The sequence below is a fragment of the Polaromonas sp. P4_F9 genome (assembly GCF_056401235.1).
This window is the reverse complement of the sequence record NZ_JBFUJT010000021.1, coordinates 1-95,049: the sequence shown is the minus strand read 5'-3', so window position 1 is coordinate 95,049 and position 95,049 is coordinate 1. Positions and strand designations below refer to the sequence as shown.

At 62.1% G+C, this 95,049-nt stretch carries 91 protein-coding genes, 2 pseudogenes and 2 riboswitches; of the genes and pseudogenes, 50 read left to right on the top strand and 43 right to left on the bottom strand.

From position 1 onward, the window contains the following. Positions 1–259, bottom strand: a 259-nt coding sequence (locus tag AC1DUB_RS18555) for a hypothetical protein (protein WP_477730762.1), incomplete at its 3' end; no start/stop codon positions are given. On the opposite strand from AC1DUB_RS18555, the gene AC1DUB_RS18550 reads away from it, so the two are divergent. Further along, positions 243–845: a DUF4337 domain-containing protein gene (locus AC1DUB_RS18550; RefSeq protein WP_477730761.1), complete on the top strand. Its 603-nt coding sequence runs from the start codon at positions 243–245 to the stop codon at positions 843–845. The genes AC1DUB_RS18555 and AC1DUB_RS18550 overlap by 17 nt on opposite strands. 55 nt (positions 846–900) lie before the next feature. Next, positions 901–1,620 carry a pseudouridine synthase gene (locus AC1DUB_RS18545; protein WP_477730765.1) on the top strand — a complete coding sequence of 240 codons (720 nt, stop codon included), beginning with the start codon at positions 901–903 and terminating at the stop codon, positions 1,618–1,620. Positions 1,621–1,648: 28 nt separating this feature from the next. Here the strand turns inward: AC1DUB_RS18545 and AC1DUB_RS18540 are convergent, their stop codons facing one another. Continuing rightward, complete coding sequence (locus AC1DUB_RS18540; RefSeq protein WP_477730760.1) at positions 1,649–2,365, bottom strand: DUF2726 domain-containing protein; 717 nt, start codon at positions 2,363–2,365, stop codon at positions 1,649–1,651. Between the two features lie 735 nt (positions 2,366–3,100). Here AC1DUB_RS18540 and AC1DUB_RS18535 point away from each other — a divergent pair. The 7 genes and pseudogenes from AC1DUB_RS18535 to ntrC form a co-directional block, all read left to right on the top strand. Beyond that, a pseudogene (locus AC1DUB_RS18535) lies at positions 3,101–3,202 on the top strand (sterol desaturase family protein); the annotation flags it as partial. A 122-nt stretch (positions 3,203–3,324) separates the two neighbouring features. Next, positions 3,325–4,251 carry an EI24 domain-containing protein gene (locus tag AC1DUB_RS18530; protein ID WP_477730759.1) on the top strand — a complete coding sequence of 309 codons (927 nt, stop codon included), beginning with the start codon at positions 3,325–3,327 and terminating at the stop codon, positions 4,249–4,251. 34 nt (positions 4,252–4,285) lie between these two features. Next, positions 4,286–5,110 (top strand): competence/damage-inducible protein A, encoded by an 825-nt coding sequence (locus AC1DUB_RS18525; RefSeq protein ID WP_477730758.1) that lies wholly within the window; start codon positions 4,286–4,288, stop codon positions 5,108–5,110. A 221-nt stretch (positions 5,111–5,331) separates the two neighbouring features. Then, positions 5,332–6,747, top strand: a complete 1,416-nt coding sequence (gene glnA, locus AC1DUB_RS18520) for a type I glutamate--ammonia ligase (protein ID WP_477730757.1) — start codon at positions 5,332–5,334, stop codon at positions 6,745–6,747. 191 nt (positions 6,748–6,938) lie between these two features. Beyond that, positions 6,939–7,451, top strand: coding sequence for a hypothetical protein (locus AC1DUB_RS18515; protein WP_477730756.1), 513 nt, complete (start codon positions 6,939–6,941; stop codon positions 7,449–7,451). A gap of 27 nt (positions 7,452–7,478) precedes the next feature. Continuing rightward, positions 7,479–8,579: a nitrogen regulation protein NR(II) gene (glnL, locus tag AC1DUB_RS18510; protein WP_477730755.1), complete on the top strand. Its 1,101-nt coding sequence runs from the start codon at positions 7,479–7,481 to the stop codon at positions 8,577–8,579. 69 nt (positions 8,580–8,648) lie between these two features. Then, positions 8,649–10,145 (top strand): nitrogen regulation protein NR(I), encoded by a 1,497-nt coding sequence (gene ntrC / locus AC1DUB_RS18505; protein WP_477730754.1) that lies wholly within the window; start codon positions 8,649–8,651, stop codon positions 10,143–10,145. Positions 10,146–10,332: 187 nt separating this feature from the next. Here the strand turns inward: ntrC and AC1DUB_RS18500 are convergent, their stop codons facing one another. Beyond that, entirely contained in the window at positions 10,333–13,308 is a 2,976-nt protein-coding gene (locus AC1DUB_RS18500; protein ID WP_477730753.1) for an ATP-binding protein, read from the bottom strand. 101 nt (positions 13,309–13,409) lie between these two features. Beyond that, positions 13,410–15,095 (bottom strand): response regulator, encoded by a 1,686-nt coding sequence (locus AC1DUB_RS18495; RefSeq protein ID WP_477730752.1) that lies wholly within the window; start codon positions 15,093–15,095, stop codon positions 13,410–13,412. A gap of 359 nt (positions 15,096–15,454) precedes the next feature. On the opposite strand from AC1DUB_RS18495, the gene AC1DUB_RS18490 reads away from it, so the two are divergent. From AC1DUB_RS18490 to AC1DUB_RS18475, 4 genes are all read left to right on the top strand, one after another. Next, on the top strand, positions 15,455–16,048 hold the full coding sequence (locus AC1DUB_RS18490) for a LexA family protein (RefSeq protein WP_477730751.1): 594 nt from the start codon (positions 15,455–15,457) through the stop codon (positions 16,046–16,048). A 317-nt stretch (positions 16,049–16,365) separates the two neighbouring features. Then, positions 16,366–17,298 carry a LysR family transcriptional regulator gene (locus AC1DUB_RS18485; RefSeq protein WP_477730750.1) on the top strand — a complete coding sequence of 311 codons (933 nt, stop codon included), beginning with the start codon at positions 16,366–16,368 and terminating at the stop codon, positions 17,296–17,298. 213 nt (positions 17,299–17,511) lie between these two features. Beyond that, positions 17,512–18,534, top strand: coding sequence for a Bug family tripartite tricarboxylate transporter substrate binding protein (locus tag AC1DUB_RS18480; protein WP_477730749.1), 1,023 nt, complete (start codon positions 17,512–17,514; stop codon positions 18,532–18,534). 11 nt (positions 18,535–18,545) lie between these two features. Further along, positions 18,546–20,150, top strand: a complete 1,605-nt coding sequence (locus AC1DUB_RS18475) for a gamma-glutamyltransferase family protein (protein ID WP_477730748.1) — start codon at positions 18,546–18,548, stop codon at positions 20,148–20,150. A 274-nt stretch (positions 20,151–20,424) separates the two neighbouring features. Here the strand turns inward: AC1DUB_RS18475 and xth are convergent, their stop codons facing one another. Genes xth through AC1DUB_RS18455 form a run of 4 tightly spaced genes read right to left on the bottom strand, consistent with a single transcriptional unit; the run spans position 20,425 to position 23,195 of the window. Next, positions 20,425–21,201 (bottom strand): exodeoxyribonuclease III, encoded by a 777-nt coding sequence (gene xth, locus AC1DUB_RS18470; RefSeq protein WP_477730747.1) that lies wholly within the window; start codon positions 21,199–21,201, stop codon positions 20,425–20,427. Between the two features lie 43 nt (positions 21,202–21,244). Next, a complete protein-coding gene (locus AC1DUB_RS18465; protein WP_477730746.1) occupies positions 21,245–21,841 on the bottom strand; it encodes a DUF4337 domain-containing protein in 597 nt (198 codons plus the stop codon). A 1-nt stretch (position 21,842) separates the two neighbouring features. Then, positions 21,843–22,337, bottom strand: a complete 495-nt coding sequence (locus AC1DUB_RS18460) for a dihydrofolate reductase (protein ID WP_477730745.1) — start codon at positions 22,335–22,337, stop codon at positions 21,843–21,845. Positions 22,338–22,340: 3 nt separating this feature from the next. After that, a complete protein-coding gene (locus AC1DUB_RS18455) occupies positions 22,341–23,195 on the bottom strand; it encodes a thymidylate synthase (RefSeq protein WP_477730744.1) in 855 nt (284 codons plus the stop codon). Here AC1DUB_RS18455 and AC1DUB_RS18450 point away from each other — a divergent pair. The 6 genes from AC1DUB_RS18450 to AC1DUB_RS18425 all read left to right on the top strand — a co-directional run bounded on the left by AC1DUB_RS18450 (position 23,194) and on the right by AC1DUB_RS18425 (position 27,365). Next, positions 23,194–23,337 carry a hypothetical protein gene (locus AC1DUB_RS18450; protein ID WP_477730743.1) on the top strand — a complete coding sequence of 48 codons (144 nt, stop codon included), beginning with the start codon at positions 23,194–23,196 and terminating at the stop codon, positions 23,335–23,337. The two genes, AC1DUB_RS18455 and AC1DUB_RS18450, sit on opposite strands and share 2 nt — an antisense overlap. A gap of 225 nt (positions 23,338–23,562) precedes the next feature. Next, positions 23,563–24,234 (top strand): dioxygenase family protein, encoded by a 672-nt coding sequence (locus tag AC1DUB_RS18445; protein ID WP_477730742.1) that lies wholly within the window; start codon positions 23,563–23,565, stop codon positions 24,232–24,234. Positions 24,235–24,368: 134 nt separating this feature from the next. Further along, positions 24,369–24,716 carry a hypothetical protein gene (locus AC1DUB_RS18440; protein WP_477730741.1) on the top strand — a complete coding sequence of 116 codons (348 nt, stop codon included), beginning with the start codon at positions 24,369–24,371 and terminating at the stop codon, positions 24,714–24,716. 109 nt (positions 24,717–24,825) lie between these two features. Beyond that, positions 24,826–25,674 carry an alpha/beta hydrolase gene (locus AC1DUB_RS18435; protein ID WP_477730740.1) on the top strand — a complete coding sequence of 283 codons (849 nt, stop codon included), beginning with the start codon at positions 24,826–24,828 and terminating at the stop codon, positions 25,672–25,674. 131 nt (positions 25,675–25,805) lie between these two features. Continuing rightward, a complete protein-coding gene (locus AC1DUB_RS18430) occupies positions 25,806–26,303 on the top strand; it encodes a GFA family protein (RefSeq protein ID WP_477730739.1) in 498 nt (165 codons plus the stop codon). Between the two features lie 54 nt (positions 26,304–26,357). After that, the gene (locus AC1DUB_RS18425; RefSeq protein WP_477730738.1) at positions 26,358–27,365 is read left to right on the top strand and encodes a CapA family protein; all 1,008 of its coding nucleotides are present in this window, start codon (positions 26,358–26,360) and stop codon (positions 27,363–27,365) included. A gap of 47 nt (positions 27,366–27,412) precedes the next feature. Here the strand turns inward: AC1DUB_RS18425 and AC1DUB_RS18420 are convergent, their stop codons facing one another. Further along, entirely contained in the window at positions 27,413–28,834 is a 1,422-nt protein-coding gene (locus tag AC1DUB_RS18420) for an FAD-binding oxidoreductase (RefSeq protein WP_477730737.1), read from the bottom strand. Further along, positions 28,831–29,220: a DUF2069 domain-containing protein gene (locus AC1DUB_RS18415; protein WP_477730736.1), complete on the bottom strand. Its 390-nt coding sequence runs from the start codon at positions 29,218–29,220 to the stop codon at positions 28,831–28,833. The genes AC1DUB_RS18420 and AC1DUB_RS18415 overlap by 4 nt, the downstream gene beginning before the upstream one ends. Positions 29,221–29,313: 93 nt before the next feature. Here AC1DUB_RS18415 and AC1DUB_RS18410 point away from each other — a divergent pair, with 93 nt between their 5' ends. From AC1DUB_RS18410 to AC1DUB_RS18395, 4 genes are all read left to right on the top strand, one after another. Further along, positions 29,314–30,528, top strand: coding sequence for a YihY family inner membrane protein (locus AC1DUB_RS18410; protein WP_477730735.1), 1,215 nt, complete (start codon positions 29,314–29,316; stop codon positions 30,526–30,528). A gap of 151 nt (positions 30,529–30,679) precedes the next feature. Next, positions 30,680–30,916 carry a hypothetical protein gene (locus AC1DUB_RS18405; protein ID WP_477730734.1) on the top strand — a complete coding sequence of 79 codons (237 nt, stop codon included), beginning with the start codon at positions 30,680–30,682 and terminating at the stop codon, positions 30,914–30,916. 581 nt (positions 30,917–31,497) lie between these two features. Next, complete coding sequence (locus tag AC1DUB_RS18400; protein ID WP_477730733.1) at positions 31,498–31,710, top strand: DUF3606 domain-containing protein; 213 nt, start codon at positions 31,498–31,500, stop codon at positions 31,708–31,710. A 356-nt stretch (positions 31,711–32,066) separates the two neighbouring features. Further along, positions 32,067–32,477 (top strand): thioredoxin family protein, encoded by a 411-nt coding sequence (locus tag AC1DUB_RS18395; protein ID WP_477730732.1) that lies wholly within the window; start codon positions 32,067–32,069, stop codon positions 32,475–32,477. Between the two features lie 55 nt (positions 32,478–32,532). On the opposite strand, the gene AC1DUB_RS18390 is transcribed toward AC1DUB_RS18395, so the two are convergent. Together AC1DUB_RS18390 and AC1DUB_RS18385 are read right to left on the bottom strand one after the other, a co-directional pair. Further along, positions 32,533–33,339, bottom strand: coding sequence for an alpha/beta fold hydrolase (locus AC1DUB_RS18390; RefSeq protein WP_477730731.1), 807 nt, complete (start codon positions 33,337–33,339; stop codon positions 32,533–32,535). A 98-nt stretch (positions 33,340–33,437) separates the two neighbouring features. Next, positions 33,438–34,739 (bottom strand): O-acetylhomoserine aminocarboxypropyltransferase, encoded by a 1,302-nt coding sequence (locus tag AC1DUB_RS18385; protein WP_477730730.1) that lies wholly within the window; start codon positions 34,737–34,739, stop codon positions 33,438–33,440. 176 nt (positions 34,740–34,915) lie between these two features. On the opposite strand from AC1DUB_RS18385, the gene AC1DUB_RS18380 reads away from it, so the two are divergent. Further along, the gene (locus AC1DUB_RS18380; protein WP_477718785.1) at positions 34,916–35,383 is read left to right on the top strand and encodes a CBS domain-containing protein; all 468 of its coding nucleotides are present in this window, start codon (positions 34,916–34,918) and stop codon (positions 35,381–35,383) included. A 39-nt stretch (positions 35,384–35,422) separates the two neighbouring features. Here the strand turns inward: AC1DUB_RS18380 and AC1DUB_RS18375 are convergent, their stop codons facing one another. Together AC1DUB_RS18375 and AC1DUB_RS18370 are read right to left on the bottom strand one after the other, a co-directional pair. Continuing rightward, the gene (locus AC1DUB_RS18375; protein WP_477730729.1) at positions 35,423–36,982 is read right to left on the bottom strand and encodes a S8 family peptidase; all 1,560 of its coding nucleotides are present in this window, start codon (positions 36,980–36,982) and stop codon (positions 35,423–35,425) included. Between the two features lie 176 nt (positions 36,983–37,158). Next, the gene (locus tag AC1DUB_RS18370; RefSeq protein WP_477730728.1) at positions 37,159–38,412 is read right to left on the bottom strand and encodes a polyhydroxyalkanoate depolymerase; all 1,254 of its coding nucleotides are present in this window, start codon (positions 38,410–38,412) and stop codon (positions 37,159–37,161) included. 220 nt (positions 38,413–38,632) lie between these two features. On the opposite strand from AC1DUB_RS18370, the gene AC1DUB_RS18365 reads away from it, so the two are divergent. Then, positions 38,633–39,289, top strand: coding sequence for a glutathione S-transferase family protein (locus tag AC1DUB_RS18365; protein ID WP_477730727.1), 657 nt, complete (start codon positions 38,633–38,635; stop codon positions 39,287–39,289). A gap of 135 nt (positions 39,290–39,424) precedes the next feature. Here AC1DUB_RS18365 and AC1DUB_RS18360 read toward each other — a convergent pair whose 3' ends face one another. Next, complete coding sequence (locus AC1DUB_RS18360; protein ID WP_477718788.1) at positions 39,425–39,850, bottom strand: cupin domain-containing protein; 426 nt, start codon at positions 39,848–39,850, stop codon at positions 39,425–39,427. Positions 39,851–39,950: 100 nt separating this feature from the next. Here AC1DUB_RS18360 and aroC point away from each other — a divergent pair, with 100 nt between their 5' ends. Continuing rightward, positions 39,951–41,048, top strand: coding sequence for a chorismate synthase (gene aroC / locus AC1DUB_RS18355; protein WP_477730726.1), 1,098 nt, complete (start codon positions 39,951–39,953; stop codon positions 41,046–41,048). 41 nt (positions 41,049–41,089) lie between these two features. Here the strand turns inward: aroC and AC1DUB_RS18350 are convergent, their stop codons facing one another. From AC1DUB_RS18350 to AC1DUB_RS18340, 3 genes are all read right to left on the bottom strand, one after another. After that, on the bottom strand, positions 41,090–41,974 hold the full coding sequence (locus tag AC1DUB_RS18350; RefSeq protein WP_477730725.1) for a DMT family transporter: 885 nt from the start codon (positions 41,972–41,974) through the stop codon (positions 41,090–41,092). Between the two features lie 192 nt (positions 41,975–42,166). Next, positions 42,167–43,039 carry a pirin family protein gene (locus tag AC1DUB_RS18345; protein ID WP_477730724.1) on the bottom strand — a complete coding sequence of 291 codons (873 nt, stop codon included), beginning with the start codon at positions 43,037–43,039 and terminating at the stop codon, positions 42,167–42,169. Next, entirely contained in the window at positions 43,036–43,422 is a 387-nt protein-coding gene (locus tag AC1DUB_RS18340) for a DoxX family protein (RefSeq protein WP_477730723.1), read from the bottom strand. Before AC1DUB_RS18340 ends, AC1DUB_RS18345 begins: the two co-directional genes overlap by 4 nt. A 147-nt stretch (positions 43,423–43,569) precedes the next feature. Here AC1DUB_RS18340 and AC1DUB_RS18335 point away from each other — a divergent pair, with 147 nt between their 5' ends. Next, positions 43,570–44,523, top strand: a complete 954-nt coding sequence (locus AC1DUB_RS18335) for a LysR family transcriptional regulator (RefSeq protein ID WP_477730722.1) — start codon at positions 43,570–43,572, stop codon at positions 44,521–44,523. 84 nt (positions 44,524–44,607) lie between these two features. Here AC1DUB_RS18335 and AC1DUB_RS18330 read toward each other — a convergent pair whose 3' ends face one another. Beyond that, positions 44,608–45,399, bottom strand: coding sequence for an IclR family transcriptional regulator domain-containing protein (locus AC1DUB_RS18330; protein ID WP_477730721.1), 792 nt, complete (start codon positions 45,397–45,399; stop codon positions 44,608–44,610). A 194-nt stretch (positions 45,400–45,593) separates the two neighbouring features. Between AC1DUB_RS18330 and AC1DUB_RS18325 the strand changes: the two genes are divergently transcribed. From AC1DUB_RS18325 to arfB, 12 genes are all read left to right on the top strand, one after another. Beyond that, positions 45,594–46,580, top strand: coding sequence for a shikimate dehydrogenase family protein (locus AC1DUB_RS18325; protein ID WP_477730720.1), 987 nt, complete (start codon positions 45,594–45,596; stop codon positions 46,578–46,580). Positions 46,581–46,672: 92 nt separating this feature from the next. After that, the gene (locus AC1DUB_RS18320; protein WP_477730719.1) at positions 46,673–47,842 is read left to right on the top strand and encodes an ABC transporter substrate-binding protein; all 1,170 of its coding nucleotides are present in this window, start codon (positions 46,673–46,675) and stop codon (positions 47,840–47,842) included. A 54-nt stretch (positions 47,843–47,896) separates the two neighbouring features. After that, positions 47,897–48,772 carry a branched-chain amino acid ABC transporter permease gene (locus AC1DUB_RS18315; RefSeq protein WP_011482781.1) on the top strand — a complete coding sequence of 292 codons (876 nt, stop codon included), beginning with the start codon at positions 47,897–47,899 and terminating at the stop codon, positions 48,770–48,772. Then, complete coding sequence (locus tag AC1DUB_RS18310; RefSeq protein ID WP_477730718.1) at positions 48,769–49,791, top strand: branched-chain amino acid ABC transporter permease; 1,023 nt, start codon at positions 48,769–48,771, stop codon at positions 49,789–49,791. The genes AC1DUB_RS18315 and AC1DUB_RS18310 overlap by 4 nt, the downstream gene beginning before the upstream one ends. Beyond that, entirely contained in the window at positions 49,788–50,546 is a 759-nt protein-coding gene (locus tag AC1DUB_RS18305; RefSeq protein WP_011482783.1) for an ABC transporter ATP-binding protein, read from the top strand. The genes AC1DUB_RS18310 and AC1DUB_RS18305 overlap by 4 nt, the downstream gene beginning before the upstream one ends. A gap of 204 nt (positions 50,547–50,750) precedes the next feature. Then, the gene (locus AC1DUB_RS18300) at positions 50,751–51,521 is read left to right on the top strand and encodes an ABC transporter ATP-binding protein (protein ID WP_477730717.1); all 771 of its coding nucleotides are present in this window, start codon (positions 50,751–50,753) and stop codon (positions 51,519–51,521) included. Between the two features lie 36 nt (positions 51,522–51,557). Beyond that, positions 51,558–52,463 carry a VOC family protein gene (locus AC1DUB_RS18295; protein ID WP_477718798.1) on the top strand — a complete coding sequence of 302 codons (906 nt, stop codon included), beginning with the start codon at positions 51,558–51,560 and terminating at the stop codon, positions 52,461–52,463. Between the two features lie 5 nt (positions 52,464–52,468). Next, complete coding sequence (locus AC1DUB_RS18290) at positions 52,469–53,362, top strand: sugar phosphate isomerase/epimerase family protein (protein ID WP_477730716.1); 894 nt, start codon at positions 52,469–52,471, stop codon at positions 53,360–53,362. 127 nt (positions 53,363–53,489) lie between these two features. After that, a complete protein-coding gene (gene pcaB, locus AC1DUB_RS18285; protein WP_477730715.1) occupies positions 53,490–54,749 on the top strand; it encodes a 3-carboxy-cis,cis-muconate cycloisomerase in 1,260 nt (419 codons plus the stop codon). Between the two features lie 4 nt (positions 54,750–54,753). Further along, positions 54,754–55,170, top strand: coding sequence for a carboxymuconolactone decarboxylase family protein (locus tag AC1DUB_RS18280; RefSeq protein WP_477730714.1), 417 nt, complete (start codon positions 54,754–54,756; stop codon positions 55,168–55,170). Between the two features lie 14 nt (positions 55,171–55,184). Continuing rightward, positions 55,185–55,967 (top strand): 3-oxoadipate enol-lactonase, encoded by a 783-nt coding sequence (gene pcaD / locus AC1DUB_RS18275; protein ID WP_477730713.1) that lies wholly within the window; start codon positions 55,185–55,187, stop codon positions 55,965–55,967. Between the two features lie 119 nt (positions 55,968–56,086). Then, complete coding sequence (gene arfB / locus AC1DUB_RS18270; RefSeq protein WP_477730712.1) at positions 56,087–56,494, top strand: alternative ribosome rescue aminoacyl-tRNA hydrolase ArfB; 408 nt, start codon at positions 56,087–56,089, stop codon at positions 56,492–56,494. 48 nt (positions 56,495–56,542) lie between these two features. Here arfB and AC1DUB_RS18265 read toward each other — a convergent pair whose 3' ends face one another. Then, positions 56,543–57,439, bottom strand: a complete 897-nt coding sequence (locus AC1DUB_RS18265; RefSeq protein WP_477730711.1) for a LysR family transcriptional regulator — start codon at positions 57,437–57,439, stop codon at positions 56,543–56,545. Positions 57,440–57,615: 176 nt separating this feature from the next. Here AC1DUB_RS18265 and AC1DUB_RS18260 point away from each other — a divergent pair, with 176 nt between their 5' ends. The 4 genes from AC1DUB_RS18260 (at position 57,616) to AC1DUB_RS18245 (ending at position 61,431) form a co-directional block, all read left to right on the top strand. Then, positions 57,616–58,437 (top strand): DODA-type extradiol aromatic ring-opening family dioxygenase, encoded by an 822-nt coding sequence (locus tag AC1DUB_RS18260; RefSeq protein ID WP_477730710.1) that lies wholly within the window; start codon positions 57,616–57,618, stop codon positions 58,435–58,437. A gap of 35 nt (positions 58,438–58,472) precedes the next feature. Continuing rightward, positions 58,473–59,159, top strand: coding sequence for an alpha/beta hydrolase (locus AC1DUB_RS18255; protein ID WP_477730709.1), 687 nt, complete (start codon positions 58,473–58,475; stop codon positions 59,157–59,159). Positions 59,160–59,384: 225 nt separating this feature from the next. Beyond that, the gene (locus tag AC1DUB_RS18250; RefSeq protein ID WP_477730708.1) at positions 59,385–60,497 is read left to right on the top strand and encodes a mandelate racemase/muconate lactonizing enzyme family protein; all 1,113 of its coding nucleotides are present in this window, start codon (positions 59,385–59,387) and stop codon (positions 60,495–60,497) included. Positions 60,498–60,549: 52 nt separating this feature from the next. Continuing rightward, entirely contained in the window at positions 60,550–61,431 is an 882-nt protein-coding gene (locus tag AC1DUB_RS18245; protein WP_477730707.1) for an alpha/beta fold hydrolase, read from the top strand. A gap of 35 nt (positions 61,432–61,466) precedes the next feature. On the opposite strand, the gene AC1DUB_RS18240 is transcribed toward AC1DUB_RS18245, so the two are convergent. The 10 genes and pseudogenes from AC1DUB_RS18240 to AC1DUB_RS18195 all read right to left on the bottom strand — a co-directional run bounded on the left by AC1DUB_RS18240 (position 61,467) and on the right by AC1DUB_RS18195 (position 73,065). Then, positions 61,467–61,868 (bottom strand): FKBP-type peptidyl-prolyl cis-trans isomerase, encoded by a 402-nt coding sequence (locus tag AC1DUB_RS18240; RefSeq protein WP_477730764.1) that lies wholly within the window; start codon positions 61,866–61,868, stop codon positions 61,467–61,469. A 159-nt stretch (positions 61,869–62,027) separates the two neighbouring features. Beyond that, positions 62,028–62,782, bottom strand: a pseudogene (locus AC1DUB_RS18235) (sulfite exporter TauE/SafE family protein). 65 nt (positions 62,783–62,847) lie between these two features. Beyond that, positions 62,848–65,835 (bottom strand): aminomethyl-transferring glycine dehydrogenase, encoded by a 2,988-nt coding sequence (gene gcvP / locus AC1DUB_RS18230; RefSeq protein ID WP_477730706.1) that lies wholly within the window; start codon positions 65,833–65,835, stop codon positions 62,848–62,850. A gap of 32 nt (positions 65,836–65,867) precedes the next feature. After that, on the bottom strand, positions 65,868–66,236 hold the full coding sequence (gene gcvH / locus AC1DUB_RS18225) for a glycine cleavage system protein GcvH (RefSeq protein WP_477718810.1): 369 nt from the start codon (positions 66,234–66,236) through the stop codon (positions 65,868–65,870). Between the two features lie 132 nt (positions 66,237–66,368). Beyond that, the gene (gene gcvT / locus AC1DUB_RS18220; protein ID WP_477730705.1) at positions 66,369–67,547 is read right to left on the bottom strand and encodes a glycine cleavage system aminomethyltransferase GcvT; all 1,179 of its coding nucleotides are present in this window, start codon (positions 67,545–67,547) and stop codon (positions 66,369–66,371) included. 44 nt (positions 67,548–67,591) lie between these two features. Beyond that, positions 67,592–67,693, bottom strand: a riboswitch (glycine riboswitch). A gap of 21 nt (positions 67,694–67,714) precedes the next feature. Next, positions 67,715–67,828: riboswitch (glycine riboswitch) on the bottom strand. 52 nt (positions 67,829–67,880) lie between these two features. Continuing rightward, positions 67,881–69,173 (bottom strand): TRAP transporter large permease, encoded by a 1,293-nt coding sequence (locus AC1DUB_RS18215; RefSeq protein ID WP_477730704.1) that lies wholly within the window; start codon positions 69,171–69,173, stop codon positions 67,881–67,883. Continuing rightward, the gene (locus tag AC1DUB_RS18210) at positions 69,170–69,682 is read right to left on the bottom strand and encodes a TRAP transporter small permease (protein ID WP_477730703.1); all 513 of its coding nucleotides are present in this window, start codon (positions 69,680–69,682) and stop codon (positions 69,170–69,172) included. Before AC1DUB_RS18210 ends, AC1DUB_RS18215 begins: the two co-directional genes overlap by 4 nt. A gap of 117 nt (positions 69,683–69,799) precedes the next feature. Then, positions 69,800–70,768 carry a TRAP transporter substrate-binding protein gene (locus AC1DUB_RS18205; RefSeq protein ID WP_477730702.1) on the bottom strand — a complete coding sequence of 323 codons (969 nt, stop codon included), beginning with the start codon at positions 70,766–70,768 and terminating at the stop codon, positions 69,800–69,802. A 72-nt stretch (positions 70,769–70,840) separates the two neighbouring features. Next, entirely contained in the window at positions 70,841–71,866 is a 1,026-nt protein-coding gene (denD, locus tag AC1DUB_RS18200; protein ID WP_477730701.1) for a D-erythronate dehydrogenase, read from the bottom strand. 197 nt (positions 71,867–72,063) lie between these two features. Continuing rightward, the gene (locus tag AC1DUB_RS18195; RefSeq protein ID WP_477730700.1) at positions 72,064–73,065 is read right to left on the bottom strand and encodes an acyltransferase family protein; all 1,002 of its coding nucleotides are present in this window, start codon (positions 73,063–73,065) and stop codon (positions 72,064–72,066) included. A gap of 424 nt (positions 73,066–73,489) precedes the next feature. Here AC1DUB_RS18195 and epsA point away from each other — a divergent pair, with 424 nt between their 5' ends. The 6 genes from epsA to epsG all read left to right on the top strand — a co-directional run bounded on the left by epsA (position 73,490) and on the right by epsG (position 80,355). Beyond that, positions 73,490–74,245 carry an XrtB/PEP-CTERM-associated transcriptional regulator EpsA gene (gene epsA / locus AC1DUB_RS18190; RefSeq protein WP_477730699.1) on the top strand — a complete coding sequence of 252 codons (756 nt, stop codon included), beginning with the start codon at positions 73,490–73,492 and terminating at the stop codon, positions 74,243–74,245. Further along, a complete protein-coding gene (locus AC1DUB_RS18185; RefSeq protein WP_477730698.1) occupies positions 74,238–75,671 on the top strand; it encodes an undecaprenyl-phosphate glucose phosphotransferase in 1,434 nt (477 codons plus the stop codon). Before epsA ends, AC1DUB_RS18185 begins: the two co-directional genes overlap by 8 nt. Positions 75,672–75,713: 42 nt before the next feature. After that, positions 75,714–77,072, top strand: coding sequence for an XrtB/PEP-CTERM-associated polysaccharide biosynthesis outer membrane protein EpsL (gene epsL / locus AC1DUB_RS18180; protein ID WP_477730697.1), 1,359 nt, complete (start codon positions 75,714–75,716; stop codon positions 77,070–77,072). A 143-nt stretch (positions 77,073–77,215) separates the two neighbouring features. Beyond that, entirely contained in the window at positions 77,216–78,061 is an 846-nt protein-coding gene (epsE, locus tag AC1DUB_RS18175) for a polysaccharide export protein EpsE (protein ID WP_477730763.1), read from the top strand. A 6-nt stretch (positions 78,062–78,067) separates the two neighbouring features. Continuing rightward, the gene (gene epsF / locus AC1DUB_RS18170; RefSeq protein WP_477730696.1) at positions 78,068–79,459 is read left to right on the top strand and encodes a chain length determinant protein EpsF; all 1,392 of its coding nucleotides are present in this window, start codon (positions 78,068–78,070) and stop codon (positions 79,457–79,459) included. Then, on the top strand, positions 79,456–80,355 hold the full coding sequence (gene epsG / locus AC1DUB_RS18165; RefSeq protein WP_477730695.1) for a chain length determinant protein tyrosine kinase EpsG: 900 nt from the start codon (positions 79,456–79,458) through the stop codon (positions 80,353–80,355). The genes epsF and epsG overlap by 4 nt, the downstream gene beginning before the upstream one ends. Positions 80,356–80,362: 7 nt before the next feature. Here the strand turns inward: epsG and AC1DUB_RS18160 are convergent, their stop codons facing one another. Then, positions 80,363–80,773 carry a VanZ family protein gene (locus AC1DUB_RS18160; RefSeq protein ID WP_477730694.1) on the bottom strand — a complete coding sequence of 137 codons (411 nt, stop codon included), beginning with the start codon at positions 80,771–80,773 and terminating at the stop codon, positions 80,363–80,365. Between the two features lie 62 nt (positions 80,774–80,835). Here AC1DUB_RS18160 and AC1DUB_RS18155 point away from each other — a divergent pair, with 62 nt between their 5' ends. After that, complete coding sequence (locus AC1DUB_RS18155; protein WP_477730693.1) at positions 80,836–81,603, top strand: WecB/TagA/CpsF family glycosyltransferase; 768 nt, start codon at positions 80,836–80,838, stop codon at positions 81,601–81,603. 40 nt (positions 81,604–81,643) lie between these two features. On the opposite strand, the gene AC1DUB_RS18150 is transcribed toward AC1DUB_RS18155, so the two are convergent. From AC1DUB_RS18150 to AC1DUB_RS18095, 12 genes are all read right to left on the bottom strand, one after another. Beyond that, a complete protein-coding gene (locus AC1DUB_RS18150; RefSeq protein ID WP_477718825.1) occupies positions 81,644–82,219 on the bottom strand; it encodes a serine O-acetyltransferase in 576 nt (191 codons plus the stop codon). Next, positions 82,207–83,235 (bottom strand): NAD-dependent epimerase/dehydratase family protein, encoded by a 1,029-nt coding sequence (locus AC1DUB_RS18145; protein WP_477730692.1) that lies wholly within the window; start codon positions 83,233–83,235, stop codon positions 82,207–82,209. The genes AC1DUB_RS18150 and AC1DUB_RS18145 overlap by 13 nt, the downstream gene beginning before the upstream one ends. Beyond that, positions 83,232–84,920, bottom strand: a complete 1,689-nt coding sequence (locus tag AC1DUB_RS18140; protein WP_477730691.1) for an FAD-dependent oxidoreductase — start codon at positions 84,918–84,920, stop codon at positions 83,232–83,234. The genes AC1DUB_RS18145 and AC1DUB_RS18140 overlap by 4 nt, the downstream gene beginning before the upstream one ends. Further along, positions 84,917–86,095 carry a glycosyltransferase family 4 protein gene (locus AC1DUB_RS18135; RefSeq protein WP_477730690.1) on the bottom strand — a complete coding sequence of 393 codons (1,179 nt, stop codon included), beginning with the start codon at positions 86,093–86,095 and terminating at the stop codon, positions 84,917–84,919. Before AC1DUB_RS18135 ends, AC1DUB_RS18140 begins: the two co-directional genes overlap by 4 nt. A 2-nt stretch (positions 86,096–86,097) precedes the next feature. Further along, entirely contained in the window at positions 86,098–87,165 is a 1,068-nt protein-coding gene (locus AC1DUB_RS18130; protein WP_477730689.1) for an acyltransferase family protein, read from the bottom strand. Between the two features lie 46 nt (positions 87,166–87,211). Next, complete coding sequence (locus AC1DUB_RS18125) at positions 87,212–88,294, bottom strand: glycosyltransferase family 2 protein (protein WP_477730688.1); 1,083 nt, start codon at positions 88,292–88,294, stop codon at positions 87,212–87,214. A gap of 6 nt (positions 88,295–88,300) precedes the next feature. Next, positions 88,301–89,278: a glycosyltransferase family 2 protein gene (locus AC1DUB_RS18120; RefSeq protein WP_477730687.1), complete on the bottom strand. Its 978-nt coding sequence runs from the start codon at positions 89,276–89,278 to the stop codon at positions 88,301–88,303. Beyond that, entirely contained in the window at positions 89,275–90,759 is a 1,485-nt protein-coding gene (locus AC1DUB_RS18115) for an O-antigen ligase family protein (protein ID WP_477730686.1), read from the bottom strand. Before AC1DUB_RS18115 ends, AC1DUB_RS18120 begins: the two co-directional genes overlap by 4 nt. Before the next feature lie 12 nt (positions 90,760–90,771). Beyond that, a complete protein-coding gene (locus AC1DUB_RS18110; protein ID WP_477730685.1) occupies positions 90,772–92,295 on the bottom strand; it encodes a lipopolysaccharide biosynthesis protein in 1,524 nt (507 codons plus the stop codon). After that, positions 92,295–92,621: a hypothetical protein gene (locus AC1DUB_RS18105; RefSeq protein ID WP_477730684.1), complete on the bottom strand. Its 327-nt coding sequence runs from the start codon at positions 92,619–92,621 to the stop codon at positions 92,295–92,297. The genes AC1DUB_RS18110 and AC1DUB_RS18105 overlap by 1 nt, the downstream gene beginning before the upstream one ends. A gap of 158 nt (positions 92,622–92,779) precedes the next feature. Then, complete coding sequence (gene galE / locus AC1DUB_RS18100; RefSeq protein ID WP_477730683.1) at positions 92,780–93,928, bottom strand: UDP-glucose 4-epimerase GalE; 1,149 nt, start codon at positions 93,926–93,928, stop codon at positions 92,780–92,782. 674 nt (positions 93,929–94,602) lie between these two features. Then, the coding region (locus tag AC1DUB_RS18095) for a 4Fe-4S dicluster domain-containing protein (protein WP_477730682.1) at positions 94,603–95,049 on the bottom strand (447 nt) is incomplete at its 5' end.

The following is a 95,049-nucleotide window of genomic DNA, read 5'->3' as shown; positions in this document are numbered from 1 at the left end:
CCACTGGCGGGGGTTTATTCAAACCATCTTCTTCGGCCGTTAATTGACGTTGAATTCGCGCGTCATTCGTACGTAGGCTGGGGCGCTTGCTGTGACTTGGGCAGACATAAAAATAAGCGGAAAATTCTGGGCTTACCGACTCAGCGCCTATCTGCTGCTGAACTTCGTTGACGACCCGGCATGGCTGGCGCTGATGTTTTGCTAGGTGTCGCCTTTTCTCATCAATCCCGGTATCAAATCGTATGGAAATAGATCCCAAGGACATCGTCACAGCGGCTGCTGAGACCACAACGGGCGCGAAGTCGTCACGCCTGAACCCGGCCGTGGCGATCGCCGTCGCCCTGCTGGCCACCTTCATGGGCATCTGCAAGGTCAAGGATGACAATATCGTGCAGGCCATGCAGCAGGCGCAGGCCGACAAGATCGATCATTGGGCCTTTTACCAGGCGAGAAACCTGCGCGAGGAGGTAGCCAAGGCGACGCTGATGCAGTTGCGTCTGCAGGCAGCCGATAAACCCGTGGAAAGACAAGCGGCCTATCAGGAAACCATCGCCCAGTACGAGAAACTGGCGAAGGAGCAGGCGACAAAGAAAGAGGAACTCAGGCTGCAGGCCTTGGCGGACCAGGCCAATTACGATGCATTGAATTTTCACGACGACCAGTTTGATCTGTCTGATGCGTTGATCGCGATTGCGATCTCCCTGCTGGCCATCACTTCACTCACGCAGCTGTGGTGGCTTTACGGCTTGAGCCTGGTACCGGCGGGCTTTGGCGTTTTGATGGGCCTTGCCGGGCTGACCGGCTGGACACTTCATCCGACCCTGCTGATCAAGCTGTTAAGTTAGTGCCGTGTTCGCTGGCTCGGGGTTTTCGCCCGGCGACAATAGCATCATGGCGACCATGCAATTACAGGACATTCTTTTCTCCCAGGGCTTTGGCACGCGGCGCGTTTGTGCGGGTCTGATTCAACAGGGTTTTGTGGCCGTAGCCGGTATCCCCTGTACGGAACCGGCCATGGAGTTTGTTGCGGAAAACCTTCGCTTCACGGTGCAGGGGGTGGCGTGGGAGTACCACGAAAAAGCCTACCTGATGCTGCACAAACCGGCCGGTTATGAGTGTTCCCAGAAGCCCAGTACTTACCCCAGTATTTACACCTTGCTGCCGTCACCGATTCGCCTGCGTGGCGGTGGCGCTGCGGCGGGTGTGCAGGCGGTGGGAAGGCTGGACCAGGACACGACTGGCTTGCTGCTGTTGTCGGACGATGGCAAGTTCATTCACCGCATGAGCTCCCCCAGACACCATGTACCCAAGGTCTATGAAGTGACGGCGAAGCATGCGGTGGACGACAAACAGGTTCAGAAACTGCTGGCAGGCGTGGTGCTTGATGACGACCCCAAGCCGGTCCGGRCCGCTGCCTGCGAAAAAACCGGCGAACTGCAGTTAAGCCTGACGCTGACCGAGGGCAAATACCACCAGGTCAAACGCATGATTGCGGCCGTGGGCAACCGGGTGGAAGGCCTGCACCGCTCGCAACTCGGGGGGCTGATGCTGCCTGAAGATCTCAAGCCCGGGCAGTGGCGCTGGCTCACCGTGCAGGATCTGGCCAGCATTTCGGCCTGACGCCTGCTTGCGCGGTTGCCCTTCAGCTTCAGGCTACCTGGCGCCCGTCAGTGTGCCTTAACTCACTCGGCATACTGTTGGACTGGATGAGAAATGAATCGTGCCAGTCTGTGGGCATGCTGCTGCTGGTGCTGTCCCGATAGTCATGGGGAGCGTGGCGCTGGCGCATATCGCGTTGCTGAACCAGCGTCTTTTGCAGGTTGGCGCGGGCGGCCGCCACCGCGGCTTGCTCGCGCTTCAGATCCCGGCTCTTCGCGGCCGCTTCCCCGAGGAAGTCATTGCGGAGATCATCCGGGTTTGGCAGCTTTGATGCGTTGATCACGACATAGGCAATACCGCATTGCGCCAGTAAATTGTGCTTCACATTTTTCGCCTTCTGGGACAGTCCGGAAGACTTGGGCACATCGACACACCCAACAATCTGGCCATCCAGGGAACACACGGAAAATGTACAGCTGGTGTTTTTGAGCAGGCTGTACCAGTACAGCCCATTTTCACTGGCGTTAGGCCGGACGAAGCGGGTGACCGGCACCTTGATCATGATGTGATGGTCATCAAAAGTCTCGGCCAGCCAGCGCCAGAGTTGCAATTCCTCGCTGTTCACCAACGGCCGCGCATGCAAGGGCCAATGCCTGGGGATGCGACGTTTTTCCTTCGCAATCCAGCGCAATCGCAGCCAGTACCAAAGGGTGAGCACGCCCATCAAGGGCAGCCCCGCCATCAGTAGTTCTGGATTTTTTGTCATTTACGGCTCCCGGTTTGTCACCAATGCTTACAAGTTACGCTCAACAGGAGTAATTGGGTAGGAAAATAATCACACAATTTTAAAAATGTTACTAAAGTTGTCCGATTCTGTGAATTTCGTGATTTAGGTAACGAAAAACGAGTACTTCCCGTCACATCTAGCAAAATAGCCGGCCGCTAACCTTGCCAAAGGTGTCTCTTTGGGGTAGCCCAAGCCTGCGGGTGTGGCTAAGATTGACTACCAGGCAACGGCGTTCCTGCGCACTTTTAGGGCTTGTGCCACACACATTTGTTGTGTGGCAGCCATTAAATGCCGTTTCATTCGTTTCATTGTGTATGTTAGCCGGACGCTCGATAACGTGCCAGACCATCTGGAACGTCTGGGCCTCCTCTGGTCGGCTCTGGTCGGTCTGCGGGCGTAGCAGGGACTGATCTCCGCTATTGCACTATTTTGCGCTATTGGTTTTGCGGTCAGGCCTTCCGCCAAAAGAACGCAATGACCCGCAGTGATCCCATGGCCATGGGCAGGGCGCTGGCTTTACAGGCAGTGCCCCCTGGGCTTTATCGGGAGGCATTGCTGGGCACCGGAAAACCGGTGATCGCTTCAATGGTTTTTTCGGCCTGGACAAGAACACGACGGGAACCAGGTGCGGAGAGCCGACCATAGGGTGCATTGCCAGCCGGTTGCCTTGATATCCGGCGAATTCATTGCCGCAGCCTGAGGGCTTCAAGGATCCCTACGGGCGTGCGTGACCAGGTCGAAAATAACCGTGACTATGGGCGCGGCTTCTGGTCGCAGCAGTGGATGGGCTTGAAGCGGCTGGCCGGCCGCGCATGAGATGTCCCTGCGCTTTTCACATCGTGTGATGCGCCGATCCACGAGGTGGCCGTTTCGCAGTGGGTGGCCCGGCGGAACATTCCTTCCAGAAGGCTGCCATGCATTGGCGTTATCCTAGCTCCATGAGCAAGCTTTTAGACTCCTTCTGGCGGGCCGCCATGTACTGCCTGCATCCCCGGGTCATCGCCCTGTCGGTCCTTCCCCTGGTGATCATGGCCGCCATCTCACTCGGCCTGGGCTACTTTTTCTGGGAAGGTGCGCTGGCCGCGGTGCGCAGCAACCTTGAAAGCTATGAGCTGGTGGACATGATGGTCCGCTGGCTGGAAGGGCTGGGGCTGAGCGACCTTCGTGTGGTGCTGGCGCCGGTACTGCTGCTGTTCCTGGCCATTCCCGTCATTGTGATTGCCTCGCTGCTGTTTGTGGCGATGTTCATGACGCCCGCCATGGTGGCCCTGGTGGCCGAACGACGGTTTCCGCAACTGGAGCGCAAGCGGGGCGGCTCCCTGCTGGCCAGCCTGTTCTGGTCGCTGGGCTCCACCCTGCTCGCTGTGATTGCACTGGTATTGTCGATTCCCTTGTGGCTGATTCCCCCGCTGATCCTGATCCTGCCGCCGCTGATCTGGGGCTGGCTCACCTACCGCGTCATGTCGTATGACGCGCTGGTGGACCACGCGAGCAGTGAGGAGCGGCGCCAGATTTTCCGGGAAAACCGTGCCGTACTGCTGGGCATCGGCGTGCTCAGCGGCTACCTCGGTGCCGCGCCCAGCCTGATCTGGGCCTCGGGCGCCATGTTCGTGGCGATGGCGCCTATCCTCGTGCCGGTGGCCATCTGGCTATACACCCTGGTTTTTGCTTTTTCGTCGCTTTGGTTTGCCCACTACACGCTCGCCGCCCTGGAGCAACTGCGCAAGAAAAACAACGCGCTGGCACCCGATCCGCTTGCGCAGGAGGCTATTAAATCTATCGCGAACGAATTGGCGCCGACTGCTTCCGAGGGGCCGGCGCCCAGCTTCGGCTCGCTGGGCGGCAATCCCCCTGTCCGGCCTTGATGGCTGTCCTGCCGCAACCTCACGACTGCCCTGTATGACTACAAATTTTGGACTCGTCATCGTTGGCGATGAAATTCTCTCGGGCAAGCGCGCCGACAAGCACCTGCCCAAAACCATCGAGCTGCTGGGTGCCCGCGGCATGCAACTTGGCTACGCCGACTACGTGGGCGACGACCCGGTCCGCATCACCGCCACCCTGGCGCGCGCCTTTGCGGCGGCGCGTACGTCTGGCGATGTGGTGTTTTCCTGCGGCGGCATCGGTGCCACACCGGACGACCACACCCGGCAATGTGCGGCCAAGGCCCTGGGTGTGGAACTGGCCCTCCACCCCGAAGCCAAAAGACTGATCATGGAGCGTATGCAGGACGTGGCGAAAGAGCAGGGGCTGCCCTATGAGCCCGACCGTGAGGACAACATCCACCGCCTGAATATGGGCGTGTTCCCGGTGGGCGCCCAGATCATTCCCAATCCCTACAACAAGATCCCCGGTTTTAGCTGCCAGGCCGGTGAGGGCGCGGTGCACTTTGTTCCGGGCTTCCCGGTCATGGCCTGGCCCATGATGGAGTGGGTGCTCGATCAGCGCTATCCCCATCTGCATCAGAAATCCGCCTACATCGAAAAGTCGGTGATTGTGTTTGGTTCCATGGAAGCCACGCTGACCCCCCTGATGCTCGCTATTGAGGCAGCGCACGTGGGGGTGAAAGTGTTCAGCCTGCCCAGCGTGGATCACCCCGATTACGGCCGCCACATCGAACTGGGCGTCAAGGGCGCGCCGCAGGCGGTGAGCCTGGCTTATCCCGCCTTGCTGGCGGGCTTGCAGAAATTCCAGGTCAAATTAGGCCCTGAGTTGGTGCGTTGAGGGTTTGCACCGATATAGTGCGCTGATGTGATGAACCATCTTGGTGCGGAGGCGGCATGCCTCTTTTTGAGATTCTGACTTCGCAACGACAGAATCCGCGCCAGATAACGGCACAATCAGGGGTTTGGCGAAAACCGATCAGCCATCCGCTGTGGCACAAAAAGTGCATTCACCATCCGAAGACAATTTTTTAACAACCATCCAAGCAACAGGAGATTTTGATGGCAAAGACCGTCGCAGACGTCATGAAAATGGTCAAGGAAAACGAAGTCAAGTTTGTTGACTTCCGTTTTACCGACACTCGGGGCAAAGAGCAGCACGTGACGGTGCCTGTCTCCCACTTTGACGAAGACAAGTTCACCTCGGGCCACGCGTTTGACGGTTCATCGATTGCCGGCTGGAAGGGCATTGAAGCCTCCGACATGCAGTTGATGCCTGATCCCAACACCGCGAACATTGACCCGTTCTTCGAAGAAACGACGCTGTTCATGAGCTGCGACGTGCTGGAGCCCAGCGACGGCAAGTCGTATGACCGCGACCCGCGCTCCATCGCCAAGCGCGCCGAAGCCTACCTCAAGGCTTCCGGCCTGGGCGACACGGCCTACTTCGGACCCGAGCCAGAGTTCTTCATCTTTGACGACGTGCGCTGGAACACCGACATGTCGGGTACCTTCTTCAAAATCGAAGAGTACGAAGCCCCCTGGAACTCTGGCGCCAAGCTCGAAGGCGGCAACCGTGGCCACCGTCCCACCGTCAAGGGCGGCTACTTTCCCGTGCCACCGGTCGACAGCACGCAGGACATGCGCGCCGAGATGTCCCTGATCCTCGAATCGCTGGGCATTCCGGTCGAAGTGTTCCACCACGAAGTGGCTGGCGCCGGCCAGAACGAGATCGGCACCCGTTTCAGCACGCTGGTGCAGCGCGCCGACTGGACCCAGATTCTGAAATACGTGGTGCAGAACGTGGCCAATGCCTACGGCAAAACCGCGACCTTCATGCCCAAGCCCATCGTGGGCGACAACGGCTCCGGCATGCACGTTCACCAGTCCATCTGGAAAGACGGCAAAAACCTGTTTGCCGGCGACGGCTATGCGGGCCTGTCCGATTTCGCCCTGTACTACATCGGCGGCATCATCAAGCACGCCCGTGCCCTGAATGCGATCACCAACCCCGGCACCAACAGCTACAAGCGCCTGGTTCCCGGCTACGAAGCACCGGTCAAGCTGGCCTATTCGGCCAAAAACCGCTCGGCTTCGATCCGCATTCCGTATGTGGCGAACCCCAAGGGCCGTCGCATTGAAGCGCGCTTTCCCGATCCGCTGGCCAACCCTTACCTTTGCTTCTCCGCACTGATGATGGCCGGCCTCGACGGCGTCGAGAACAAGATCCATCCGGGCGAAGCCGCTACCAAGGACCTCTACCATCTGCCGCCCGAGGAAGATGCAAAAGTGCCAACCGTCTGCCACAGCCTGGACCAGGCGCTGGACTGCCTCAACGCGGATCGCGGCTTCCTGACCAAAGGCGGCGTGTTCACCGACAGCATGCTGGACGCCTACATTGAGTTGAAGATGGGTGAAGTGACGCGTCTGCGCATGGCCACGCACCCCATCGAGTTCGAGATGTATTACTCCCTGTAATCAACTCCCTGCAATCAGGGCTGCAGGCTCCCGGCCACTTACTGTTGCTTACGGTTTGTGGCCAAAAAAGGACGGCAAATGCCGTCTTTTTTTATGGCTGGTGGGTAATGGGGGCGCTGACTTTGTGTTTTTACCGCTTTGCAGCATACTGATAGACCGTCCTTTGCCTCCGCGGGCATCTGGAGTTCCGAATGAAAACCACTTTATCGCTGTCCCTCTTGTCCATGCTGCTGGCCGGTGCGGGAAGTACCGCATGGGCCCAGCAGGTTTACCGTTGTGTTGCCGCCAATGGTGGCGTGCCCGAGTACATCAACAACACCAAGGATGCCCAGAACCGGAATTGCAAGCTGCTGTCGGGGGGCAATGTCACCGTGGTGCAGGGCAACCCGGTGCCCAGGGCGCCTGTGCGCGTCGCTGCGGCGGCAACTTCAGGCGGTCCGCGAACCGATGGCAGCCCGGAGCAGCGTGCGCGCGACAGTGACTCGCGCGCCATTCTGGAGTCCGAGCTGAAAAAGGCTGAGGCCCGATTGGCCGAGCAGCAAAAAGAGTACAACAACGGCGAGCCGGAAAAGCAGGGCATCGAAGGACGCAACTACCAGCGCTACCTGGACCGCGTGGCTGAACTCAAGGAAAGCATCGCCCGCAACCAGAGCGATATTGCCGGCATCAAGCGCGAGATTTCGCGTCTCCCGGCCGCAAATTAAGCGTTCACCCGCCACTTATGGGCCAAAATGGACGGCTTGAACAAGCCACATTTATCCCCTATTTCACTCCCCATCCCAGCGTCCCCGCGCTTTCAATCGTTTGATCTGCTGGCCACGCTCGTGGCCGTGGTGCGTACCAATGGTGTGGTGGTGTTCGCCAACGCAGCGCTCGAAGACGCGCTGGGCACCTCACGCCGCACCATTGAAGGCTCGCAGCTTCCCGACTGTTTTACCGAACCGCTGATTCTGCAAAATGCGCTGGAGGGGGCCGGCAGCAATGAGTTTGCAGCCCTGCGGTATGACGCATGGCTGAGGCGGCTGAACCACGAGCCGATGCCGGTCCATGTGGTGGTGGCGCAAACCGATACGCCGGGCGAAGCGATTGTGGAGTTGCTGCCGCTGGAGCAGCAGGCCAAGCAGGACCGCGAGGAACGCCTGATTGACCAGGCGCAGGCCAACAAGGAACTGATCCGCAACCTGGCCCATGAAATCAAGAATCCGCTCGGCGGCATTCGCGGCGCGGCGCAATTGCTGCAGATGGAAATCGACAAGGAGCTGACCGAGTACACACAGGTCATCATCCATGAGGCGGATCGCCTGCAAACATTGGTCGATCGCCTGCTTGCGCCGCATCGGCGACCGCATCTGGTGGGCGATGTGAATATTCACGAAGTGTGTGAACGTGTGCGCTCGCTGATCCTTGCCGAGTTTCCCAAGGGGCTGCGCGTGACGCGGGACTATGACATTTCGATCCCCGGCTTCCGCGGCGACCGCGAGCAGCTGATCCAGGCGGTACTCAATATCGCCCACAACGCGGCTCAGGCGCTCGCCGAGCGCATGGTGGCAGGCGATGCGCAGATCACTTTCAGGACCCGAATCGCCCGGCAGGTAACTTTCGGCAAGCAGCGCTATCGCTTGGCACTGGAATTGCATGTCATTGACAATGGACCGGGCGTGCCGGACTCCATCAAAGACCGTATCTTCTATCCGCTGGTATCAGGGCGCGAGGGCGGTTCGGGGCTGGGGCTGACATTGGCGCAAACCTTTGTTCAGCAACACCACGGTTTGATTGAGTGCGACAGTGTGCCGGGCCGGACAGATTTCAAGCTGCTGATACCGTTGCCTTGAGGTGTGTCTTCCTCCATGGTTTGATAAATAAACGCGATAACGCGAATGGCACGAAAGGGACTGCACAACATGAAACCGATTTGGATCGTTGATGATGACCAGTCCATCCGGTTTGTTCTGGAGAAGGCCCTGCTTCGTGAGGACCTTCCTACACGCAGTTTCACCAACCCCCGTGAAGTTCTCCTGGCGCTGGAAAACGCGACAGAGGAAGAGGGCCCGCAAGTCCTGGTGAGCGACATTCGCATGCCTGGCGGGTCGGGGCTGGATCTGCTGGAGAAGGTCAAGCAAAAATTGCCTGGCCTGCCCGTCATCATCATGACGGCGTTCTCCGATCTCGACAGCGCTGTTTCCGCCTTTCAGGGCGGCGCGTTCGAATACCTGCCCAAACCCTTTGACCTTCCAAAGGCGGTGGAACTCATACGCCGTGCTGTGGAAGAAAGCCAGCGCGAGGAGGTGGCCGAAGAGCGCATGGCGGCCGCGCCGGAAATGCTCGGCCAGGCGCCAGCGATGCAGGATGTGTTCCGTGCCATTGGCCGCTTGAGCCAGAGCATGGTGACGGTGATGATTACCGGTGAATCAGGGTCGGGCAAGGAATTGGTGGCGCGCGCGCTGCACAAGCACTCACCGCGCGCCAACGGCCCCTTTGTGGCCATCAACACGGCTGCCATTCCCAAAGACCTGCTCGAGAGCGAACTCTTCGGTCATGAGCGCGGCGCCTTCACCGGCGCGCAGACCATGCGGCGCGGCCGCTTTGAGCAGGCCGAGGGCGGTACGCTGTTCCTCGATGAAATCGGCGACATGCCTTTTGACTTGCAGACCCGCCTGCTCAGGGTGCTGAGCGACGGTCACTTTTACCGCGTTGGCGGACACAACGCCGTCAAGGCCAATGTGCGCGTGATTGCCGCCACGCATCAGGACCTGGAACAGCGCGTCAAGGAGGGGGGGTTTCGCGAAGATCTCTTCCACCGCCTGAACGTGATTCGGCTGCGTCTGCCCGCGCTGCGCGAACGGCGCGAAGATGTGTTCATGCTGACCCGCCATTTTCTGCAGCAAAGCGCCAAGCAGCTGGGTGTGGAACCCAAGCGTATCTCCGATGCGGCGCTGCAGCAGCTGAGCAACTTCGGTTTTCCCGGCAATGTGCGCCAGCTGGAAAACATCTGCCACTGGCTCACCGTGATGGCGCCTGCTCAGGTCATTGAAGCCAAGGACCTGCCACCTGAAGTGCTGGGCGTGCCGCACGAACCAGCGCCGGGGGCGGGCGATAAGGCGCCTCTGGCGTCCGTCCCTCCCACCGCGCATGGTTCCGAGCCTGCTGTTCCGGCGGCGCAGTTTTCCACGGTGCCTGCTGGCGAGCAGAATTGGGAAAGCGGGCTTGAAGCAGAAGCCCTGGCGCTGCTGGCGGCGGGTCGTAGCGATGTGTGGGATGTGCTGACACGCCGTTTTGAGTCCAGGCTGATCCAGACGGCCCTGCTCAATACGCGCGGGCGCCGGATTGAAGCCGCCCAGAAGCTGGGTATTGGCCGCAATACCATCACACGCAAAATCCAGGAGCTGCACCTGGAGTAAGAACGGCTGCACTCCATGAGTTTCCATGGGGTGCGGTCCCAGGTTCCAGTGCGTTCCAGTTTCTGGTTTCCGTCGTCAGTTTCCATCGCAATCGGGTTGGCTGGGCTGCTTGGTCGATGGCTGCGGGAACGGCACGTCCGATGAGGGCCGCCGTGCTGCACGGACCAACCGGTACGCTGGCCGGCACTCAAGAGGTGGCTGGTCCCTGAACCTCGGCCAGGTAGCGGTTTAGCTCCGTCAATTCCTGCTCGAATTCGATCATGCTGACCACGATGGTCTTCCAGTCGCCGTCGCGGCTGGCCCGCTCGATACGTTCACAGACGTTGGCCAGCGCGAGGGCGCCGACCATGGCGCAACCGCCTTTGATGAGATGGGCCAGCCGTTTGACCTGGGCGGAGTCGCCGTCGTCCACTGCCTGTCTCAAGAGCGCGGCGTCTCCCTCATTGGCCCGTTGAAACTCGATGAAAATGTCGCGCTCGACGGCCGCATCGCCCGCAGACACTCTGGCCAGCGCCACATGGTCAATGGGCGTCCTCGCCCGCCGTGCTGCAGGAAAATAGACGGGCGGTGTGACGGGGGCCGCGGGAATGGGCAGCCAGCGCTCCAGTTTGGCCAGCAGTTTTTTTAGCTCCACCGGCTTGGCAAGGTAGTCGTCCATACCCGCGGCGAGGCAAATTTCCGCCTCGCCGCCCATCGCGTTGGCTGTGCAGGCAATGAGGGGGTAGTGGCGGGAGTCTGTGGCTGCTTCGCGCTCGCGTATGGCCTTGACCAGTTCGTAGCCGTCCATTTCGGGCATGTTGCAGTCTGTCAGGAGCAGCGAAAATCGGCCCGACTTCCACAGGCTCAGGGCTTCGACACCGTCTCTGGCGCTCTCCGCTGCATAGCCGAGCAGGTTCACCTGGCGCATCAACAGCGAGCGGTTGGTGGGATGGTCATCGGCCAGCAGAATGAGTGTGCCCTCTGCCTCGGCCTGTGCCACGTCAGGCGCCGTCCTGCGCGTCTCCAGACTTGCGGAAAACGAGTCCGGGACATCCGGGTTGTCTTTCGGAAGCAACGCGGGGTCCGCGATGGGCAGCGACAGGTCAAGGGTCATGGTGGTCCCTGCGCCCGGCGCGCTCACCATGGTGATGGAGCCGCCCATCAGGGCTGCCAGTCGCCGGCAAATAACGAGGCCGAGGCCGGTGCCCCCAAAACGGTGAGTTGTGCTCGATTCGGCTTGGGCGAAGGGCTGAAACAGCAGCCGTTGATGCTCTTCGGAAATGCCGATCCCGGTGTCTTTCACGCTGAACCTCACCCGGTCTTCACCGTCTTTACGCTCAATCAGGTCCGCCGTGATCTCGACCCGGCCATGAGATGTGAATTTGATCGCGTTGCTGACAAAGTTGCCGAGTATCTGCCGCAGCCGTAGCGGGTCCACCGTCAGGGCAGGGCTGAGCGCCGTATCGACGCGATGGGTGATCAGCAAGCGTTTGCTGCTGGCATTGCCAGAGTAAACGTGGTGGACATCTTCGACCAGGTCCTTCAGGGATACGATTTCGGGATGAATGTCCAGCTTTTGCGCTTCGATTTTCGAGAAATCCAGGATGTCGTCGATGATCCGCATCAATGACCGGCCGGATTCCCGTATGGCCTTGAGGGTGGTGTATTGGGTTCCGTTGAGCGGGGTGAGGCTGAGCAGCTCCACCATGCCCAGCACACCGTTCATCGGTGTCCTGATTTCATGGCTCATGGTGGCCAGGAAGGCGCTCTTGGCGCGGTTGGCTGCGTCGGCCTCCTGGTGGGCAAGTTCTGCCGCATTCTTGGCGCTGACGATTGCCCGGTCGGCCAGTTGCCGCGCCAGGTTTTCGCGACGAATTTCGCGGTACAAGGCAATAAAAATACAGGCCGCGACCACCATGGTCAAGCACATGGAGGCCAGCATATAGCGCTGAAAGCGTGTCGAAGCCGCTTCGCGTTTGACCAGCAAAGCCTCTTCCTCGGCATCCATGTTCTGGATCACCGAGAGAATGGATCGCATCGCGTTCAGGCTCCGCCCCGAGTCAATCAGGGTTTTGGCTGCACCAAACCCCTGGGTCTGGTACAGCTCGATCCCCTGGTCCAGCAAGTCGTGTATGTGGTCGATCAGCGGCTGAAGGGGCGCCAGATTTTCTACCTGGCGGGCGTTGTCACTGATGAGCAAACCGATTGATCCGGTTTGGGCGGCTATGTTTGAGAGCAGATGCCGGTATTCATCGAGTTGCTCGGTCTGGCCGGTAATCAGGTAGTTGCGCTGTGCGAAGCCCGCTTCAGAGATATCACCGTAAAGACGGCCCAGGGCGGCGCGCACCTGCTGCGTGTGGGCTACCTGCTGTGCCGAGCTTGCAAAAACCGTGGTGGCCTTGTAGGTAAGCCCTCCCCCGATCGCCAGCAACAAAAATGCGCCAGCAAAGCCGGTGAGGATTTTCCCCTCCATCGATGTGATCGTGAAGGAAGAAGCCGTTTGTTGCGCCATGCGCTTGCGGATTGCCAGCAGCGTGCCGGCACTGAGAAAAATGAGGGCCACCGCCGTATTCACCGCTACCGGCGGCAGCACAACATCCGTTGTGAGTTCGCTGGCGTTCCAGGCGTAGCCGATCGCGGAAAGCGTGCCAATGATCAACGTTACCGCCGTTGCCAAAAATGCCGGCATGTGCAGGCCGGATCGCGGCAGGATCAGCAAGGCCAATCCGATGCAGGCGAAAGCCGCGGCGCTGTAAGGCGACATGCGGCCGCGAATCGCGTTGTACGCGCCTTGGCGGTCGAGGAACAGCAACTCGTCAATGCCCAGGCGCCAGCCGAACAGATACTGCCCCAAGGTGGCCAGGCCCAACATGCCGACAAGAAGCGCCAGTGCCTGCGCCCCCTGCTGAAAAAATGCCGCTCGCTGGAGGTCCAGCAACCACAGGGCCGCGCCCGCCGCGATCAGGCCCAGCGCCGTATTGGCTTTCATGTCCACCGCACCCGGCAGCACGCTCTTGAGGAGGGACACTTCCCATACCCAACCCGCCAGAACCGACAGGCCGGTGAGGAGGGTTGCGCTGGCGGCCAGCCTGATGATCAGCGTGCTCAGCTGTACGGCAGCACCCGGTCTGCCGGTGTCATCCCCGTGGCCACCCTGGCTGGGTTCATGCAAGGTGCTGGACATGGACTGAGCTTTGACGTGATTCGGGCAGTGAAAAATCCTTCCGTGACCGATGAGCCGCAAGACCGCTCAGGCCGTGAGGGCGGAGGTGAGGGCGAATGACGTTAAACAGGCAGCGCAAAATGAAACACCGCGCCCTGACCTACCTTGCCCTCGGCCCACACGCGACCGCCATGTCGGGTCACCACGCGGTGGACGATGGGCAAGCCCACCCCGGTCCCTTCAAACTCGTCATCACTGTGCAGCCGCTGAAAAATCTCGAACAGCTTGTCATACTGGTCCATGCTGAAGCCAGCGCCGTTGTCGCGCACCGAATACACCGCTTCTGCACCGTCAAGGCGGCCACTGACTTCAATCAGGGGGCTGGGGACACGGCTGCTGTATTTCACGGCATTGGACAGCAGATTCACCCAGACCTGGCGCAGCAGCGCAGCGTCTGCCGGAGCCGGCGGCAGCGAATCCAGCACGATGCGTGGCTTATTGCCTTCCGGATGGCGTTGCAGGATCTCGTCGATGACCTGTTGGGCCAGTCCCTGCATGTTCACGCTGGCTTTGGTGATCTCGCTCCGGCCCAGCTTGGAAAAAGCCAGAAGGTCGTCGATCAGTTTGGCCATGCTTTTGATGTTGTCCCGGATGACCGACACATAGCGCCGACCCTTTTCGTCCAGTCGACTGGCGTAATTCTTTTCCAGCAGGCCGGCATAGCCGCCAATGACACTCAGCGGTGAGCGAAGGTCATGGGTCGCCGCGGACGTGAAGCTTTCCAGGCTTTTGTGGCTGGCTTCCAGTTCTTCAGCCCGTGCCTTCAGAGCCGCATTGAGGTCGAGGATCTCCGTTTCCATTTCTTTTTGCTGGGTGACATCCTCGGAAATTCCCAGAAGGTGAGTCGCCACGCCGTGCTCGTCCAGCACCGCCACCTTCTTGGTGCGAAGCAGGCGGACTCCCTGGTTGGCCGTCTGCAGGGGCTCTTCAGCGACTTCCATGATTCCGCCGCTGGTCAGGACTTCGCGGTCCTTGGCCACAAAATGATCGCTTTCGTCCTGGGGGAAGAAGTCATGGTCACTTTTTCCGAGCAACTGGTCGCGCGAATAACCGAGCAAGTCCTCGCCTGCCCGATTGAGCCTTACAAACTTCAATTCGGCCGCATCCTTGATAAAGATCATGTTCGGAATGTTCTCGATGATCGAGTCAAGAAAACGGTTCGCCGCCAGCAGCTCAGCAGTGCGTTCGGCCAGCTGTTCACGGCTTTCGTGAAGTTCCCTGTTGCGCTGTGCGGTGGCGTCGTAAGTCGACATCAGCAGATTGAGGATTTGCGCACGGCTGGCCGTAATCTGGTGCGTCTGGCCATGGAAGAAGATGTCCACCCCCGGGCCCTTTTCTGCCTCGGTGCGAAGGCGCTGGTTGCTGAGCGCATGCTGTACGCGTGCCAGCATATGGGTTTTGTCGTAGGGTTTGATGACAAAGCTGTCGGCGCCACTTTTGAGTCCGAGCAACACGTCATCGGGGTCCGACAGGTTGGTCACCAGTATCACCGGAATATGACAAAGGTCGGGGTTGGCCTTGATCTGCCGGCACAGCTCATAGCCGCTCATCTCGGGCATGTTGACGTCGCTGACAACCAGTGCGGGTCGTATCTGGGTCGCCAATTCCAGTGCGAGCCGGCCGTTGTTCGCGACGCTGGTCTTGTGCCCCTCTTGTTCGAGGATGCGGCGCAACATGTAGGCCTGCACGCCGCTGTCTTCTGCGATCAGGATATGCGCGGGTGAAGTGGCAGGTTCAGCAGAGTTCATGGTGCCACTTTCTGGGTTACTGGTAACCCGTGTATGCGAGTGGCAATTCGCCCTGAATGATGCTTGCTGTCGTGCTGTGGAAGGCGGGCGCGGCCGTGGTACTGACGTGCCGGCAGTTTTGCGAATGAGGCTGGAGGTGTCGCGTCTGGTTAATTGTTTCCATCAATTAAGCCTGCTTCCCTTGGCACAGCTCCAAAGACCATGGGGTCATCGATGGGGCTTGTGCGTGTCAGTTATTTTTGGGCTAGTTTAACTAGCATTCTTTTATCGTACAAGCAAACAGGGGCACTGCATTTCGGGGAAAGTTTAACTATCCATGAATATTTTTCTATCTTGTCGTGGGAATACCCTCATATTCCATGAGCATCCACACATTAATCCGCGAAAAACGCCGGCTGTTAGGGCTGAGCGAGCAACAATTCGCTGATGCGGTGGGCGTCAGCCGCGGTGCCGTACAACAATGGGAAAAACCAGACGGGACAGCGCCCAAGCGCGCCAATCAGCCGAGAGTAGCCGAACTCGTGTCAGGCGACTCCCGCATGAGCCTGGGCCTCGATGTGCGGGCTGAAATACCTCTGATCTCCGAAGTGGAGGCTGGCAACTACACGGTCATCGACAATTTCAAGCCCAGGGGCGGCTTTGAGCTGGTACCTGTCACCGTGCCGGTCAAACGCCACACTTTTGCCCTGCGTGTGCATGGTGACAGCATGGTAGGCAGCACCAGCGACTCTTTTCCCGAAGGTTCCATCCTGGTGGTGGAGCCCGAATTGACGGCCGAGCCCGGCGACTACGTGATAGTGCTGAACAGCAAAAACCAGACCACGTTCAAGCAACTGGTCAAGGACGGCGCTGATTATTACCTCAAGCCCCTGAATACCCGTTACCCCGTCAAACCTCTGGGTAGCGCCGAAATCATCGGCGTGGTGCGCGAGTTCACCAAACGTTTTCGTTAGAGCGCCAGTAGTCAGCGGTTAGTGCTTAGTGAGGCGGTGGGCCTGAAGCCTTTGGATGGCCTGTATGACGGCGCATTGGTTCAGGACAGTTCAAGCTCGGCCAGCACCGGCGCGTGGTCGCCAGGGCGCTCGGTTTTACGCGGCTGCTCAAATAGGCGCAAAGGCATCCGGCAGCCCCAAGTCGAGCGGCGCAGTGAACGTGCTGGCGTTCTTCCAGGGTGCGGTGGTGATTCCTCGTCCTTGCGTTTTCGCAAAAATTACAGCGCTCGCATTCGCGTCATATAGTTGCCGAATCAAAAAACCATCAAAGGACCATCATGAGTCTTTCCGCGGCCGACATGCGGGCGCGCTGCCTGCAGGAAACGGCGCTGCGTTATTTCTTCGAAGTGGCGCGCTGCGGCTCACTGACTGAGGCCTCGGAACGGCTTCACGTGGCGACTTCGGCGATCAGCCGCCAGATTGCCGGGCTGGAACAGGCGCTGGGTACGGCGCTCTTTGAGCGGCATCCGCGTGGCATGGTGCTGAACGCGGCCGGCGAGATACTGGCAACGCACGCGCGCCGGGCGAGCCTGGATGCGGAAAGAGCGATCCATGAGATCCTTGCCTTGCAAGGCCTGCGCTCGGGCAAGGTGCGAATCGCCGCATCAGAGGCTTTCGCCAACGAATTCCTGCCGCCGCTGATCATCGCATTCAGAGCCGGGAACGAGGGCATCGTTTTCGAGTTGAATGTCGAGCCACCGGTCCAGGTTTCGGTGCGCGTTCGCGACGGCGATGCAGACATCGGATTGAGATTCAGCCGTGCCCCGGACAAGGAGATCAAGGTCGAGTACCGCCAGCCGGCGCCCGTTCTGGCGCTGATGCGCCACGATCATCCCCTGGCCCAGTCCCGGTCGGTCACGCTGGCGCAGATGTGCGCCTATCCGATGGTGCTGCCTGCGCCGGACACGACGGTGCGCCAGATGATCGATATGGAGTGCAGCCGCCAGCAATTGCTGATGGAGTCCGTGCTGACCAGCAACAGCATGACGACGCAGCACAACTTTGTCGTGCATGGCGGCGGCATCACCGTCTGCGGGGAGGTGTCGGTGCGGCACCTGGTTGCTGCCGGCACACTGGTGGTGATTCCGATCCGCGATCACGGCATGGGTTTGCGCTATATCGAGGTGCAAACGCTGGCCGGCCGCAGCTTGCCGCAAGCGGTGCAGTCCTTTCTCGACTATCTCAAGCAACGCCTGTCCGACCAGCCATAGACGGGTTGCGGTTTCGGGCTTTGATGCCACGCCGCTAGCCGTTTGATTTCGTCCGATGAGCGATAAGTCCTCGCAGTTTGCGTGCCTGGGTTTGCCGTTTCGGCAATCAAACATTGCAAATTCTCTTATTGTGGTAATGCTGAAGTCTTCCTAAGATGCCGTCGGAGCTGACTTTCCTGGCATCGCTCGCCCACAACTCAAGGAAAATTTCACATGCGTTATCTGTCTAGCTGCCTCCGCATGCTCGGAGTCGCCTCGCTCATTGCCGCAGCCGCCCAAGCCCAAGCCCAAGCCCAAGCCCAAGCCCAAGCCCAAGCCCAAGCCCAAGCCCAAGCCTGGCCCGAGCGGCCGGTGCGACTGGTGGTGCCGTTTCCCGCCGGCGGCGCAACCGACCTGGTTGCCAGGGTTATTGCTCAGCGCGTGTCAAGAGACATCGGGCAGCAGGTCATCGTTGACAACAAGGCCGGTGCGGGCGGCACGATAGGCTCGGCCGAGGCCGCAAAGGCGACGGCCGATGCCTATACCCTGCTATTGACGACGAGCAGCACGCATGCCATCTCGCCGCACCTCATGCCCAGGCTGCCCTACGATCCCATCAAGGATTTCACGCCGATTGCGCACCTGGCCGACGCCGCTAGCGTGCTGCTGGTGACACTGTCGCTGCCTGTGAAAACGGTGCCCGAGTTGATCGCTTACGCCAAAAAGCATCCCGGCCAACTCAATTACGCCAGCAGCGGTAATGGCACCATCGTGCATTTGACGACCGAAGCCTTCAAGGCCCAGGCTGGCATTTTTATCACCCACGTGCCTTACAAGGGCACGGCATTGGCCATTCCTGATGTCATTGCCGGCTCGGTGCCGGTGCTGATCGACTCCATCCCGTCTGGCATGCCGCATGTCAAGAGTGGTCGCCTGCGTGCTTTGGCCGTTACCGGAGACAAGCGCTCCGCACTGGCGCCCGAGCTGCCGACCGTGGCCGAGGCGGGTCTTCCTGGTTTTTCATCCGTGACCTGGTTTGGGTTGTATGCACCACGCGGCATGAAAGCTGATCTGGTGGGGCGTGTGCATGAGGCCTTCGCGAAAGCGGCCCACGCGCCCGAGGTGGTGGAAAGCCTGGCCAAACTCGGCGTTGAACCCGCCCCACTGGGCACGCCCGCACAGTTCGCCGAGATGGTGTCGGCCGACAGCCAGCGCTGGGCGCGCATCATTCGCGAACGCAAGATCACCCTCGAATGAAATACGCACCCATGCCCATTCCATCCGCCATGGACTTCGCGAATCCCTATGCCTCGGCCCGTTCTGCCGTGCTGGGGCGCAACGTTGTCAGTACCTCGCAGCCACTCGCTGCACAGGCTGGCCTGCGCATGCTTCTTGCCGGAGGCAATGCCGTTGACGCCGCCATCGCCACGGCGATGGCGTTGACGGTTGTCGAGCCGACCGGTTGCGGCCTCGGCAGCGATGGCTTCGCGATTGTCTGGGACGGCAAGGAGTTGCACGGCCTGAACGCCTCCGGCCGTTCGCCCGCGGCCTGGTCAGCCGACCGTTTCGCTGGCCACGGCGCAATGCCCGACAAAGGCTGGGAGGCCGTTACGGTGCCTGGTGCCGTTTCGGCCTGGAGCGCACTGTCGCGCCGTTTCGGTCGCCTGCCGTTCACCGACTTGGCCGCGCCTGCCATTGATTACGCACGCAACGGCTTTGCGGTATCGCCAGTCATCGCGCATTTATGGGCGCTGGGCGGTGTGCGGCTGGGCGAGCAGCCTGGCTTTGCCGAATGCTTTCTCCCCGATGGCCGCGCCCCGCGCGCGGGTGAATTGTTCCGCAGCGAGGCCCATGCGAGCACGCTGGAGGCTATTGCCGAAAGCCATGGCGAGGCGTTTTACCGCGGCGCGGTGGCCAAGCGCATCGCGGCCCATGCCAAGGCCCATGGCGCGGCGCTGACGGAGGATGATCTGGCCAACCACAGCGCCGACTGGTGCGGCACGCTGGCGCAGCCCTTCGCTGGTTCCATGGTGCACGAACTGCCGCCGAATGGGCAGGGCATTGCAGCCTTGATGGCGCTGGGCATGATGGAGGCATTGGGGATTGGCAACCAGCCGCCCGACCATGTTGATACGATGCACCTGTCGATTGAGGCAATGAAACTCGCGCTGGCAGACCTGCATCAATACAACGCCGACATTGACGCCATGCAGATCCCGCCCAGCGCGCTGCTGGCCCCAGCCTACCTGGCCGAGCGAGCCAGGCTGATTGACCGCCACCGGGCTGCCGACCCCGGCCATGGTGCGCCCAAGCCGGGCGGCACCGTCTACGTGGCAACGGCGGATGCCTCCGGCATGATGGTCTCCTTCATCCAGTCCAACTACATGGGATTTGGCTCGGGCGTTGTTGTGCCAGGCACCGGCGTCAGCCTGCAGAACCGGGGCCATGGCTTTTCCCTGCAGCAGGGACATGCCAATCAGGTAGGGCCTGCCAAGCGCCCTTCGCACACCATCATTCCGGCGTTCGCCATGCATGCCGATGGCACGCCGCAAATGGCCTTCGGTGTGATGGGGGGGCCGATGCAGTCACAAGGCCATGTGCAAATGGCCTTGCGCGTGCTCCACTACGGGCAGAATCCGCAAGCCGCGGCCGATGCGCCACGCTGGCGAGTGACGGGCGGACGCAAGGTGGCCGTTGAACCGAACTTTGACGCTGACGTGGTTCGCGAGCTTGCTGCGCGCGGGCATGAGGTCACTGTAGAGCGCGGTGATGGTGTTTTTGCCTTTGGCGGCGCGCAGCTGGTGTACAAGCGCGGCGACAGCTACGTCGCCGGCTCCGACCCGCGCAAGGACGGCCAGGCCGTGGCATTCTGATTTACCGGTTGCTCCCGCTGGGCTGCGTTGGCGACTGCCTGGCTGGCTGCCGGGCATAGGCGGCGGTATGTTGTTTGTGTTGGCGGCCTATATGGCGAGCAAGGGTTTTACGGCCTGCCTGCATTGGCGCGGCGTCATAAAAACGAGGCAGCCAGCGGGCCAACTGGCGGAGTCGGACGCGCGCCGACCCGGTGCGGGGGACAGGGCCTGGGTTTTAAATGAATAATGGCCATATCCATTGTGAGATGGCTCATTATTGATATTATTTTTATGGCTAATCGAGTTCCGCCACGACCGGCGCGTGGTCGCTCGGGCGCTCGTTTTTGCGTGGCAGCTTGTCGATCAAGCAGCTTTTTACGGCTAGCTTGAGTGCATCGCTCACCAGAATGTAATCAATGCGCAGGCCGCGATTCCTGCGAAACGCGAACTCCCGGTAGTCCCACCACGAGTAGGTTTTTTCCGGCTGTTCGAACAGGCGGAACGCATCGTGCAGGCCGAGCCCGAACAGTCCCTGCAGGTGTTGCCGTTCGTCGGTGGTGTGATGAATCGTTTCGTGCAGGCCTTGCGCGTCATACGTGTCGCGGTCGTCTGCGGTGATGTTGAAGTCACCCAACAGCACCAGCTTCGGGTGCAGGACGAGTTCTTCGCGCAGCCACGTGCGCAGGCCGTCCAGCCAGCGCATCTTGTATTCAAACTTCTCGGTGCCCGGTGCCTGGCCGTTGACAAAATAGCCGTTGACAACGCGCACCTCGCCGCTCGGTGTGTCCAGCGTCGCCGCGATCACGCGTGACTGCTCATCCGTGAAGCCGGCTATGTTCTTCACGATGTTATGTGCCGGCGTGCGACTCAAAATAGCCACGCCGTTGTAGGTCTTCTGGCCGAACACCGCACTCTGGTAGCCCACATCGGCCAGTGCCTGCAGCGGAAACTTGTCGTCGGAAAGTTTGAGTTCCTGCAGGCACAGCACATCCACCGGATTCGCCGCCAGCCAGTCAAGGACCTGCGGCAGCCGCACGGCCAGCGAGTTGACGTTCCAGGTGGCGATTTTCATGGTTTTGGTGCTCCGGGGCAAGCAAGATAAGGAGGGGGTGCTATTAAATATGCAGCAAGGCGAGCGCGCCGACCGCCATGCCCACGCCGGCCAGTGCGAACATGCCGTATTCCAGCCAACGCTTGCGTGTCAGCAGGGCAATGGCCGCCAGCGCGATGGAGACCTGCAGCACCGTGGTGGCCTGCGCCCAGCGGTGGTGCTGATGCATCTGGTCGTCCGACGACTTGTCCCAGGTGGCAGCTTCAGCCTCCAGTTTCTCGGCTGCTGTCTTGATTTCGTTCTTCTCTTTTTCGTAGCGCTCGATCTTGCTCTGGTAGGCGACCTTCCTGTCTTCAGGCGCCAGATCGCGGGCGAATTCGGCGAGTGACTGCTTGGTGCTCTTGGCCTGAAAGTAATTCCACTGGTTGGAGGCTTCGGTTTTTTTGATGGCGGCGTTATTTTTATACAGGCCTGCATTGGCCTGGGTCGCACCGCCCATGTAGGCAAAAATGGCCCCCACGGTCGCAATGATGGCCGTCACGACGGCGATCTGCGCGATCATGCCGCCGCCGCTGTCGTGTGCTGCGCCATGAGCGCCCTGGGCGGCATGCTCCAGCTCGTGGTCGTGCGGCCCGTGGACGTGAAATCCGGCTCCTGACATGTCAATTCCCCTTGTGTTTGTCGTAAGTGATAAAACTGAACTTCAGCCCATTGGAGGAGATGTGATCCTCACGCGCAGCTTCAATCCATTCGGAACCCAGCGGGGGCGCAAAGGCATCCCCTTCAAAGTCCTGGGCAATTTCGGTGACTTCGATGCGCTGCGCCAGGGGCTCGCCTTGCGCGTAAATTTGCGCGCCACCGATGACCCAGACTTCTTCAGACTGCCCGCAAAGGCTCAAAGCGTCGGCCAGGCTGGAAGCGGGCTCGGCGCCATCTTCTTTCCAACCCTGTTGCCGCGTGATGACCACGTTGCGGCGGCCGGGCAGGGGGCGGAATTTGGGCGGCAGTGAGTCCCAGGTCTTTCGCCCCATGATGACGGGCCAGCCTTGGGTCAGGCGCTTGAAATGGGCCATGTCTTCCGGCAGATGCCAGGGCATGCGATTGTTGTTGCCGATCACGCCGTTGGCGGCGCGGGCAAAAATCATGTTGATGCGCATGAACTACACCGCTACCGGCGCCTTGATGGCCGCATGGTGCTGGTAGTCCAGAAACTCGAAATCGTCGAACTGGTAGTTGAAGATCGACTCGGGCTTGCGCTTGATATTGAGTGTCGGATAAGGAAAGGGGGCGCGGCTCAGTTGCAGGGCCACCTGCTCGGCGTGGTTGCTGTAGATGTGGCAGTCGCCGCCTGTCCAGATGAAGTCGCCCACGTCCAGGTCGCATTGCTGCGCCACCATGTGCGTGAGCAGCGCGTAGCTGGCAATGTTGAAGGGCACGCCGAGGAAAATGTCGGCGCTGCGCTGGTAGAGCTGGCAGCTGAGCTTGCCTTTACCGCCAGCTTCCGTGGCAGGTGCGACGTAGAACTGAAAAAATGCGTGGCAAGGCATCAGCGCCATCTTGGAGAGGTCAGCCACGTTCCAGGCGCTCACGATGATGCGGCGCGAATCGGGGTTGGTTTTCAGCGTCTTGATGACTTCGCTGATCTGGTCAATATGCCCGCCGTCAGGTGTCGGCCAACTGCGCCATTGCACGCCATAGACCGGGCCCAAGTCACCGTCTTCGCGGGCCCACTCATCCCAAATCGTCACGCCGCGCTCTTTCAGCCAGTTGTTGTCGCTGCTCCCGGTCAGAAACCACAGCAGTTCCTGCACGATGGATTTGAGGTGAACCTTTTTGGTGGTCACCAGCGGAAAGCCTTCGTTCAAATCAAAGCGCATCTGGTAACCAAACACGCTCTTGGTACCGGTGCCGGTGCGGTCGGCCTTGAAGACGCCGTGCGTATCCACATGGCGCATGAAGTCTTCGTACTGGGAGCGGACGGGGCGGTCAGGGCGGGTTTCGGGAGGGGTGTTCATGGATAGCCAACAGCTTGATGATTTTGAGTGCCTTGCCCCGCTGCAGCAGCAACTTTTCCAGGCCGGGGATGGCAGATTTTATGCGGACTGGCGTTGGCCGCTGGTTTCCTGCGCTGGACGCTTTGTGGATTTGACGGGCTAATTGGAAGCTGACCCCAGTTACTCAGCGTTTTCGCAGCCATGGGGTCTCGCCTTCCCCTACCGCGCGTCCGCCGTTGCTTGCTTTCCGCCGACCGGCACGCTAGGCTAATCCTGCGCTCAACCTGGCCCGAGCAAGCGGCGCGTCGCACCGCCTACTCGGGCCGGTCAGCTACGTCAGGCGTGTCTTTATGTACAGCGGGTGTAAACATCCAGAAAGGCAGCAAACATGGACAAGCATCAATTCCCGAGGGCTGGCTTGGGCTTCTCACGACGAACCCTCTTACACAAGAGTGCCATGATACTTGGGGGCGGGCTTCTGGCCGGCCCCGCTTTTGCTGCCAGGCAAGGCTGTCGGCCCACCGAGTCCGAAGTCCTCGGTCCGTTCTATCGGTTCGGCGCGCCATCTCACTCCCGGCTGGCAGGCCCTGACGAGCCCGGTGACAGGCTTGTTCTGACCGGCACAGTGTTCAGTTCAGACTGCCGTACACCTCTGCCGGGGGCATTGATCGAGGTGTGGCAAGCGAATCACGCTGGCTTATACGACACCAACAAGCCAGGCAACTTCACCGAGGCCGGTACTTTCCACTTACGGGGGATGCTGTATACGAATGAAAAGGGGCAATACGAGATTGAGACGATTGTGCCGGGCCGATACCCGATTCCGCCAAATCTCCCGGGGCTCGAGAAATATGGGGGGCTGACGCGACCTGCGCATATTCACTTTCGGGTCATGGACTCGCTGCATGTTCCGGTGACGACGCAGCTCTATTTCAAGGGCGACCCCTTCATTGCCAAAGATCCGTGGGCCGGCCGCAAGCCATCGTTGGCCATTGATTTAAAGCAGGACGGCAAGCTACGCCGCAGTGTTTTTGACTTTGTACTCGCCAGGGGCTTGTAGAAAGCAAAGGCGCGCCTGACAGACGGCTGCACCTCAGCGTCAGGCCGATCGTCAGGCCGCTCAAGGAATGCGACCATCCATCGTGCCTGACCACTACCCTGCCGCGTCGCGCACATGTTGAGCTGGAGACCGCCATGCCGGAGCAACTCACCAAGCATCCCGAGGTGACCCTGCAGGTCCTGCGCAGCGCGGGCGCCAAGTGCGCTGAGGGCGCTCCCCAGGACATACTCACCAGCTGCCCCACCGAGCGTTTTTGCAAACTGCCGGGCGGTGAGATCTGCCTCTTCGGCTTGAACGATGCCTCGAAAATGACACAGATCACGTCGACCGAGTGGAGAGCTCTATTGCCGTCTGCCCTGCCCGAACCACCGACTACGTCTGGATTGTTCACGAGCGAAGCGCTGCTGAGCGGCGGTTTGGGCCTGCTGGCCGGCGTGGCCATAGGTCTGGCCGTCTCGCATTTGCGCCGCCGGCACTCCTGAGGCAACGAGCGGTACGGCCAAGCCTGCGAGACATCATGCCAACACAACAGACGCTCCCGTCCAAGCAGCGGCCTGACTACAAGGGCTTCCCCATCTTGCGGCGCGGGCGATGGATGTCTTGCTAAAAATGTTGACCGTGGGCGGTGCGGCGTATGCCTTGCTGTTGGCCATCGTGTTTGTGCTGCAGGGGCACCTCCTCTACTTCCCCGATGCGGGGCGGCAGATTCTGCAGACGCCCAAGGATGCCGGGCTGGACTATGAGGCGGTGTGGTTGACGACGGAAGACGGAGTCCGGATCGAGACCTGGTACGTCCCCGCGCCAGCGGCGCGCGGCGCGGTGCTGCTCGCCCATGGCAACGCCGGCAACATCTCGCATCGGCTGGACTACGCCCTCATGTTCCACCGCCTCGGCTACTCGTTGCTGCTGCTCGAATACCGGGGCTACGGCCGCAGCGAAGGCAAGCCGAGCGAGGAGGGCACCTACGCCGATGCCCGCGCTGCCTGGCGCCACCTCGTGGCGCAGCGGGGGTTCCCGCCCGAGCGCATCGTGCTGGTGGGCGAGTCCCTGGGCGGCGCTGTCGTCGCCCGGCTTGCCGCGGCCGAGCGCCCCGGGGCGCTGGTGCTCGCATCGAGTTTCGTCTCGGTGCCCGAGCTGGCGGCGGAGCTCTATCCCTGGCTGCCGGCGCGCTGGCTGGCGCGCTACCGCTATGACACGCTGGAGGCCCTCGGGCGCGTCTCGAGCCCGGTGCTCATCGCCCATAGCCGGCAGGATGACATCGTGCCGTTTCGCCACGGCGAGCGGCTGTTTGCCGCCGCCCGGGAGCCGAAAGCGTTTTTGGAGCTGGCCGGTGGCCATAACGACGGTTTTCTGTTCACGCGTGAGGCATGGCGTGAGGCGCTGGGGCGCTTCCTGGCGCAGCACCTCCCGGTGGACGCCATGGGGCCTGTTCCACGGTAAAAAGTTCGGGTACAGTATTTTTAATCGGGGCTGCTGCTACCCGGCTTGATGGCTGCATTGCGCATCATTTCCTTTCTTTCAGGGACACGCCCCGCCTGCGCTTTCCAATCCGACGCTGGTGAGAGATGCCYATGACCACTGACGAACCAGTTCTCTTTGAAGGGGGTTGTACCTGTCGCTCGGTGCGCTACCGCATGACGACGAAGCCAATGTTCGTTCACTGCTGTCATTGCCGTTGGTGTCAGCGTGAAACCGGAAGCTCTTTTGCGCTCAATGCACTGATCGAAGCCGATCACGTGGAGTTGTTGCAGGGCGAGGTCGAAGTGGTCGATACGCCGTCGAACAGCGGCAAGGGCCAGAAGATCGCACGCTGTCCCAGGTGCCATATCGCCGTCTGGAGCAACTACGCCGGCGCAGGCGACGCGGTGCACTTTGTCCGCGTCGGAACACTGGATGAGCCCGACCGCCTGCCGCCCGACATTCATATTTTCACTTCATCAAAGCAGCCCTGGGTGGTGCTGGCGCCAACGACCCCCGCCGTTGCCGAGTACTACAAGGCCAGGGACTATTGGCCCCCGGAGAGCCTAGCGCGGCGTGCTGCCTTGCTGGCCGCCAAACCCCGGCAGTAGTTTCACTGCACTCATCCATCGGAAGCAGGTGCCTGGATTCATGAGGAGGGGAACGTGACCACTTTGGCTTTGGCGGGCGACGTGATGCTCGGGCGGCTCGTCAACGACGTCGTGCGGCGAAAGCCGGCGGCAAAACCCTGGGGCGATGTGCTGCCCATCATGGCGGCGGCCGACGCCCGCATCATCAACCTCGAATGCGCCATCACGACCCACACCACACGGTGGACGCGCACGGAAAAAGTGTTCCATTTTCGCGCCGACCCGAGGGCCGTCAAGGTATTGCGTGCCGCGCAGATCGACGCGGTATCGCTTGCCAATAACCACGTGCTGGACTTTAACGAGGCGGGGCTGCTCGATACCCTGCATCACCTGGAGCACGCCGGTATTGCGCATGCCGGCGCGGGGCACGACCTGGACGAGGCCAGGCGCCCCGCCTTCGTTCACGCGGACGGAACCCGCATCGCGCTCATCGCGCTGACGGACAACGAAGCGGCGTTTGCGGCCACCGCCACGCATCCGGGCACCTACTATCTACCGGTTTTGACTGACGCCCACACCCTGAAGCAGATCGGCGCCGGCATTGAGGCGGCGCGCTCCGCTGGCGCCGACATCGTCGTGCTCTCGAACCATTGGGGGCCAAACATGACACTGTACCCACCGCGCCATTTCCGTGACTTTGCACACGCTGCGATCGAACTGGGGGCGGATGTGTACTTCGGGCATAGCGCCCACCTGTTTCACGGGGTCGAGATCTACAACGACAAGCCCATTCTCTACGACACGGGTGACTTCATCGATGACTATGCCGTCGACCCCTGGCTGCGCAATGACTGGTCCTTCCTGTTTCTTGTCACGCTCGAAGCAGGCAGGCTGGTTCGGCTCGAGCTCGTGCCCGTGGTATTGAGGCTTGCCGAAGTCCGCCTGGCCCAGGAGCCCTTGTGTGCCCAGCTGTGCCGCCGCATGCGGGCCCTGTCCGAAGAGTTCGGGACGCGCCTCAGGGAAAGCGGCGAGCGTCTGGTGTGGGAGCCAGGCCGGGACGGCGGTGGTGGTGCGAGCTGTTGATTGCCGGGCCAGTTTGACCCTTCGTGGCCTGCACCCGGACGGCAAATCTATATTCGCAGCACTCGCCCCGGATTCATCAGATTCTGCGGGTCCAGCGCCCGCTTGATGGCCCGCATCATGCTAAGGGCCACCGGGGATTTGTGCTGCTCCAGCTTGTCGAGTTTCAAGCTGCCGACACCGTGCTCGGCAGAAATCGAACCGCCGAATTTCGTCACCGAGTCGTAGACCAGGGCATTGACTTCTTCCTCGTGATCGCGCAAAAACGCTGCGGCATCGCCGCTGGCGGGCGCCTGCACGTTGTAGTGCAGGTTGCCGTCACCCAGATGGCCAAAATTCACCAGCCGCACGCCCGGGATGGCTTGCGTCAGCAGGGCATCGGTAACCTCCACAAACTCCGGAATGCGCGAAACGGCTACCGAGATGTCGTGCTTGATGTTCAGGCCTTCCTCGGCCTGGGCCAGCGGAATGCTTTCACGGATGTGCCAGAGCTGGTGGGCCTGGGCCAGATTTTCAGCGACCACCGCATCCGTCACGCAGCCCTGCTCCAGCGCGGTCTCCAGCAGCCGCTCGAACTGCGCGCGGGCATGGGTTTCCGATTCCTGATCGGAGTTTTCGAGCAGCACGCAGAACGCGGTTTCTTCATAAAGCGGTACCCGTAGCTGCTTGAAGTTTTTGGCGACCAGGCTCAGGGCAAACTGCCCCATGACCTCAAAGCCGGTCAAGCCGGCGCCCAGGTGCTGGTGGGCCAGCGCAAGAAGGCTCACGGCATCCTGCATCGAGGGCACGGCCGCCCATGCGGTCAGCTGCACGGCGGGCTGCGGATAGAGCTTGAGTGTGGCGGCGGTGATGATTCCGAGCGTGCCTTCGCTGCCGATGAACAGGTCTCGCAGGTCGTAGCCCGTGTTGTCCTTGCGCAGGCCGGAAAGGCCGTTCCAGATTTCACCCTGAGCTGTCACGACCTCCAGCCCCAGGCACAAATCTCGCGCATTGCCGTAGCGCACCACCTGCGTGCCGCCGGCATTCGTGGCCAGGTTGCCGCCAATGGTGCAGCTGCCCTCGGCGGCGAGGCTTAAGGGGAAAAGAAAACCGGCCTTGTCGGCAGCCTCCTGCAGCGTTTGCAAAATGCAGCCGGCTTCCACGGTGACGGTGAGATTTGCCGCATCGATCTGGCGCACGGCGTTCATGCGCTGCAGGCTCAGCACCACCTGCCGGCCTGACTCATCGGGGATGGAGCCGACCGTCAGCCCGGTGTTGCCGCCCTGCGTGACGATGCTCACGCCAGCCGCCGCGCAGGCCTTGACGATGGCGGCCACTTCCGCGGTGGTGGCGGGCCTGACCACGGCCAGGGCCTTGCCGCGCGAGCGCTTTCGCCAGTCGAGTTCCCAGGCCGTCAGGTCGCCGTCACTGAGGACTTGTCCGGGGCCGGCGATCTGCCTCAGGGTTTCCAGTAAATCAAGGTGAGTGCTCATGCTGTCTTTTCTCCGGTGGCGGCGGGTGGCACCGCATTTTTCAGCCGTACCCGTACATGCAGCGCACAGGCCGCAAAAAGCACCAGGCACAGCAGGACCTCGAGCATGGCCAGGTAGTTGCCCGGCGCGCGGTCGCTCCAGGCACGCACCGCGCCCTCGGTGAAGTAAATCCACACCAGCAGGCTGACCCAGCGGTAGGTGTACATGCGGTTTTTCAGGATGCCGGCCAGTGGAACGCACAGCGGCAGGACCTTGAGCGCGAGCAGGGAGCCGCCGGGCCTGATGGGCGCCAGCCAGAGTTCCCAGGCCAGGCCCAGCACAATCAGGCCGGCCACGCTGCCCACGGCCAGCCATCGCGTGATGTCAATTTGGGTTGCTTTATTCATGAAGTGGAGTGTCATCAATCGGGTGGGTCCGCGTCATCCGCTGAATCACCGATCGGTCGATTTTCTGATTTGCCGTCAGGCATGATACCGGGGATGAAATTCCAGCAATCCCTGCAGGCGTTGTTAAGCGACCTGTCCCATTTCCCGTGGCGCCATACCGCCCTCACGCTGCGTGACCGTTTCCGCGAAGACCACATGGGCCTGACGGCCAGCAGCCTGACCTTCACCACTTCGATTGCCCTGGTGCCTTTCTTCACCGTGGCGCTGGCCATTTTTACGGCATTCCCCATGTTTGCCAAACTGCAGGGCGCCTTGCAGGCCTGGCTGGTTCAAAGCCTGATTCCCGACAACATCGCCCGGCAGGTACTGGGTTACTTGACCCAGTTCAGCCGGCAGGCCAACAAGCTGGGTATCGCCGGACTGGTGCTGCTGCTGGTGACCGCAATTGCGCTGATTTTGACGATAGACCGCACCCTTAACGGGATCTGGCGTGTCAGAAAGGCCAGGCCGCTGGCGCAGCGCGTGCTGATTTACTGGGCTGCCATTACCCTGGGGCCGCTGTTGCTGGCGGCCAGCCTGGCGGTGACCTCCTATGTGCTGTCGGCCTCCCGGGGCCTGGTGGGCGTGATGCCCATCAGCCTGCGTTTCCTGCTGGACGTCATCCAGTTCTTCCTGATGGCTGGTGGCATGGCGGCGCTGTACCGTTACGTGCCCAATACCTACGTGAAATGGTCCCATGCCTGGATGGGGGGGCTGTTCGTGGCCGCGGGCCTGGAGTTGGGCAAGCGGGTCGTCAGCCTGTACCTCAGTTCGGTGCCGACCTACTCGCTGGTTTATGGTGCATTCGCCACCTTGCCAATCCTGCTGGTGTGGATTTACCTCTCCTGGGTCATCGTTCTGATGGGGGCGGTCATTGCCGCCTACCTGCCCAGCCTGCTGGCCGGCGTAGCGCGCCGGGGCAGCGCGCACGGCTGGTATTTTCAGCTGGCCATCGAGGTGCTGCAGCAATTGAACCTAGTGCGCATCACCGCGCGCAAGGGGGTGAGTGCCTCCCAGCTGGCCGAACAGCTGGAGGTCGACGTGCTGCAGCTCGAGCCTGTGCTGGAAACCCTGGTGGGGCTGGACTGGGTGGGGCAGCTCAACGAGGCGGAAGGTGCGGTGGAGTCCCGCTACCTGCTACTGGCCGACCCGGACACCACGCCGCTGGAGCCGCTGATGCAGTTGCTGCTGCTGGACAAGGCGGATTCGGTCAAAAAATTATGGGAAAAAGCCCGATGGCCGGCTATTAACCTGCGTGATGCGCTATAAAAAATATAGCGACAAGGCGGACCATGTCGGCTCCTTGGGGAGGTGGCTCTGGTTAACCGTCTCTGGAAACCCTGCGGGTGCGACGGTAAAACGCTTGCTTATTTTGAGGCATGTGTAACAAAATATCTTATTCAGTCTTCAAAGCGTACCGATGTCCGAAGAGAAAAACCCCAGGGAAAAGCTGCAGGAAGCCATCACTGACGAACGAGCAGCCTCGCTGGAGGCAGAGCGAATCTACGAGCAGCTCACCGCGAAAATGCAGGCTTACCAGATGGGCCGCGGACCAGCACCCACCAACGAGGACTTTTTGCAGTGGAGCCGGGCCGTTGAGCGACGCATCAAGATGAAGGAGATCGGCATTGAACCGGATGACGGGCAGCGCAGATAGCCTTCTACCCCCTACCAAAGCTTCCATCGCGTTTTCAGGCCTGAGCCACCTGTGTCGATGCCTCCTCCGGCTTTCAGTCAGACAGTTCGCACAGCCCGCGCAGACACAGGCCCATGCGCCGGGCCTTCGTACCATCTCCCGTGACTGGCGCCAGGGGTGCGCTGCGGTGTTTTGACTGCATACCTGCATACCCGACCTCCTGCACCGCCAATGTCACTGTCATTGACTCACGGGGGGTTCCATGCTCAAGAAATTGATTGCTTTCGCCATCACCTCCGGCCTTGCTACCAGGTTATACAAGACCTATGCCCATAAAAAGGAGGCCGGGGGTCCGACGGCCAGCAACAGCAAGCGCACGCCCGCACCCCGGCAGTCCTCGGGTCCGACTGCAGCCCGCGCGAATGAGTGAAGGCCGCGAATAGCGGCATGGTGGCGCAACTTTCGGGCAGTCTTGCTGCCCATTTGCCGTCCCTGTTCTTTCGCCCACGCCTTCAAGCGCACGGGTGAAATTCTTACAAGGCACGTCAAACCAGCACGGGAAGATTTCACCGAGTCGAACATTTCACTACCGGAGAAACAACGTGACTTTCCCTTTGCCTTTGAGAACACCTTTGAGTGAGCAACAACCCGATCTTCATGCGCTGAAAAACGAGCCGATCAACATCAACGAAGAAGCCTCGGTGAATTTCTGGGTGGCCGCGCTGGGATGTAGCGAGGCGGCATTGCGTCTGGCAGTCGCCGAGGTTGGCCCTGCGGCACAGGATGTGGGCAACGAACTCGGCGTAGCGGTATGAGCGTGCCGTCAACAAGCCTCCCGGGGCCGCTCTTCGTCAGGGTGAAGGAGCCGTCAGACGGCCTTTTTTACTGGGTGGTCACCCAGCTGTCGGCAGAAGAGCATACGGCAGACATTCCCATCGATACGTCAGACCATCCATATCCGACCCATGAAGCCGCCCTGAGTGCAGGTGTAGCCTGCCTCAAGGTGCTCAAGAGCGGGGTTTTCAAGGCGCTTCCCGGTCACGATTCCAGGTAGCGAATCCAGCCATTCGACCACTATCGAATAACCAATGGATCGACGTACCGGATCAACGCTCGAATCCGAAAATTACAGAGTGCCGCCCGGACTTCCATAAAACGGTAAAGTGGCTGCGTGAGCAACACTACATCCCTGCCGTCACACCCTCCGTCCGCGCCGGAGGTCCACTCACGGGTTCGCTGGGTCATCTGCCTGTGCGCCGACTGGTGCGGCCTGTGCCGCGATTACAGCGACGTGTTTGCACAGATGGCGGCGCGTTACCCCTCCAGCCGCTTCGTCTGGCTGGATATTGAAGACCAGGCCGATCTGGTTGGCGATATGGAGGTGGAGACCTTCCCGACGCTGCTGATCGCCGAGGCGGAGGGCATGCAGTTTATGGGCCCCTTGCTGCCGCATGCAGAAACGCTGTCGCGTCTGCTGGACTCACTGCAGGGCCCTGATGTGAAGCTCACGCCCCATTTGCCGGTCACACAACAGCTGCTGCAGGCTGTTCAGCGCACGCCCGAGCACTGGATTCACCCCTGATGAAGGGGGCAGGCCATCGAAGAGCGCCCGCAGGAAGCCCCTGAACCGTCAGGCGTCATGGCTGCAGAAAATCCCTCAGTGCGAACAGTACCGCGTCAGGCGCCTCGGTCATCAACTGGTGGCCCGCTTCCAGTGTCACTACCTTGCCTTTGGCGGCTTTGCCGATCAGGCCCCGGGCGGCTTTGGGCACCGTCATCTGGTCATTTCGGCCAAGGATGAAAAGCACTTCGCAGCGGGTGCGCTCCATGGCTGATTCACCTGTTGTGTAGTCATCACAAGCCTTGAAACCGGTGTGAAACAGGTTGACGGCCGGATTGCTGGACAACACCCGCCGCATCAGCGCCTTCGACCCGCCGTACAACCAGGTGCCGGGGCCCAGCGAAGAGGGCGGCGGGGCCAGCATGGAGTGCGAAAACATGTTGACCATGTCGATGGCCTTCATCGGCTGGTTCAGCGAGGTGTCGAGCAGGGCGGGCGAGACTTTCATCGGGAAGGCGGTGCCCACCATCACCAGCTGGCTGACCCGCTCGGGCGCGCCGCCTGCCACCTCCAGCGCGATCAGCGAACCAAGGCTGTGGCCGACCAGCGCAGCCTTGGAGACACCCGCCGCATCCAGCAGGGCCGTGATGAAGCGGGCGGCTTCTTCCACGGATTTTGGAGGAGCACCTTCGCTTTTGCAGTGGCCCGGCAGGTCGGGCGCCAGAACATTCCAGCCGTGGTGGGCGAAGTAGCGCGTCTGCAAAATCCACACGCTGTGGTCGTTGAGCACGCCGTGGATGAAGACGACGGTGGGCCTGGCCGCATCAAAGGGCTTGCCGCCGGTGTAGCAATAGGTCTTGTGGCCGTTGACGGTGAGGTACATGATCAAGACTCCCGACGGGCCGCCCCTAGGGAGGCGATGGCCCCCTCGGGGGGCAGCGAAAACACGAAGTGGTGAGTGTGGGGGTGGGGGTGCAACATTCAGGCCCCCGCTTTCTCGGCAGCCTTGAGGGCCCGCTTCAGGTCATCCATCAGGTCGTCCGGATCTTCCAGCCCGATCGACAGGCGGATCGTGCCCTGCGTGATGCCGGCGCCCAGCAAAGCTTCATCGCTCATGCGGAAGTGCGTGGTGCTGGCGGGGTGAATCACCAGGCTGCGGCAGTCGCCCACGTTGGCCAGGTGGCTGAACACCTTGAGTGCCTCAATGAAGGCCTTGCCCTGTGCGCGGTTGCCCTTGATATCGAAGCTGAACACCGAACTGGCGCCGCGCGGCAGCAGTTTTTTAGCCAGTGCGTGGCTGGGGTGGGATTCCAGCAGGGGATGGCCCACGCGCGACACCAGCGCATGGCTGGCGAGGAAGTCCACCACTTTTTCGGTGTTGCTCATGTGGCGCGCCATGCGCAGCGGCAGGGTTTCGATGCCCTGCAAAATCAGCCAGGCGGTGTGCGGGCTCATGCAGGCGCCGAAGTCGCGCAGGCCTTCGCGGCGCGCGCGCAGCAAGAAGGCGCCCACGGTGCTTTCCTCGCTGAACACCATGTTGTGAAAGCCCTCGTAGGCCTCGGTCAGTTCGGCAAACTTGCCCGACTTTTCCCAGTCAAACGAGCCGCCGTCGACGACAACGCCGCCGATGACCGTGCCATGGCCGCTCAAAAACTTGGTCGCGGAGTGGTACACCAAATCGGCGCCGTGGTCGAAAGGCTTGATCAGCCAGGGCGAGGTCAGGGTGGAATCGACCAGCAGCGGCACGCCGGTTTCATGGGCAATGGCGGCCACGGCGGAAATGTCCAGCACGTCCAGCCCCGGATTGCCCACGGTTTCACCAAAAAAGAGCTTGGTGTCGGGGCGCACGGCGGCGCGCCAGCCGTCCAGGTCGCCGGGTTTCACAAAGGTGGTTTCAATGCCGAAGCGGCGCAGCGTGTAATGCAGCAGGTTTTGCGAGCCGCCATAGAGGGCGGTGCTGGCCACAATGTGCGAGCCGGCGCCCATCAGTGTGGCAATCGACAGGTGCAGGGCAGCCTGCCCGCTGGCGGTGGCAATGGCGCCAATACCGCCTTCCAGCGCCGCTACGCGCTGCTCCAGCACCGCATTGGTGGGGTTGCTGATGCGCGAATACACATGGCCCGCGCGTTCCAGGTTAAAGAGGCTGGCGGCGTGGTCGCTCGACTCAAAGACAAAGGAAGTCGTGAGGTGAATCGGCACCGCGCGGGCGCCCGTGGCGGGGTCGGGTGCCGCACCCGCGTGCAGCGCCAGGGTGTCAAAACCGGGGTCGGAGTAGCCGGGCATGGGAAGTCTCCAATAGAAAAATGCGTAAGCTGCAGGCAGCATCTGGCTGGACGGTCAGCGAAATCGTTATAGCCCGCTGTTTGATTGTGGGCTATATTTAAACCGAATTCCCCGGCGTGGCCTGGCTGTAATGCCAGTTGCGGTGGGACAATGAAAGACCAACCGAGGAGAAAGCGATGAAGGTTCTTGACATCCTGCGCGTTAAAGGCAACACGCTTTACACCGTTCAGCCTGATGAGCCACTGGCCAAGGCGACCCAGATCATGGCAGACAAGGACATCGGATCGCTGGTCGTCATGGAGCACGGCGACCTGGTGGGCATGCTGACCTTTCGCGAAGTGATCGTCTGCATCGTCAAAAATGGCGGCGAGATCGGCAACACCCTGGTACGTACGGCCATGGACGACCATCCGTTAACCTGCACGTCAGAAACCGAACTCGACGAAGTTCGCCGCATGATGCTGGATCGCCATGCGCGCTACATGCCCGTGATGAACCAGAAAATGCTGATGGGTGTGATCAGCTTTTACGACGTCGCCAAGGCTGTGGTGGACAGCCAGAACTTCGAGAACAAGATGCTCAAGGCCTACATCCGCGATTGGCCGGCCGAACAGGAAGAAGAGGGCGAGTCCAAGCTGCCGTGAGGCGGGTTGGCCCGCTTTGCTTGTCGGACGTGAGCCTGTTCAGGGTTTGCTGATGACGGTCTGGGTAACTGTGTTCTGGCTTGCGTCGTAAATTATCAGTGGGCCCGAAACGCCGGTTACGCTCATGGTGGTCGAGGGCGTGTTTTTGTTGATTGTTGCGCTGGTCAGCTTGCAACTACTGGTCTGGTTCGTCACGCAGCTGGCTGTGCCGCCCGGCGAGAAACTCCCTGACACCGTGGCGTTTGCCACGACAGCGCCGCTGCTGTTGACGTCGCGAAGGGTCACCACAGCGGACGCGCGCCAGCCGTTTCTATAGCTGACCGCGCTGTTCGTCATGAACGAGACGGCAACAGTCTGCTTGACGGGCTCCTGCGGCGCGCCCGGCGCGAGCGAATAAACCAGCAGGTTGGGCGAGCCGGACCCGATGGCCGTGAGGCGGTTGGCCGAGGCGTTGGCGGTCAGGAAGGAAACCACTGCCCCAGGCGATGCCGCGGTATTGGCTGCCAGCGCCAGCGCGGCGACCCCGGTTACATGGGGTGAAGCCATGGACGTGCCGCTGATGGTGTTGGTCGCGCTGTCGCTGGTATTCCAGGCCGAAGTGATGCCGCTGCCTGGCGCGAAAATGTCCAGGCAGGTGCCGTAGTTCGAATACGAGGCGCGCGCGTCGCCGCTCGTGGTCGCGCCCACCGTGATGGCGCTCGGCGCCCGCGCCGGGGAGTCGCTGCAGGCGTCGGCATTGCTGTTGCCGGCTGCCACCACCATGGTCACGCCTTTATTGACCGCACCCGCCACGGCAGCGTCCACCGCGGAGGATGCGCTGCCACCCAGCGACATATTGGCCACGGCGGGCCGCAGCGGGCTGTTGGCTGCAAAGTCGATGCCGGCAATCACGCCGCTCCAGCTGCCGGAACCGCTGCAATTGAGCACGCGCACCGGAATCAGCGCGACCCCCTTGGCCACGCCCCAGGTGGCACCACCCACCGTGCCGGCGACATGCGTGCCGTGGCCGTTGCAGTCGTCGGTGCCATTGCCATCGGTTATCGCGGTGTAGCCGGCGCCGACATTCACACGGCCATTGAAGTCACTGTGCGTCGCGCGAATCCCGGTGTCGATGATGAAGGCGTGCACGCCCGCGCCGGTGTAGTTGTAGTTGTAAAGGGTGTACTGGGGGTTCAGGGCGCCAACCTGGTCGATCCGGTCCAACCCCCAGGTGGCATTGAACTGCGTTTGTGTTGCTGGTAATTGGGTTTCATTCAGCGAAACCGTCTGGTCCTGCTCGATATAGTCCACGTTCGGGTTGTTGCGGATGCCCTGCAGCGCCGCGTCCGGAAGGCTGACGGCGAAGCCCTTGATTGCGCGGGTGTAGGTGTGGTGCAGTTGCCCGCCCAGCCCGCGTGCCATATTGGCGGCTTCCGCGGCGGGATTGGCCACGCTGTCCTTGAACACTACGATGTAACGCCCGGGGATCGGTTGCGACTGCGCGTAGGGATGGGTGGCCGGGGGCTGGACCGCCTGGGCGAGGGCCGCTGGTGCGCCAGCGGCGAGCGCTGTTGCGTACACGCCGAGCGCCAGGAGGCGGGCGAGGAAAGTTTTTTTCATGATGACCCCGACTGGATGCTGGGAACAATGAACGAGCGCTCATCATTCTGTGCTTGCCATGCAGATGGGTCAAGCCGCTTTGTCAGGCCGCCCTCGTTGCAGAGCTTTGGAGTCCGACGAACGGCAACAGCCTGGGCGCCCTTGATCGCCGGACCGGCCGGCCTTGCAGAGCCGCTTCAGCCCGCGCCGTTGTCACTGTTGTAAATGACGTCCCGCACCCGCGGGTAGATTTGCTGGTTCCATTTCTTGCCGCTGAAGACACCGTAATGCCCCACGCCAGTTTGTACGTGGTGAGTCTTCATGTAAGGCCGGATGCTGCTGCACAAGTCTTGCGCAGCCACGGTCTGGCCGACAGCGCAAATGTCATCCCGCTCACCTTCTACTGTCAGCAAGGCAGTGCGCCGTATGGCCTTGAGGTTGACCTTTCTGCCATGCCAGGTGAGTTCGCCCCGCGGCAGGTCATAGGTCTGAAAGACCTTGGCGACCGTCTGGAGGTAAAAGTCGGCCGGCAGGTCATTGACGGCCAGGTATTCGTCATAAAACGCGCGGATGATCTGGGCCTTGTCAAATTCGCCTTCCCGGACATGCCGGTACAGGTCTTCAAAGGACTTTTTGTGCCGCTCCAGGTTCATGCATAAAAACGCCGTGAGCTGCAAAAAACCGGGGTAGACCTGCCGCATCATGCCCTTGTGAGGCCAGGGTACGGGGCTGATCAGGTTTTTCTCAAACCATTCGATCGGCTTGCTGTTGGCCAGTTCGTTGACGCCGGTCGGGTTGATCCGGCAATCCACCGGGCCGGCCATCAGGGTCAGGCTGCTCGGCTGAGCCGGGTTGTCGTCTTCGGCCATGAGTGCGGTGGCGGCAAGGGCTGCCACGCAGGGCTGGCAGACCGCGATCATGTGCGTGCCAGGGCCCAGCACTTCCATAAATTTGATCAGGTAGCTGGTGTAGTGGTCCAGCCCGAATTCACCCTGGGACAAAGGCACATCGCGGGCGTTATGCCAGTCGGTGATGTACACGTCATGGTCGGCCAGCAGCGTGCGTGCCGTCTCACGCAGCAGCGTGGCGAAGTGGCCGGACAAAGGCGCAACCAGCAGCACGCGCGGCATGGGGGTGGCCAGTGCTTTCCTGAAATGAAGCAGGGTGCCAAAAGGCAACTCGCAGACTTTGTGTTCCGTCACGGCAACCGGTTCGCCGGCGACCTGCACCACGTCCAGGTTGTAGGCTGGCCTGCTGTGCGTCAGGCGCAGGCGTGCGAGCACTTCGCAGGCTGCGGAGAGCTTGCTGGCCGACTGGCTGATCCATGGGAGCAGGGGGGCCGGGCTGGACAGGCCGGCCTTGACCGAGCCGACCACCACTCCGGCCTGTTCGGCGAACATCCGCAGGGGGGAGGTCAGGTCAGACTGCAACTGATAGGCGTAGTAAAGCATGCTTCTTTCTTGCTGCGTCAGCGAGCGGCGGCATGAACTCTGAGCAATTTACGGGCCACTGCTTGCAGGCCGCTCACGCCGGGCATGTAAAGATTCGCCATCGGAGCGGGAAACATTCAAGTTCTGGCACAGGGCTTGCTCAGTGATCTTGCGTCAAGGGTTGTTGGCGCGGGGATGGCGTAACAGCGCTGCTTTTACCTTTGTGAAAGACGTCGGCATCATGGCTCAGGCAGTCCTTACCATCAGCAGCAAGAACTACGGCGCCTGGTCGCTGCGTGGCTGGCTGCTTGCCAGGCTGGCCGGCCTGGAGTTCGCCGAGAAGGTGATTCCGCCCGACGATGCGGACATGCGCGCCGAAATCCTGCTGTTGTCTCCCTCCATATTGGTGCCCAGCCTGGAGCACAACGGCATCAAGGTGTGGGACACGCTGGCCATTGGCGAATACCTGCACGAAGTCAATCCCAAGGCAGGCCTGTTGCCCGGTGACATGGCCGTCCGGGCGCATTGCCGCGCCATCTGCGGCGAGATGCACTCTGGTTTCAGCGTCATGCGTTCGTCCATGCCCCTGAACATCAAGGCGTTTTTCCCGAAGTTCAGGACATGGTCGCGTGCTGACGCCGATATCCGGCGCATCGTGGACATATGGACCGACTGCCTCACACGCTATGGCGGGCCTTACCTGTTTGGCAAAAAGCCCTGCATGGCTGACGCCATGTACGCGCCGGTGGTCAGCCGTTTCAGGACGTATGACATCCCCCTGGATGCCTTGTGCGTGAGCTATTGCACCAGCATATGGACGCTGCCCGCCATGCAGGAGTGGATTGCCGCCGCGCAGGAAGAACCGGATGATTTTGACGAACTGGACGCGGAGTTCTGAACTGGCATCAACTCGCAAGTGGCAGAAGTGGCAGCTCTCCAGCCAGCAGGGGCCGCGGAACCGGCTTAGCCGGGCCGCAGGCGCAGCGGCCCCCTCGGGGGGCAGAGAGCTACACGCAGTGAGCGACCGTGGGGGCTATTTCCCCCAGGGCGTAGGCGCGGGGATCTCGCACACGGGCTCCACGTCAATGCTTTTGAAGTCCGCCGGCGAAACAATTTCCAGGTATTCCATGTCGGGCGAGTAGTCAAACAGGTAGTGGCGTATACCGGGGCGCTGGTGCACGCAATCTCCGGCGGAAACCAGCGTTTCCCGGTCTTCGTACATGAATCTGGCCCAGCCCTTGAGCATGATGACGATCTGGAAATCCGCCTCATGCCGGTGCCAGCCCGTGCCTTTTTCTGGTGCCATATTGGCCTTCACCAGGTGCGCGATGACCATGCCATGGGTCGCCTCGGCAATGCCCAGGTCGCGGTAGAGGAAGAAATCACGCAATCCGTCCGGTTTGAACGGCGTGTCGCCGGGTTTGACGTGTGAGAACAGGGTGTTGGTTCGCTCAAGCATGGTGCCCTCCGGTAGTGCGCAGCCATTTGCGCCCGTGCCTTCATGCATGAAGTGTTCCCGTCGTACTCCGGCGATGGCCGACGGTTAAAATCGTGTCACTATGTCTGGCAGTACCTTTGGCAACCTCTTCGCAGTCACCAATTTCGGTGAATCCCACGGCCCGGCCATTGGCTGCGTGATTGACGGCTGCCCGCCGGGATTGGCGCTGGCTGAAGCTGATATCCAGGCCGACCTGGACCGCCGCCGCCCGGGCACCAGCCGCCACGTGACGCAGCGCAACGAACCCGATGCGGTGGAAATCCTGTCGGGCGTGTACGAGGGCAAGACCACCGGCACACCGATCTGCCTGCTGATCAAAAACACCGACCAGCGCAGCAAGGACTACGGCAACATCCTGGAAACCTTCCGGCCCGGCCATGCCGACTACAGCTACCTGCACAAATACGGGCGGCGTGACCCCCGCGGCGGCGGCCGCGCCTCGGCCCGCCTGACGGCGCCCATGGTGGCAGCCGGTGCGGTGGCCAAAAAATGGCTGGCTGAAAAATATGGCACCAGCTTTCGTGGCTGCATGACGCAGATCGGCGACATCGCGATTCCCTTTGAGTCCTGGGAGCATGTGTCCCGCAATCCATTTTTTGCACCGGTGGCTGACGTTTCCCACCTTGAAGACTATATGGATGCATTGCGCAAGGCCGGCGACTCCTGCGGCGCGCGCATCCGGGTCACGGCTTCAGGCGTTCCGGTCGGGCTGGGCGAGCCGCTGTTTGACAAGCTCGATGCCGACATTGCGTTTGCGATGATGGGCATCAATGCCGTCAAAGGCGTCGAGATCGGCGCGGGCTTTGCCAGCGTGTCCCAGCGAGGAACAACCCATGGCGATTCGCTGTCATCCGAAGGTTTCCTTTCCAACAATGCCGGTGGTGTGCTCGGCGGCATCAGCACCGGGCAGGACCTGGAAGTGTCGATCGCCATCAAGCCCACGAGCTCCATCATCACGCCGCGCCAGTCGATTGACACAGCCGGCAAGCCAGCCGAGGTGGTGACCAAGGGCCGGCATGATCCCTGCGTGGGCATTCGCGCCACGCCGATTGCCGAGGCCATGCTGGCGCTCGTCGTCATGGAGCATGCGCTGCGCCAGCGTGCGCAAAATGCCGATGTGACGGTCAGCACGCCGGACATCATGCGCGCACGCGGCTGAGGCCGCGCACAACCCGGCGATTCTCCGGCGGTTCTGCCGGCTCAGGGTTCGGCCGATGAACTCCGGAAAGGATTGAAGCCGGTGATCAGCGCCGTTGCGGCCAGCACCAGCACGCAGCCGGGGAGCATGCTGGTCGTGACCTGCTCCCCCAGGAACAGCGCGCCCCAAGTGACCCCGAACAGCGGAATCATGAAAGCCGACGACGTGGCCGCGCTGGCCGCAATTTCGCGCATCAGCCGCATGCTGATCCAGTACATGAAGCCCGAGGTGACGATGCCCAGCATGGCCACGGCCAGCATGGCGCCGGCGGTGGGATGCGCTGAAGGCGCAGTCATGCCAGCCGGGATCAGCAAAATCACGGTGGCTGCGACAAACACGCTGGCGGATGCCGGCAGCGGTGCGTAGGCCAGCGTGGCGCGTTTCATCAGGATGGCGCCCACGCCATAGCTGGCCGCGGCCGCGGTGCACGCCAGCGCGGCCAGCACGACTTGCGGCGTGACGGCCACCGGTCCCAGCTGGACCAGCAGCGCCACGCCGACAAAGCCCACGGCACAGCCCAGCAGGCGCCGTGAGGTCAGCCTTTCTTCGCCGGCAATGGCGGCCCCCAGCACGCCGAACAGCGGGGCCGTGGCATTGAGCACCGCCGAGTAGCCCGCCGGAAGGACCAGGGCGGCCCAGTTGAAAAGCACAAAGGGAGTGACCACGGTGAGCAGGCTCAGCAGCGCCAGGCGCGGCCAGGCGGCGCGGGGAGGCCAGCGGGCATGCAGGGCGCGCATGAGGACGGTCAGCACCACGGCGGCCAGGGTGCAACGCAGGCTGGCGACGACCCAGGGACCCAGGGCCGGGCTGGCAATGCGAAGCAGGGGAAATGATGCGCCCCAGAGGGCGGACAGGGCGATGAGCTGGATGAAATGTCGGGTCTGCATTGGGGTGCCCAGATTGTGTGTGATCCGGGTGAATGCTGCCGGCGATGCCGCTCCATGCCGTCCCATGCCAGTCGAGGCCCTGGTAGCAGGCGCGGATTTTTCCTGCATGTCACCGCCGGACCAGGGTCTGGATTGAATTCGTGGCCCGTGGGCACGGTCACGCCAGGGCGCCCGCTACATTCCTGGCTGGGCTCAGCGCAAGCGGCCTTCGCTGCGCAGGCGCATGCCAATCTGCTGGATGCGCGCCTCGCCTTCGCGCAGCGCTGCGTTGCTGGTGTGCACCGAGTAGTTGCCCAGCACCAGATCGTGGGGATGCTTGACGGCGGAACCCAGCACGAATTCGGTGTCAACTTCGGCGTGGAAGTCGATCGCCTCCTCCGACTCCTCGAAGACTGCGAGTTCCCCAGAGCGCAACCTCTCCGGGGCAAGCAGGCCTCCAGCGCTGACGGCTGCCCAGCCGACGGTGTGTCCTGCGGGTGGCTGATAGCGCCAGCGTTCTCCGGCCTTCAGCTGCACCGAAAGGTAGTTCATGGGGGAAGGTGCCTGGATCTCGCTGGTGGCCGTGCCGTAGCGACCCAGAAGCACCCGGGCTGGACCTTCATGCCTGATGAGGTGAGGCGCCAGATAAATGCTTTCTGCCTGCCCCAGTTCAGTTGCGGGGGGCAATGCCACCCAAAGCTGAAAACCACGGATACGACCTGAATCGCCGAATTTGCCGCCGTGCCACGCGCCGCCCCCGGCCTGCATCCATTCCACGCCACCCTGCGCCAGCACGCCGGTTTTCCCGGACGTGTCTTCGTAGTTCACGCTGCCCAGCATGATCCAGGTGAGCGTTGCAATGCCCGAATGCGGGTGCAAGCCGAAGTTACTCGCAGATGCGCCGTTCGTGTCAAAGTGATCCAGAAAGACGAAGGGCTTGAGTAACTGGCCCAGGTCTGATGGGCTCATCAAGCGCGTGACCGGCCCGTGTGGACGGCCGTGCGTGCGGTGCACGATGCGGCGTGCCGATGCTGCGGCACTTGCGGCACTGCTGGCAGGGGAAAGGGTAGGGGTCAGCGCGCTCACCTCGTTGCTCCCTCGCGCATCGCCACCCCAACGGTCGGCCGCAGGCGATAGGCGACGAAGCCGGAGAGAAGAGCCAGGACGATGGCGGGCACCGCACTGCCACCAATCACCAGCAGATGCGTTGCGATGCCGAAGACCATGGTCACGGCAAGCAGCAGGCCGCCGAGGAAGCCCGTGGCCGGTACGAGCAAAAGTATCGCGCCCGTGACCTCAACCAAGCCCGTGGCGTAGCGAAACCATTGACCGATGCCAATGAGTTCGAAGATCTGGACCATTTGCGGAACGCCCGCGAGCTTGGCAGCCCCGGCGGCGCCGAAGGCCAAGGCCAAAAGCAGGCGCAGTGCCCAGAGGATGCGATGGTTTGCAGTTGTGGATAAAGCCATGAAGGGCTCCTTTGGCATAGTAAAAAAAGTGAATCGAAGTGAAATCGAGGTGGAGTCGAATCTCCATGCCGCAAGCTTAGGCAAGACCGGATAAAACTACTAGACGGCACAATCGGAATTCACTCATCCAAAAATGGAAGTAATCAAATGCTTGATTTGAATGACGTGGCGCTGTTCGTTCAGGTGGTCCGCGCAGGCAGCTTTGCCGAGGCGGCCCGGCGCCTGGGCATGCCGCCCAACACGGCAAGCCGGCGGGTTCAGGCGCTCGAACGGCACCTGGGCGTTCGCCTCATGCAGCGCTCGACGCGCAAGCTGACGCTCACCGATGCCGGGCGTACCTTCTACGGCGGATGCGCCGGGCAGGTGGAAGCGCTGGCCCAGTCGGCTCAGGAACTTGCAGAAGGCAGCCAGTTGCCCAAGGGCACTGTTCGGGTCGCCGCGCCAGCCGATTTCTTCAGTTTTTTCCTGATGGACTGGATCGCTGAATTCCTCGCGGCCCATTCGCTGATTCGCGTTGAATTCGTGTTGAGCGATGCCCGCGCGGACTTGATTGGCGAAGGCATCGACGTGGCGTTCCGGGCGGGCAAGATACTGGAACCGAATGTGGTGGCGCGACATATCGGGACAGGCCGCGCCACGTTGGTGGCGAGTTCCGCCTACCTGGTAGCGCATGGCACCCCCGACACGCTGGAGGCCTTGTCGGCGCATGAGTGCGTCACGCTGGTGCCGCCAACAGGTCCGATCGGCCCAATTGGCTCAACCGGCCGCATCTCATGGCGCCTTGATGGCCCGCACGGAGCCGAGGAAATCGCGGTTGGAGGGCGCTTCAGCGCCAATACCGTGCAGGCCCTGCTCAAGGCCGCGCTTGCCGGCCTGGGTATTGCCCTGCTGCCCGCGGTCATCACCGCGCCACATGTTCGCGCAGGGGATCTGCAAGAATTGCTTCCGGACTACGGAGTCAATGGCATTGGGGTGTACTTTGTGTTCCTTAGCAGCAGGCAGCTGCCACGGGCTGTGAGAGCATTCATCGATTTCATGATGGCAAAAATGCTGGACCAGGGTTTGATTCAGCCTTCGGCGGGCGCCGGTAATCCGGCCTGAACAGGTAGTCTCGGCCCGTCCTGTAGTTGGCCCGGGCATCGGCTTCAGGGCTATTGGCGCGGGCTATCGGCGCGCTGATGCCGATCAGATCAGGTTGCGCATGGCCTGGGCGGTTTCGCGCAGTACCGACAGCACCCGGGCGACGGCCTCTTCGCTCGATTCGTGTCCCATGGGCATGGTCACGCTCAGGGCGCCGGCCACATCACCATGCCGGTCGCGCAGCGGCACGGCAATGCCGCGGTAATTGAGCTCCAGCTGCTGCTCGGAAAGGGACCAGCCCTGGGCGCGCACACGTGCCAGCTCGATGCGCAGGCGCTCCTTGCTGGCAATGGTGTAGGACGTGTAGGCCTTCAGTTCATGGGTGGCGAACCAGTTTTCCAGCCAGCAGGGTTCGCGCAGGGACAGCATCAGCAGGCCAGCGGCCGTGACCTGGGCTTGCACGCGCGAGCCGAGTACGTAGCCGGTGTTCATCGCGCGGCTGGTGCCATTGCGGGCGATGTACACGACCTCGTCGCCGTCCATGACGCTCACATATGCGCTCTCCTGCGTACCTGCGGTCACGCGCTGCAGGAAGGGCTGCACGATGCGCGGCAAGCGGGCCGATTCCAGGTAAGACTGCCCAAGCCTCAACACGCGCGGGGTCAGCCAGAACAGCTTTCCGTCGCTCGCTACGTAACCCAGGTATTCCAGTGTCAGCAGGTAGCGGCGGGCGGCCGTGCGTGTCATGCCGCAGCGCGCGCCAGCCTGGCTGGCGGTCAGGCGAGGGTTGGCATCGTCAAAACATTCGATGATGGACAGGCCTTTTTCGAGGCCGGCAATCCAGTCACGTTTGTCGAGCGCGGGTGTGGACGGCGCTGAGGGGGCAGGCATTGTCATGGGGCCAAGTATTGTGGGAGTGCTCAATCCATCAATATGGGGTGAAACCCTTGATTTGATCGATGATCGCTCAAAACTGATCGTTAATCGCTCAAAAGCTGAATTTAAGCTTTTAATTAAGGCTTCAACCCACTAAAGTTCAGCCGAAATCTGCTTTTAAAACCGATTATCGAACAACCCGGCGCCAATTCGACATGCATTCCACCATTCAGGGCAGCACCGATGTTTATCTGATCTCCGGCGATCCCGTGGAGCAGGTGCGTGCGCCCGAGGTGTTTAACCTGATTTTCAGGACGCTGGGCATCAACGCCGTGCTGGTGCCTGTACATGTGGCCCTCCAGGACATCGAGGCTTTTGTGCGCAACGCTTTCCTGGCCAAAAACATCAAGGGCATGCTGCTGACCATTCCGCATAAATCGCGGGTGATGGGCTTGCTCTCGCACTGCAACAACGCTGGCCGTATGGCCGGCGCGGTGAATGGCATTCGCCGCAACGCGGCAGGCGAGCTGGAAGGCGCGCTGTTCGACGGCAAGGGTTTTGTGTTGTCGCTGGACTACTTCGGGGTGGCTTATGCCGGCAAGCGCGTGTTGATTCTGGGCGCCGGTGGTGCTGCGGCTGCCATTGCCGTCTCGTTGGCGCTGGCCGGTAACCAGGCACCCGCCGTGATTGCGCTCCATGATCCGGCACCCGGCAAGGCGCAGGCCCTGGCAAGCCAGCTTGCTGCAGCGGCGCATACGCATGTGCCCACAGCCAGCAGGGTCGTTGTCGCAGCCAGCGGCGACCCGTCGGCTTATGACCTAGTGGTGAACGCGTCACCGCTGGGGCTCAAGGCCGGTGATCCCCTGCCGTGCGATGTGTCGCGGCTGGCTCCGGATGCGGCCGTGGTGGATATTTTGATGAAGAACCAGCCGACACCGCTGGTCCAGGCTGCCCGGGAACGGCATCTGGTAGCACAGCCCGGCTTTGAAATGCTGATCCAGCAAGCGCCGGATTACCTGGCGTTTTTTGGCTACGCCGAGGCGGCGCAAACCGTTCGCAATGACGCCACCTTTATTCGCGAACTCCTGTATCCGGCCGCCATGCGCGGCGAGATCCGTCGCCCAGGCAAGCTCACCCCCGCCCTCCAGTCCACCAGCGTTCCTGTCCCGGGAGTCGGGGAATCACGACTCATACCTCATTGATTCGACAGTGATTTCACAATGATTCCGTATTGATTTCATCCTGATCCCGCATTGATTTTTGTACTGACTTTCAACCCTTAGAGGAGACAACCATGAAGAAACGATTTGCTCTTAAGCTGATAGCTGCTTGCGCAATAGCCATGGCGGCTACAGCCGGATTTGCGCAGGACGTCATCAAGATTGCCAACATTGTCGAGCTGTCCGGTGGCGGCGCCACGGCGGGCACCAACTTCAAAAATGGTGTCGAACTGGCCGTCAAGGAAATCAACGCCGCGGGCGGCATCCTGGGCAAAAAAATCCAGACCATCACCACCGACACCCAGAGCAACCCCGGCGTGGCCAAGGGCCTGACGCAAAAAGCCATCGATGACAACGTGTTCGCCATTTTTGGTCCGGTGTTTTCCGGCTCCATCATGGTCAGCATGGCCGAGTCGCGCCGTGCCGAGGTGCCCAATTTCACCGGTGGCGAGGCGGCCAGCATCACCGAGCAGGGCAACCCCTATGTGTTTCGCACCAGCTTCACCCAGGCCACGGCCATGCCCAAGGTCGCCCGCTACATCAGCGACCAGGCCAAGCTCAAAAGCATTGCGATCATTTATGTGAACAACGACTTCGGCAAGGGCGGCCTGGACTCCATCAAGAAGGCGCTGGCCAATTCGTCAACCAAGATCGCGGCCGAAATTTCCACCGAGCCCGGCCAGATCGACTTTTCGGCTGCCGTGCTGCGTGCCAAGCAGAGCAACGCGGAAGGCGTGTTTGCCTACTCCAATGAAGAAGAGTCGGCGCGGCTGCTGCGCGAGTTGCGCAAGCAGGGCTGGAACAAACCCATCATTGGCGAAACCACGCTCACCGGCCAGAAGGTCATCGAGCTGGCGGGCGAGGCTGCCAACGGCGCCGTGGCCCATGTGGGCCTGACGGTTGATGCGCCGCAGCCAGCCATTCGCGCCTTCCGTGCCAAGTTTGAGAAGGAATACAAGTATGTGTCCGACCACAACGGCATGAAAGGCTACTCCGGCATCTACGTGCTGAAGTCCGCGATCGAGAAGGTCGGCAAGCTCGACCGCAAGGCGGTGGCGGCTGCCCTGCATACCCTGAAGGTGAAAGCGGCGGATCAGCCCGGTGTGCTGATGGATGTCTCGTTTGACAGCAAGGGCGACCTGGACCGCGAGAGCTTCATGATTGAAGTGAAGAACGGCAAGCAGGAGGTGGTCGCCATCCTGCCGCCGCTGGGCGCCGCGCCTGCGGCCGCACCGAAGAAATAAGCCGCCAGCACCTCCTGAAACCTCCAGCAAGCACCTTCTTATGCAAGCACTGCCATGACAGACTTCCTCCAACTCTTTTTCTCGGGCCTGGCCACCGGCAGCATCTATGCGCTGGCGGCCCTGGGTTTTACCTTGTTGTGGCAGGCCTCCGGCACGATCAACTTCGCGCAGGGCGAGTTTGTCATGCTGCCGGCCTTCATGCTGCTGGGTTTCATCTCGCTGGGCGCGCCCATGCTGGTCAGCTTTGTGCTCACGGTGCTGCTGGCCGTGCTGCTGCTCGGCTGGGTCTTCAAGCGCGGCGTGGTCGATCCGTTGTTCAAGTACGGCATGATGCCCATCGTCGTGGCCACCATCGGCCTGTCGATCGCCATGCGCAACGGCGTGCGCGCCGGCTACAGCGCCGAAGCCCATCCCTTCCCCAGCCTGTTTGCCGACAAGCTGTACAACATTGCGGGCGTCACCATCACCCTGCAGGACGTTGGCACCTTTGCCCTGGCCATGATCATCGTGCTGGCGACCCAGGCCTTCCTGGCCAGGACGGTCACGGGCCGCGCCATGCAGGCCGTGGCGCAAAACACCGAGAGCGCCAGCGTGCTCGGCATCAACGTGCCGCGCATGATCTTCTACACCTTCGCCATCAACGCCGTGCTGGCCGTGGCGGCAGCGTTGCTGGTCACGCCGACTTACCTGGCCAAGTTCGACATGGGTGAGGGCCTCGGTACCAAAGCCTTCTTTGCCGCCATCATCGGCGGCTTCAACAATTCACGCGGCGCGCTGTTGGGTGGCCTGATTGTGGGCGTGTGCGAAAACCTCGCCTCCGCCTACATCTCGCCCGCCTACAAGGACGCCGTGGCGCTGGTGATTTTCATGATCGTGATCCTGTTCAAGCCGCAAGGCCTGCTGGGCAAGAAAGAGGAGCGCAAGGTATGAAGCTCTTGAACCACAAAATAGCGACCGCCTTCACGGTGCTGGGTGCCTTGCTGGTGCTGGTCGCGCCGCAGTACCTGAAGAACTACGGCATCTACCTGCTGACCTACTGGCTGATTTTCATCATTGCCACCATGGGCCTGAACCTGACCATTGGCTATGCGGGCCAGAAGTCCCTGGGCCATGCGGCATTCTTCGGCATCGGCGCCTACACCGTGGCCATCCTGATGAAGGCCGGCTTCAGCTTCTGGCTCGGCCTGCCGGCGGCGGCGCTGATCTGCTTTGCCGTCGGGCTGATCCTGGGTTTTCCGGCGCTGCGGGTGCAGACCATCTACCTGGCCTTTGCCACGCTGGGCTTCAACACCGCCATCTGGCTGGTCATGCGCAACGAAGAGTGGCTCACCGGCGGCACCTTCGGCATCAACAACATAGCGCGTCCCGCCATCCTCGGCTACTCGCTCGAAGCCAACCGGCCGTATTACTATTTTGTGCTGGTGGTGACGCTGATCCTGTCGGGCCTGCTGTGGGGCCTGCTGCGCTCACCCTGGGGCAAAGCCTTCAGGGCCCTGCGCGACAACCCGATACGGGCCGAAAGCCTGGGGGTCGACATTCGCAACTACACGCTGCTGAGTTTCGCCATCGGTGCGGTATACGCCGGTATTGCGGGCGCGCTGTTTGCCTCGCTGGTGCAGTTCATTGAGCCCGCACCGTTCGCGGTGGGTGCTTCCATCATGATGTACCTGATGGTCGTCGTCGGCGGTGCCGGTTATTTCCTCGGCCCCATCGTCGGTGCTGCCGTCGGTGTGGTGCTGCCGGAGTGGCTGCGCGACGTACCGGGCGTGGCCAACTGGTATTTGCCCATGTTTGGCGCCGCGGTGGTGGTGCTGATGGTCTGGCTGCCCGACGGTTTGCTCAGCATTCCGGACCGCATCCGGGACCGGCGCGCCGCGCGTGATGCCTCGGCAGCCCGCAAAATTGCAGCGGGCATGGCGGCCACCAAGCGGGTGGGAGCAGCATCATGATGAGCCCTCTGCTGAAAGTCACCGACCTCAGGAAATCCTACGGCGCCATCCAGGCGGTAGGCGGTGTGTCGTTTGAAGTCATGCCGGGCGAGATCTTTGGCGTGATCGGGCCCAACGGCTCGGGCAAGACCACCATGTTCAACAGCGTGCTGGGCCAGATCAGCCCGGACACCGGCGCCATCGAGCTCAACGGCAAAAACATCACGGGTTTGTCACCGCTGGAGTTGAGCCGGCGCGGCGTGGGCCGCACCTTCCAGACCCTGCAGGTGTTTGGCAAGATGACGGTGCGCGACAACCTGATCGTGGCCGCGCAGGAGCACAAAGGCAGCATGCTCAGCCGCATGTTTGCCCCCGGCGACTCGGGGCTGGGCGCGAAGGCCGACGCGCTGATCGACCAGTTCCGCATCCGCCATGTCGCCGACAAGCCGGCCGGCACGCTGAGCTACGGTCAGCAAAAGCTGGTGGACATTGCCATGGCCTTCATGGCCGAGCCCGACCTCGTGCTGCTCGACGAGCCCTGCGCCGGTGTCAACCCCAGCCTGGTGGGCGGCATCTCGACCCTGCTCAAGGAGTTGAACCAGAACCCGAAGTTCGGGCGCAAGGGATCGTTTGTGGTGATTGAGCACAACATGGATTTCGTGATGGATTTGTGCCACCGCATCATGGTGATGGTGGAGGGGCGAGTGCTGGCGATTGGCACACCGGCTGAAATTCGGGGCAACAAAGAGGTGCTTGATGCGTATTTGGGGAATTAGCCCCCTGTCTCGGCTCACTTCGTGTAGCCGGAATCCCCCTCGGGGGACAACCGCTGCGGCCCGATGTGTTTTTGTTCCCCCCTGTCTCGGCTCACTGCGTGTAGCCGGATCCCCCCTCGAGGGGGCAACCGCTGCGGCCCGGCTAAGCCGGTTCCGCGCCGTTGCTGATAAAGAGATTGGATTGCGATTTCACGGAGTGTAGAAATGACAAGCGACATTTGTATTGAATTCGACGACGTGGTGGCCGGTTACAAGGACTTCATGATCCTGAACAACCTGTCGTTCAAGGTCAGGCGCGGCTCCATCACCTTGCTGCTGGGCCCCAATGGCGCGGGCAAGTCCACCGTGCTGAAAACCCTGTTCGGTCTGCTCAAGCCGCGCCAGGGTCGCATCCTGCTCGATGGCGTGGACATCTCCGGGGCCAGCCAGAAAGAGCTGTTGGCCAAGGGCATTGCCTTTGTACCGCAGGGGCGCAACCTGTTTGGCCAGCTCACGGTCTGGCAGAACCTGGAGCTCGGCGGCATTACCCTGGGTACCAAGACCACGCATGAGCGGATTCCCGAGGTGCTGGAGTTCTTCCCGCGCGTGAAGGAGCGCCTGCACTCCCAGGCCTCGGCCCTGTCCGGCGGCGAGCAAAAGCAGCTGGAGGTGGGCCGTGCCCTGTTGCTGCGCCCCAAGGTGCTGCTGATTGACGAGCCTTCCATCGGCTTGTCGCCGATAGTGGTGCAGGATGTGTTCAAGCTGCTGCAAAAACTGGCCTCGCAGGGAACCACGGTGCTGATGGTGGAACAAAATGTCAAGAGCGCCCTCAAAATAGCGGATGACGCGATTGCGCTGGAGTCGGGCCAGCTGGTGCTGCACAAAAAAGCTTCCGAGTTGCTGGCCGATCCGAATATCGAGCGGCTCTTTCTGGGCGGCGGGCATGTGCCTGGTGTGACGGTCGAATCCGCTTTTCCGGCAAACCAGCCGCTTTGATGTCCTGATCATTCCTGAACTCAACCGGAGAACACCATGAGTACCCACCTCCAGGCGGCAAGCACTGACCGGGAATCCATTCTTGACGCCGTCAACCCGCTCGGACTGGACGGCATTGAATTCATCGAATACACCACCGCCAAGCCGCAGGCGCTGGGGCAGGTGCTGGAAATGATGGGCTTTCGCCCCATCGCACGCCACCGTTCACGCGAGGTGCTGCTGTACCGGCAGGGCGGTATCAATGTGATCGTCAATGCCCATATTCCGGCCATGCCTGACGGCGCGGCACCGACCGACAAGCCGGTGATTGCGGCCGTGGCCGTGCGCGTGCGCGACGCCGCAGAGGCTTATCGCCGGGCGCTGGAGCGCGGCGCCTGGGCCGTGCCCTCACGCGTGGAAGTCATGGAGCTGAACATTCCCGCCATCCACGGCGTGGGCAAGAGCCGCATCTATTTTGTGGACCGCTACGACAAGTTTTCCATCTATGACGTGGACTTCGTGCCGATTCCCACGGTGGACCCGCATCCACCTGCCGTGGCCGGTCTGCATTTTTTCGGCATCGTGCAGTACATCGGCAATGACCGCACCGAAGACTGGGCGGAGTTTTATCGCGAGCTGTTCGGCTTCACCGAGTTGCCCGCCGAGGAACGCTTCGGCATCCTGCCCAAGGGGCGGATCCTGCGCAGCCCATGCCCGCCGTCATCCCGCTTTTACCTTCAGTTGATCGAGCCCGAAGCCAGCGTGCTGGATGTGGAGGGCGACGAGGGACTGCAGCGCATCGGCCTGGGCACCGCCGACGTGTTGCAGGCGGTGGCCGAGCTAGGCAAACGCGGCGTGGAATTTGTCGAGTCGCGCGGCGTTCACACCGAGGACCGCGGCGCGCTGACCAAAACCTGGCTGGGCAGTGTGAGCTTTGAGCTGGTACACGACGAGCGCGGTTGAAGATCATGAGTCACTACAGCGGAAACATAGACGATTTCGGGATGGACACCATCTCGCTGGCCGGCCCGCTCGAGGCCAAGCTGAAGGCTGTCCGGGAAGCAGGGTTCACCCAGATCATGCTGGCCGCCAGGGACCTGGTGGGCCACCCCGACGGCCTTGACGCCGCGATTGCTGCGGTGCGTACCAGCGGCCTGCGCGTGACCGGCTTTCAGGTGCTGCGCGATTTTGAGGGCCTGTCGGGCCATCTGCACGATTACAAAGTCGACATTGCCAAATCGATGCTGGAGATGTGCCACGCATTGGACTGCCGGCTGTTGCTGATCTGTTCATCCACGTCCGTGCATGCCACGGACGACACCGCGGCACTGGTCAAGGACTTGCGCAAACTGGCCATGCTGGCGATTCCCATGAATATCCGCATAGCCTATGAAGCCTTGTCGTGGGGGCGCGTCGTCAATGAATTCCCGCAGGCCTGGGACATCATTTGCGAGGCTGACATGCCCAACCTCGGCCTGGGATTTGACTCCTTCCACATGTTTGCGACCAAGACCTCGCTGGACGAACTGGACATGCTGGATCCCGACAAGATATTCCTGGTGCAGCTGGCCGACTTCATGTGGACCGAGATCAAGTCGGTCGAGGAACGCATTGCCACGGCCCGGCATTTTCGCGTGTTTCCCGGGGAAGGCGTGCACAGCGAAGCACTCGCCACGCTGGTGACCAAACTCCACGGTCTGGGTTACCGCGGTGACTACAGTTTCGAGGTCTTCAATGACGACTACCAGCAAATGCCTTTGCCCACCGTGGCCCAACGCGCCTGGCGTTCGGCCTTGTGGCTGGGCGAGGACGTCTTGCGGCGCTCCGTGCCCTTGCCCAACCAGATCCGCCTGAAGCGATGATGCGCCCACGCTTGTCACTTCGAGCCTGCGGCGGGCTGCCCCTTTCCTTCCCTATGGGGGGTATTTTTCCTTGGGGCGGCCCAGCGGAAAAGCAACCGTCATCGCCTTTTGAAAAGAAACCCATCGCATGAGCAGCATTTTTGAAGGTTTTTTATCCACGTCCGAAATCCTGGAGGCGTTCAGTGAACGCAATTTTCTGGACGCCATGTTGCGCTTTGAGGGCTCGCTGGCGCGCGCGCAGGCCAGGGTCGGGCTGATTCCCGAGGCCGTGGCCCAGTCCATCAGCGGGACTTGCAAGGTCGAGTTGTTTGATGTGGCCAAGATCGTGCGCGAAAGCGGGCGCGCCGGTAGCATTGCGATTCCGCTGGTCAAGAGCCTGAAGGAAACGGTGGGCCTCTTCAACAAGGAGGCCGCCGGTTTTGTCCACTTTGGCTCTACCTCCCAGGACGTGATCGATACCGCGCTGGCACTGGTGACGCGCAATGCGCTGAACCTGATCGAAGCCGATGTCCACAAGGCGGTGGCGGCGTTGCTGGCCCTGGCCGGGCGCCATGCCGCCGATCCTGTGCTGGCGCGCACACTGATGCAGCCGGCGTCGGTCACCAGTTTTGGCCTGAAATGTGCCGGATGGGCTGCACCGCTGGTACGCAGCCTGCAGCGCCTGCAGGCGATAGCCGGCAATGCCCTGAGCGTGCAGCTGGGCGGCGCGGTGGGCACGCTCGCCCAGATGCAGAAAGCAGGAAAGAACCTGGGGCCGCAGGTCATTGCGCACATGGCGAGCGAGCTGAAACTGAGGGCGCCTTCCTGCGCATGGCACACGCAGCGCGACGAGTGGGTCGCGCTCGGTTGCGAGTTGGGGCTGCTGGTGGGCAGTCTCGGCAAGATAGCCAAAGACATTGCCCTGATGGGCCAGTATGAAGTGGGCGAGGTGGCCGAGCCGACCGAGCCGGGGCGCGGAGGTTCGTCGGCCATGCCGCACAAGCGCAATCCGGTTGCCTGCATGGTGGCGCTGGCTGCGGCGCAGCGGGCACCGCAACGGGTGGCCGCGTTGCTGGCCGCCATGCCGCAGGAGCACGAGCGTGCCCTTGGCAATTGGCAGGCCGAGCTGGCTGAATGGCCGGGCCTGCTGATGTCGGCGCACGGTTCTGCCCGCGCGATGGCCCAGGCGCTGCCGGGCCTGCAGGTGGATACGCAGCGCATGCGGGCCAACCTGGACGCCTTGCGGGCGGTGCTGCCCGCCGAGGCTGCAGACGAGTGGTTCAGTCCCGGCCTGGCCCAGCATGCGGCGGAGCTGACGCATGCCCAGGTCCTGGCCCATACCCAGGCGCTGGCCGCGCTGAACTCCTCGAAACCAGCAGATATCCAGATACCAACAGAACGAAAGTGATGCCATGAGCACGAGTGACTCCAAGAATGATTACGACAAGGGCATGGTCAATCGCCGCAGGGTGCTGGGCGATGCCTGGGTAGACAAATCCATTGCCAACAGCAACGCCTTCAACGGAGAATTCCAGGCCCTGATCACGCGTTATGCGTGGCACGAAATCTGGGGGCGCCCCGCATTTGGTGACAAGACGCGGCGCCTCATGGTGCTGTCCACCATGATTGCGCTGAAGGCCTTTGAGGAATTCGCCATGCACGTTCGCGCCGGCCTGGACGGCCCGCCGGACTCCCGGCTGACGCCCGAAGACATCAAGGAGGTTATCCTGCAGGCGGCGATTTACTGCGGTGTGCCTGCGGCCAACCATGCGTTCGCGGTCGCCGGCGATATCCTGCGCGAAAAAGGCCTGCTGGCCGCCACACCCTGAGGACACCCCAGACAATGAAAAAAACTGTTTTGCACTGGACGAAAGAGGGCCAGGGACCGGTGGTGGTGTTGAGCCATGCCCTCGGTTGCGACATTAGCATGTGGGATGGCGTGACCGCGCTGCTGAAAAACCGCTACACGGTGCTGCGCTATGACCACCGGGGGCACGGCCAGTCGCAAGCGCCTGCCGGGCCCTACAGCATGGACCTGCTGGCAGAAGACGCCGCCGGCCTGATCCGCGAACAGGCGGCAGGCCCGGTGCATTTTGTCGGCCTGAGCATGGGCGGCATGACGGCGCAGGCGCTCGCTGCCAGCCAGCCGCAGCTGCTCAAAAGCATTGTCATCGCCAACGCGGCCAGCTGGTACGACGATGCGGCCAAGGCCTTGTGGCAGGCACGGGTCCAGACTGTGTTCGCCCAGGGCGTCGCAGCCATCGCCGACGGTGCCATGCAGCGCTGGTTCACACCGGAATTCAGGGCGGACCTTGCCGGAGGCGGCGCGCAGCGCGTGGCGGACCTGCGCCACCAGCTGGAAAAGACCGACGCCGCCGCCTATGCCGCCAGTTGCGAGGCGGTGGCATCCATTGACTTTCGTGCCAGCAATCGCCGCATCGAATGCCCGGCGCTCGTGATCGCGGGCACACGTGACGAGGCCACGCCGGTGGCCATGTCGCAGGCCATTGCGGACAGCATCCCCGGCGCGCAATTGCGTACGCTGGAGGCTGCCCACCTCAGCGCCGTGGAGCAACCCGAAGCGTTTGCCCGTTTGCTGGAAAGTTTTTTTGACGGTGTGAAGTAGCCGTCTTGCGTGATGCAGGCGTGCTGCCAGTGTGATGCCAGCGAGGCAGGCCCGATAATCACCGGATGTGGGCCCATCCAATTGCCGTTTCCAGCTTGAACCTCGCTCAGCGTTGACTTATGCCGACCCCGAAATTTCTGGTTGATGAGCGCGAGGTGGACTTCAGCGCGATCCGCGCCCAGGGCGCGGGCGGGCAAAACGTCAACAAGGTGTCCAGCGCGGTGCATTTGCGCTTTGACATTGCAGCGTCTTCACTCCCCGGTGAGGTCAAGGGCCGCCTGCTGGCGCTGAGCGACAGCCGCATCACCCAGGAGGGCGTGTTTGTCCTGAAGGCGCAGCAGCACCGCACGCAGGAGATGAACCGGAGCGACGCCTTGATGCGCTTGCAGGAAGTGGTGGACAGCGTGTCATCGCCACCCAAACCCCGACGCGCTACCAAGCCGACCTACGGCTCGAAGCAGCGGCGTCTGGCCGGTAAAAGCCAACGCTCGGAGATCAAGAACCTGCGTGGCAAGGTCAATGAATGATTGAGCCGGGAGCCCTGGCCGGCACCTGGCGCCGCCAGGCTGCCGGGTTCATTCCCAATCAGGTTTTTTGAATGCGCCCGCCAGGTACTCCACCATGCGCCGCACCTTGACGGACAGGTGCTGCCGGCTCGGGTACACCGCATGGATGGCGAGGGTGGTTGCGCGGTAGTGCGGCAGCACTTCGACCAGCCGGCCCGCCTTGAGGTCGGGTCCGACGATGAAGGTGGGTTGCAGGATCAGGCCCTGGCCCGCCAGCGCCGCGGCCAGGCAGGTGTCGCCGGAGTTGCTGCGCAGGCGTGCCTGGGTGACCACCTCGACAGGGCCCTCCGGCCCCTCGAACGCCCAGCTGTCGCCGCCTGACCAATAGCTGTAGGCGATGACCGGATGCGCGGCAATGTCTTCAATGGTGCGCAGCCGGGCTTGCCGTTTCAGGTAGGCGGGCGAGGCGCACAGCACCAGCCGGGTGCTGGCGAGCTGGCGCGAGATGAGGCTGGAGTTGGCCAGGCGGGCGATACGGATGGCCAGGTCGTAGCCGTCCTCCACGAGATCGACCTGGCGGTCGGAGAGCGTGACGTCCAGCGTCACGTCGGGGTGTCGCTGCAGAAAACCGCCCCACAGCGGCGCCAGATGCAGGTTGCCAAAACTGACCGGCGCGTTGATGCGCAGCCGGCCCACCGGCCGGGCGGTACTGGCGCTGGCGGCCTGGTTGGCTTCGGCCAGGTCATCCAGGATTTTGCGGCAGCGCTCAAAATAATCGGCCCCCGATTCGGTCAGCGACTGTTTGCGTGTGGTGCGATTCAGGAGCCGCGTGTCTAGCCGGGCCTCGAGTTCCAGCACCAGGCGCGACACCGCAGCCTTGGAGTCGCCCAGCTTCTCGGCGGCTTTGACAAAGCTGCCGTTTTGCACCACGGCAACAAAGGTTTCAATCTGGCGGAGCTGGTCCATGGTGTGCGTTTTCGCTTTTCAACGGCGAGTGAGCCGAGTGGGGGTTCAAGTAAGGTCAGAGTGTTGTTCTGACCATTTATTGTCAATTATTCAGAGTCAATGAATCAAGATTTACGATATTTATCTTTCATTTATGGATAACTACAGTATCAGTAATCTTTGGAAAGGATTTCGTCATGCGGGCATCAACACTTCCAGCCCTGTTTCTATCCCACGGCGCACCGCTGTTCGCCATTGAAGCCGGCAGCACCGGCCCCGCGCTGACACGCTGGGGCGCAGCACTGGCGCAGGCGCCTGGCGATTTGCGCGGCATCGTCATCATGTCGCCGCATTGGATGGCGCGCACCCCGGCGGTCATGGCCAACCCGGCCCCTGCCACGTGGCATGACTTTGGCGGTTTTCCGCCTGCGCTGTACGAACTGCAATACCCCGCCCCGGGCAGCCCGGCATTGGCTGCCGAGGTCCTGGAACTGCTGCTGGGCGCCGGCATGGCCGCCGACAGTGATGCGGAGCGCCCGATGGACCATGGCGCCTGGGTGCCGCTGATGCATCTCTTCCCGAAGGCGAATGTACCGGTGGTGCAAGTGGCCTTGCCGCTGGGTTACGGCCCGGTCCAGGTGCTGGCCATGGGCCGTGCGCTGCGCAGTCTCCGGGCCAAAGGTGTGCTGGTCATTGGCTCGGGCAGCATGACGCACAACCTGCGCGAGTTTTTTGGGGGTGAGCGCGAGCCGTCGCCGTATGTGGTCGAGTTCAGCCGCTGGGTGGAGTCGGCCGTCGTGCGCGGAGACAAGGCCGCACTGCTCGACTACCGCCGCCAGGCTCCGCATGCGCAACGGGCGCACCCGAGTGAAGATCATTTTTTGCCGATATTTTTTGCGCTGGGGGCCGCTGGTTGGGGCGACGAGGAAGCGGTGCAGGCCGACTACCTGAGCCGCGAGGTGATGTACGGCATCCTCGCGATGGATTCGTTTGCGCTGGCATCAGCGCAGCCTGCCTGAAGACCCGAGCCATTGTCGAAAGGAAGAATTTTTATATGACGGAAAACAACGTGAAATCCAATGAATCTGGCAGTGTTCCGCTGTCTTTTTTGAAGCGTGATGCGGCGACCGGAACCGCCAGCCCGTGGCTGCTGGTGCTGCTGCACGGCGTGGGCAGCAATGAAGAAGACCTGTTCGGCCTGGCATCCCATGTCCCGGCCAACTTTCATGTGGTCAGCCTGCGCGCACCGAATGTGGTGGGGCACGGTTCGTATGCCTGGTTTCAGTTTGGCGTTTCACCGCAGGGCCAGCGTGTCATCCATCAGGCGCAGGAGGCCGCCAGTCGCCGGCTGGTGGCCGACACCCTTGCGGGTCTGTCGCGGCAATTGGGCGTGCCGCCCGAACGCGTGATTGTGGGTGGTTTCAGCCAGGGCGGCATCATGTCGCTCTCGCTGCTGCTGACCCAGCCTCAACTCGTGCACGGCGCCATGGTGCTGCACAGCCGCCTGCTGGATGAAGTACGGCCGTTCGTGGCACCTGAGGCGCTGCTGCAGGGCAAGCAGCTATGGGTCAGCGGTGGAACCCGGGACCAGGTGCTGCCCATCGCCCATGCCCAGGCGATTCGCCATCAGGTGCAAAAGCTGCCGCTCACACTGCGCTATACCGAGTTTCCCAACGCCCACGAGATCACGCAGGACGAATTGACGGGCGCCATGCAGTGGCTGCAGCAGCTGGCGGCGTAGCGACATAGAGGCGTAGAGGCGCCAGGCAAGGCGTGGCCCCGTGCGGAGTGATCGTCAAACAGTTCGCAAATCCAGCCAGGTTCAAGCCGGCCAAGCAGTTCGGCGAATGGATGTGACCGCCGGTTGGAGCTCTCAATGGCAGCAGGCCCAAACCCCAAAAAACGAGTTGCCAAATGGCCAAGGGCAGGTCACCATATCCGCCGACAGCATTGAGGAGTTGCGGCCATGAAGATCACTCGAATCGAGCTCCACCCCATCCGTGTGCCGTTCGACATGGGGGCGGCACCGACGGCGTTTGCCGGGATGAACTGGACTTCAGTGGACTCCCTGTTCGTGCGCGTTCGCACTGATGCGGGCGTCGATGGCTGGGGCGAGGGATGGGGGCACGTTGCCTGCCCGACCACCAGCGCGGCCTTGACGACGCTCGTTGGCCCTGCGTTCATCGGGCGCGATGTTTCCGACCGGTCGCGATTGATGACGGAGATGTTCCACCGTTTCCATATCCATGGTCGAACGGGTCCGGTGGTGTACGCGCTTTCGGCCATCGAGATTGCGCTATGGGACATCGCCGGCAAGCTTGCGTCGTTGCCGATCGCATCGCTGCTGGGAGGCGCGCCGCGTGAGTTGACTGCTTACGCGAGCCTGCTGCGCTATGCGGAACCTGAGTTGGTCGCATCGGCCGTTGATCGCGCCTTGGCGCAGGGGTTTCGCCACATCAAGCTGCACGAAGTCCGCCTGGACACGGTACGCGCGGCGCGCGCCGCTTGCGGTGAATCGGTATGGCTTGCGCTCGACACCAACTGTCCGTGGAGCGTGTCCCAGTCGATCGAGCGTGCCCGCGCGCTCGAGGCATCGCGTCTGGCCTGGCTGGAAGAACCCGTGTGGCCGCCGGAGGACTACGCCGGCCTGGCGCGTGTACGCGCCGCGACGACGATTCCGATCGCCGCGGGAGAGAACGTTGCCGGTGTACACGAATTGGCCGCGATGCTGCGGGCTGGGTCGGTCGACATCTGCCAGCCCAGCGTCATCAAGTTCGGCGGCATTGAGGCGGTGGCACAGGCTGCGATCCTGGCGCGCGCGCATGGCATCGATTACGTCCCGCACTGTTTCTACTTCGGCCCGGGCTTTCTGGCGTCGCTTCACCTCGCGGCGGCCTTCGCGCCGGAGCTTGCCTTCGAGCTCTTCTTCGGCGACCTGCAAGCCAGTCCGTATCACGACGCCGTGCGCGCTCGCCAGGGCCGACTGTCCGTGCCGCCTGGGCCGGGCCTGGGGCTCGACCCGGACATGGAGATTCTGAATCGCTACCGTCTCGGTCCCCCGGTCGTGATCGAAAGCTGAGGGGTCCTGTTTCACGTCGACATCGAGGAGCAGGGCAAGGTATAAACGCTGAATGACTCTTTCGATACAGGTTCAAGTCCAAGTTCCCTCCGAAGCACAAGCGCTTTTAAAAACAGCGGTCCGCAGGGAAACGCCCTGCGGGGTGGGCAGCATGGTCTGGCATGTCTGGGGCGAGGCGGGTGGCAACCGGGCCCTGGCGCCCGTGGTGCTTCTTCATGGCGGCAGCGGCAGCTGGACGCACTGGCTGCACAACATTCTTCCCCTGGTCGAGTCGGGGCGCCGGGTCTATGTGCCGGACCTGCCCGGCTTTGGCGATTCAGCCGCACCGGCACAGGGAACGGACGCCGATGCCGTGCCCGGGCCGGTTGAGCAGGGGCTGGGGTTGCTGCTCGGTGACGAGGCCTGTGACCTGGTGGGTTTTTCTTTTGGCGGCATGGTGGCTGGATTTCTGGCGGCGCAGTTTCCGGTGCGGGCCGACCGTGTGGTGCTGGTGGGCGCACCCGGTTTGGGCATCGCACCCGTGAAGCCGATCCAGCTCAACTCCTGGCGGCACCTGACCGACCCGGCCCAGCGCGATGCCATTCACCGCGGCAATCTGGCGGCGCTGATGCTGTACCACCCGGAGGCGATCACCGAGCTGGCGCTTCGCCTGCATGTGGCCAATGTGCTGCGCGACCGGATGAAAGGGCGCAGCCTGTCGCGTACCGGCGTGCTGGCGCGTTCACTGGAGCAGGTGCGCTGCCCGGTGCATGCCATTTACGGCAGTGAAGATGCCCTGTACCGGGGCAAGCTGGATGCGTTGGCGGCGGCCGTGCGGCAAGCCCGAGATTTCCGGACCCTGACGCTCATTGATGCCGCCGGCCACTGGGTTCAGTTTGAACGGGCAGATGCCTTTAACCAGGCGCTGCTGGCGGCGCTCGGCGAGGCGCCGTAAGCGGTGGCGTGCGGCCGCGCCCGTGCGGGCGCTGCTTAGTTCTCGATAGCCAGCAGTTCGACGTCGAATGTCAGCGTGGCATTGGGCGGCACCACACCGCCGGCGCCGCGCTCGCCATACGCCGTGGCGGGCGGGCAGGTCAGCGTGGCCTTGCCGCCGACCTTGATCTTCTGCAGGCCTTCCGTCCAGCACGGCACGACGCGGCTGAGGGGAAAGGTTGCGGGTTTTCCCCGCTTGTAGGAGCTGTCGAATTCCTTGCCGTCGGCGAGCGTTCCGCGGTAGTGCACCTTGACCGTGTCCGAGGCCTTGGGCTGCGCCCCGGTGCCGTCCACGCTGTGCACAACTTTCACGCCCGTGGGCAGCGTTTCGGCGGGTGCTGCGGCCAGCACGCTGGTGGCCAGAGCGCAGGAGGCTAGCAGGGCTGGAACGGATTTCATGATGTTCATGGGGGTGGTCATAAATGGTGGCGGACGGTGACGGATGGTGGCGGGGGTAAGGTTGAAACAGGCAAAACGGAGAACGCTTGCGGAAGCAGTCGGCCGCATTATCTCCGGGTCGGTGCAATACCCTGTAACGGCGAAGTTACAGCCGCCGCATCAGCTGGCACGGCCGAGCAGCTGTGGCAGCGAGGAGCCCAGCAGGGCTGCACCCGAGGCGGTCAGCAGGCTCAAGATGATCTTGCGGAATGTTACTTCGCTGATGCCAATGTAGACCCGGGCGCCGATGAGTGAAGGCAGCAGCATCGCCGGTGCCACGATGGCCAGCATGGGGACGGTTTCGCGGGTCACGATGCCGGTGGCGATGTAGGTGGCCATGGTGACCATCAGCACGGCCAGATTGAAGTTTTGAATGATGGCGCGCTGGGCGTGCTTGTCATAGCCGCGCAGTGTGCACCAGAGCGTGGGAATGACACCCGAAAAACCACCCATCGCACTCATCATGCCGCCTACACCGCCCGCCAGCCCGTCGCCGAGACGCCCGCCCGCGGTGATGCGGGGCAGTTGCCCTGCCATCAGCATGGCAGGGCACCAGAGCATGAGCAGCATGCCCAGAAAGGCCTTGAACATGTGCACGTCCATCAAGGGCAGCACCAGCAGTCCGGCGGGAATGCCGATCAGTCCGCCGGCCACAAAGGGGGCGAGCCGCCGCAGATCAAAACCACGGCGCACCGTGGCGGCGGCCACCAGCTGCCCAGTCAGGGCGCCAAAGACCGCATGGCGGCGGCAAGCCGCGGATCAATCGTCCAGGCCCAGACAGACATGGCGACCAGGCCAAAGCCGAAGCCTGAAAGGCCCTGCACAAAGCCGGCAAGTGCGGCACCCATCACGACCAGGAGTGTCTGCGAATCCATGCAGGGCGAAGCGGCAGTGAAAGGCAGTAAACGGCAGTAAACCTTGAAAAATTCCCTGGTTTGTTTCAGGCGTAGTCGCTCACGGGCACGCAACTGCAAAACAGGTTGCGGTCACCGTAGACGTTGTCGACGCGGCCCACCGGCGGCCAGTATTTGGCGTGCTGGGTCTTGCTGAGTATGGCGGCCCCCACATCGCGTGTGTAGGCATGATTCCATTCGCCCTTGAGCAGGCTTACCGCCGTATGCGGCGCGGCCTTCAGCGGGTTGTCGTCCTGCGGCCACTCGCCTTTTTCGATGCGGCGGATTTCCTGCCGAATGGCGATCATCGCGTCGATGAAGCGGTCCAGTTCGTCCAGCGTTTCGCTTTCGGTGGGCTCCACCATCAGCGTGCCGGCGACCGGAAAGCTCAGCGTTGGCGCGTGAAAGCCGTAGTCGATCAGCCGCTTGGCCACGTCTTCGGCGGTGACGCCGCTGCTGTCCTTAAGCGGGCGCAGGTCCAGGATGCACTCGTGCGCGACGTGGCCGTTCTCGCTGGAATACAGCGTCGGGTAGTGGTCTTTCAGGCGCGAACTGATGTAGTTGGCGCTCAGGATGGCGATTTCGGTGGCACGCGTCAGCCCCTCGGGGCCCATCATGCGGCAGTACATCCAGCTGATGGGCAGCACGGCCGCATTGCCCAGGGGGGCCGCGGAAATGGCCCCCACGCTTTTCACTCCGTGTAATACGCTGCCCCCCGAGGGGGCTTCTTTTCCTTGGGGCGGCCCGGCGGAAAAGCTGGCGCCCTCTCCGAAGGCTCGGCCGCCTCCTGCATATCCGGCTGTGGCATGGCCGGGCAGGTAAGGCACCAGGTCGGCCACCACGCACACCGGGCCCACGCCCGGCCCGCCGCCGCCGTGCGGAATGCAGAAAGTCTTGTGCAGGTTGAGGTGGCTCACGTCGCCGCCAAACTCGCCCGGGGCGGCTACGCCGACCAGCGCATTCATGTTGGCGCCGTCGACGTACACGCGCCCGCCGTGTGAATGCACCAGCTGGCAAAGTTCCTTGACATGGGTTTCAAACACGCCATGTGTGCTGGGGTAGGTGATCATCACGCAGGCCAGGTTGGCGCTGTGTTTTTCGCACTTGGCCTGGAGGTCGGCCATGTCCACATTGCCCTGCGCGTCACAGGCGGTGACGACGACGGTCATGCCCACCATCTGCGCGCTGGCCGGGTTGGTGCCATGGGCCGATGACGGAATCAGGCAGATGTTGCGGTGGCCCTGTCCCTGTGCTTCATGGTAGGCCTTGATCACCAGCAGGCCGGCGTATTCGCCCTGTGAACCCGCATTGGGCTGCAGGCTGATGCCCGCATAACCGGTGGCCTGGCAGAGCCAGTCGCGCAACTCCTGGTCGAGTTCGGCATAGCCCTGCAGTTGCTCCTGGGGGGCAAAAGGGTGGATGTTGGCGAACTCGGGCCAGGTGATGGGAATCATCTCGCTGGTGGCGTTGAGCTTCATGGTGCAGCTGCCCAGCGGGATCATGCTGCGGTCCAGCGCCAGGTCCTTGTCGCTGAGCATGCGGATGTAGCGCAGCATGCCGGTTTCGGAGTGGTGGGTGTTGAACACCGGGTGGGTCAGGAAGGCGCTGGTGCGGCGCAGGTCGGCCGGGATCAGGGACTCGATGCCTTTTTCAAAGGCGCTGACCACGGGCACCGTCTGCCCGGGCTGGGCAAAGAAGGACCAGAGCAGTTCGATGTCCGTGCGGCTGGTGGTTTCGTCCAGCGACACGCCCAGGTGATTGTTCAGGCGACACCGCAGGTTGGCCCCTGATTGACGGGCGCGCTCAGCTATCAAATTGGTAGCGTCGCCGGTCTTGACGGTGACGGAGTCAAAGGCGCCGCCGTTGGTGATTTCATAGCCGAGTTCCTGCAGGCCGCGCACAAAGATGGCGGTGTAGGCGGCCACGCGCTCCGCGATGCGCTTGAGGCCCTGGGGGCCGTGGTAGACCGCATACATGCTGGCAACCACGGCAGGCAGCACCTGGGCGGTGCAGATGTTGGAGGTGGCTTTTTCGCGGCGGATGTGCTGCTCGCGCGTCTGCAGCGCCAGTCGGTAGGTGGGGTTGCCATGGACGTCGACACTCACGCCTACCAGGCGGCCGGGCAGCGAACGCTTGAACTCTTCGCGACAGGCGAGGTAGGCGGCGTGCGGCCCGCCATTGCCCATGGGCATACCGAAGCGCTGGGTGTTGCCCAGCACAATGTCGGCGTCCCATTCGCCGGGCGGCGCGAGCAGGGTCAGTGCGAGCAGGTCGGCGGCCACGCACAGTGCGGCGCCATCCACATGTGCCTGGCCGGCCAGCGGGCGCAGGTCGTGGATGCTGCCGGTGGTAGCCGGGTACTGGACCAGCACGCCGAAGTAATTGCCTTCGGCCATGAGTTGCGGCACGGTAGCCACTGCGGTGCTGACCTTGATTTCAATGCCCAGCGGTTTCGCGCGGGTCTGGATGACTTCAATCGTTTGCGGATGGCAGTCGCCCGCAACAATGAAGACATTGCTCTTGCTTTTCACACTGCGCCTGGCCAGCGTCATGGCCTCGGCGGCAGCTGTCGCTTCGTCAAGCATGGAGGCATTGGCAATGGGCATGCCCGTCAGGTCGCACACCATGGTCTGGAAGTTGATCAGCGCCTCCATGCGGCCTTGCGAAATCTCGGCCTGGTAGGGCGTGTAGGCCGTGTACCAGGCGGGGTTTTCCAGGATGTTGCGCAGGATCACGCCCGGTGTGTACGTGCCGTAGTAGCCCTGGCCGATGAAGTTTTTGAACACCTGGTTTTTCGCGGCAATCGCCTTGAGCTGCTTGAGGGCTGCCGCCTCACTCACCGGCGGTGGAATGGCCATCGCGCTGCGGCGTGCGATCGAGCGCGGAACAATCCCGTCTATCAGGTCGCGGCGCGAAGCTGAGCCCACCACACTGAGCATGTGCACTTCGTCGGCCTCATCAATGCCGATGTGGCGTGCGATGAATTCAGAGGGGTTTTCAAGCTCGCCCAGCGGCTTGGCGGATTGCATCAACATATCGGGAGTTCCGTGTCAGGCGGTTTCAAAAATCAGGCTGCGGAAAACTGGGTGTAGCTGGTTTCGTCCATCAGGGCGTCCAGCTGCGAGGCGTCGGACAGTTTGATTTTGAAGAACCAGCCGGCGCCCAGCGGGTCGCTGTTGGCCAGCGACGGATCGTTGCGCAGGGCTTCATTGACTTCAACGACCTCGCCGCTCACGGGCATGTAGACGTCCGCGGCGGCCTTGACCGATTCGACTACGCCGGCAGTTTCTTTCTGCGCCAGGGTGGCGCCGACGGCAGGCAGGTCGACAAACACCACATCGCCCAGCGCGTCCTGCGCATGAACCGTGATGCCCACGGTGGCGGTGTCGCCGTCAATCTTGAGCCATTCGTGGTCTTCGGTGTATTTGACAGTCATGAGGTTCTCCAGAAGTTCAAAAGTTCAGTGAAAAGGATTCAACAAAAAGATTCAGCAAAAAAGATTCAGCAAGTTGACGTGAAAATAGAACAAGAGGTGGCGGCGAAGGGCGACGGTCAAAGGCTTGGACATTCAGCCGCGGTAGTAGTGGTTGGGCACAAACGGCATGGCCGACACTTCCATCGGAACGGCCTTGCCGCGCACCAGGGCATTCACCCGCGTGCCGATGGCGGAAAACTCGGGGCTCACGTAACCCATGGCCACCGGCTGGTTGATGGTGGGGCCGAGCAGGCCGCTGGTCACGGTGCCAATGGTCGCACCTGCGGTGCTTTGCAGTTCGGTGTGGTCGCGCACAGGCACGCGTTCCAGCGCCACCAGGCCCACGCGCTTGCGGGCAAGCGTCGCCGGGTCGGCCAGCTGCGCCAGAATTTTTTCCGCACCGGGAAATCCTCCGGCGCGCGCGCCGCCGGTGCGCCGGACCTTCTGGATGGCCCAGTTGAGTGCCGCTTCCACCGGCGTGGTGCCGGTGTCAATGTCATTGCCGTAAAGGCACAGCCCCGCCTCCAGCCGCAGCGAGTTTCGCGCGCCCAGCCCAACAGGCTTGACTTCGGGCTGGGCCAGTAGTGCCCTGGTCAGCGTCTCCGCCTGCGATTCGTGCACCGAGATTTCGAAACCGTCTTCGCCGGTGTAGCCGCTGCGCGTGAGGAAGCAGTCGCAGCCCGCCACCGTGAAGCGGCCGCCGGTCATGAACACCAGTTTTTCAACGCCCGGCGCCAGGCGCTGCAAGGCGGTTACCGCCTGCGGCCCCTGCAGGGCCATCAGCGCCATCTCCGGCATGGGGATGACTTGGCACCGGCTGCCGATCTTTTGCTGGATGTGCGCGATATCACCGACCTTGCAGGCCCCGTTCACAATGAGGAACAGGTCGCCGCCTCCGGCGCTGTCGTGCATGTTGCGGTTGAAAAACATCAGGTCATCGATGATGCCGCCGTCGTCATTGAGCAGCAGGCCATAGCGCTGCTTGCCGGCGGGCAGGTCGACCACATCGACGGGCAGCAGGGTTTCCAGCGCAGCCGCCGAATCGGGGCCCACCAGGCGCAACTGGCCCATGTGGGACACATCAAAAAGGCCTGCCGCCTGGCGTGTGTGGTGGTGCTCGACCATCAGGCCCGCAGGGTACTGCACCGGCATGGAATAGCCCGCGAATGGCACCATGCGCGCGCCCAACTCTGCGTGCAAGGCATGCAGCGGTGTTTTGAGAAGATCCTCAGGGGTGGCAGAAGAAGAGGGGGCAGAAGAGGCGTTAGACAAGGCATTCTCCGGGGCAAACATGAATCCATGACCCATGGTCATGCGCTGCCCCTGCTGTCCACTTTACCTGAGAGATTCACCTGGCGATGCAGGCTTGCTCCTTCGGTGGGCCGCCTCAAAAGCGGCCTCTCTCCAGTAGGGAACGTTTTCCGGCGCCAGACGCCGGAAAACGGTTGCCAGTCCTTTTGCCTGAGCGTTCAGTGCACCATGGGAGTTAACTTCATGGTGTTCGTGCGCCTTCGGCGGTTTTCGCGGTGAAAACTCTCTCCTGACCTCTCAAGTGTAACGGATGCCGGATTCAGCGATTTGCACCCGACGGGGCGTTATCAGGTGCTATTTGAAGCCCAGCACATGGGGCAGCCAGGTGCTAAGCGCAGGCAGGAAAGTCAGCAGCACCAGCACCGCACCGTGCGCCCAAAGGAAGGGCATCAATTCCCGCACCAGCGGGCCCATGGGTACACGCGATACGTTTGATGTGACAAATAACAGGCCTCCCACCGGCGGCGTAATCATGCCCAGCGTGAGGTTGTAGATGACGATCATCGCAAAATGGATGGGATCTATGCCAAGCTTGACTGCAACGGGCGCAAGAATCGGCGCCAACACCATCACACCGGGCAGCGGCTCAATAAAAATGCCAAACAGCAGCAAAAAGATGTTCACGATGATCAGGAACATCCAGGGAGACAGATTCATCCCGATGATCCAGTCCGCCATCAGTTGCGGCAGGCCCTCGATGGTGAGAATCCATGCGAAAGAGGCGGACAGGCCAATGATGATCAGCACCGAAGCCGTGAGCAGGGCAGAGCGCGCCAGGATGTCGGGCAGGGCTTTCCATTCGAGTGTCCGGTAAACGAATTTGCCGCAGACCAGCGCGTAAAAAACAGCCACCACGGAGGCTTCGGTGGGGGTGAACCAGCCGGCCCGCATCCCGCCCAGAATCAGCACTGGCAGCAGCAGCGCAGGAATTGCCTTCCAGGTGGTGCGCCAGACCTCCGGCCACGGCGGCATGCCGCCGTCACCTTTGTAATTGCGTTTTTTGGAAACATGGAAATTGACAACGCACATCGCCACCGCAATCAGGATGCCGGGTAACAAACCTGCGACGAAGAGTGCGCCGACAGACACGTTATCGTCCTGCAGGGCATAGATGATCATGATGATCGACGGCGGAATGATGGGCCCGACAATGGCTGTCGCGGCTGTCAGGGCGGCAGCATAGGAGCGGTCATAGCCAGCCTTGTCCATCATGCGGATCAGCATGGAGCCTGGCCCCGCGGCATCGGCCAGGGCGGAGCCGGAAATGCCGGAGAAAAAGGTCAGCGACACCACGTTGGTGTAACCCAGGCCGCCTCGCTTGTGGCCGACAAATTGCCCGGCAAAGCGCAGCAGTACCTCTGTGAGCGAACCACCGCTCATCAACTCGGCGGCCAGAATAAAAAACGGCACAGCCATCAGGGGGAAGCTGTCTACGCCGGTAAAGGTTTCCTTGAGCAGTACAAACAGCGGGTAGTTCTCCGCGAGAATCAGCGTGGCTGCGGTGGCCAGGCCCAGTGCAAAGGCAACTGGTACGCCAATGGCGAGAAAAAAGCAGGCTGAAATGATCAGCAGCAGGCTGGCGTTCATAGGGATGCACTCGCAGTCGCATCAAAATGCGCGTCTACGGCAAACAGCCGGTCCTGCACATAAACCCGCACGATCAGCAACCAGTGCACGACCAGCAGCACGCCGCCAACCGGCATGGCCGCGTAAATATAGGCAAACGGAATCTGCGTGGCCGCCGTCAGCTGAAACATGGTGCGGCCCATGTACAGCCAGCCGTACCAGATCATGAAACCGAAGAAGGCGAACAGCAGCGCAGCCACGACAGCCCGCGTGATGATGGCCAATGGCCGGGGCAGCGCATCCTGGAGATTTTCTACAGCGATGTGGCCGCCGTACCGAAGTACCGGTCCGGCACCGAGAAACGTCAGCCAGATCATCATGTGCCGGGAGACTTCTTCGGCCCATTCAATCGACTGGTTGGTCAGGTAGCGCAATGCCACGTTGACAAAAATGATGACGGCCATGGCCGCCAGCAGCAAAATCAGCGCCCAGCGGTTGGCGCTGAGGAAATAGCGTTCGAAGGTCTTCACTGTTGTTCTCGATTGTTCAGCCTGATTCTGCTGGCGGTGATCGCCAGGTGCGACGGGCTGGAGCCTTCCAAAAAAATGCCGCCCGGATAAAGCCGGGCGGCGCCAGGGTTTCGACGCTTAGCGTACGTCCTGGATCTTTTTGATATTGTCGGCGCCAAACTCCTTGGCATAGCTCGCGTAGGCCGGCTTCAGTGCTTCCCGGAAGGCGTTGCCGTCGACTGTCTTGGTGACTTTCATGCCTTCTTTTTCAAGCTGGGCAATACCGTTGTTCTCGTCGTCATTGACCTTTTTGCGCTGGGCGGCACCCGCCTTTTTAGCTGCTTCGACAAATACCTTCTTGTCTGCGTCGGACAGCTTGTTCCAGGTTTTTGGGGACAGCAACAGCAAGGCCGGGGAATACACATGACCGGTCAGCGACAGGTGTTTTTGCACCTGCGAAAACTTGGAAGACAGGATCACGGGGRTGGGATTCTCCTGGCCGTCCACGGTACCTTGCTGCAGCGCGCCGAACAGCTCAGGGAAGGCCATGGGCGTGGGCAAAATGCCGAAAGTCCGGTAGCCATCCATATGCACCTTGTTCTCCATGGTGCGCATCTTCAGGCCGGCGGCATCGGCGGGTTTGACAATGTCGCGTTTGCTGTTGGTCATGTGGCGAAAACCGTTTTCCGTCCAGCCCAGCGCAATGATGCCCTTGCTCGGGAACTTGCTCAGGATGTCCTGGCCGATGGGGCCATCCATGACCTTGCGTGCATGGTCGTAATCGCGAAACAGGAAGGGAATGTCAACAATCTTGACTTCGGGCACAAAGTTGCCCACAGGGCCGGTAGAGGTGTTCACAAGATCCTGCGTGCCAAGTTGCACCGCTTCGATTTGCTCGCGCTCTCCGCCCAGTGCAGAACTGGGGAACTGCTGGCATTTGTAGCGACCCTGTGTGTTCTTTTCGACTTCATCGCAGAACGTGGTGGAACCCACTCCGTAATGGGATTCCTTGGTGGTCGCGTAGCCGATTTTCAGGATGGTCTGTGCCTGCGCGGCAATACACCCCGTGGCCAGGGTGATACCGATAAGCAGTTTTGAAAGTTTCATGTCGTCTCCGAGGGGGTGGGGGTGTCGTTCTGACGGGCCTCCGGCCGGTCAAAAGTTATCATACAACTTGAATTATGGCCGCTCAGCCAGAGCCACCCCATTGGGGTTTTCGAGTACATAGTCACGAATGATGGTTTCAAAGTCGGGGTCAGGCAGCAAGCCGAGTCCGCGGGCGCGCACGGCATCGATGTGGGCGGGCCAGCTGGTGACGATTTTTGCAACCGCAGGGTCCGGCGTCCAGTCGATCAGTGCCGCAACCTGCTTGCCTGCCACGCGTTCCAGCGCCGCGGCCATCTCGCCGGCCGTTGTCTTGAGCGCCGGCAGGTTGATGGCGGTGCGGGCGCCCCATTCGGCATCGCTGGCTTGCGCGGCCCGTATCAGCCCGTCAATCGTGCGGCCTGGCGAAGACAGGGCCACGGCTGTTTCCGGCGGCACCGGGCAGGCTGCCCGTACGCCTGCCAAGGGTTCGCGGATCATGCCGCTCAGAAAGCTGGATGCTGCGCCATTGGGCCTGCCGGGCCGTACGCTGACGGTCATCAGGCGCACATTGCGGCCCCGGATGAAGCCTTTGCGGGCGTAGTCGGCCACCAGCTGCTCGCCGATGAATTTCTGGATGCCATAGCTGTTTTGCGGTGTGGGCAGCGTCCTGTCGTCAATCACCGCGGGCAAGGGTTGTTCCGGCGAATTGCCAAAGACGGCGAGTGAGCTGGCAAATACAAAGGTGGGAGAGGTTTTCAGCGCGCGGCAGGTTTGGAGCAACGCCCGCGTAGCGTCCAGGTTGCTGCGCATGCCGAGGTCGAAATCAGCCTCGCATTCGCCACTGACGGCTGCGGCGAGATGAAAAATGATGGCGTCTTCCGGCCGTACGACGGGAGCTGTGGCCGGGTTTTCTTCCAGGAGCTGGTTCAGGTCGCCCACCACTGCACGAATTCGCCGGTCTGCCGCCAAATCGGCGGGCGGCGCCGCGCGGTCCACCAGTGTGATGGTCTGAATGGTTTGCGGTGCGGCGCCGGCCAGCGCAAGCTGGCCACGCTTGAGAAGCTCGCGGGCGAGTCGGGCGCCCAGAAATCCGGCGCCGCCTGTGATGACGATGTTCATGGAGGTTGTCTCTGTTGATGTCTGCGATGTATCTGTGGTGTGCCAGTGCCCGCCAGCCGGATGCACGAAGCCTGCCCTGCGAAGCACCACATGGTGACCACATGGTGCATTGCAGTTTAGCGTGCGGGGGTGTGCAACAACCGGCTGGTGCGTGGCGGGCGGCGCGGCGGCAGTTCAGTGCGCCGCGGCGGCAGGTGTCAGGTGGCTGTCGCTTTTATTTTTGCATTGCTTCCCAGCAACCACAGGTTGAGGCCCTGGTACCGGCCGATGACCAGCGCGGAGACGATGGGACCGCCGACACCGAAGGCCGCGCCCAGCATCAATAGCACGTAGGTGTCCGTGATCCCGAGCTTGTGAAAGAAGATACGGCTTGCGGCGGTAAAAAAAACATGCAGAAGATAAATTGCAAATGAGAAGGAGCCGATATAGGCAAGATTCTGTGAACGCCAGCCACTCCTCAGCAGCAGGAAGACGCCGGAAATGCCGAGCGCGAGGGCGGGCAGGGAGCCTCCCTGTTCGGAAATCTGGGGAAATGACATGGCAACCACTGCGGCGCCGATGAAGACCACGGCTGCTAGAAGGCGTGCGGTGGATGTCCCGATCTCAAATCTTTTGCAGGCCAGCCCACCCAGGAAAAATGGCAAGAGGTAGACCGCGCCGCGAGCCGCAAAGTAGTTGGGCGGATGAAAGTAGATAAACATCATCGCGCTAACGATCCAGACTGCTGCGAAGCCGGCCCCGGTAGCAAGGGCGCCCAGGTGCTCCAGCAAAAGAACAATCAAAAAGACAATGAAAAGCGCTTCCAGGAACCAGAAATGCCCAACGGGTTCGATATGCAGCAGCCACCAGTGGTCAACAGACGCATTGGCACCTGGCGTGATGGCCTGGACAACCGCAAAAAGGGTTCCTACGGTGACCAGGGGCAGCAGAAGCCGCCGAACTTTTCCTTTGATAAAACCCAGCGGATTGCCCTGGTAGGGACGAAAGCCGTAGACGTAGCCCGAGATGAAGGAAAAGAGCGGCATCCGGACATAGGCCAGCGTTTCATTGACCACTTGCAGCCAATGTCCCTCCGGAATTCTCAGCCCGACCGATGGTGTGTCGCCCACGACATGAAAAAGCACGAGCAGCACGCATGCGATGCCTCGCAAGGTATCCACCTCAATGCTGCGTTTCATTTTTTTGCTGCTGTTGCTCATTGGCCCTTGCACCCCGCTGAAAAATCAAAGGGCCTAGCGTAATCCGAAGAGGCATCGATAAGGCCTGATATTTGCAAAATGCTACAGACAAACTGTTGCAAGTCGTAGGAAGACCACCCTTGCCGGCAGGTGAGTCGGTGAGGTCAAGCGCATGACCGGCCGCGCTCGGGGAAATAGTGAAGACGCTGCAGGGCATTATCCGACGTGACCCGCGGTAATGGCCTACAGGCCACCGTTTTTCTCTCCTACATGGACTGTCTGCCATCCTTCTATTGTTCAGGCAGGAGCATCCCCCATCATGAGTTCAGTTTTTATTGCGGCCACTTCAATGTTGGTCAACGAACGAAAAAAATGAACCGGGAAGTGGTGAAAAATGAAGTTTCCTATATCGCCCACAGGCGAAAATTCTGCGGCCGAGGGATATTTGAAGTTGATCAGTCAGGCCGTAGCGACCGGATGGCGGCATATTGACTTGTTGAACTGGTTGCAGGGCGACGTCCAGCGTTACCTGCCTCATGACATCCTGCTCGCCGGATGGGGGGATTTTCGGGAGGGTTCGATACACCACGATGTCCTGTCCAGCCGGCCTGGCGTGCGCTCTTATGCGGCGGGCACGGAGGTGCTTCCGTTCCTGTTGGGGAAGTTCCACGACAGTTGGGTCGCGGCGCAGAGAAAACCCTGTCGTCTGGATTTCGGTGAATTTTCGTACCTGCTGGGCAATGCCAGCCTGCCTGGTTCCTTTTCCAGCGTGCTCCGCACGATGCGCGCTGTGTTGATACATGGGATCTGCGATGAAAGAGGCCGCCAAGAGTGCCTCTATGTGCTGTTAAGGGCAGGCGAAATTCCCGCCGAGCCCGCCACGACGGCCATGGGCGTGCTGATGCCCCATATCGACACCGCATTGCGGCAGGTCACGCACTTGCCGCAACAGCACCAACAGCTTCGTCAGGCATCGCCGCCTGCGCGGAGTGCCCCGGAGGACTCCTGTGGCTTGAGTGAACGTGAAACCCAGATCATGGCCTGGGTGGCCATGGGCAAGACCAATTCGGAGATCGGAACCATTCTGAATATCAGTGGATTCACAGTCAAAAACCACATGCAGCGCATTTTTCAAAAACTGAATGTATTCAATCGCACACAGGCAGTTTCCAAGGTAACGAGGGTGGCACTCGATGGCTGAATTCAACCCGGTCGATTCGGCATCGACTTCAGCCTGGCTGGGCCGTCGTGAGCCCCGATCCATGGGGTTGGGCAGAAGCTATATTTTTATCGCCATCGAAGCCGCGCTGGAGCCTCTGGTCCTGGTATTTTCGCTGTGGGCGTTGGCGTTTTACCTTGAAGACCAGGTAAGTCCGGCCTACCTGATCCTGTCGGTCATCGTGTTCTCTCTGTCTTTTCCGGGCACTTCCCAGCTTCGCCTGCCGGCGGGCAAAGCCGTGCTCAATATCGCCACTCACTGGCTCTGGATCGCCGGGCTGTTGTTGCTGGCAGGTGTTGCCACGGAATACCTTTACAGCTTGTCCCTGCCCGTGGTGGGCAACTGGTTATGGATTGCGCCGGTGGCCCAGATCGCTGCACACCTCGGGCTTAGAGCTGTCGCTCCCCAACTGCTGAAGTTGCAGGGCCCGCCCCGAAGCGCGGTCATTGTGGGTATGAACGAGCAGGGCGTGTCCCTTGCCCGGCATATCGCCGGGTCGGCCTACTCGGGTATCGAGCTGCTGGGGTTTTTTGATGACCGCAGCGAAGAGCGCAGGGTCGCACAGGACGAGCAGGGGCTGATCGGCAAAATCGATGACTTGCCGGCGTATGTCAAACAGCACCGGGTCCAGTTTATTTACCTGTCATTGCCGATGGCTTCGCGGCCGCGCATTTTGCATGTCCTTGACGGCTTGAAGGACACCACCGCCTCCATCTATTTTGTGCCCGACATGTTTGTGACGGACCTGATTCAGGGCCGAAGCGATTCGGTATGCGGTGTCACGGTGATATCCGTTTGCGACACGCCGTTTCGTGGTGTCAATGGCGCATTGAAGCGAGCCAGCGACATTGTGTTGTCATTGCTCATACTGCTCCTGGTGTCTCCCCTCATGCTGGTGATTGCACTGGCGGTGAAACTGGACTCACCGGGGCCGGTGATCTTCAAGCAACGGCGCTACGGACTGGATGGCGAGCAGATCCTGGTCTATAAATTCCGATCCATGGCCGTGACCGAAGACGGCAACACGATTCAGCAAGCGCAAAAAAATGACATGCGGGTCACCCGGCTGGGCGCCTTCCTGCGCAGAACCTCGCTCGATGAGCTGCCGCAATTCATCAACGTCCTGCAGGGGCGCATGAGTATTGTCGGGCCCCGTCCCCATGCGGTTGCGCACAACGAAATGTACCGGACCCAGATCAAGGGCTACATGGTTCGCCACAAGGTCCGGCCCGGAATTACCGGTTGGGCCCAGGTCAATGGGCAGCGCGGCGAAACGGACACCCTGGACAAGATGGAGGCCCGCATTGACTGCGATCTTGATTATTTGAGAAATTGGTCGTTGCAGCTCGACCTGTTCATTATCTTGAAGACTGTGCGGCTTGTTTTCAAAGACAGTTCCGCATACTGAAACGGATGGGGATGCAATGCGTCAAAGCGTCAAAGCGTCAATGTGCCCAGTAGTGCAAAAGAGCTATTTCACAACCTACACATTCCTATGAAACTAATATCCTTACTCCTCAATCAACGCGTTGCAATTCAACCCCGGAGGGGCACCCTGACTGATTCGTTTCCTCAAATCCGGCGCAGCCTTGGCCGCCCGTCTTCCTCACGAGACTTCGCACTGATCCCGCTGGGCTCGCTTGCCTTGATGGGTCTGCTTCCGCTGGGGGCGTACGCGGACGAGCTGGACACCCTGCAGTTCCAGGCCGGGCAAAGTGTCCAGCACGACAGCAACGTGTTTCGCTTGTCCGACTCGGCGGACACCCAGGCGCTGCTGGGCACGTCAGGTCGTTCAGACACCATCGCCGTGACAACGGTGGGTTTCAAGGTGAACAAGCCCTACGGCTTGCAGCGTTTTGAGCTGGAGGCCAATGCCGAGAAGCATAACTACAGGAATTTCTCGAATCTGGATTTCACCGCGTTTAACTATGGTGCGGCATGGCGCTGGAGCTTCACCCCGGCCCTTCATGGCAATCTGACGACGGACCGGCGGGAGTATGTCGATAACACCGCGGACGTGCAAACCACAGGTCAACTCAATCGCCGGACGAACCGATCGACAGTATTCGATGCGGAATACGAACTCGACGGTGCCTGGCGTGTTCTCGGGGGCGTTTTTGAACGCACCAGTACCAGCAGCCAGCCTTTTACTTTTGAAGCCGACTACAAGATACGCGGTGCGGAGGCCGGTGTGCGGCATGTCTGGCCGTCGGGTACGTCGCTGGCCTATCGTTTCAAAAATGGCGAAGGCGAATATCCAGGCCGCACATTGTCGGCGGTGTCTGCCAGCGACTTTACCGATCGCGAACATGAATTGCGGCTTGACTGGGCGCCCACAGGGAAAACCACGGTGAAGGCCCGGCTTTCGCATTTTGACCGTGCCCACGATGGACTCTCCGCGCGGGATTTTTCCGGCGTCATTGGCCAGGTCGACGCAACCTGGGATGTGACCGGCAAGACCAGTATCACGGGTGGCCTGGCACGTGAAATGGGCAGTTACCAGACGACGACGTCGAGCTATTACCAGGGCTACCGCTTCTTCATTGCGCCGACCTGGAAACCGACGGAAAAAACCGCCATACGACTGCGTTATGACCATGGCTTGCGGGATTACCGGGGACCATTGCCAGGCTTTATGGCCACCGACCGCGAGGACACCACCAGGCTGGCTTCCCTGATCCTCGAATGGCAGCCAGTTCGTGCGCTCAAGTTGATGGCAACGGCCCAGCGCGATAAACGCACGTCCAACGCACCGGGGTTTGATTACACGAGCAATGTGTTCGGCGTTTCGGCGCTCGCAAGCTTTTAGTGGGCCAAGGCCCTTACGTGGCTTTCTCGCCGCACGTTGACCCATTCTTCCAACATTCAATTCACGAAAAAGGTGCCAAGATGAAACCCCTCTTGATCAGGTATTTCGCCACAGCAGTACTTTCTCTTTCCGCCATGGCTGCCCTGGCGCAGACGGCACAGACGGCAACGACTGCACAGACGGCTCCAGCCGTCCGGGCTGCGGTCGCGCCTTCCGTGCCGTCGGGGCCATCGGGTCCGTCAGTACCGGCGGCGCCGGACAACCAGGATTACCGGTTGGGGCCGGGCGATGCGATCGGTGTGCAGGTTTACCAGAGCCCGGACCTGACGGTTGACGCCCGTGTTTCCGAAAGCGGGGTGATCAGCTACCCATTGATTGGCAGCGTGCAGCTGGGTGGTTTGACCATCGGCGAGGCCGAGAAAAAAATTGCCGATGCGCTGCGTACCGGGGGCTTTGTCAAGGTGCCGCAGGTGAATATCGTTTTGCGGCAGGTGCGTGGCAACCAGGTGGCGGTTTTGGGGCAGGTGAGCCGGCCTGGCCGATTCCCGCTCGAAACATTCAACACCCGTGTCAGCGACATGCTCGCGGCAGCCGGCGGCGCGACGCCGACGGGGGATGATGTGCTGATCATCACCGGCCAGCGTGACGGCAAGCCTTTCCGCAAGGTCATCGACATTCCGGCGCTGTTCTTGAACGAGAAATCGGAAGAGGACATCCTGGTGGCCGCCGGCGACACGCTTTATGTGAACAAGGCGCCGATGTTCTACATCTACGGCGAAGCGCAGCGACCCGGCCCCTACCGTATTGAGCGCGGCATGACGGTGATGCAGGCGCTGGCCCAGGGGGGCGGGCCCACCGTGCGCGGCAGCCAGAACCGCCTGCGCCTGCACCGCCGTGATGCATCCGGAAAGGTGGTGGAAACCGTTCCCCAGCTCACGGACAAGATTCGGGCGGAAGACGTGATTTATGTTCGTGAAAGCCTCTTTTAAGCTGCCATGACACTCCATCAATTCCTGTTGATCCTGCGGGCCCGTTACCGGGTGGCCTTGACGATCATTGTGGTTGCCGTGCTGTCGGCACTGGCGGTCAGCCTGGTCCTGCCCAAGAAATACGTGGCCCAGACCGCGGTTCTGGTTGATATCCGGTCACCCGACCCGGTCGCCGGCGCTGCCGTGCCGGGCCTCGTTGCCCCCAGCTATATGGCAACGCAGGTCGACATCATCGGCGGCGACCGCGTGGCGCAGCGCGTTATCAAAATGCTCAAACTGGACGAAAACCCGGGTACGCGGGAACGGTGGCTGGAGGCGACTGAAGGACGGGGCACGATGGAGGCCTGGATCGTTGATTCGCTGCAAAAACGGCTGGATGTGCACCCTGCACGGGAAAGCAATGTGATCAACATCACGTACAAGGGCGGCGAGCCGGACTCCGCGGCCCAGATAGCCAATGCCTTTGCCCAGGCCTATCTGGATATCAATCTGGCGCTGAAGACAGAACCTGCCCGCATCTATGCGGAATGGTTTGACGAGCAGACCAAGGCCTCGCGGGCCAAGCTTGAAGTGGCCCAGGCCCGTTTGTCCGATTTCCAGCAAAAAGCCGGCATCGTCTCCAGTGACGAGAGGGTTGACTACGAAACGACCAAGCTGAGCGAACTCTCGTCGCAACTGACCGTCGTGCAGGGGCAAACCACGGACAGCCAGAGCAAGCGCAATTCCCGCGGCGACACCGTTGCCGAAGTCATGCAGAGCCCCCTGATCAACGGCTTGAAGGCCGACATCGCGCGGCTGGAAGCCAAGGTGCAGGAGACCAGCGTGAATCTCGGGGCAAATCATCCGCTGCGCCAGCGTGCCGAATCTGAACTGGCCTCCCTCAAGAGCCGGCTTGCCAGCGAATCGGGGCGCATTTCAGCCTCGATCGACACGGCCTATCGTGTGGGCAAGGACCGCGAAGGCGAATTGCAGGCTGCCGTCGGCGCGCAAAGGTCGCGGGTGCTCATGCTGAACAAGCAGCGTGACGAACTCAATGTGTACCGTCGCGACGTCGAGGCCGCCCAGCGCGCCTATGAAGCGGTCAGCCAGAGCGCCTCGCAGACGCGTTTGCAGAGCCTGACCAACCAGACCAATGTGGTCCGCCTCAATACGGCCACAGCGCCCGCCAATCCCTCCAGCCCGAAATTGCTGTTCAATCTGCTGATTGCGGCTTTTGGCGGAACATTGCTCGGTGTGGCCTGCGCCTTGTTGCTGGAACTGGCCAACCGCCGTGTGCGGTCCACGGAAGACCTGGTGCAGATGCTGGACCTGCCCGTGTTGGCCAGCATCAGCTCCAGTGGCGGCCGCCGGCTCTCCGGTTCGGGTCGCCTGGCCCTTGGTAACGGAAGCACAGCATGAAGAGAAATGAATCCCCACTTATCCGGTCAGTTCCCCTGACCTTGCCGAGCAAGCCCGCGGTCGGCGCGGGTCGCTCCATCGGTGCGATATTGGTCGACGCGGGCCGGCTGTCACTGGCCGATACCGAGCGCATCCTGCGGGCCCAGCGGGAAGGTGGTGCGCGCTTTGGCGATGCAGGCATGGCGCTGGGTCTGTTGACCGACGATGACGTGCGTTATGCCCTGTCCGTGCAGTTCGACTACCCTTATATTGCCCGCGAAAGCAATTTGAGTCGTGAACTTGTTGCGGCTCACCAGCCCGCCAGTCGTTCCGTGGAGCAGCTGCGCGCCTTGCGCAGCCAGCTGATGCTGCGCTGGTTCGATACCGGTGCGGACCGCAAGGGGCTGGCCATTGTCAGCGCGGGACCCGGGGAAGGGCGCAGCTACCTTGCCGCCAACTTGTCCATCGTATTTTCCCAGCTTGGCGAGCGCACCTTGTTGATAGACGCGGATATGCGGTCGCCACGCCAGCACACCCTCTTCAATCTCGGCAAGCGTGCCGGCCTGTCGGACATGCTCGCGGGCCGGGCAGGGCCGGAAGCCGTGGTCGGGATTGCGGCGCTGCAGGACCTGTCGGTGCTGCCGGCCGGCACCATTCCACCCAACCCACAGGAGCTGCTGGGCCGGCAGGAATTCTCCAAGTTGTTGCAGTCACTCGGCGAGGAGTTTGATGTGATCATCATTGACACGCCGCCGGCCAGCAGGTGTGCTGATGCCCACACTGTGGCGGTTCGCGCAGGGGCCGCCTTGATCGTGGCACGGCAAAACAAGAGCTCCGTGCCGCAAATGGCCCAGCTCACCCAGGGTCTGCGCGAATATGGGGTGACCCTGGTCGGGTCGGTGCTTAACGATGCTTGATGAGGTTTCAATGATGCCTGGCAGTCCACCTGCATATCGCTCCCTGGGCGGCAGTGAGCAACACGGCGCCCAAGAGGCCACCCATGGCGTCGGCCGCCAGGTCGGACCAGCTGGCGATGCGTTCCGGCAAATAGGCCTGGTGCAACTCGTCCAGCACGCCGATCGCAACCGCGCCGGCAATGCAGCATGCTGTTCTGCGCCAGCCGCGCGCACCGCTGGCTACACCGGTGGCGCTGCCAATCAGGGCAAATGTCACCACATGCGCGAGCTTGTCCCACGGCGCTGGAAACAGCCCGGCGGCGAAGGGCTGGGCGCCCAGCGTATACAGGCCGGCGCCCGCCAGGATCACGGTCAGCACCGCCCAGGTACGGGCGCTGCGCAAGGGCGACGGGGGACGGGTTTTTCCGGGGCTCAGCATGCGATGTGCGCCGATAACGCCCGTAGCGTCGATAGCGGGGAAGTGGCCTGGAGGGTGGCGATATGTTGAGCCGTCACCTGAAAGCCTCCAGGGACTGGCAGCAGCGGTGGGCCTTTCTCATCGACAAAATCGAGCGTGTGCAAACGCCCGCGGACGAGCAGCGCCTGCTGGCCCGTCTCAGCCGTCCCGACAGGCCTTTTGTGCTGGCCTTTGCCAATGCGCACGCCATGAACTCCCTTGCCGCCTCGGGCCCCTTTTTTGCCGCGTTGCAATCGGCCGACATGGTGCTCAGGGACGGCTCGGGCATGGCAACCCTGTTCAAGCTTCTTGGCATGCCGCCCGGTCGAAATCTCAATGGCACCGACTTTATTCCCGAGCTGGTGAGGCAGTTTGACGGCCAAAGCATTGCCGTGTTCGGAACGCAGAATCCCTACCTGGAGCGGTGCCTGAATGTTCTTGCGCGCAAGCTGGCACCCAGCAGCTCCTACGTCAGTGCACATGGTTTTCTCGATATCGCCGCTTATACCTCTCTGGCGCAGGCGCAACAGCCCGGGCTGATCGTGCTGGGCATGGGCATGCCGCGGCAGGAGGAAGTGGCGGCCGCGTTGCGTTCGGCGCTGACTCACCCCTGCCTGATCGTTTGCGGCGGAGCCATCGTCGACTTTCTCGGCGGCAAAACACCGCGTGCGCCGATGTGGATGCGAAGGCTGGGGCTGGAGTGGATGTTTCGCCTGGCCATGGAGCCGCAGCGCCTGTTCCAGCGCTATGTGATCGGTAATCCGCTGTTTTTGTCGCGGGCCGTGCGCCTGGCATCGGTTCGCCGCGGTTGATGCTGGCCCGCAGCCGCTAAGGTCACGCCAGTCAGGCCAGTCAGGCCACATAACGGTTGTCGACATCAGGCACGCAATTGTTTTTGACGATTTTGCCCGGGTTGCCGAGCACCATGCTGTAGGGTGGAATGCTTTCATACACATAGGCGCCGCCGGCAATCCGGCTGCCCTTGCCTATGGTAACGCCGCCCACCACGATGGCGTGCGGGCCGATCCAGACCTCGTCTTCAATCACAGGATAGGTGGTGAGCCGGCGGCCGTCGTTGTCGATATGGTCGCGCTGCCCGAGCGTGACGCCGTGAAACAGGGTCACGTTGCTGCCAATGCGGGCTCCGGCATTCACCACGATTCCCCGCCCATGGGTCAATGCCAGGCCGGGGGCTACCGAGGTTCGCCAGGGCAATTCAATGCCCGCCAGCTGGCTCGCCAGGCGATGCAGCAGCCTGGCGGGTGTCAGCAGCAGCCAGCGCAAGGGCACGGCACATCGGTCGGCCGCCTGGCAACAGCGCAAGGTGGCCACCACGCGAAATGCCGGGTTCGAGAGGATGCCCTTGAACACCAGCCACCCGCTGGAACGCCCGAATACGCGGTAGGTATCGGCTTTCAGGGCGTGCATACAGCATTGCCCAAGGGCGGGGAGCGCTGCGCCGTGTTCCCTGTAAACCAGTCTGCGCAACTTTGCAGGCTGGCAGCGTAGGGTGTCCAGGTCATTCCCAGCGTCTGCTCTGCCAGCGTGGCATCGAGGTGGATATGCTGGGCCCACAAGCGAAGCAGTCCGGGTGGCATGGGGTCCGGCAAACCGGAAGTTGGCCTGCCCAGGCGTTTGAATGCCAGTTGCATGGCCTTGAGCGGCGGCCCGGCCAGCAGGGCGTCAAGCCGGAGCTGGCGCGGCCCGATGCGTGGCACGGGCGTGGCTTGAAGTGTCAGCGCCAGGTCCACGAAATAATCGTTCCAGCGCGGGCTGTCAGGCGCCGCCAGGTTAAAGACCGGCATGTCGCCGGGCCTGACGGGCAGCTGCAGCGCAGCTATCAGCGCCTGGCAAACGTCGTCCACGTGGACCAGGTTAGACCAGCCGTCACCCGCCACGCCCAGGTCGCCGAGCCGGCCGGTTTGCAGCCATCTCCCGACGCGGCCGACCCACAACTCGCTGCCGGGGCCGAAAACACAGCCCGGCCGCAGCACGACGGCCTCACCGCCCCGGCGTGCAAATTCGCCCATGTGTTTTTCCGCTTCGCACTTGGCCTGGCCATACCAGCCGAGGCTGGGGTCAAGTGCCGCGTCTTCGCGGACCCTGCCTTCCACGGGGCCATAGACCGACATCGTGCTCAGGTGAACAATGCGCCGGCACCGCGTGGCCAGGGCGGCCTGCACGAGCAGGCGCGCGCCTTCGGAAATCGAGCGCGCATCGCCCGCGACGCAATTGACCACGGCGTCAAAGCCTTCCAGCGCCGCGGTCAGCGCCTGGATGTCACGGCTGTCCACGCGCAAGGTCTCAACGCTCCCGTTGCCCGCGCCGGCAGTCCTGCGCGAGGCGCTGACCGGTACCGCCCAGGCGGTGCCCTTCAGCGTCTCCACAAGCTGCTTTCCAATGTGGCCGGAGCCGCCCAGCACCAGGACTCTCAGTATTTTCATGCGCACGCTCCCAGGGGCGCGGCATGCTCTGCCTGCAGGCGCCGCGCCAGGCTGTCACCCAGCCTGAGTGACATCGCAATCAGCGTGAGCGTGGGGTTGGCCTGGCTGGAGGTGGGGAACACGGCGCTGCCCGCCACAAAAAGGTTGCGTACCGAATGCACCCGGCAATCGGCATCGACCACGCTGGTGCGTGGGTCGCGGCCCATGCGTGCCGTACCGATGTGGTGACCGCCGTAGGCGCCAAAGCGCATGATGTCTTCTTCCAGTGTGTCGCGGTCGTAGTCAAAGCGGCCAACGCCGCTTTGTGCAAACTCCTGCACCAGCACGTCCAGCGTGCCACGGACCGAATCAATGTCCGCCTGGCTGTAGCGCCAGTCCACGCGCAGCTGCGGCATGCCGAGGGCATCGAGCTTGTCGGTCAGCGTCACGCGGCTGCCGGCTTGCGGCATCTGCTCACCGTGCACCTCCAGGCTGAAGCGGTTGGTGCGGTTGCGCAGGATCACCGACGGGAATTTGCGCTCGGCGAGCGAGCGCCGAAGCAGCCAGTGCCCGAGAAAGGCCGTGGCGTCCATCGGGTCGGCCATCACATTGAAGAGATGGCGGGCATAGCGCGCCGGCGAGGTGGCGTTGCCGTCGTTCAGCCGTTTGCCGTATTCATAGCTGATCAGCTTGCGCGCCAGAAACAACCCGGACAGCACGCCGTTGCGGTGCGCCGGATCGGTGATGCGCGGAAAGTGCAGGCGCGCCACCGCGTTCGCCAGCCCCAGCCGCCGCTGCTCTGCCGCTGTCACCGACAGTCGCCGGCGGCAGTAAACGCCTTCCGGTGCCACTTCGTAGCCGTGCCGCACGTTGCGGGTCGGGCCGTCGATGGTCAGCGTGCCGACATTGCCCGCGATGTGGCACATGTAATAGCGGCCGACCACGTCGTGGAAATTGCCCACGCCTGCGGGTGTGACATCGCGCGAGGCCAGCAGCAGGCGCGCGGTTTCAAGGCCGCCCGCGGCCAGCACCGCCGCGCGCGGCGTGACCACAAACCGCGTGCCAGCCAGGGTGGCCACTTCCAGGCTGCGCACCGCCTGCCCGTCGGCCTGCAGCCGGACGGCGGTGCAATTGGCGCCGAGCAGGACCTGCACGCCGGGCGCCAGTTGCAGCCGTTTGGCATAACGGGTGCCGAAGTGGGTCGGGCAGGAAAACCGCTCGAGCCCGCTGGTGCGCACGCGCGGGCTGTCAAAGCCGCGGATCAGGGGCTCAAGCTGCGGGCCGAATGCTTCACCGGCGTCATAGCTGAAACGCCCGGCCTCGGCCAGCGCGTTGGCCTGGGGGTAGTAGGGCAGCAGATCGTCATACGACAGCGGCCAGCCGCTATCCGGTACATGGCTGCGTGTTTCAAAGTCGATGGGATCAAACGGCATGCACCGGCCACCCCAGATCGCCGACGACCCCCCCAGCCGCCGCTGCCGGTACTTGTCGGGCGGGCTGTGCAATCGCTCATCGGCGACCTCGCCCTCATAGAGCGACTGCGTTTTTTTGTCTTCCTCCAGTTGCCCTGACTCCAGCATCAGCACCGACAGGCCGCGCTCGGACAGCGACAGCGTGAGCGCGATGCCCGCAGGGCCTCCTCCCACCACGCAGACATCGGCATGTAGCTGGGCGCCGTTCTGGACGCTGTTGGCGTCAATGATCATGGCGACTGTTCCTGCGGTGAGGCGCTGCTGGTGTGCCGGGGCTGGCCGGCAATACCGAAGTGGCGCTGGTGAACCCGTGCCACGCTGGCAAAAAACCGGGTCAGGGAAAATTGCTGTTCATACAGCGAGCGTCCGTTGCGTCCCAGCCTGTCCATCAGCTCCGATTGCTGCAACACCCGCTGCAGGCCTGCCGCGAGGCCGGCCACATCACCGGGCCGGACGAAACAGGCATTGACGTCATGCGTCAGCACCGAGGGAATTTCGCCGACCGGGCTGCAAACCACTGCAACCCCATTGGCCAGTGCCTCCAGGATGACCAGGGGCAGGCCTTCGTCGTAAGAGGGCAGCACCAGGACATCGGCGCGGGCCATCAGCCGCGCTACCTTGGGTTGATCCGACCAGCCCTCAAAGCGCACGAAACGGTCAATGCCGAGTTCCCGGGCCGTGGCCTGGTAGGCCTGCATATCCCCGCCGCCCGCCAGGCACACCTCCAGCCGGGCGGTATCAAAACCGGGCAGGGCCAGGGCCCGCAGGAGGTCGGACACCCCTTTGCGCTCCGACAGGTTGCCGACAAAGAGTACACGCTGCACCGCATGCGCAACGACTTTGCGCCGTGCTTCCGTGGGTTCGGGAACGCCGTTGATGACGATCTCCACGCGATCGGCCGGCACCCGCAGCTCGTCGATGACGAAGCTTCTTGCGGCCGTTCCAAGCACCACACAGCTGGCCGGCAGTGAAAAGACCCAGCGTGTCAGGGCCTGCAGCGGGCGCGGCAGGGTCCGGTAGAAGTGATGCAATTGCGCGGCGTGCAGGTGCAACACCACAGGTATGCCGAGGGCGCGGCTCGTGACGATCACGGCACTTTTGCGAAACAGGCTCAGCCGCTCGGCCATGTTGACATGCACGCCGGCCAGCCGCCCGTCCAGCCGCCCGCGTACCAGCCGGGCCAGGGCGGTTGCGAGCACCCAGAAAGAATAGAGCGCGTTGGCACCGCCGCGCGTGTCCAGCGGGCGCAATTCGGCAGCGCCTGCGGGCGTGGAAAAAGCCTGGGCCTGGATCAGGTAGTCGGCCACCTTGAACATGCCCCCGCCCTTCGGGGTCCAGGGGCAGGCCATGTAGATGTAGCGAGCATCAAGCTCGCGGACGGCTGTTCCTGGCATCGGTTCACTTCGCATGTTTATTTTCCGGGATGTGGGTAAGAAAGTCGGGATGGATTGAACAGCACGCGTTTGAGAAAATCGGTCATGGGGCGTTCGAGCCACCGGTAGGAAAGACAGCCGGTCAAGGCCACCAGCAGGCCCACCGCCAGCACAATGACGAGGCCGTTTTGCACGCCCAGCCACTTCAGTGCCAGCACGCCCGCCGGCACCACAAACGTGTGCGAGAGGTAAATGGAGTAGGACGCGTCGCCCAGGAATGACAGCGGCGAAGCCATGCGGCTACGCGCAGTCCAGGGCTCCAGCCAGACCGCGCCCAGCACCACCAGCGCCGCTCCACCGCCCCATGTCAGCAGACGGTCGGTCGAGTCTTGCCCGCCCACGCCAAACATGAGCACCGCACCGGCCACCATGGCGAAGGGCCCCAGGGCCGGCGCCACCGTACGACCATGCAACAGCAGGTACGCGATGCACACACCAAGGATGAATTCGAACACGATGGAGTTTGCATAGAACGCCAGCGGTACCGAGCCGGGGAGGTAGCTGCCGGCCAGAAAAATCGCCAGGAATACCAGCAGGCAGAACCTGATGCGTGGTGCGCCGAGCGCCATGGCCAGCGCAAACACCGCATAAAAAAGCATTTCGAAGTTGAGCGTCCAGCCGACGGGAAGCGTCGGCTGGATGAAGCCCCACGGGCTCGTGGCCGGAATGAAGAGCAGCGATGCCGCCAGGTGGCCGGGTTCCACCGACGATCGTGATGCCAGGGTGGGCAGGGCCAGCAGCAGGGCCGCCTTGAGCAGGGTATAAAACCAGTAGAGCGGCGCGATCCGCAGCAGGCGGCGCTTCATGAAGACCCAGGCGGCCGCCAGACGGCCTGCGCTGTCGAACGGCGTGTTGCGGGTGGACATGGCCATGACAAAACCGCTGATCACAAAAAAGATGTCCACCCCGGCGGAGCCGGCGTGCCAGTAGTGACCGGGCCCCTGGCCGGTGATGTGAATCGAGATGGCCTGGGTCGTGTGCATCACCACGACCAGCATGGCCGCGATGAACCGCAGGATCTGAACGCCGGTGAACTGCTGGGTCATACGCGATCTCTGCCAGGCCGATCTATGCTGGGGACAGTTTCGTTTCTCATGGGGAAACGCCTTGCGCCGGTTGCGAAGTAATGCCCGTGGGTTCCTTCAGGATGTGGCTGGAGATGCGCTCATGCGCGGGCCGGCGCGCGCGCAGCAGGCCTCGCACCAGGCCGGCGGCGTTGAAGCACCAGGACACCACGGAATAAACCGCTTTGGTCGCCGAGCGCTTGCGCCACGCCATCAACAGGAAAGGCGCTGCGGCCAGTGCACAAAAGAATCCCAGGCTTGCAGCCCCGGACACGGGCCAGAAGGGCACGCTGAGCAGCACGGCCCACCAGGCCAGAACGGCCAGGTAAATCCGCAACTCGCGCACGCCCGCCACCACCAATGGCAGGCGCGGCTGGCCGGCCGCGGCGCGGACCAGTTCGCCCAGGCCGCAGACATAACGGCTGCGCCAGCGCCGCATCAGCAGATCGTATGGCGGCGCATCATGCCCATGGTGAGAAGCCGCATCCACCGGCAGGCGCCAAAGCTGCCAGCCCAGGGCGCGCAGCCGCACCGCCAGGTCAAATTCTTCGTAGCTGTGCAGGTTGCGGTCCGAGAAATACCCTGCGGCTTCGATCGCGCTGCGCCGGTACAGGCCGCCGCCATCGAGGCGGTCGACGCTGCCGGGCGAGAGGTGAGCGGACTGGCGCTCTCCGCGCGCCAGGTATTCCAGGCTGTGCATGTTTTGCTCAACCACGCGGCCACCGACACCGGCAATATCGGGGTGCCCGATCATGACGGCGAGCGCGCGCTCCAGAAATCCCTCGGCCATCTGCATGTCGCCGTCGAGAATGTAAACAAACTCGCCGCACGAGTGCTGGTAACCCAGCTGGGGGCCCGCCCCGCAGCAACGCTCGCTGGCATGGGCAAGCTGCACGATGCGAATGGGGTAAGGCCGTGCCAGTTCCACCGTGCGGTCGGTGGAACACGAGTCCGCGAGCACCACCTCGCCGCCCACTGTAGCGACTGCACGCAGCGCGCTTTTCACGGTCGCCACGATATGCCGTTCTTCGTTCAGCGCCTTGATGATGACGGATACGCGGCATGCCGGGGCACCCGCGTGAAGTGTTTGCCAGGAAGTTTCTGCTTTCATTTTTTCTTATCCTCCATCGGCGACATCGACCGCCCGGACAGCACGGCGTATGCGCCAGTGTTGCCAGTTCCTGACCAGCGGTCCCGGGAAAAAACAGGCCATGGCAGCGGTCAGCCACCAGCGTTTGGTGCTGGCGGCACGGCGACCCTGGATGAGCCAGCGCAAGCCCTCGAGGCGCTGGCCCGACGCGAGCGCCTGACGTGCCAGCGTCACTTCATGCTGGGCTACCAGCCATAACGCGGACTGGCGCCTGGCCTCGGGCATGGCGCCGCCCAGTGCGCGTTCTTTCATGCGTTGCAGGAAGGGGGGCATGGTCAACGCCGCGTGGTGCGCCGTCAGGCTGCCCGCTACCGCGGTCCGGTAGGCTGCCAGCGGTGCCCGGGCCAGTGCAACTGGTGAATGCTCGGCCAGGCGGAACCACAGATCCAGGTCTTCCCCATGGGACTCGCCGGGTGCAAAGCAGGGCTGCATGCGATGGAGCTGCGCGGTCCGCACGGCGACGGAGCTGGTGAAGAGAGACGGGCCGTTCATCCACCGCAAAGCCAGATCTGTAATCAACTCCACGTCGGGTGGGCCTGCAGGGACTGACCAGCGCGGCGGCCAGATACCGTCGCCGTCGCCGTCGGGCACCGTCACAAAGTCGGTCGCCAGTATGTCTGCCGCCGGACAAGCCCGGTGGGCGAACAGCAGGGTCGCCAGATAGCGGGGATGGTGCCAGTCATCGGCATCCAGAAATGCCACCCATTCGCCGCGCGCCAGTTCTATGCCCTTGTTGCGCGCCGCCGAAACACCGGCGTTGGCCTGCCGCACCAGCCGCACGCGCGGATCGGTGATCGCTGCTACCAGGTCGGCCCCGCCGTCGCGGGACCCGTCGTCGACAACAATGACCTCGAAGTCCGTGAAGGTCTGGGCCAGCGCGGAATCAAGGGTGCTCCGGATGTAAGGCGCCTTGTTGTAAAGCGGAATGACGATGGAAAATTTCATGATCTGGCGCGGGCAGATGCCAACCCGTCTTTGGCGGTGGAAAACCCTGCATACGCACGGCTGCGCGCCGCCTGTACTTTGGCAACTCGGGCAACGCGGGCCTCGCTGGCGGCGGCCGCCAGCGTCATCAGCAGCAGCACATGGGTCACCAGTTCGGCACCATAGCCAAACAGCAGCAGCGGGACCTCGCTCATGGAGCGCAGGGCCAGTGCCACGAACAGCGCCAGCGTGAGCCCGCCGCTGGCGCGCGCATAGCGCAGCGAGAGCACCAGCAGGATCACGGCATAAAGCACCAGGACCGTCGCCCCGACCGTGCCGGAGCGCGACAGCGTATCCATGAACTGGTTGTGGGCGTGCGTCGCGTTGGGCATGCCGATGCTGGCCCGGAAGCTGGCGTCCCATAGGGTGGGCCCGTAACCGAACACGGGGTTGCGCCGCCATTCCTCGTACGCGATCGCCCATATCTGGTCCCGTCCCGTCAGGGAGGCGAGCTGGGCTCCTTCGGCGCTGGCAAAAAAACTGCTGAGCCTGGCGTCCAGTTCACCAAACATCAACAACAGGGCGAGGGCCGAGACCCCGGCCATGAACACCAGCAGGGAGACGACACCCACTTCGGGATGCAAGGGGTCACCCACACGGCGCCAGAAGGACGGGCCCTGTCGCACGAGGAGGATGCAGAGCGAACAGACCACAAAGGCAATCCATGCGGTTTTTGACTGGGCCAGAAACAGCACCGCCAGCCCGAGGGCCCACGCCAGGCGGTTAAGCCACACGTGCTGGTAGGGGCGCGCGAGCAGGCACAGCAAGCCAAGTTGGGCCAGGATTCCCAGTGACACCGCATGGGCCGCGAGACCGGCCAGGCGCGGCACACCCGGCAGAAAGCCCTGCGTGTAGGAGTTGTCCAGCACCAGGCTGGGCTTTAGCGGAATCAGGACCAGACCGGCCGCCAGGAACAGCAGCAGCGCGTTGCGCGCCGCCCTCAAGGCAAGGTCGCGCTCCATGCCGCTGACCAGTACGGCGGCAATCCCTATCACCAGCGGATAGACGTAGTCGTGCGACAGGTGCGGGTGTGCGCCCAGGAGCGCAGGGGCGGCCACCGTTGCGGCCCAGAAAAGAATGAAGGACACCAGTATCAGCGGTGGCGCTGGCGCCGCTTTTCCCCGGTTGAGGAAGCGGGTGACGATGCGCTCGCCTGCAATGGTCAGCAGCAGCAGCGACATCAAGGGCTGTGCCAGGCGCACCAGCGGGTGGCGCACCAGCACGATGGGCTCGGTCAGGCTCAGCGCATGGACAGACAGGTCGCGGCCGGAGAGCAGGTTGCTCAGTGCCACCATCAGCAGCATGGCATAGAAAATCACATGCATATAGCCGTGGGACTGGCGCGTTGTCAGCTGGACGGCGCCCGCCATGCCCGCACTCGCGGACAGCGCCGCCAGGACGGCGCCGGTGACGAGGATGGCAATGGTGATGGCTTGTTCCATGGTGGGCCGATTTCAGAGGCGTTGCTCGCCGAGGGGTTCGGGAAGCGGTGATGCAGGCGCCGCACCCAGGTGGCTGGCCAGCCCCGGGAAGAACCGGATGAGCATGCCGGCGGTTTGATCACCCAGCGCCTGTGGACGCACGGCGACGAGCAGGGTCATGACAAGCAAGGCCATCAGCGTGCTGGCTGCCAGTGACAGCAGCGGCATGTCAAACTGCGCGACGGCACGCTGACCCGCGACCGCAGCCGCGGCGCACAAGGCGCTGAGCAACAGGCCGCGCGCTGCATGTGGCAGCAGGGCGGTCCAGGGCAGCTGTACCGCCCGGAAAGCTGCCGTGCCCACGACAACTGCACGCAGGACCAGCAGCCCGGCCGCAACGCCAGCTGCCGCATGGATGCCCTGTCCGGCATAAAGGTAAAAACCCAGTGCGCCCAAACCCACCAGCGGCAGTTGCAGCGCAAACTCATAGTGCTTGCGCCCGGTATTCCAGAGCACGGGGGTCGACAGGCCCCAGAGCACATATGCCGGCATGCTTAAAAATAAAATCCCCAGCACCCAGGCCGCTTCGCTCCACTGGGGGCCGTAAAGCAGGCGCACCAGATCCGCTGAAATGAGCGCGAGAAACACAAAGGCTGGAAGGCCCAAAACAAAAATGGTAGCCAGCATCTGAAGATAGGCCCGGCCAAGCCTTTGCAGGTCGTCCTGCAACCGTGCACCGGCCGCCAGGAACGCGGGTTGCAGCGCGCCGAGCAGCAGGGTGTTCGGCATGGTGGCCAGGTTATAAGCCACGTTGTAAAGACCCAGTGCCTGGGCATTGAGCAGGCGCCCTATCAGTACGCGGTCAAGATTGTTGAGCAGCCAGTTGACGATGTTGGTGGCAAACACGGCGCGGCCGGTCCCCACCGCCGTGGCCGCGTCGGAGTACCAGAAAAGCGGGCGCACGGCATGTGGCCTCAGTGCATAGCTGGCCACCAGCAGCACGCCGGACTGCACCAGCCACGCGGCCACCAGCGAGGCGGTGCCCCATCCCAGCAGGGCCATGGGCACGCCCACCGCGACATAGCCTGCGGCATAGCTGCCCACCTGAACCAGCCCGACGGCCTTGAAATTGAGGTCGCGCTGCAGCAGGTAGCTCGACGGCGCAGCCGCTGCGGTGAGCAGGCAGGCTATAGAGAGCCATTCAACGACGGCCTGTGCGCGCGGTTCCCTGAAGTAGCTGGCCAGGACGGGCGCCAAAAAATACACGGCAAGCATGGTCAGCGCACCCACCATCAACTGCCAGGTCCATGCGAAGCGGATGTCCTCGTCGCCCAGTGTTTCCCGCTGCAGCAGGCTCCAGCTGAAGCCGAAGCCGGAAAAAAAAGTGGCGAAAGTCAGCACCACCATGCCGATGGCAAATACGCCGAAGATGTCCGGGCCCAGGGTACGGGCGAGCACCACCTGCGCCACCAGTTGCAGCGCAAAGCGGGCCACGGTGGAAACTGCGCTCCATTTCACCGCAGCGACACCGGGCCGGCCGAGTCCGCCGGTGTTCATCAGGGCATTCCTGAGCCACGTCGCCGCAATGCAATAGCGCCCATCAACACCAGGGTGATGAGCAGGGTGGCATGGGGGTTTTCTCGAGAATCCCCGGCGGTTGATTCATGCACGGTGGAGGGCCGTGGGGGGCTGTGGCTCTGCCCTTCCGAAAGTTTCGTATTGACTTTGATGTTTTGGACTTTGATGTTTTGGGCTTCGCGCAGCCGTGCGACTCGCGCGGCGGCATCGCGTGTCAGGGTGTCGGTGGTGGAACCCACCGGGGTGGCGGCGAAAGCGGAAGCAATGCAAGCGTTTAAAACGACTGTAAGCAAGGCGCGGTACATGAACTTTTCTCCCTGTAGAAGCAACTATGAAAGTTTGTTGTGCAGTGCAGCAATTGACAATAGTCCGATCGGCTCATGAGCGTTTGTGCCTGAGAGAACGCGGGCGGGAACTTTTGCCGTGAGCCTGCCTCGTGAGGTCGTGGGGCGCGAGAAGCGGCTCAGGTCACCGCCGCGGGCCGCACGGGCTCGTTTGGCCTGCGGCGCAGGCGTGGCCGTGGGGGCACATCCGGGCCTGCCTCATAACCATCGGGATTGGTTTGCTGCCAGCGCCATGCGTCTCGGCACATGTCGTCGATCGTGCGCGTTGCGCGCCAGCCCAGTACGGCATCGGCCAGCGACACATCCGCGTAATACTGGGCCACGTCACCGGCTCGGCGCGGCGCGAATTCATGGGGAATACGCCGTCCGCTCGCGCGCTCAAACGCGTTCACCACCTCCAGTACGCTGATCCCCTTGCCGGTGCCAAGATTGAGCGTAAAACTCTGGGGGCGAGTCAGTAGCGCATGTACGGCGGCCACATGTCCCTCGGCCAGATCCATCACATGCAGATAGTCGCGCACACCGGTCCCGTCGGGTGTGGGGTAGTCATTGCCAAACACCTGCAGGCTGGCACGCTTGCCGACGGCTACCTGGGTTATATAGGGCATCAGGTTGTTGGGAATCCCGCGAGGGTTTTCGCCGATCAGGCCGCTGGGGTGTGCGCCCACCGGGTTGAAGTAGCGCAGCACGCCGACGCGCCAGGCCGGATCGGCCGCGCGCAGGGAGGCCAGGATGTTTTCACACATCAGCTTGGTCTGGGCATAGGGACTCTCGGGCGCGCACGGGAACTGCTCATGGATGGGAACACTGGCCGGATCGCCATACACCGTGGCGCTGGAGGAAAAAACCACGGAGCGGCAACCTGTTGTTTCCATGGCTTGCAGCAGACTCACCAGACCACCAACGTTGTCGCTGTAGTACTTGAGCGGCTGCTGAACACTCTCACCGACCGCCTTGACACCCGCCAGGTGAATGACTGCCTCACACGCATAGTGACGCAGTACCTCCGCCACAAAACCTGGATTGAGGACATCACCCCGTTCGCGTATGACGCGTTGTCCCGTCAGTTTTTGCAGCCTGTCCAGTACTGCCGGATGGCTGTTGGAGAAGTTGTCGAGAACGACGGGTTTGTAGCCCGCATCAATCAGGGCTGAAAAGGTATGGCTGCCGATATAGCCGGCCCCCCCGGTCAACAGGATGGGGGTGTTGTTGGTGGTGTTGTTGTTTTCCAAATTTATTCCAGGTAGCCGGCAAGCCGGCGGATTCATCGGTCGGGGGCAAGTCGCACGCACCGGACACAAAACCTTGCAGTTCCGGCGAAGCAATGAAACGGCGACACGCACTGATGCTTGGCGCTGCGAACCGCTGCGAGGCGCAACGTTTGGCGGCAGCGAGCAACAGCAGCAGCGCCATCTCCCAATCGCTTTGAGTATCCCCATCGGAAATGCAAGCCATGTCGGTGCTGTCCGACTCGGTGCGTCGGACAGCACCTGATTTCACGGTGTTCCCGCGAAAGCGCGTCCAATCGTGTGTCCAATCGTTTTCGCATGTCCATGAACGACAACAGACGACGACAGACGACAACAGGGACGGCCGTGTATGGGCCTTCACACAGTTCATGCCGGCCTGGGCGGGCCATGACGCGTTACCGCATTACCGTATTACGCGGAAAGCTGAGGGGGCGGGGCAGGGTGTGCAGTCTGGCTCAGGCCACAGAAAGTAACAAAGATTTTTTGACACCGAAGCTGCCTGGGAAGCAGCTCGGCTTCGGTTTGCTATGCGGCCCATGAGGGGCGGCACGGGCGGGCGCCGGCAGCAAGGCATTGGAGCAGCCGGCCCGTGTGGATGGTTAAAGCCGTCCCTGATGGGAACGCCGGCCAGTATGCAAGCATGACCCGAGCCATGCCATGACGGGAGCTGCGCCTCAAGGCGCAGGGCGCGCTTACATGCCGCTGTAGTTGGGTCCGCCGCCACCTTCGGGCGTGACCCAGACGATGTTTTGCGTCGGGTCTTTGATGTCGCAGGTCTTGCAGTGCACGCAGTTTTGCGCGTTGATCTGCAGGCGATCCGTGTTGTCGGTGTTCTTCACGAACTCGTACACACCGGCCGGGCAATAGCGGCTTTCGGGGCCGGCGTACTGCGCCAGGTTGATGTTGACCGGAACGCTCGCATCCTTGAGCGTCAGGTGCGCCGGCTGGTGTTCTTCGTGGTTGGTGTTGGACACAAAGACCGACGTCAGGCGGTCAAAGGTGATTTTGTTGTCGGGTTTGGGGTAGACGATGGGCTGGCACTCTGCGGCCGGCTTGAGCATGGCGTAATCGGGCTGGGTGCGGTGAATCGTCCAGGGCGGGCTCTTGATGCCCAGCCTGGGCAGCAGCCACTGCTCGAT

Coding starts and splice junctions, on each gene's coding strand:
- AC1DUB_RS18550 (WP_477730761.1), top strand. CDS start 243: ATGGAAATAGATCCCAAGGACATCGTCACAGCGGCTGCTGAGACCACA.
- AC1DUB_RS18540 (WP_477730760.1), bottom strand. CDS start 2,365: ATGACAAAAAATCCAGAACTACTGATGGCGGGGCTGCCCTTGATGGGC.
- AC1DUB_RS18530 (WP_477730759.1), top strand. CDS start 3,325: ATGAGCAAGCTTTTAGACTCCTTCTGGCGGGCCGCCATGTACTGCCTG.
- AC1DUB_RS18525 (WP_477730758.1), top strand. CDS start 4,286: ATGACTACAAATTTTGGACTCGTCATCGTTGGCGATGAAATTCTCTCG.
- glnA (WP_477730757.1), top strand. CDS start 5,332: ATGGCAAAGACCGTCGCAGACGTCATGAAAATGGTCAAGGAAAACGAA.
- AC1DUB_RS18515 (WP_477730756.1), top strand. CDS start 6,939: ATGAAAACCACTTTATCGCTGTCCCTCTTGTCCATGCTGCTGGCCGGT.
- glnL (WP_477730755.1), top strand. CDS start 7,479: ATGGACGGCTTGAACAAGCCACATTTATCCCCTATTTCACTCCCCATC.
- ntrC (WP_477730754.1), top strand. CDS start 8,649: ATGAAACCGATTTGGATCGTTGATGATGACCAGTCCATCCGGTTTGTT.
- AC1DUB_RS18500 (WP_477730753.1), bottom strand. CDS start 13,308: ATGTCCAGCACCTTGCATGAACCCAGCCAGGGTGGCCACGGGGATGAC.
- AC1DUB_RS18495 (WP_477730752.1), bottom strand. CDS start 15,095: ATGAACTCTGCTGAACCTGCCACTTCACCCGCGCATATCCTGATCGCA.
- AC1DUB_RS18490 (WP_477730751.1), top strand. CDS start 15,455: ATGAGCATCCACACATTAATCCGCGAAAAACGCCGGCTGTTAGGGCTG.
- AC1DUB_RS18485 (WP_477730750.1), top strand. CDS start 16,366: ATGAGTCTTTCCGCGGCCGACATGCGGGCGCGCTGCCTGCAGGAAACG.
- AC1DUB_RS18480 (WP_477730749.1), top strand. CDS start 17,512: ATGCGTTATCTGTCTAGCTGCCTCCGCATGCTCGGAGTCGCCTCGCTC.
- AC1DUB_RS18475 (WP_477730748.1), top strand. CDS start 18,546: ATGCCCATTCCATCCGCCATGGACTTCGCGAATCCCTATGCCTCGGCC.
- xth (WP_477730747.1), bottom strand. CDS start 21,201: ATGAAAATCGCCACCTGGAACGTCAACTCGCTGGCCGTGCGGCTGCCG.
- AC1DUB_RS18465 (WP_477730746.1), bottom strand. CDS start 21,841: ATGTCAGGAGCCGGATTTCACGTCCACGGGCCGCACGACCACGAGCTG.
- AC1DUB_RS18460 (WP_477730745.1), bottom strand. CDS start 22,337: ATGCGCATCAACATGATTTTTGCCCGCGCCGCCAACGGCGTGATCGGC.
- AC1DUB_RS18450 (WP_477730743.1), top strand. CDS start 23,194: ATGGATAGCCAACAGCTTGATGATTTTGAGTGCCTTGCCCCGCTGCAG.
- AC1DUB_RS18455 (WP_477730744.1), bottom strand. CDS start 23,195: ATGAACACCCCTCCCGAAACCCGCCCTGACCGCCCCGTCCGCTCCCAG.
- AC1DUB_RS18445 (WP_477730742.1), top strand. CDS start 23,563: ATGGACAAGCATCAATTCCCGAGGGCTGGCTTGGGCTTCTCACGACGA.
- AC1DUB_RS18440 (WP_477730741.1), top strand. CDS start 24,369: ATGCCGGAGCAACTCACCAAGCATCCCGAGGTGACCCTGCAGGTCCTG.
- AC1DUB_RS18435 (WP_477730740.1), top strand. CDS start 24,826: ATGGATGTCTTGCTAAAAATGTTGACCGTGGGCGGTGCGGCGTATGCC.
- AC1DUB_RS18430 (WP_477730739.1), top strand. CDS start 25,806: ATGACCACTGACGAACCAGTTCTCTTTGAAGGGGGTTGTACCTGTCGC.
- AC1DUB_RS18420 (WP_477730737.1), bottom strand. CDS start 28,834: ATGAGCACTCACCTTGATTTACTGGAAACCCTGAGGCAGATCGCCGGC.
- AC1DUB_RS18415 (WP_477730736.1), bottom strand. CDS start 29,220: ATGAATAAAGCAACCCAAATTGACATCACGCGATGGCTGGCCGTGGGC.
- AC1DUB_RS18410 (WP_477730735.1), top strand. CDS start 29,314: ATGAAATTCCAGCAATCCCTGCAGGCGTTGTTAAGCGACCTGTCCCAT.
- AC1DUB_RS18405 (WP_477730734.1), top strand. CDS start 30,680: ATGTCCGAAGAGAAAAACCCCAGGGAAAAGCTGCAGGAAGCCATCACT.
- AC1DUB_RS18390 (WP_477730731.1), bottom strand. CDS start 33,339: ATGTACCTCACCGTCAACGGCCACAAGACCTATTGCTACACCGGCGGC.
- AC1DUB_RS18385 (WP_477730730.1), bottom strand. CDS start 34,739: ATGCCCGGCTACTCCGACCCCGGTTTTGACACCCTGGCGCTGCACGCG.
- AC1DUB_RS18380 (WP_477718785.1), top strand. CDS start 34,916: ATGAAGGTTCTTGACATCCTGCGCGTTAAAGGCAACACGCTTTACACC.
- AC1DUB_RS18375 (WP_477730729.1), bottom strand. CDS start 36,982: ATGAAAAAAACTTTCCTCGCCCGCCTCCTGGCGCTCGGCGTGTACGCA.
- AC1DUB_RS18370 (WP_477730728.1), bottom strand. CDS start 38,412: ATGCTTTACTACGCCTATCAGTTGCAGTCTGACCTGACCTCCCCCCTG.
- AC1DUB_RS18365 (WP_477730727.1), top strand. CDS start 38,633: ATGGCTCAGGCAGTCCTTACCATCAGCAGCAAGAACTACGGCGCCTGG.
- AC1DUB_RS18360 (WP_477718788.1), bottom strand. CDS start 39,850: ATGCTTGAGCGAACCAACACCCTGTTCTCACACGTCAAACCCGGCGAC.
- aroC (WP_477730726.1), top strand. CDS start 39,951: ATGTCTGGCAGTACCTTTGGCAACCTCTTCGCAGTCACCAATTTCGGT.
- AC1DUB_RS18350 (WP_477730725.1), bottom strand. CDS start 41,974: ATGCAGACCCGACATTTCATCCAGCTCATCGCCCTGTCCGCCCTCTGG.
- AC1DUB_RS18340 (WP_477730723.1), bottom strand. CDS start 43,422: ATGGCTTTATCCACAACTGCAAACCATCGCATCCTCTGGGCACTGCGC.
- AC1DUB_RS18335 (WP_477730722.1), top strand. CDS start 43,570: ATGCTTGATTTGAATGACGTGGCGCTGTTCGTTCAGGTGGTCCGCGCA.
- AC1DUB_RS18330 (WP_477730721.1), bottom strand. CDS start 45,399: ATGACAATGCCTGCCCCCTCAGCGCCGTCCACACCCGCGCTCGACAAA.
- AC1DUB_RS18325 (WP_477730720.1), top strand. CDS start 45,594: ATGCATTCCACCATTCAGGGCAGCACCGATGTTTATCTGATCTCCGGC.
- AC1DUB_RS18320 (WP_477730719.1), top strand. CDS start 46,673: ATGAAGAAACGATTTGCTCTTAAGCTGATAGCTGCTTGCGCAATAGCC.
- AC1DUB_RS18315 (WP_011482781.1), top strand. CDS start 47,897: ATGACAGACTTCCTCCAACTCTTTTTCTCGGGCCTGGCCACCGGCAGC.
- AC1DUB_RS18310 (WP_477730718.1), top strand. CDS start 48,769: ATGAAGCTCTTGAACCACAAAATAGCGACCGCCTTCACGGTGCTGGGT.
- AC1DUB_RS18305 (WP_011482783.1), top strand. CDS start 49,788: ATGATGAGCCCTCTGCTGAAAGTCACCGACCTCAGGAAATCCTACGGC.
- AC1DUB_RS18300 (WP_477730717.1), top strand. CDS start 50,751: ATGACAAGCGACATTTGTATTGAATTCGACGACGTGGTGGCCGGTTAC.
- AC1DUB_RS18295 (WP_477718798.1), top strand. CDS start 51,558: ATGAGTACCCACCTCCAGGCGGCAAGCACTGACCGGGAATCCATTCTT.
- AC1DUB_RS18290 (WP_477730716.1), top strand. CDS start 52,469: ATGAGTCACTACAGCGGAAACATAGACGATTTCGGGATGGACACCATC.
- pcaB (WP_477730715.1), top strand. CDS start 53,490: ATGAGCAGCATTTTTGAAGGTTTTTTATCCACGTCCGAAATCCTGGAG.
- AC1DUB_RS18280 (WP_477730714.1), top strand. CDS start 54,754: ATGAGCACGAGTGACTCCAAGAATGATTACGACAAGGGCATGGTCAAT.
- pcaD (WP_477730713.1), top strand. CDS start 55,185: ATGAAAAAAACTGTTTTGCACTGGACGAAAGAGGGCCAGGGACCGGTG.
- arfB (WP_477730712.1), top strand. CDS start 56,087: ATGCCGACCCCGAAATTTCTGGTTGATGAGCGCGAGGTGGACTTCAGC.
- AC1DUB_RS18265 (WP_477730711.1), bottom strand. CDS start 57,439: ATGGACCAGCTCCGCCAGATTGAAACCTTTGTTGCCGTGGTGCAAAAC.
- AC1DUB_RS18260 (WP_477730710.1), top strand. CDS start 57,616: ATGCGGGCATCAACACTTCCAGCCCTGTTTCTATCCCACGGCGCACCG.
- AC1DUB_RS18255 (WP_477730709.1), top strand. CDS start 58,473: ATGACGGAAAACAACGTGAAATCCAATGAATCTGGCAGTGTTCCGCTG.
- AC1DUB_RS18250 (WP_477730708.1), top strand. CDS start 59,385: ATGAAGATCACTCGAATCGAGCTCCACCCCATCCGTGTGCCGTTCGAC.
- AC1DUB_RS18245 (WP_477730707.1), top strand. CDS start 60,550: ATGACTCTTTCGATACAGGTTCAAGTCCAAGTTCCCTCCGAAGCACAA.
- AC1DUB_RS18240 (WP_477730764.1), bottom strand. CDS start 61,868: ATGAAATCCGTTCCAGCCCTGCTAGCCTCCTGCGCTCTGGCCACCAGC.
- gcvP (WP_477730706.1), bottom strand. CDS start 65,835: ATGTTGATGCAATCCGCCAAGCCGCTGGGCGAGCTTGAAAACCCCTCT.
- gcvH (WP_477718810.1), bottom strand. CDS start 66,236: ATGACTGTCAAATACACCGAAGACCACGAATGGCTCAAGATTGACGGC.
- AC1DUB_RS18215 (WP_477730704.1), bottom strand. CDS start 69,173: ATGAACGCCAGCCTGCTGCTGATCATTTCAGCCTGCTTTTTTCTCGCC.
- denD (WP_477730701.1), bottom strand. CDS start 71,866: ATGAACATCGTCATCACAGGCGGCGCCGGATTTCTGGGCGCCCGACTC.
- AC1DUB_RS18195 (WP_477730700.1), bottom strand. CDS start 73,065: ATGAGCAACAGCAGCAAAAAAATGAAACGCAGCATTGAGGTGGATACC.
- AC1DUB_RS18185 (WP_477730698.1), top strand. CDS start 74,238: ATGGCTGAATTCAACCCGGTCGATTCGGCATCGACTTCAGCCTGGCTG.
- epsF (WP_477730696.1), top strand. CDS start 78,068: ATGACACTCCATCAATTCCTGTTGATCCTGCGGGCCCGTTACCGGGTG.
- epsG (WP_477730695.1), top strand. CDS start 79,456: ATGAAGAGAAATGAATCCCCACTTATCCGGTCAGTTCCCCTGACCTTG.
- AC1DUB_RS18160 (WP_477730694.1), bottom strand. CDS start 80,773: ATGCTGAGCCCCGGAAAAACCCGTCCCCCGTCGCCCTTGCGCAGCGCC.
- AC1DUB_RS18155 (WP_477730693.1), top strand. CDS start 80,836: ATGTTGAGCCGTCACCTGAAAGCCTCCAGGGACTGGCAGCAGCGGTGG.
- AC1DUB_RS18150 (WP_477718825.1), bottom strand. CDS start 82,219: ATGCACGCCCTGAAAGCCGATACCTACCGCGTATTCGGGCGTTCCAGC.
- AC1DUB_RS18145 (WP_477730692.1), bottom strand. CDS start 83,235: ATGAAAATACTGAGAGTCCTGGTGCTGGGCGGCTCCGGCCACATTGGA.
- AC1DUB_RS18140 (WP_477730691.1), bottom strand. CDS start 84,920: ATGATCATTGACGCCAACAGCGTCCAGAACGGCGCCCAGCTACATGCC.
- AC1DUB_RS18135 (WP_477730690.1), bottom strand. CDS start 86,095: ATGCGAAGTGAACCGATGCCAGGAACAGCCGTCCGCGAGCTTGATGCT.
- AC1DUB_RS18130 (WP_477730689.1), bottom strand. CDS start 87,165: ATGACCCAGCAGTTCACCGGCGTTCAGATCCTGCGGTTCATCGCGGCC.
- AC1DUB_RS18125 (WP_477730688.1), bottom strand. CDS start 88,294: ATGAAAGCAGAAACTTCCTGGCAAACACTTCACGCGGGTGCCCCGGCA.
- AC1DUB_RS18120 (WP_477730687.1), bottom strand. CDS start 89,278: ATGAAATTTTCCATCGTCATTCCGCTTTACAACAAGGCGCCTTACATC.
- AC1DUB_RS18115 (WP_477730686.1), bottom strand. CDS start 90,759: ATGGAACAAGCCATCACCATTGCCATCCTCGTCACCGGCGCCGTCCTG.
- AC1DUB_RS18110 (WP_477730685.1), bottom strand. CDS start 92,295: ATGAACACCGGCGGACTCGGCCGGCCCGGTGTCGCTGCGGTGAAATGG.
- AC1DUB_RS18105 (WP_477730684.1), bottom strand. CDS start 92,621: ATGTACCGCGCCTTGCTTACAGTCGTTTTAAACGCTTGCATTGCTTCC.
- galE (WP_477730683.1), bottom strand. CDS start 93,928: ATGAATCCGCCGGCTTGCCGGCTACCTGGAATAAATTTGGAAAACAAC.